This window comes from Rhizobium sp. P32RR-XVIII (assembly GCF_012641395.1).
In the GTDB taxonomy this organism is placed as follows: domain Bacteria; phylum Pseudomonadota; class Alphaproteobacteria; order Rhizobiales; family Rhizobiaceae; genus Rhizobium.
Window position 1 is genome coordinate 895,165 of record NZ_JABAIH010000001.1, and the last position, 82,965, is coordinate 978,129.

The following is an 82,965-nucleotide window of genomic DNA, read 5'->3' on the forward strand; positions in this document are numbered from 1 at the left end:
TTCTCAACCAACGGTCGGGCTGAATGTTCCGGTCCGAAAGCGTACACGCGGCACCCCCTATATCAGTGTTTTTTGGCAGTGATCGCTTGAGGCCGTCGGCACTTCATCGATTCAGGCAGCATACGACCGCTCCGCGATCCTCCCTTGCTCTCGGCCTCATTCCCTCTATTGTGCCGGCAACGAAATTAGGGAGACCACAATATGATCCTGCACTGCGTATTGCTGCGGCTCAAGGCCGCGACAACGGGCGAGGAGAAGCAGGCGCTGTTCGAATCGGTCGTCGCGTTGAAGCAGGTGATCCCAGGCATTCTCGATGTCAAACATGGACCCAACATCTCTCCGGAGGGCTTGCATGGCGGCTTCGTCGATGGTTTTGCGGTGACCTTCGAAAGTGCCGAAGCACGAGATGCCTATCTCGTGCATCCCGAGCATGTCGCCGTCGGCGAGCGAATCGTATCCTCGCTCGACGGAGGCCTTGCCGGCCTGCTCGTCTTCGATCTCAGCCTCTGAGAGGGGCCGCGGATCTCTCCGCGGCCTCTCGTCGGTCAGCTCGACCTCGCCATGGCCGCGGCGATCTGGTCGACATTATAGCGGAACATCTTTTCGTAGGTCGGCGCCGGGCCCTTCGCATCCGAAAGGGATTCGACGTAAAGTTCGCCGCCGGGTTCGGCGCCCGTCGCCTTGGCGACCTGCTTGACGAGGCGTGGATCGTTCGAGTTTTCGAAGAAATAGGTCTTCACATGCTCGGCCTTGATCTGCTCGATGAGCTTGGCGACGTCGGCAGCGGAAGCTTCCGTCTCCGTCGAGAGGCCAACGGGTGCGAGGAAGCTGACGTTGTATTCCCGGCCGAAGTAGCCGAAGGCGTCATGACTGGTCAGCACCTTTCGCCGGTCATCCGGAACCGCGTCGAACTTCGAATGCGCATAGGCGTCGAGCTTGTCGAGCGTCTTCGTGTAGCGCTCGGCATTCGCCTTGAAGGCTGCCGCATCCGCCGGATCGGCCGCTGACAGGGCTTTCTCGATATTCGCGACCCAGATCTTGACGTTGACCGGGCTGTTCCAGACGTGAGGATCGGTCACCGTCTGCCCGTCCTCTTCCATCGTGCGGGTATTGACGCTATCGGAAACGGCGACCGGCGTTCCCTTGTAGCCCGAGGCAGCGATCAGCCGGTCCATCCAGCCCTCAAGGCCCTCGCCGCTGACGAAGGTCACCTGCGCCGCCTTCAGGTGCTTGGCGTCGGTGGGAGATGGTTCGAACTCGTGTGGATCGCCATTCGGCCCGACTAGGGTCGTCACCTTCACATGGTCGCCGCCCACTTTGCTGACGACATCGGCGAGGACGGTAAACGAGGCAACGACATTCAGCGTCTCGGCAGAAGCGGGCATCGCCGAGAAGGCGAGCAGCGCGGGAAGGGCCACGGGCAGAAGCAGTCTGGGGGCAAGCATTGAAGTCTCCTTGAGGTTAGCCCTTGAGATGCGGGCGGGGAAAGATGCGCCAGGCAAGGCCTGATGGCGCGAGGAAGATGGACAGCCCGTAGATCACCGCCGCCGTCATGATGATTGTCGGACCGGAGGCGAGCTCGAGATGGTAGGAAGCAATCAGGCCGACATAGCCGGAGGCCGTGGCGCTGATCGCGGCGATTGCGATCATCGACGGCAGGCTACGTGACCAGAGCTGGGCGATTGCTGCCGGCAGCATCATCAGGCCGACTGCCATCAGCGTGCCGAGCGCCTGGAAACTGGCGACGAGGTTGAGCACGACGAGCAGCAGGAAAAGCACGTGATAGACCGGCCCCCGGCCGCCGACCGCCCGCAGGAATCCCGGGTCGAAGCATTCGGCGACCAGCGGCCGGTAGATGACGGCAAGAACGGCGAGCGTCACCGAGCTGATTGTGCCGATCTGGAAAAGCGCCGGGGCGTCGATCGCAAGGATGGTGCCGAAGAGCACGTGCAGCAGGTCGATGTTCGATCCGCGCAGCGACACGATCAGCACGCCGAGAGCAAGGGAGGTGAGATAGAAGCTTGCGAAGCTCGCATCCTCCTGCAGTACCGTCGTCCGGCTGACTAAGCCTGAAAGCAGCGCGACCGAGAGGCCGGCCACAAGGCCGCCGATGCCCATGGCGGTGAGCGACAGCGAGCCCGCAACGAGATAGCCGATCGCCGCCCCCGGCAGCACGGCGTGGCTCATCGCATCGCCCATCAGGCTCATGCGCCGCAGCATCAGTAAGACGCCGATCGGACCTGAGCCGAGGCTGAGGCAAAGGCAGGCCACCAGCGCGCGGCGCATGAAGCCGAAATCGGCGAAGGGCGCAAGGAAGATGTCGTAAACCGTCATGCCGCGGGCTCGCAGGCTTGCGCATCCTCGTCCCAACGCTCGGCCATGGCGCGCGCCTTGAGAAGATTGGCCGGCGACATCACGTCGCCGGTCGGTCCCCAACCGATCAATGTCCGGGCAATCAGCAGCGTCTCGGGGAAGTGCGCCCGCACCTGATCGAAGTCGTGAAGCACCGCAACGACGGTCCGCCCGTCGCCATGCCAGCGGGCGACGATCTCCAGTAGGTCCCTGGTCGTACGGGCGTCGATGGCGTTGAATGGCTCATCGAGCAGTATCACCTTGGCATCTTGCAGCAGCAGCCGGGCAAAAAGCACGCGTTGAAACTGCCCGGCCGACAGCGAGCCGATGTGGCGCTTTTCGAAGCCTTGGAGCCCGACGGCGGAAAGTGCCGCGCGGGCCTTGTCCGTGTCCTCGCTCGAGACACGTCCGAAAGCGCCGCTATTTGGCCATGCGCCGAACAGAACCGCGTCGAAGACGCAGATCGGAAAGCGGCGGTTGATCTCCGCAGCCTGCGGCAGGTAGCCGAAATCCGTCCGCTTGAGCTGGTGGGAAATGCGCCCTTCGGCCGGCCGCAGCTCGCCCATGATGGCTTTCAGCAGCGTCGATTTTCCGGCCCCGTTGGGCCCGGCGATCGCCGTCAGGCTGCCGGAATAAATGGTTCCGGAAACATGGTGCACTGCCGGGTGACGCTCATAGGCGACGGTGAGATTGTCGAGCCTGATCAATGGGTCGCTCATGGCAGGACGACCGCCCAATGGATCGCTGCCCAGAGGGCCGCGACGACAACGGCCACGCAAGCGACGCGGAATCCGGCGGAGTGGCGGAGCACACCCGAAGCGAAATGGAACCTGTTCATAATCGACATTGCTCTTATAAATGTAATAACATTACAAGTTATGTTATAACAATTATGGCAATTTGGCGGCGGCGTCTAGGGCTGCAGCAACAAAAAAGGGCGGCTCGACGGCCGCCCTTTGGTAATACGTTCCGGTGACTCGTCTCAGAGCTGTTCCATCATCGTGGCAGCGCCGGAGACGGTAGCCTGACCGGGGCTTTCCTCGACGTTGAGCGACTTGACCACGCCGTCCTCCACCAGCATCGAATAGCGCTTGGAGCGCACGCCGAGGCCGCCGCCGGAAAGGTCGGCCTCCAGGCCGAGCGCCTTGGTGAAGCCCGCATCCCAATCCGCAAGGAAGTGGATCTTGCCCATGCCGCCTGATTGTTGTGCCCAGGCACCCATGACGTGCCAGTCGTTGACGGCCAAGACCGCGATATCGTCGACGCCCTTGGCAAGGATGGAATCGCGATTTTCGAGGTAACCCGGCAGATGGTTCAGCGAGCAGGTGGGCGTGAACGCGCCGGGTACAGCGAAAAGCACCACGCGCTTGCCCTTGAAGAGCTGATCGGTCGTAACCTCGACCGGGCCGTCGGCTGTCTTTTCCTTGAATGTGGCGGCGGGAAGCTTGTCGCCGATCGCGATAGTCATGGGGGCTCTCCTTGGTTTTGATGCAGCGGCGGGGGCTGCCGCGAGGTCGGGACCGACTATAAAAGCCGATCAGTCAAAGGCAAGCGTCGTCTCCATGGCGCGGTCGCCGTCGATGACGAGAGCGCTCCAGCTCTTGCCGCTGATCTCATAGTTCTTCGGCAGCTTGTGGATCGCGACAGCGGTCGAGAAGGTCTTCCCGTCGCGTTTGCTCATCAGCTTCTTGGTGAACACATAGCCGGCGGGGCCGGTGAGGATCACCTCCGGCGCGGTATCGCCAGCGGCGGGTAGAGCAATCTGCAGCCAGAGCTGTTTTTTATCCTCAGAAACCTTGTAGGACGTCACCTTGAACTGTGACGAAGGTTTTTCCGGCAGCGATGCCTCGGCGCTCTTCAGGATCGCTTCCTCTTCCGGCCGTGACTGGTTGGCGCTACCAATGGCGAGCGAGAACTCGCCCTGGAAGGGGATGCAGATATCCTTGCAGATGCCGATGAAGGCGCTTGCTTTCAGGGTGAGCGGGCCGGAGGCGTCTTTTGCCGAGAATGTTAGAGGCAGCGAAACCGCGGCGTCATAGGCGATGTCGTCTATCCTGCCGTCGGAGAGATGCTTCGGCACCGGAAAGCGGATCGCCTTCAGCGTGACGCCGCTCTCCGGCGCAACCGAAATCTGCGGTGGTATGCCGCTGTTGCCGGGCTCGCGCCAATAGGTAATCCAGCGGGGTTTCGGTTCGATCTGCAGCGCTCCCCGCATCGTCCCCTCGCTGTCCGGAGGCAATGCGATCAGGCGCATCCGGCCGCCGGCATTGTCGACCCAGTCGCTCATCTCGGCATGCGCCATCCCGAAGGAGGCGGCCAGGGCGGCGCCACAGATAGCGCTCTTTAGAAGCAGGCGAAACCTGGAAGAAATAATTGCCATGGAACAAGCGTTTATCGAAAATCGCCTTTCGCGGCCAGAAGCTGCGACGACTTAATTCTTCATTTTCAGTTGATTGATATGTGACATTGCCCCATGTTTATTTTGTCGGGGCCATTGGTGCGGTCTGGCAGCAGGAGGCAACATGTCCTTTTCCACGCTGAAAAACAGACGGGAACGCGGCTTTTTTGACGGACAGTTCCTCATCGCCATGCCCGGTATGGAAGACAGCAACTTCTTCCGGACGGTCGTCTATGTCTGCGCCCATTCCGATGCCGGCGCCATGGGCTTCGTGATCAACCGGCCCCAGAGCCTCACCTTCACCGATGTGCTGCTGCATCTTGAAATGATTAAGGACCATGAGCCGATCGTCCTGCCGGATCATGCCCTGAATTTCCCGATCCAGACGGGCGGTCCGGTGGAAAGCGGCCGCGGTTTCGTGCTGCACTCGGATGATTATATCAGCGACTCCAGCATCCCGATCAGCGACGATATCTGCCTGACCGCGACGCTGGACATCATCCGCGCGATCTCCAAGGGCAGTGGGCCAAAGCGGGCGACGATGATGCTCGGCTACTCCTCCTGGGGCGCCGGCCAGCTGGAAATGGAAGTCGCCAACAACGGCTGGCTGACCTGCGCGGCCAACGAGGCGCTGATCTTCGACCGCAGCCTCGACGACAAATATGAGCGCGCGCTTGCAGGGATGGGCATTACCGCTGCCATGCTCTCCGCCGAAGCCGGCCACGCCTAGCATCCTCTGTAGAAAGGCCTAAGCCCGCTTCGTCAGTGGAAAGCGTTCCTTCAGCAGACGCAGAACCGAATCGGCGGCCATCGGCGGGCCGAAGAGATAGCTCTGCCCGTAGCGGCAGCCCATCTTGGCAAGCTCGATGGCGTCTTCGTTGGATTCGATCCCCTCGGCCACGACCTGCATCTCAAGCTCGCGCGCCATGGAAATGACCGATCGGAGGACGATGGCCTTCTTGTCGCTGTTGTCGCGAACCAGCGCCTTGTCAAGCTTGATCGTGTCGAACGGGAAGCGGGTGAGATAGGCAAGCGACGAGTAGCCTGTGCCGAAGTCGTCGAGCGCGAGGCCGAGCCCCGCTTCCTTGAGCTTCTGTAGCACGAGGCGCGCCTGCTCCGGATTTTCCATGACCATGGACTCCGTCAGTTCCAGCTTCAGGCGGGACGGGTCGCAATGTGTCTTGGAAAGAACCGAACGCACATCCTCATAGAGTTCGTTGTTGAGGAGCTGCACGCTCGACAGATTGATGGAGACGTAGATCGGCAGATCGCCGGTCTGGTGCTGCCAGGCCATGAAGTCGTTGGTTGCCTGTTCGAGCGCGAACATGCCGAGCGGGCCGATGAGGTCCGAAGCTTCGGCAATCGGAATGAATTCCGAGGGCGGGATGTTGCCGCGCTTCGGGTGTTCCCAGCGCATCAGGGCCTCGAAACCGGCAATCTCGACATCCTCAAGCCGCGCGATCGGCTGATAGACCATCGACAGCTCCTTACGCTCGATGGCGCGGCGGAGGTCCGATTCGAGCTGCAGCCGGTCGGCGCCGAAATCGCGGAAGGCAGGGCGGAAAGGCTCGACCCGGTTTCCGCCGGCGCGCTTGGCGCGATACATCGCCAGCTCCGCGTCGCTCAGCATGCCCACGGCGTTTTCCTGCTGGTCGACCCAGGAGGCAAGGCCGATCGACGCCGTCAAAATGACTTCCCGATTGGCGAAGTTGATCGGCACCATGATTGCCTTGCTGACCGCATCGGCAAAATCGGCGATCTTCGCCGGGTCGCGTTCCGAGACAAGGATGAGCCCGAACTGGTCGCCGGCAAGGCGCGCCAGCGTGTCCTGGGGCTTCAGCAAGCGGCGCAGGCGGCGGGTAACCGCAATCAGAATGTTGTCGCCGGCGGCGATTCCCAGTGAATCGTTCACCAGCTTGTACCGGTCGATATCGATCACCATCACGGTGGGCCGCAGCGTATCGCCGCCGGGCGCGAGCGTCAGCACGGACTGCAGGCGGTCGATGAAGAGCTGGCGGTTCGGCAAGCCGGTGAGATTGTCGTGCAAGGCATCATGCAGCAGTCGCTCGACGGAGTTCTTCTGCTCCGTAACATCGACGATCGTCCCGACGCACCGGATGATTTCGCCGTTCGAGCCGAGCACCGGCCGGGCGCGGATCAGAAGCCAGTGGAAATGACCGTCCTCGGCGCGGACGCGGAACTCGTGGTTCAGCCGTCCGCGGCGGTGTTCGAGAAGCACATCCAGCGTGGCGCGGAAACGATCGCGATCGTCGGGATGCAGCCAGGGCAGCCAGTTGCGGGCAGCGCCATGCATGGTGCCGGGCGAAAGACCGAGCTTGATGGAAACATCCGGAATGGTGACGACGCGGTCGCGCGCCACGTCCCAATCCCAGACCATGTCGCCCGAACCTGTAAGGGCCAGAGACTGCCGCTCGAGATCGGAAAACAGCCCCTGCTGGAAAGCACCGCCCGCAAAGGCGTGCTGCATGACGGTAAAGCCGATCAGCAGCACGATCAGCACGAGACCGCCGCCCAACGCCGGCTGGATGATGTCATTGTCGAGCCGCCCGGTGATCGTCAGCCAGGCACCGAAGATCCAGACGAGGATCAGCGCCCATGCGGGCACCAGCAGGATCGCCCGGTCGTAGCGGTTGAAGCCGAGATAGATGATCAGCACGAGACCCATCGTTGCCGTCAGCGCGAAGGAAAGCCGCGCGATACCGGCCGCAATCGATGGGTCGTAGATCGCCACGCCAAAGAGGAGCGCAAGGCCCAGCACCCAGGCAAGGGTCGCGTAGCCGAGATGCGTGTGCCAGCGGTTCAGGTTCAGGTAGGTGAACAGGAAGATCACGAAACTCGAGGCCAGCGCCACCTCCGCGCAGGCGCGCCATATTCGCTGGTCCGCCGAGGCGATGCTGACGAGTTTGCCGAGGAAGCCGAAATCGACGCAGATATAGCCGAGCACCGCCCAGGCGAGCGCGGCTGTGGCCGGCAGCATCGAGGTTCCCTTGACGACGAAAAGGATCGTCAGGAAGACGGCCAGAAGTCCGGCGATGCCGAGCACGATGCCGCGGTAGAGCGTAAACGCGTTGATCGTATCCTTGTAGGCATCAGGCTCCCACAGGTAGATCTGCGGCAGGTCGGGCGTTGCAAGTTCCGCCACGAAAGTGATGACCGCACCGGGATTCAGCGTGATCCGGAAGACGTCGGCCTCGTCGCTCGGCTGGCGGTCGAGCGCAAAACCTTCGCTCGGCGTGATCGCCATGATGCGTTGCGAGCCGAGGTCGGGCCAGAAAAGCTTGGAGTTCACCAGACGGAAATGCGGAGCGACGATGACCCGGTCAAGCTGCTCTTCCGAGACATTGGCGAGCGCAAAGACGGCCCAGTCGCCCTGATGGTTGTCGGAGGTGGCGCGCACCTCGATGCGCCGGCGGATGCCATCGGCCCCCGCTGCCGTCGAAACCTGGAAGGCCTCGCCCTGGTTGGTGTAGATTTCCGTCGTCGCGGTAAGGTCGAGCGCGGTATCGTCGCGGGAAATCTTTACCGGTTCCGCGGCCTGAGCGACGCCTGCAGCCAGCGCAAGTACCGACAGGACAAGAGCTGCGATCACCGCGATCAATCGGCCGTACGGCGATGTGGGCAGCATGCGGTTCGTGGTCATCGGCTGTCGGTTTTCCTGCCTGTATCCGCGTCGGTGGCAAGCAGTGAAAACATCACGTGGTCATGCCACTGACCGTTGATTTTCAAGTATCCGCGCAGATAGCCTTCCTGCCGAAACCCGGCTTTTTCGAGCAGGCGAATGCTCCGTGCATTTTCCGGAATACAGGCTGCTTCGATACGGTGCAACTCAAGCCCTGCGAAGATATAGGGTATAACCAACTGAAGTGCGGCGAACATATGGCCCTGACCGGCATGTTTCTCGCCCATCCAGTAGCCGATCATGCAGCTCTGCGCCGCGCCGCGGCGAATATAGCCGATCGTAATCCCGCCAAGCAGTTCCATGTCCGGCTTCGAGAACAGGAAAAGCGGCACCGCCTGGCCCGAGGCATATTCCTGCTTGCCGCGGATAACGCGAGCCCGAAAGGCGCCCTCCGTCAGTTCGTCGCGCCGCCATGTGGGCTCCCAGGGTTCAAGGAACTTGCGGCTGGCCGAGCGCAGCTTGTACCACTGGTTGAAATCCTGATAGCGCGGAAGCCTCAGGGCATAGCGGTCATTCTCAAGCTCCACAGCCTCCGGCTGCCGCGACAGGAAGCGAAAAACCGACTTTGGCATCGATCACTCCCGGCAGGATGGACGCGGCTCAGCGGCTTGCGGTCTTGGACTGCGGCAAGGGAGCCGACAGCGAAGAGACGATGTCTTCCATTGGCGCAAGATGCTCGAGCGGGCCGATCGCCGAAAGCGTCGGCACCCTGTCGAAGAACAGACGGCCGGCGAGGTCCGTAAGACGCTCGACGGTGATGCCTTCGAGCCGCTCCATCATCTCCTGATTGGAGATTGGCACGCCGTAGAGCATCATCTGGCGAGCGATCTGGCCGGCGCGGGCGGCCGGGCTTTCCTGCCCCATCATAAGCTGCGCGCGGATCTGGGCACGGGCGCGCTCGATCTCCTTCTGCTCAATCGTGCTGGCCGACTTGTGCAATTCGTTGATGATGACCGGCACCAGTTCCGGCAGGTTCTCGCCGCCGGTCGCCGCATGGATGCCGAAAATGCCGGTGTCGGAAAAGCCCCAATGGAAAGCGTAGATCGAATAGCAGAGCCCCCGGATTTCGCGCACTTCCTGGAAGAGACGCGAGGACATGCCGCCGCCGAGAATGTTGGCAAGAATCTGCGAACAGTAGAAGTCGCGGGCGTGGTAGGCCTTGCCCTCGAAGCCGAGAAGGACCTGCGCGTCCATCAAGTCGCGGGTTTCGCGCACGTTGCCGCCGATATAACGGGCGGTCTCGATGACCGGCGGAGCGCTTGGTGCGGTCGGCAGGCCGGCGAAGCGCGTTTCCACCAGCCGCACGATTTCGTCGTGGTCGATCGCGCCGGCGGCAACGACGAACATGCGATCGGTCGTGTAGTTGCGGCTGAGATAGTTGCGGATCTGCTGCGGCGAGAACGAGACGACGGTTTCATGCGTGCCGAGGATGGGACGGCCGAGCGTCTGGTTGCGGTAGGCGGCTTCGGCAAACTTATCGAAGACGACATCATCAGGCGTGTCGTTCGCGGCGTTGATCTCCTGCAGGATCACCTGCTTCTCGCGTTCGAGCTCCTCTTCGTCGAATGCCGACTCGGTCAGGATGTCGGCGAGGATATCGACGGCAAGCGGTACATGATCCTTCAGCACCCGGGCATAATAGGACGTCGTTTCGGTCGAGGTCGCAGCGTTCACTTCACCGCCGACATCCTCGATTTCCTCGGCGATGTCGCGGGCCGATCGGCGCGCGGTACCCTTGAAAGCCATGTGTTCAAGCAGGTGGGCAATGCCATGCTCGTCTGCCGTCTCGTTGCGCGAACCCGATTTGATCCAAACTCCCAGCGCGACGCTTTCAAGATGCGGCATGGCTTGGGTCACTACTGTCAGCCCGGATGGGAGCCGGGTGCACTCTACTGTCATTGGTTATCTTTCTGCGCCTGCGGCATCAGGTCCGGGTATGCTTGCCGATAAAGCCCTCAACGGCTTTCAGTTCCGGATCGATGACTTGGAAGCGCTCCTCCTTAAGCATCAGATCAGCAAGCCACGTCGGAAGCGCCGGGTCAATACCGGACGCGGATTTTACGGCTGCGGGGAATTTTGCCGGGTGGGCGGTCGCGAGCGTCACCATCGGGGCGTTCGGCTTCTCGTGCTTCGCGGCAACGAAGACGCCGATCGCCGAATGCGGATCGAGTAGATAGCCGGTCTCGGCATAGGTATTCTTGATCGTCTGCGCCACCTGCTTCTCGCTGGCGCGCCCGGCGCGGAAATCCTTCTTGATGACGGCTAGCGCCTTCGGCGCGATCTCGAAGCCGTTCGACTGCTTCAAGCTGTCCATCGCATGGCGCACCTTGGAGGCGTCGCGGTCATAGACCTCGAAAAGCAGGCGTTCGAAGTTCGAGGAAATCTGGATGTCCATGGAAGGAGAGGTGGTGGCCTTTACTTCCTTCATATCGTAGCGGCCGGTCTTCATCGTGCGGGCGAGAATGTCGTTCTCATTGGTCGCGATGACAAGCTTGCCGATCGGCAGCCCCATGCGCTTTGCGGCATAGCCTGCGAAGATGTCGCCGAAATTGCCGGTCGGAACGGTGAAGGAGATCTTGCGATCAGGCCCGCCAAGAGCGATCGACGTCGTGAAGTAATAGACGATCTGGGCCATGATGCGCGCCCAGTTGATCGAGTTGACGCCCGAGAGCCGCACCTTGTCGCGGAAGGCCGCATCGTTGAACATCGCTTTGACGAGGTTCTGGCAATCGTCGAAATTGCCCTTCACGGCCAGCGCATGGACGTTCGGTGCGGTTGAGGTCGTCATCTGCCGCTGCTGCACGGGCGAGACCTTGCCGTGCGGGAAGAGAATGAAGATGTCGGTGCGGTCGCGGCCTGCAAAGGCGTCGATCGCCGCCCCGCCCGTATCCCCGGACGTCGCGCCGACGATCGTCGCGCGCTCGCCGCGCTTCTCCAGCGCGTAGTCCATCAGCCGCGCCAGAAGCTGCATCGCCACATCCTTGAAGGCGAGCGTCGTGCCGTGGAAAAGCTCCATGACGAAGCTGTTCGGGCCGGTCTGCACCAGAGGCGCGATCGCCGGGTGGCGGAAGGTACCGTAGGCTTCGTCGATCATCTTCCGGAAGGTGTCGGCGGGGATTTCGCCATTGGTGAAGGGGGAGAGGATTGCAAACGCGATGTCCTGGTAGCTCTTGCCGCGCAGCGCCCGGATCTCCTTCTTGGAGAAATGCGGCCATTCGCGCGGAACATAGAGTCCGCCGTCGCGTGCAAGACCCGTCAGCAAAGCATCGCAAAAGCCGAGAGAAGGGGCCTCGCCGCGGGTCGAGATGTAATCCACGTTCTTCATCCTTGAGTTAATGCCGGTGGAAATCCGGATAAGTGAGGCAGTCACCGGAATCGCTGCGGATCGAAATGTGCGTCAAAACGGTGCTTACCCAATCGATTTTTGTTCGCGCCGCTGATATAGACCATCGCAAACTGTCACGAAAGGCCCTCCAAACAAGACTTCGGGCCTGCCAGAAAACTTTGTAAGAGGTGGAATAATCGTGTTCGGCAAGGTCTCGCGCTTCGTTGTTTCCGTATCGCTCGCGGCTGTTCTTGCAAGCTGCAATTCCTTAGGCGTCGGTGGCGACAGCAACAAGGCCGAAGCCCCCACGCAGCCGAACGGCAACGCGCAGATCATGCCGCTTGCCCCGCAGAACCCCTCCTCGAGCGATAAGTCGATCGGTACCGCGACAAATGCTTCCGGAAGCGTGCAGCCGGTCGTGCAGGGCTCGTGCCCGCAGATCTTCATGCGTGACCAGGACGCGATCTTCCGCACCTATGCCAAGGGCGGCAAGAAGCCGGCTGCCGGCGCCGATGGGCAGCAGCAGCCGACCGACCAGGTCGTCTATCAGGCCGCCTTCGGCGACTACACCCGCCAGTGCACGCTGAACGACCAGAACCTGACAATGACCGTCGTGGCGCAGATCCGCCTGATCGCCGGCCCGGCCGGCGGCCCCGGCCGCGTCACGTTGCCGATCCGGATTACCGCTGTCGACGGCGAGGATGTCGTCAATTCGCAGGTCGTGCCGTTCACCGCTGAAATTCCGGCGGGCCAGAACGCCGCGCAGGTGCTCTTCCGCCAGGACGGCTTCAAGCTGCCGGTCGGTTCCGGCGCGCTGGTCCGCGTCAATATCGGCTTCGATCAGGGCCCGGCCGCAAAGAACAAGAAGAGCTGAGGCGGAAAGCTCCGCCCCTTCTATTTGCTCTAGAGGACACCTGCCCATTCCGACAGGGCGGCAACGACGCCCGGAAGGTCGGTCATCCGCGAAACAACCGTCTCCGCACCGGCATCCGTCAGCAGATCGGCGTGCGAGGGATAGGTATGCGATGCGCCGGTGAAGCCGATGACGCGCATGCCGGCGGCGCGTGCCGCATGGATGCCGTGGACGGAATCTTCCACGACGACGGTTCTCGATGGCGAAACGCCCATTTTCTGCGCGCCGTGCAGGAAGATGTCCGGCTTTGGCTTGACGCGATCCGGCCCGAGATCCTTAGCTGAGAAGATGTTAGGCTCGAAAAGCTTCTTGAGCCCCACCTTGCCGAGCATCATGTCGAGCCGCTGCGTGCTTGAATTCGAGCAGACGCAACGCTTCAGGTTGAGGCGGGAAACGGCGAACTCGACGCCCGGGATGGCCTGTACGTCGCGCTCGAGGCGAAGGTCGAGCAACTTTTCAGATTTATCGAGCAGTGAAGCCGAGAGCGGGATACTCGCCTCTCGTTCCACCTGCAGCAGAATGTTCTTCCAGGTCATGCCGGCAAAGCGCTCGGCCATCTCCTCGACGCCGATCGGATAACCTGCATCCGTCAGCAGCTTGGATTCCACTTCCGCCGCGATGATTTCGGAATCGACCAGAACGCCGTCACAGTCGAAGATAATGAGGTCAAAGCCGTCCATAGTCTCAAGCCTTGTTTGGGGATGCTGCCCTTTACACGATGGGTGCCGAAAGCTCAACCGGCAGGCTGGCATGGCTGGATTGCGCCTTGCGGGCGGCTTTGTCGCTTTCCTGCCGGAATTGGTTGCGGCTGCCCTTGGCTCAAGCCTCGACAAGCCAAATCCAGCCCTCTAATGGATACATATGGCCAAGGAACCTGAAGACACAATCGCAAGCCGCATCAGCCGGGTTCTGGCCGACCGCATCGTCCGCGGCGAATTGACGCCGGGACTGCGGCTTCGTCAGGACCATATCGCCGAGGAATTCGGCACCAGCCACGTGCCCGTGCGCGAGGCCTTTCGCCGGCTGGAGGCGCAGGGCCTTGCAATCAGCGAGCCGCGGCGCGGCGTTCGCGTTGCTTCGTTCGACCTGAAGGAGGTAAGCGAGGTTGCCGAGATGCGGGCGGCCCTCGAAGTACTCGCCTTGCGGCATGCTGCCAAGCATCTGACGCCGGCGATCCTCGATGCCGCCGAAGAGGCAACGCGCGAGGGCGACGCGGCGGCCGACGTTCACGCCTGGGAGGAGGCGAACCGAAGGTTTCATCGGCTGATCCTTGCGCCCTGCAACATGAACCGCCTGCTTGCCTCGATCGATGATCTGCATGCGGCGAGCGCCCGCTTTCTCTTTTCCGCCTGGCGCTCGGGCTGGGAAAAGCGCACCGATCACGACCATCGCGCAATTCTGCTGGCGCTGCGCCAGGGCAAGACCGAAGAAGCTGCCGCCATTCTCGAAAAACACGTGCAATGGATCGGCCGCGCGCCGCAACCCATGCAGACCGGTGCGACCGCGCGCGACGCGTTTGCCATCGTCGGCTGACAACCTTTCGAAGCCGGCAGCATGCTCGGCTGGCTGGGCGAGGCGAGGATCGGCTTTCCGGTCGTCGCCAACGGTTCGAGTGGACCTGCGCGGTTTGCAGAACCGAAAATGCCTGGATGTTGGGTGTTGCCCCGTTTATTCTGGGCGACGTCTTGAAGTCGGCGCTTGCCGCCGCATCAGTCCTGAAGGGCATCCGCATCCAAACGGAGTGCTGATTGTGACAGTTCGGCTACGCGGCCACCATCTGCTCTGCATGCTGACATTCGTCGGTGAAGGCTACACCCCGGCCTTCACCGCGAACTACCGGCGGCTCGCCGAGCGTCTTTCGGCCGGCGAGGAAATCGAGATCGTCTCCGGTCCGGACGATATCTGCGCGCCGCTTCTGCCCGAAGGTTTGCCGCACTGCCTTAGCCGGAGCGCGGTCGCGCGCGACGAGACTGCCGCCGAAGAAATCGGCCGATTGCTGCGTATTCCGATAGGCGAGGGAACGAAAATTGTGCCCGACGAGAAATTGCTGCGCAGCAATTTTAAAGCTGGCACCATCCGCAGGGCCTGCGAGGAGTGCGAATGGAGCGAGCTTTGCGGCCATGTCGCCGGCAACGGCTTCAAGGACGCGCTTGTGGGTGCCCGTTAGGTTTCCACCGGGAAGAGCTGAAGGAACTGCCGCTCGCCCTCGGGCGAGAAGATCACCGAGCGGCTTTCGGCGTTCCGTCGAGCCCAGCCCTTATCGAAAAAGCTTGAAAGCAGGGCCTTGCCGAGGCTGCCGGCGAGATGTGCGCGGCGTTCGCTCCAGTCGAGACACGAGCGGCAAAGCGGGCGGCGCGACGATTTGAGATCGGAGACATCGATGCCGATGCATCTCAACTGGCTCTCGCCTTCCGAGCTGACAGACAGGCCTTCGCCGACGGCGTTGATCGCGCCCGAGGTAACGAGACTGTCGAGCATGCGCACGCCATAGTCTCCCGCCAGATGGTCGTAGCAGATGCGTGCCTTGCGCAGCGCCGGTTCCTTTGGTCCGGGGCGGTGGCGCAGGTGTCCGCGCGCGGCGGCAAAACCCATGATGCTTTCCAGCAGCTTGCCGACCCCATCGTCGGCAAGCGCGAAATAGCGATGACGGCCCTGCTTGCGCTGCGCCAACAGGCCGCCGGCCTCGAGCTTGGCAAGATGCGTGCTCGCCGTCTGCAGCGTGATGCCGCCTGCCGCCGCGAGCTCGGTCGCCGTCAGCGCCTTGCCGCCCATCAGCGCAGTCAGCATGTTGGCGCGGGCGGGATCGCCGATCAGCGCCCCGATTTGAGCGATGTCTGGTCCTTCTTTCATACTTCGATCGTAACCGAAGCATCTTCGTTCGGCAATGTGCGAAAACTGTCTCACAGAAAAAGGAGACAACGATGATTACCTGCTTCATCCGCTACGAGATCGATCCCTTCAAGAAGGACGCCTTCACCGAATATGCCCGCAACTGGGGGCAGGCCATTCCGCAAAACGGCGCCGATCTCATCGGCTATTTCGGCCCGCACGAGGGCTCCGCGACCACGGCCTACGGGGTCTACAACATCGAAAGCCTCGCCGCCTACGAGGCCTACCGCGCCCGCCTGGCGGCCGATCCGCTCGGCAGGGAAAACTACGAATTCGCCAAACGCGAGCGTTTCATCCTGAAGGAGGACCGGCTCTTCCTGAAGAACCTGTCTGCTCCTCATTCCAAACTGGTGCTGCCATGATCGCCGTCATCTTCGAAGTCGTCCCCTATATGGGCGAACGCCACAAATATCTCGATCTCGCCGGCGATCTGCGCGCCGAACTCGAGAAGATCGACGGCTTCATCTCCATCGAACGCTTCGAGAGCCTGACCTTGCGAGGCAAGCTGCTGTCGCTGTCATTCTGGCGGGACGAAGAGGCCGTCAGGGAGTGGCGGAACCTCGAAGCCCACCGCGCCGCGCAAAAGGCAGGCCGAAACGGCATCTTCGCCGACTACCGCCTGCGCATCGGCCACGTCCTCCGCGACTACGGAATGTTCGAAAGGGTGGAAGCGCCGGCGGATAGCAAAGAGGTGCATGCGGCGTAGAACACGTCATTCCTCGGCAGCTTTGGTCTGTAAAGACTGAACTGCCGCCTTCAGCGGAGGCAGGTCGTAGAGGACGACATCCCAAATCACATCATCGGCGATGTGGTGATATTCGTGGCGAAGTATGTTTCCGATCCCACGGATCGACCGCCATGGTATCTCCGGAGCGTGCTGCAACAGTTCGTCCGGGATATGCCGGCTGGCTTCCGAAATGATCTCTATTGCTCTTTGGATACCAAGTCCCAGGAGACGGTCCCTGCCGAAATCGTCGCGTGTTTTCCCTTGGACGGCATTTTCGATCAGGGCGATCGTTTCGATTATGTCGTCCAGAACTGGGTGAATATCACGCGCCATCAGAAGATACGGATTGCCGATTGCTGGATCTTATCTTTCAGCTTCGGATGCAAGCTGTCGCGTGTTGTGACATCAACCTCGGCATCAAGTTCATCCTCGAGGAAAAGCTTGATACCGACGAGATCAAAGAGGGAGAATTTCCTTTCGGGATCGTAGTCGATAAAGAGGTCGAGGTCGCTCGCCGGGCCTGCCTCGTCCCTTGCCACGGAGCCGAAAAGGTAAAGCGAAGTCGCACCGAGTGCCCGGATGGCGTCGGCCTGTCGCTTCAGTTGCTCGATGGCGTCACTTCTCTTCATGAAATCAGTTTAGCGTAGCCGAGACTTTTGTTCCACGCCCTCTATTTATTTCCCGAAATCATGCACCGCTTCAGCCTTTGGTAACCAACTTGGGTAACCATAACGGCGAGTAAAGCGTAATGTGTATGAGCGAGTATCCATATGGCGTCAGTTTTTCCGCTTGCCGATCTCAAGACCTCCGCAAAGCCGGGTTCTTGGATCGACACGATCATCAAGGGTGATTGTGTCGCTGCCCTCGAAGCTTTGCCGACCAACTCCGTCGACGTCATCTTTGCCGATCCACCCTATAATCTTCAGCTCGGCGGCACGCTTCACCGTCCGGACCAGTCGCTTGTCGACGCCGTCGATGACGAGTGGGATCAGTTCGCGTCCTTCGAAGCCTATGACGCCTTCACCCGCGCCTGGCTGCTTGCCTGCCGCCGCGTGCTGAAGCCGACCGGCACGATCTGGGTCATCGGCTCCTATCACAACATCTTCCGCGTCGGCGCTACCCTGCAGGACCTGAATTTCTGGATCCTCAACGATATCGTCTGGCGCAAGACCAACCCGATGCCGAATTTCAAGGGCCGCCGTTTCCAGAACGCCCATGAGACGATGATCTGGGCAAGCCCCGATGCCAAGGCGAAGGGCTATACCTTCAACTACGATGCCTTGAAGGCCGCCAATGACGACGTCCAGATGCGCTCCGACTGGCTCTTTCCGATCTGCAGTGGTGGCGAGCGCCTGAAGGGTGAGGACGGCAAGAAGGTCCATCCGACGCAGAAGCCGGAGGCCCTGCTTGCCCGCGTCATCATGGCATCATCGAAGCCCGGCGACGTCATCCTCGACCCGTTCTTCGGCTCCGGAACGACGGGCGCCGTCGCCAAGCGCCTCGGCCGCCACTTCGTCGGGATCGAGCGCGAGCAGGATTACATCGATGCGGCTTCGGCCCGTATCGCCGCCGTCGAGCCGCTCGGCAAGGCCGAACTCACCGTGATGACCGGCAAGAAGCAGGAAGTTCGCGTCGCCTTCAACGTCCTGGTCGAGAGCGGGCTTATCAAGCCGGGCCAGGTGCTGACGGATGCCCGCCGCCGCTACAGCGCCATCGTTCGCGCCGACGGCACGGTGGCCTCCGGTGGCGAAGCGGGTTCAATTCATCGTCTCGGCGCGAAGGTGCAGGGACTTGATGCGTGCAACGGATGGACGTTCTGGCATTTCGAAGACGGGCAATCCCTGCGCCCCATCGATGATCTGCGGGCGGTCGTTCGCAGTGATCTGGCAAAGGCGGAATGACGTAAGTCTTTACCGGTCGAGACTACCTTCTTCCGGTTTTTGTACCTCCAGTTGCGGAAGAAGGCTCATGGCGCCCGGGGATCAACCCTCCGGGCGCCTTTCGTTTGAAGGCTCTAACGCTTGAGAAGAGCCAGCTTCTCTTCGTCCTCGTCGCGCTGCCGGCCGCCGATCGCAGCAGCGATACAGGCGCAGAAAGCGCCGACGAAAAGGGATAGCGCTCCAACGAGTGCCGCAACAGACGCCGTCTTGCGGGCGGTGTCGGCTGCCTCCTTCGCGGCTGCCTTGGCATCGTCGATACGCTTCAGTGTCGCATCGACTCGGGCTTTGGCATCAGCCTCGGAGAGGCCGGTGCGGGATGCCACGACCTGATCCAGATAGGTACGGTCGTCAGGGGCGATTTCGCCGCTCGTCGCCCCGCTGACCAGGATGCGCGACACCTCGGCGCTCACTTGCTCGTTGCTCTGATTGGCCGGCGGGGTGCGTGGGTCGGCCGGGCGAAGCAGGGCGTCGGTGAAATAGGATGGCGAAAAACCGCTCGTCATCTCGTCCGCGTTGGCAGCGGCTGCCGCACCGGCTGTTCCGGCAGCGCCGACAGCCGAGGTGGTCGCCTGCGCGCCCGTGCTGATGATCGAAGAGACCGCCGAACTCAGCAGCGATGCGACGACGAGCGTCGCCAAAGCCCAGGCAAGGAAACCGTGCGCCGTATCCCGAAAAAAGATCTCGTAAGTGTGGAGGCCCGCCCATTTGGTGCGCAGCCTGCCGGTCAGGTAGCCGCCAAGAGCGGCAGAAATCCATTGCACGAGGACCAGCCAGATGGCAGCGGACGTGCCGATCGTCGTCAGCGAACTGCTGTCATTCTCCCAGGGCGAAATCATCGTCAGTCCGAGGCCGGAACCAATCAGCATGAGAACCAGGGTCATGACGGTCGCGGCAAGCGCTCCGGCGATGATTGGTCCCCAGCTGACGGCGGACGATGAGGATTCGAGCGGTATGTCGTTTGTCGTGGTCGTCTCGATTATCGTCATTGCCGCCTCTCAATGCCAGAACAGCAGGATTAGCAGAATGAGCGGGATCGGAACGCCCAGCAGCCAAAGCAAAATACCTCTACCCATCGTAACCTCCTTCCGGCACGGCCGGTCTCATTGATTTTTCAACAGCCGGTCCGAAAGCCGGCTGTATTCAAACATCAAAGAGAGGTAATTGTTCCTAAGGAGAGCCGTTCGTTCAAAAAGCCTGGTAGTCGGTCACCTCGACATGGGTGACGCGGCCCTCGTGGTCGAAGGTGATTGTTTCCTCGCCTTCGCGGATAAGCGGCTTGCCGCTTCTGCTGTGCGTCGCCCGCACCGACCAGACGGCGCGCCCGGCGTTCGGGCTCACCTTTTCGATCAGCGTATCGACTGCCGTCTGGTCCGGATAATCGTCGAAGTATTTCCGGAACGCGGCCATGATCTGATCGCGTCCGTCAAGATTTCCGACGCCGTTCGACACATAGGTCGCGTCTTGGTCGAAACAGTTCTCGATCGTTTCGAAATCGAGTGCGTTGATCGCGCCGTGAAACAGCTTGATCGCGTCGACCGGATCGAATGCCATCGTCAGACGCTTACGCCATAAGTGGCGAGATCGCTGCGCAGTTTTGCAGCGCCGGTGAAGTGGACGGCCTGCCACCCCGCCGCCTTGGCGCCTTCGACATTCGGAAGCGAGTCGTCGATGAAGATCGTCGCCGCCGGCTCTAGGCCGAAACTCTTCGCATGCGTTTCGTAGATCGCCACATCCGGCTTGATCAGCCGGACATCGCCGGAGACGGTGACACCGCGCGGCTTCGTCAGGAAGGGGAAGCGCACCTGCGCCTCGCGGAAGGTGTCGGATGCGAAGTTCGTCAGCATCGTCACATCACGGCCCTTTGCAATCAGCCCCTCCATGATCGCGACGCTGTCCTCGTAGGCATGAGGCACCATCTCGTGCCAGTACTTGCGGAATGCGCGGATGTGCTCTTCCCGCGTCGGGTGGGTTTGGATCAGCAGCGCCTCGGCATCCGCCCAGGTGCGTCCACGGTCCTGCTCGACGTTCCAGTCGTGGGTGCAGACATTATCAAAGAACCACTTGCGCTCGGTCTCGTCGGGAATGAGACGGCTGAAGGGAATGTTCGGATCGTAATGGATGAGAACTTTGCCGATATCGAAAACGATGTGATTGATTGATGCAGTCATTGTCATCTCTTCAGAGTTGTAAACGCGAGAGGAATAGCGGTTGCGATCGCTTTTTTCATGATGGTCGGCAGCGCCTGGGCTTCAAGATTTGTAACCGGCTCCCACCATCCGTCATCCATCTGAACTCGGGATGGGATCGCCGTTCGATAAATCGAGAGCCTCAGTTCGAAATGTGTAAAGACATGGCTGACGGTGCCGCATGCCTCCCATTGCGCGGGGAAGGGGGCTGCGTCCGTGGAAGTCTCGCCGTCCGCCCGCGCCGTCCATGCCGTCGTCGGCACCTCCGTCATGCCGCCGAGGAGCCCGCTTGCGACTCGCCGCCGCAGGAGGATATCGCCTTCCGCCGTGACCGCGATGAAGGCGGCGCCGCGCCGGATTGGCTTTTCCTTCTTGGCCGCCTTCACCGGAAACTGTTTGGGGTCATGCAGGCGTAGCGCCTCGCACGATCCTCTGAAGGGACAGAGCGGGCAGGCCGGCCGCTTCGGCGTGCAGATCGTCGCGCCAAGATCCATCATCGCCTGGGCGAAATCGCCCGGGCGATCGGCGGGCGTCAGCAGCGCCACCTTCTGCTTCATCAGCGGCTTGCCGGCCGGAAGCGGTGTTGCGATCGCGTAGAGCCTGGAAATCACTCGCTCGACATTGCCGTCCATGACGGCGGCGCGCCGGTTGAAAGCGATCGCCGCGACCGCCGCTGCGGTATAGTCGCCGATGCCAGGCAGCGACTTCAGGCCGTCCTCCGTATCTGGAAAGGTGCCGCCGTGATCTCTGGCGACGGCTTCCGCGCATTTCTTGAGATTGCGGGCGCGCGCGTAATAGCCGAGGCCCGCCCAGGCCGCCATGACATCCTCGCTCGGCGCCGCCGCGAGATCGAGCACAGTCGGCCAGCGCGCAAGGAAATTCGCAAAGTAGGGCTTCACGGCCTGCACGGTCGTCTGCTGCAGCATGACTTCCGACAACCAGACGCGATAGGGATCGGCCCGCACGCCGCGCGCCGCCATCGGCGGTGAAACGCGCCAGGGCAGATCACGGTGATGCCGGTCGTACCAGTCAAGCAGGGGTTGTGCGGTGGGCGCGTCGAGTGTCGTTGAGGTCATCATTTGCCGCGGGACGGGGAAGTGCCCTATACTTGGCGGACTAACCGCGGCCGATCAAGGCGGCGGCGCCGAATGGCGACGGCATCCGAAGGTTTCGATGAGTTATCCACGCAAAGGTGAACAGCAGATCTCCGAACTGACGAACGGACTAATCGATCCGGTGCTTGCGCGGCGCGCCGGAATCAATACGGCGCTGCTCGGCTCCTGGGATGAAATCGCCGGCGAGGATTTCGCCGATTGCACCCGGCCGGAAAAGATCGCATGGGCCCGCGGCGGCGAAGACGGCACCTATAAGCCCGGCGTCCTTACGATCGCCTGCGAAGGTGCCCGCGCCCTTTTCCTCACGCATGCGCAGGGCGAACTGATCCAGCGCATCAACAGCTTCTTCGGCTTCGCCGCAGTTCACCAGATCCGAATCGTGCAGAAACCCGTGTCGCCGGCGCCCAAGCGGTCCCGCACGCCGCCGCCTCTGAAGGGCGAAGCAGCCCGCAGGCTCGACGGCATGATGGAGGGCATAACGGACGACAAGCTGCGCGAGGCGGTCAAGCGGTTGGGCACTGCGGTTCTGGGCAGGAAGGGCAGGTAGCGCCTTTCCGGTATTGGCGCGGGAATCCTGTCCGCAATTTAATCTGGCTGACCCATCAAGGTCACAATTCTTTGAAGAAAGTTGGCGAAGCGTGCCTTGTTCGCGGCGGCATGCCGTTATATCGCACATTCAGCCGCTCTTTTGATTAGGGGAACCCATGCAGATCTCTGAAATGCAACTGACGAAACGCCAGCTTCTTTGCGCAATGGCCGCCGCGACTGCGACCTTGGCAGCCTCCGGAGCCGCCGATGCAGCGCCTGAGATTCCGCAGCCCGATGGCGACGTCGACATGGCGGCAGTGCTCAAGCCCGGTCCCCTGCCGGAAATGGCGCTCGGCAAGGAAGATGCTCCGGTGACCATCGTCGAATACATGTCGATGACCTGCCCGCACTGCGCGCATTTCCACAACACGACCTTTGACGAGATCAAGAAGAAATACGTCGATACCGGCAAGGCGCGCTTCATCATCCGCGAGTTTCCGTTCGATCCGGCCGCTGCCGCCGCCTTCATGCTCGCTCGCTGCAATGCCTCAAACGCGGAAGAATTGAGCACGCCGGAGCAGTATTTCCCGATGGTCGCCATGCTGTTCAAGCAGCAGGAAACGTGGGCGGCAGCCGAAGATCGCCGTGCGGCACTTCTCCAGATGTCCAAACTCGCTGGATTTACTGAGGATAGCTTTACGAAGTGCTTGACGAACCAGAAGCTTCTGGATGAAGTGAATGCCACCCGGGAAAGGGGCGCCAAGGACTTTGGCGTCAACGCCACGCCGACTTTCCTCATTAACGGGAAGCGCTATTCTGGAGACATGCCGGTTGACACCATGTCGGCCCTCATCGATAGCCTGCTCTGATCCGAACCGTTTGAAGACAACGGGCGACGGCAATAGCCGTGCGCCCGTTTTTTATTTTGCGCGTCGCGAGGGCGCGGCATGAAGTTCAACAAGCTCCGCCTTGTCGGCTTCAAGTCCTTCGTCGAGCCGGCGGAATTCATCATCGAGCGCGGCCTGACCGGTGTCGTCGGGCCGAATGGCTGCGGCAAGTCCAACCTGGTCGAGGCGCTGCGCTGGGTAATGGGCGAAAATTCGTACAAGAACATGCGCGCCTCCGGCATGGACGACGTGATCTTTTCCGGTTCGGGAAATCGTCCGGCGCGCAATACGGCCGAAGTCGCCCTCTATCTCGACAATGGCGAGCGTAGGGCTCCTGCCGCCTTCAACGACAGCGACGAAATCCAGGTTACCCGCCGCATCGAGCGCGAGCAGGGCTCGATCTATCGCATCAACGGCAAGGAAAGCCGCGCCAAGGACGTGCAGCTTCTTTTCGCCGATGCCTCGACCGGCGCACGTTCGCCCTCGATGGTCGGGCAGGGGCGCATCGGCGAGCTGATTTCGGCGAAGCCCCAGGCCCGCCGGCAGTTGCTGGAAGAGGCGGCCGGCATTTCCGGTCTGCATTCCCGCCGCCACGAGGCCGAATTGCGGCTGCGCGCCGCCGAAGGCAACCTCGAGCGGCTGGATGACGTAACCTCGCAGCTCGAAAGTCAGATCGAGAGCCTGAAGCGGCAAGCGCGCCAGGCGAGCCGTTTCAAGACGCTGTCTGCCGAAATCCGCGCCCGCGAGGCAACGCTCCTGCATATCCGCTGGGTGCAGGCGAAGGAGGCGGAGGCCGAGGCCGACAGCGCGCTTAACCAGGCAACGGTCGTCGTTGCCGAAAAGGCCCAAGTTCAGATGGAGGCCGCAAAGGCCCAGGCGGTCGCCAGCCTGAAGCTGCCGGAGCTTCGCGAGGGCGAAGCGCGCGCGGCGGCGGCCCTTCAGCGCCTGCAGATCGCCAAGACCCAGCTCGAGGACGATGCAAACCGCATTCTCCGGCGCCGCGACGAGCTCACTCGCAGGCTGACGCAGCTTGCTGAAGACATCCGCCGCGAGGAGCGGTTGGTGTCCGACAATGCCGCAATCCTTGCGCGGCTCGATGCAGAAGAGGCCGACATCGTCGAGATCTTGGCAGATTCCGGCCGCCATGCCGATGAGCTGCGAGAGGCCTTCGAAGACGCGGCCGCCAGGCTCGCCGACAGCGAGCGCGTCTTCGCGGCGCTGACGGCCGAACGCGCCGAAGCCGCCGCCGGGCGCAATCAGCTTGAGCGCGCGATCCGCGATCTGGCCGACCGCAAGATGCGCCTCGAGCGGCAGATGGACGAAGCGAATCGCGAGCTTTCCGGTGTTGCCGGGAAGATCGCCGCGCTGCCCGATCCTGACGAGAAGCGGGCGATGGTCGAGGCGGGCGAGGGGGCGGTTGCCGAGGCCGAAGCGGCGATCCAGGCGGTCGAACGGACGCTTGCCGCTGCCCGCGAAGCCGAAGCGCTTGCCCGCGCGCCGGTCGATCAGGCCCGCTCGAAGCTCAATGCGCTCGAAACGGAAGCTCGCACGATTTCGAGCATGCTTGCGGCCGGAGCTGCAGCCGGAGAATTCCGGCCGGTTGCCGATGAGCTCAACGTTGATCGCGGCTTCGAAACGGCTTTGGGTGCAGCCCTCGGCGACGATCTGGAATCGCCGCTCGATTCGAAGGCGCCAGTCCATTGGTCGCAGAACGGCGACGGTGCGTCCGACGCTGCGCTGCCGCCCGGTGCCGTGCCGCTGGCGAACCATGTCGCCGCCCCGGCGGCCCTGACGCGCAGCCTGAAGCAGATCGGCCTCGTTGCCGATGCCGACGCGGCGCGGCGGCTGATGAAGGACCTGCAGCCCGGACAGCGGCTGGTGACGAAGGAAGGCGCGGTCTATCGCTGGGATGGTCATGTGACCGGTGCCGACGCCCCAAGCGCCGCCGCTCTGCGCCTGGCCCAGAGGAATCGGCTCGGCGAGCTGGAGAACGAAGTCTCGCTTGCCCGCGATGGTCTGGCCGAGGCGGAGGAGCGGCTTCAGTCGGCGGCTGAGGCCATTCGCAGAGAGGAACACAAGCTCATCGAGGTGCGTGACATCAGCCGCCTTGCGGCCCGGCACCTCGCCGAAGCTCGTGACGCGCTGGCCGCCGCCGAACGCGCCTCCGGCGATCTCATTCGCCGTCGAGACGTGATTGCCGAGGCCGTCAGCCAGCTCCAGTCACAGCTGGAAGACCTTGCCATTCAGGAAGAGAATGCGCGCATCGAGCTTGAAGACGCGCCTGACCTGACGGCGCTCGATGAGCGGCTGCGGATCCAGCAGGCTGCAGTCGCGACCGAGCGCGGCCTTACGGCCGAAGCTCGCGCCCGCCATGACAGCCTCAGCCGCGAGAACGAGGCCCGCCAGCGCCGGATTGTGGCGATCGGCCAGGAACGCGAGACTTGGCGCCATCGCGCCGCGAGCGCCGAGGATCACATCGCGACCCTGCGCGAGCGCGAAGAAGAAGCTCGCGAAGAAGCCGCCGAACTCGAATTGGCTCCGGATGAATTCGACGACAAGCGCCGTGCGCTGCTGAGCGAGCTGCAGAAGGCCGAGGCCGCACGCCGCGAGGCCTCCGATCTCCTGGCTGCCGCCGAGCTCGTGCAGCGCGACGCGGATCACAAGGCTGCCATCGCCCTTTCCGAACTTGCCGAAAGCCGCGAGCGGCGTGGCCGGGCCGAAGAGCGCCTCGTCTCCGCCCGGGAAAAGCGGCAGGAGAGTGAGGGCCGTATTCGCGAGGCGCTGAATGTTCCGCCGCATGAGGCATTCCGCCTGACGGGCCTGCAGCCCACGCAGTCAATTCCCGATCCGCGTGAGGTCGAGCGCGAGCTGGAACGCCTGAAGATGGAGCGCGAGCGCCTGGGCGCAGTCAACCTGCGTGCGGAGGAAGAACAGAAGGAGCTCACCGAAAAGCTTCAGGCCTTGATCAAGGAGCGCGACGACGTCATCGATGCCATCCGCAAGCTCCGCGGCGCGATCCAGAGCCTCAATCGCGAGGGCCGCGAGCGTCTGATCGCTGCCTTCGACGTTGTCAACGCCCAGTTCCAGCGCCTCTTTACTCACCTTTTCGGTGGCGGGACGGCAGAGCTGCAGCTGATCGAATCGGATGATCCTCTGGAAGCTGGGCTCGAAATCCTCGCACGCCCGCCGGGCAAGAAGCCGCAGACCATGACGCTTCTCTCTGGGGGCGAGCAGGCACTGACGGCCATGGCCCTGATCTTCGCGGTCTTCCTTACCAATCCGGCGCCGATCTGCGTACTCGACGAGGTCGACGCTCCCCTCGACGACCACAATGTCGAGCGCTACTGCAATCTGATGGATGAGATGGCCGCGTCGACGGAGACTCGATTCGTGATCATTACTCATAATCCGATCACCATGGCTCGCATGGATCGACTTTTTGGTGTAACAATGGCTGAGCAAGGCGTATCGCAGCTTGTTTCTGTGGATTTGCAGACCGCCGAACGCCTTCGGGAAACCGGCTGAAAAATAAGGTTTTTTAGAAAACCCCAAAAAAGGTCGCTGCTGCCACCGCGTACTAACCCACTTGGGTGATGCGCTTTTTATGAAATTGAATTAGAAGTTGTTTTACAAAGGCGGACCTGAACAGTCCATCGCATGTTGGATCTACCGGGTAGCATACCGGATTAGGGTGATCTGGATTTTGCCTGGTTTTCGAGACCCCCCGTCCGGGTTCCTGGCTGGACGGAAAAAAGGCTTTGCGGGACCGTTGTTGCCGGTCCCGCAAAGCCCTTTTCTTTTTCTCCACCACTTTCCTCGAAAATGGCCGCATTTTTGTGCGATGCAACATTTCGCCGTATTTGTCGATTTTCATTTCAGGACCAAGGGAATAAGCTAGGCCTGATTTTACGATCGGGGGAAAGATGACCAAGCTCGTCTATACGTTCGGCGAAGGGCAGGCGGAAGGCCGCGCCCGAAACCATGACGTCTTGGGCGGCAAGGGCGCCAACCTCGCCGAGATGTGCAGCCTTGGCCTGCCGGTGCCGCCGGGCTTCACCATCATCGCGGACGCCTGTAGTGATTACTATGCGGCCGGCAAACGCATCGATACCGTCCTGAAAGAGGAAATTCGACGCGGATTGGAAACGATCGAGGCGTCGACCGGCCGGCGCTTCGGCGCAAAGGACCGGCCGTTGCTTCTGTCCGTCCGCTCGGGTGCCCGCACGTCCATGCCGGGCATGATGGACACGGTTCTCAATCTCGGTCTCAACGACGAAACCGTGCAGGCGCTCGGACATGATGCGGGGGACGCCCGGTTCGCCTGGGACAGTTATCGCCGCTTCATCCAGATGTATGCGGATGTGGTCATGGGTCTCGACCACGAAATCTTCGAGGAAATCCTCGAGGACCAGAAGGCGCGCCTCGGCCATGAGTTTGATACCGAACTCACCGCCACCGACTGGCAGCATGTGGTTTTGCTCTATAAGGAGCTGATCGAAGAGGAACTCGGCGAGGAGTTCCCGCAAGACCCGGAAGAGCAGCTTTGGGGGGCCGTCGGCGCAGTCTTTTCGAGCTGGATGAGCCCGCGCGCAGTCACCTATCGCCAGTTACACAACATCCCAGGCACCTGGGGCACGGCCGTCAACATCCAGGCCATGGTGTTCGGCAATCTCGGCAATTCGTCGGCAACGGGGGTTGCCTTCACACGCAATCCCTCGACGGGCGAGAAGTCGCTCTACGGCGAATTTCTGGTCAACGCGCAAGGCGAAGACGTGGTCGCTGGCATCCGCACGCCGCAGAGCATCACGGAGGAAGGCCGCATCAATTCCGGCTCCGACCGCCCATCGCTGGAAAAGCTGATGCCGGAAGCGTTTGCCGAGCTCACCCGCATCTGCGCCGAGCTCGAGGCGCATTTCCGCGATATGCAGGACATCGAGTTCACGATCGAGCGCGGCAAGCTCTGGATGCTGCAGACTCGTTCCGGCAAGCGTTCGACGAAGGCAGCGATGAAGATCGCCGTCGACATGGTGGACGAGAAGCTGATCACCGAAGAGCAGGCGGTGCTGCGCATCGAGCCGTCGACGCTCGACCAGCTTCTGCATCCGACGATCGATCCCCGCGTCCAGGGCCAGGTGATCGGATCCGGATTGCCGGCCTCGCCGGGCGCTGCCACGGGCGAAATCGTCTTCACCGCCGAGGAGGCCGTGGAGGCGCAGGAGGAAGGCCGCAAGGTCATTCTGCTGCGCGTCGAAACGAGCCCGGAAGATATCCACGGCATGCATGCTGCCGAAGGCATCCTGACCACGCGCGGCGGCATGACGAGCCATGCGGCTGTCGTTGCTCGCGGCATGGGCATCCCCTGCGTGGTCGGCGCGGGAACCATGCGGATCGATCTCCGCAACGAACGCCTCATCGGCATGGGCGTGACCCTGAAAAAAGGCGACGTCATAACCATCGACGGTTCCTCCGGGCACGTGCTGAAGGGCGAGGTACCGATGATCCAGCCAGAGCTTTCCGGCGATTTCGGCCGCATCATGGGCTGGGCCGACAGGGTTCGTCGCATGAGGGTGCGCACCAATGCCGACACGCCCGCCGATGCGCGCGCCGCGCGCGCCTTCGGGGCCGAAGGGATCGGTCTTTGCCGCACCGAGCATATGTTTTTCGAAGGCGAGCGCATCCACGCGATGCGAGAGATGATCCTTGCCGAAGACGAGACGGGCAGACGGGCGGCGCTCGACAAGCTGTTGCCGATGCAGCGGCTGGATTTCACCGGCCTCTTCACCGTCATGCACGGCCTGCCGGTGACCATCCGCCTGCTCGACCCGCCGCTCCACGAGTTCCTGCCGAAGACGGACGAGGAGATTGCCGATGTAGCGGCCGCCATGGCCATGGAGGCCACCGCGCTTCGCCAACGCGTCGATGCGCTGCACGAGTTCAATCCGATGCTCGGCCACCGCGGCTGCCGCCTTGCCATCTCCTATCCTGAAATCGTCGAGATGCAGGCGCGCGCCATCTTCGAGGCCGCCGTCGCCGCTGCGCAGGAAACCGGTGCAGCCGTGGTGCCGGAAATCATGGTGCCGCTCGTCGGTCTGCGTTCCGAACTGGATTACGTCAAGGAACGGATCGATACGACTGCCAAGGCCGTCATGGCCGAAGGCGGCCTGAAGATCGACTATCTCGTCGGCACAATGATCGAGCTTCCGCGCGCCGCTCTCCGCGCCCACAAGATCGCCGAGGCTGCCGAATTCTTCTCCTTTGGCACCAACGACCTGACGCAGACGACCTTCGGCATTTCCCGCGACGACGCTTCCGCCTTCATTCCGACGTACCAGCGCAAGGGAATCATCGAGCACGATCCCTTCATCTCACTGGACTTCGAGGGAGTCGGCGAGCTGATCAGCCTCGCCGCCGAACGCGGCAGGCGCACGCGCAACGACATGAAACTCGGTATTTGCGGCGAGCATGGCGGTGACCCGGTCTCGATCCATTTTTGCGAAGAGATCGGCCTCGACTACGTCTCCTGTTCGCCATTCCGCGTGCCGATTGCCCGGCTGGCGGCAGCGCAGGCAGCCATCAACGGTAATCAGCGGTCGTAACGCGAACCGGAGATGAACCGGTCGAAGTTGTCGTCCGCCTGCAAGCGAAAGGCCCGTGCGTCGGCGCGCCGGTCAAGCTCGATGCGCTGCAGGCAGGTGGCAAAGGCATCGGTGCCGCGCCGGAAGCCATAGCTGAGGCATGTCCGGTCATCGATGGCTCGCTGCTCTGCCGGCGTCACACTCTGGCAAGCCGAAAGGCCGATTGCGACCGCAGCGAGAGCGAAGGAAAGGGCGGAAAGACGCATGGTGCACATTCTCCGATGCATGAACCGGTCGCCCGACAAAAGGCGATTTGCCGGCTCGCGTCAACAAGCACCGGAAAAAACGATGAACTCGTCAGATGCGCTCCAGAACCTCGATGAAGGCATCCGCAAAGCGCACGAGATGGGCCGTCTCCTGATCCGGCGCCTGGATCCGGATTTCCGAGCTGTTGCCATCGAGAACGGCAAGCAGGACCCGCATTCCGCCATTGACCGACGGCACACGCAAAACGCCGATGCGCTTGCAATCCTCGATCAGGCCGGCGGCCGGAAGATCGAAGAGGAATTCGCCCCTGGCATTACCCGCCGCGGTGCGCACGGCGTCGCAGAAACCTGCGTCGCCGCCGTCATAACCTTCCAGCGAAAGCTCGAGCTGGAGAAGCTCCATCGGCAGGAAGGATGCGGATTGATCGCTTGTGCCTCGCCGGGAAGTCTGCGGCTTTGTGGTCGTTTCCGATGAAAGCATTGCCCTCTATGCTCCTTCCAGTTGTGCCAAAACCCAGATCACCCTTTCGACATATCAGATCTTGCTTATGAAAGCCATCTCACCCTTTTGGGTGGATTGCGGGCTCCGTGTGGCGAGACAACAGTTTCAATTTGGACGAATCTTGCCATAAACAAAAGTGCGCTCCTCTCGGGGCTCCCCAGGCGAATGCGCGCTGCGCGTAACCGGTAAATTTGATGGCCATCCGTTTTGACCGCCCCGTTTCCAATTCGGCCCGCTTTTCGCGGCGCATCGGGGCGTTTGCACTGGTGCTCTGGGTCGCGGTGCTCATCGCCCATCGCTTCGGCGGGCTGGCGACGCCCTATTTCGTGCTGCTTGTTCTTTTTTCCTTCGGTTGTGCACTGTTTGCCGCCTTGCTGGCGGCCGAGGGTCTCAGAAGCCTCTGGATGACCGGAGCCGAAGGCGGGCTGGATGCGCTGAAAGCGCTGATCTTTGCCATTTTTCCGCTGGCATTCGGCGGATTTGCCGCCGAGCGTTACTTGACGCTGCCGGCCATCTACGACGTATCGACCGATGTCTCTTCGGCACCCGATTGGCTCTCGCCGCCGCACGCCGATCAGATCTGGATGAAGCGCAACCCGGATGTGTCGCCGCAGGAACGCGAAGAACAGCTTCTTGCCTATCCCGAACTCACCGGCAGGCGTTACGAAGGCGCGATCGACCGCGTTCTGGAAGCCGTGAAGAAGGTGGCAAAGCAAAACCGCATTACCATTACCAAGACTGAAGGCGAAGGCGAGCCGGTCCGTGACCTAGAGGATGTGCCGGCGAAGCCCGCGCCGGGCAGCGATGCCGTCGCCGAAGCGCCTGATCAGGTTCCCGTTCCCATGCCCCGGCCTTTCGAGGATGACGTCGCAAAGCTGATCCGCGGTGCAAACGGCGTGACGCTGCAGGGCGAGACACGCACGCTCATCCTCGGCCTGCGCTTCGATGTCTTGATCCGCCTGCGCGAAGAAGCCGAAACCACCTTCGTCGACATCCGCGTTGCCTCCCGCTACGGTCAGAGCGATCTCGGCCTCAGCGCCGAAATCGCCGGCGAATATCTCGCAGCCCTCGATATGGAGCTGCTGGGGATCGCAGGGTAGGGCGGGCGCGAAGCGCCGCCTTTGCTTTAGCTTGGCCGATATGCGCCGAGAAGCCGGGGCGGCCCGTCGGTCGTGATCTCGCCGCGCTCCACCAGATCCTCGATATGCGCGAAGACCGAAAGCGCCGCCGCGCCATGGAGTCTGGGGTCGGTATCGCGGTAGATCACCTTCACCATGTCGGGGATCAGCCGGTCGCCCGCCTTTATCCGTTGAAGCACGGTACGTTCGCGCATGCGGCGATGGGTTTTCAGAGCGCGCATGAAGGTAACGGGACGCCGCACCGGCCCGCCATGGCCCGGCAGAAGCAGGTGGTCGCGGCGCTCGATCAGCTTGTCGAGCGAGGCCATGTAATCGGCCATCGAGCCGTCCGGCGGGGCAACGACGGAGGTCGCCCAGGCCATGACATGGTCGCCGGAAAAGAGGATGCCGGTTCCTTCGAGCGCGAAGGCGGCGTGGTTTGCGGCGTGGCCCGGCGTTAGGACGGCGGTCAGCGCCCACCCGTCACCCTCAATGGTCTCGCCGTCGCTGACCGCGATATCCGGCACAAAGCCGGTGTCCGAGCTTTCGGCAAACGGGTTGACCTCGCCGTCATGGAGCGGCCGCGCCGCCCGGTGCGGCCCTTCGCCGACGGTGAGCGCGCCGGTCTCGCGTCGCAGCCGCGCGGCAAGCGGCGAGTGGTCGCGATGCGTATGGGTGATGAAGATATGCGTGACCCTGCGGCCCGCCAGTGCCTCCGTCAGCGCCTGGAAATGCGCCTCGTTCTCCGGTCCCGGATCGATGACCGCGACGGACGACGTGCCGACGATGTAGGTATTCGTTCCGTGAAAGGTGAAGGGGCTTGGATTGTTGGCGGTGATGCGCTGCACCCCCGGCTCAACCTCCACCGCGCGGCCATAGTGAGGCTCGAAGGCCAGATCGAATTTCGGGCTCGCCATGGCTTACTTGTATTCTATCTCGATGAACGACATCGGCTCGCTTCCGGCATTGACGACATTGTGCTCCGTGCCCGCCTCGCGCCGGTAGGCCGCTCCCTTGGCGACGTCGACGCGGCGGCTGCCGTCCGCATCCTCGATCAGGAATTTGCAATCGGTCATCGGCACCACGACATAGCCCAGCCCGTGCGTATGCACGCCGGTATCCGCACCCGGCTCGAAATCCCAGCGCGTGATGCGCACCACGGCATCGTCGAGAAGAAGCGTGGCAAGGGCAGGCGGGCGGGCGCGGTACTGGCTCATCATCTCTCCGTCGGCTTGGATAGCGCAGGCCCAGACCTAGCACGGCCGATAGCGCACAGAAATATGGCTTGAGGCGCAAGTTAGTGATTGTGAGGCAGCCGGACCTTTGCTAATCAGGCCTCGCTTCGGCAAGCGGGATTCCGCTCTCATGCTCTGGTGGGGCGTCGCCAAGCGGTAAGGCACCGGTTTTTGGTACCGGCATTCCCAGGTTCGAATCCTGGCGCCCCAGCCAAGTTTCCCTTTTCAAGCCAGAATCGCAGTTTTCCCCGCATTTAATGAATAGCTGGAATCAAATTCGCAGACTGTTGTACGCGTTGCTTTACGAGAAGGTGACCGCCACTCCGTCGGTCGCCGGTATCACACTTTCACTGGAGAAGCCGGATAGCGCCGGGATTGTTGATCTGGTTGTTCGCCAGTTCCGACTTGCAATCCAGCTTGAACGTGCTGTTGCCGGTCATGGTGATCTGCTGGGCGATGATGCGGACGCATTCGCCAGTCGTCGCACCATTGCCAGCGTACTGGACTTCCTCGGCTGCCGGCATGTAGATGATGCCGTTGAGGTGCGAGTTGCTGTTCCCGTTGATGACCGCAGGGGCGGTGTTGCTGCGGTCGGCGACGATCGAGAATCCAGCCCATGCACCCGATGTAGGGGCGGTGATGTTGAAGGTCGAGCCGCCATGGATGTCAATCTCGGCACCGTTCAGCAGGAAGAAGGTGACCTGATCGCCGGTGATGACCGACTGGCTGGCGAATTTCAGCGTGCCGCCGTCGATCAGGTAATTGCCGGGCTGCAGCGTCACATTGCCCTTGATTTCGAGGCCGTCATACGTCCCCGGCTTCAGCGTCACGGAATATCCTGCGGGAGGCTTGCTTGGCGTCTTGCCCGTTCCATTGCAGGTGCCGCCACCACCGCCGCCGACAAAGACCTGTCCGCATCCGGACAGGTCCACCCATTGTCCGGCTGCCGGCATGGTTTTGCGCTTGAACGGGTCGATGGCCGCGGGGGTTCTTTCGCGCGCTTGGCCGCATGCGAGGTCGATGCTGCTCGGCGACGCCGACACCTTGCCGGGCGTGTAAAGACATTCCGTCTTCAGGGTCCCCGAGCCGCCGACATAGATGGCTTCGTTGCTGTTTGAGTTTGCGGTGATCGAGCATCCCGAGGTGTCGACCTTGGAACTGCCGCTGACGTCGAACGCGCGGTCGGCCGTCGGGTGAAGCGCCAGGATGCAGGCTTCCGTGCCGGTTTGGTAAGAGGCGCTGCTGCGGCGGGAGATAGGGAACGACAGGCGCGTCAGGAACACAGGCTTGTAGTTGAACGCATAGTCAGCCGCCGCCATGATCTGCTGTCCCACCTGGGAATAGACGATGTGCAGAGATGGAGGTTGCGCCGCCGGCGTGGCTTCCTCGTTGCCGTTGGAAACGTCCCAATTTCCTGCGAACATTTCGTTCGCCAGCTGGGTGGCTTCCGCCTCGGTGTGGCCCTCACCGAAAAACCGCACCGCCGCAAGCGCGGCGCTGTCCAGCGACTCCTGCAACTTGTCAGCCTCGAAACTGGCATTTGTGAAGTCGACAGCGACGGAGGCCGCCCCGAGCAGCGGAACCATTGCCAGCGCCGTCAGGATTGCGAAGTTGCCGCCTTCGTCGCGAACAAATCGATGGGCATGCCGGCTGAAAAATTCACGCATTTTTGCGCCCCAGATTCAATCGAGTCGCGGGACACATTAGTTGCTAATAATATAAGGATAGGTTGCTTCATCTATTCGAATTGTACATATCCCAAAGATCTCCACCGTCATGCGGTAGCGCCCGCTTTGGCGCATTCGAGAACGGGCGATTGGAGATTTCGACAAGGGTATGTCGATGGCGATAACGTCGATCGGGAAGGCCGCCAACGAAGCCTTCTTGCCCGCCGATCTTCACCGGCGGGCAATCGGTTAATCACTGCCCCGGCTGCGCCGGCGCCAAAAACTCGCCGCAATAGGATTTGCTGTTTTCGCCCGGGATGTCGCCCATGGTGCGGATGCTGCGGATCGTATAGCTGGAATCGGTGGTGACCTGGGCCTGGCAGCGCAGGTAGAGCGTGCGGGCGGCACTGACCTGCCTGCCGCGCTTGCCGTTTTCGCCATCCTCATATTTGGCTGGGACACGGACGGTCTTGTAGCCGCCCTTCCACGTGTAAACGGTGGCCGAGCCGTCTTCGGTGTCGGCGATCGGCGGGCCGTAGGCGGCGAAGAACTTGCCGGCCGACTGGCCGACCCAGCGTGCTGAAATAGGATCGCTTGCAGAAGGTATGGTCGTGCAGCCGGCAAGCGCAATGGCAAGCCCGGCCGCGGCAATGGTGCGGAGTGTCATTTAATCGTCCCTGAATTTATTGCGCATTGAGGGCGCAAACCATTGCTGGCCAACGGTTTCCGCGTGTCCCGCGAGCCCTTTAGCGCGGAACCCGGAAAAAGAAAATTGCCTCTGCTTCGCAATTGCGAAATTTGCTGCGGGTGTGGCTTTTTGTTGCAGTGTTCACGCGCTCGAGTGCTGTCACGCCACTGTAAAAAAATGCCGCCGGTTTTTGAAATTTGGTGCTTGCGCAACGGGATGGGCCGGTCTATAGAGGCGCCGCTGGTCACGGAGTGTAGCGCAGTCTGGTAGCGCACCACGTTCGGGACGTGGGGGTCGAGTGTTCGAATCACTCCACTCCGACCAGCCGAAAAGTTCGGTTTTACGGGCTTTTATCCCGAAAGAGCATTTCTCCGAAAATACCATTTCTTGACAACGGACCGATCGCGGACCGTTTGAGCAGTTATAACGCGTTCGCTGCCTGTTGTTGGAAGCCCGGACTAGCATGTGCGTATGGGCGGGTTTTCAGACTTGAGACCCTTGTGAACCTTCTCCCGCGCTGCCGACGCCGAACAAGAAGACTCCGCCCTGATCACAAGGGCGAGTATTCGCTCGATCCACATGGATATCCACTTATAGTAGCTCTATATTCGACTGCTCGTGACCCGAGTAAAAATCACTGTGTTGTCGATGCGGCCATGCTGCAAGACGGTCTGCACCATGGCGAGCAACGCGGGGCGATGATATAGGCAGTTCATAAGCAAGAAGGACAGAAGCTTATCGCCGCTGCCAGGGAATGTGAGCTACGGCCGCATTCAACTGAACTGAGGAGGATGAAATGCTGCGCACGATCCTGCTTGTTGTCCTGATAGTCATCATGTTTGGCGCCCTACCATATTGGCCCTATATGGCGACGCGCGGGTTCGGCTATGGCCCATCGAGCGTCGCATTGCTCCTGCTGGCCATTGTCCTCGTGCTGATCAGTTTGAGGCGGATATAAGTGAAGGCGTTGCTAACTGCGGCGCGCCTCATCGAGCGCGCTTCGACGTGATAGGAAAAAGGGGCCTTGCGGCCCCTTGATCACGTTCAGATATCGCTTGCGGCGTTCTTCCAGAGTTCCGCCGCCTCCGCGGCCGTCATCCGGTGCACATGGGCTTCGTCGCGTCGGTTGGCGAAGAGTTCGCTGGCCATGATCTGGTCGGCGAGGTCGGCGGGCAACGAGAGGATAACGCGCGCGTCGCCGGCATGAAGACCGCCGAGTTCCGAGCGCTTGCTCGTCACCATGCCACCGGCGACCGTGTTGTTGGTATCCGGATCGATGAGGATGAAGGAGCCGGTGGAACGGTTCTGATCGTAGGGATCGAAGATCGCGGCTTCGTCAAAGGCAAGGCGCACCTTGCCGATCGCGTTCATGTAAAGCCTCTCGGCCGGGTTCCAGGCACCGGTCTTCAGCTCAAGCTGGCTGAGCGGCTGCACCTGCACGCGCTGGCGGCGGCTGCCGCTCTTCAGCCAGTAGCGCTTTCCCGCCTCGATGCCTTCCGGCTGCAGCGCGACGATGTGCGCGTCGAAGGAGAGACCGGTCTGCGGCTGCGCGTCGATCGAGACGATCATGTCGCCGCGCGCGACGTCGACCTGGCGATCGAGCACCAGGGTGATCGCATCGCCTGCGACCGCCGCGTTGCGCACCAGATCGAAGGTGACGATCTTGGAAACGTTGGCGACCATGCCCGACGGCAGGATCATGACGCTGTCGCCCGGCTTCACCGAGCCGCCGGCAACGGTGCCCTGATAGCCGCGGAAGCTTTCACCGGGGCGCGAAACGCGCTGCACTGAGAGGCGGAAGCCGACCGTCTGCGAGGAGCGGACGGTTGCAAGCTCCAGCGTCTCGACCAGCGTCGGACCCGTGTACCAGGGCATGGCGGCCTGCCCGGAATAGACGACGTTTTCGCCCTTCAGCGCCGACATCGGGATCGCGGTGATCTGCTTGACGCCGAGCGAGAGGGCGAATTCCTTGAACTCATGAGTGATCTTCTCGAACCCCGCACGGTCGTAGCCGGTCAGGTCGATCTTGTTGACCGCCAGCACGAACTGCTTGATGCCGAGGAGCGAGGCGATCGTCGCGTGGCGGCGCGTCTGCTCCAGAATGCCGGCGCGGGCATCGACCAGGAGCACGGCGAGATCGGCCGTCGAAGCGCCGGTTGCCATGTTGCGGGTGTATTGTTCGTGGCCGGGCGTGTCGGCGACGATGAAGGAGCGCTTGTCGGTCGCGAAGTAGCGGTAGGCGACGTCGATCGTGATCCCCTGTTCGCGCTCGGCCTGCAGGCCGTCGAGGAGAAGCGCGAAGTCCGGCAGGCCGAGATCGTTCTGCTTGCCGGTGGAATCGCGCTGAAGCGTTGCGGCCTGGTCTTCCTTGACGGCTTTCGTGTCCCAGAGCAGGCGGCCGATCAGCGTGGATTTGCCGTCGTCGACGCTGCCGCAGGTGAGGAGGCGCAACGGTCGCGAGTCGCGCGCAGCCTTCAGCGGCTCGGCGGCGGGCAGGGCGACGGCGGTTGCAGGTACTGCTGCGGTCATCTCAGAAATATCCTTCACGCTTCTTCTTTTCCATGGAGCCGGACTGGTCGCGGTCGATGGCGCGGCCCTGGCGTTCGGAAACTGTGGCGATTTCCAGCTCCGCGATGATGTCTTCAAGAGTGGTGGCCTGCGAGGGGATCGCCCCCGTCAGCGGGAAGTCGCCGAGCGTGCGGAAGCGGATCATGCCTTCCTGGCGGACTTCGCCGGGCAACAATTCAAGGCGCGGATCCTCCGCAAGGATCATCATGCCGTCACGCTCCACGAAGGGGCGCTTCTTTGCGTAGTAGAGCGGCACCAGCGGGATGTCTTCCGCCTGGATGTAGCGCCAGATATCGACCTCGGTCCAGTTGGAGAGCGGGAAGGCGCGCACGCTCTCGCCCTTGCGGATCTGGCCGTTATAGACGTTCCAGAGTTCCGGGCGCTGATTGCGCGGATCCCAGCGATGGTCCGGCGTGCGGAAGGAATAGATCCGCTCCTTGGCGCGGCTTGCCTCCTCGTCGCGGCGCGCCCCGCCGAAGGCGGCGTCGAACTGTCCCGCGTCGAGCGCCTTGCGCAGGCTCTCGGTCTTCATGATGTCGGTAAAGGCCGCGGAGCCGTGGGTGAAGGGGGTGATCCCTTCGGCGGCGCCGCGCGGGTTGATGTGCTCGATCAGGTCCAGATCGTACTTCTTCGCGGTCTCGTCGCGAAATGCGATCATCTCCCGGAATTTCCAGCCGGTGTTCACATGCAGCAGCGGGAAGGGCACGCGGCCCGGATAGAAAGCCTTGCGCGCGAGATGCAGCAGCACGGACGAATCCTTGCCGATCGAATAGAGCATCACCGGACGTTCGAATTCGGCCGCTACCTCGCGGAAGATATGGATCGACTCGTTTTCAAGAGCCTTCAGGTGCGGATCGAGCGGCGGTTTGGCGCTCTGTGGATTGTTGAGTTCCGTATCCGGACGGGTGTCGGGCATTTCCTACTCCAATGTCGTCATTCGCGGCGGCAGGCATCCGGAATGAATTTGTCTCGCCTCGGTTCCCGAAGCTGGCCGCAAGATCGCGCTTTTTGCTGATCCGGAAACCGGCGGGTTACTGTTGAGCGGGCTGCACGGCCTCTTCGGCAACGTGCAGGCCACATTCACGCTTTTCATCCTGTTCCCACCACCAACGGCCGGCACGTTCCGGCTCGCCGGGCTTGATGGCGCGGGTGCAGGGCTCGCAGCCGATCGAAGGATAGCCGCGGGCATGCAATGGGTTCACCGGCACGCTGTTGTCGGCGGCGTAGGACTTGATATTGGCGATGTCCCAGTCGGCAAGCGGGTTGATCTTCAGGAGATGGCGCTCGGCGTCGTATTCGGCAAACGGCGTTTCGGCGCGGTTGGCCGACTGGCCGCGGCGAAGGCCGGTGATCCAGATCGTTGCGCCTGCCAGCGCCTGCGCAAGCGGCTTCAGCTTACGCACGGCACAACAGGCATGCCTGGCTTCGACACTTTCGTAAAAGCCGTTCAGCCCGTATTGCGCAGCGTAGGCGTCGATATCGGCCTGTTCCGGCTCGTAGCGGCGGATGCGAATGTCGTACTGGGTTTCGGTCTCGTCGATCAGCGCCAGCGTCTCCGGGAAGAGGCGGCCGGTCTGCAAGGTCACGACTTCGATCGGCAGGCGATGATTGCCGATTTCAGCCGAGATCACCTGGTCCTCGATGCCGAGCGAAGTCGTGAAAACGGCGCGGCCACCAAGACCCGCGACGAGCGACAGCCGTCCGGCAAGGTCGAGGGCGGCGAGCTTAGCATTCAGCGCTTCAGCTTCTTCGATGATATTCACAACAGTCATGGGGGATCCTGTCTCGATGTTGGCCGGAGTATCGCAGCTTGAGGAGGGATCGGACAGAAAAACGGATTTCGAAAGCGGCGCATGCGGGAGCAAATATCTCTCCGAAGCCGCTGCAATGCAGAAAAGCAGCCGCGCCGCACCGACCATCCGTTGGCGCAGGCTTAATCTCTATAAATTTAGTAGGGTTACACACGCGGCCTGTCAATTCGAAATCTGAAGTGATGGCGAAAAAGATGCGGATGGCGCAATTTTGACGTAGAATTCCATCTGTTGGCCTCGAGGGGAAAACAAGGCCAAAAACGCTTGTGTCTCAAAGACTTTCGCCGGCGCGTTCAAATTCCGTTCATGCTGGTTGTGCAATAGAGTGCAGGCAAGCTCGAGAAGCGGTGCGGCGAGTCGCATCGCTCGTGTGTGTAACGAGTCCAAAATGATTACGCAGAAGGCAAAATACGCGCTCCGGGCGCTCACGGCACTGGCCGAAGCCGATGCCGGCGAACCCGTCATGATTTCGGACATCGCAGCGCAGCAAAAGATTCCGAAGAAGTTTCTCGAGCAGATCCTGCTCGATCTCAAGCATCAGGGCATCGTGGCGAGCCGCCGCGGCAAGGCGGGAGGCTACCTGCTGCTGAAACCGGCCGACATGATCACCTTCGGCGAAGTCCTTCGCATCATCGACGGCCCGATCGCGCCGCTGCCGTGCCTGTCGATCACCGCTTACCGCAAATGCGACGATTGCGACGGCGAGCAGAATTGCGAAATCCGCCACGTCTTCTCCAAGGTCGCTGATGCGACGCGCAAGGTATTGTTCTCGACGACAATCGCCGATGCGGTTGCCGCGCCCACCAAGGTCGTGGAAGTCGCTCGGCTTCTGGCTTAACCTGCCGCCTCTTCCTTCTCCACGGCTCGCCGGGCCCTGATGGCCGCGGCGATGAAGACCCGCGAAAGCCCGTGGTACAGGGGTTCTCTGGACAGGACGCGCGACGTCACGTAGCCGATCATCGAGACGGCCATGATTGGGATGACGGCCTGGTGGTCACCTGTCATTTCTAGGATGATGACGAAAGCCGTCATCGGCGCCTGTACGACGCCCGAGAAATAGCCGGCCATCCCGAGGATTGCCGCAAGCGCGATGCTTGTTCCGAGCAGCGAGCCGACCGTGCTGCCGAAACCTGCGCCGACCGCCAGCGACGGTGCGAAGATGCCGCCCGGAATGCCGGACATCATGGACAGGAAACTGGCGGCGAGCTTTTCGACGAAGAAGAGCAAGGGAAGCGCTTGCCCTTCGACGGCGCCCTTAGCCTGCACGTAGCCGGTGCCGAAGGTTGCGCCGCCGGATGCAATGCCGATGACTGCAACCGCAAGCCCGCAGATGCCCGCAAGCGCCAGCATGCGCTTAAGAGGCTGGGGGTGCGCCCAGCGGCGGATGCGCTGGCCGAAATGCAGCGCAAAGCCGCTGAAGCCCGCACCGAGCGCACCCCCACCGATGCCGCAAACGAGAACGAGGCCCCAGTCGCGCAGGTCCGCGGGGGCCGCAGATGCTTCGCCGAAATAATTGTAGCTGCCTGCAAGCCCGAGCGCGGCAAGCCCGGAGAGGATGACGGCGGTCAGCACGAGGCCGTTCGCTCGCGACTCGTAGGTGCGGCCCATCTCTTCGATGGCGAAGACGATACCGGCAAGCGGTGTGTTAAAGGCGGCGGCGATGCCCGCTGCCGATCCGGCGAGGATGAGGCCCCGCGCCTGCGCCATGCCGCCGAAGCGGGCAACCGCCAGCATGATTGACGCCCCGACCTGCACCGTCGGCCCTTCACGTCCGATCGAAGCGCCGCAGAACAACCCGAGCACCGTGAGCAGGATCTTGCCGAAGGCGATGCGCAGGGAAAGCAGCCGGGTGCGATCTTCCTCGTCCCTCAAGTGCCGGGCGGCGATTGCCTGCGGAATGCCGCTGCCCTGCGAATTGGGAAAGAGCGTTGCCGCAAGATAGGCGGACAGCATGAAGCCGAACGGCGAGAGAACGAGCGGTAAAAGATAAGTCCATTTGCCTGCAGATATGATCCCGGTGAACGCATTCTGTGCCAAGTCTGCGAGCTCGGCAAAGCCAACGCTGATCACGCCGATCGCCAGCGCGCCGCACCAGAAGACCAGCCGCGGGCGCCAGCGCGAAAACGAGCCCCAGAAAACGCGGGAGCGGCGGAAAAGCTTGGACTTTCGATAGGAGGCAGGCATTTCAACACTTCAATCAGCAAGACTACGCATCAGTTCTAACGCCATTGCGCACATGAAATCACCCCTCGCTTCAAGATTTGGTGAAATACCCTTGAAAGCAGTTGCCGCGCGCCAATTCGGACCTGTTCACCAGGGTAGGGAGAATGGAAATGCGTGTCGTATCCACGAGGCAGATCATATCCGCAAAGCAGATAGTGTTCGGCGCAATCCTGGCGGCGGCCTTTGCAACCGGTGCTGCAGCTCATCACGGCTGGTCATGGGCGGAGGCCGAGCAGATTGAGTTGAGAGGGACGGTTGAGACGGTCTCCATGGGCGGTCCGCATCCGTCGCTCGACGTCGCGACCGCCAACGATGGCCTCTGGCGCGTCGAACTCGCCAATCCGCGGCAGACAGAGCGCTCCGGCTTCGTCGAGGGCTCCGCGAAAAAGGGCGATCCGATCATCGCCATCGGAAACCGCTCGCTGGATGCCAATGAAAAGCGCATGAAAGCGGTGCGGATCACGGTTGCCGGGAAGCGCTACGATATCTATCCCGAGCGAATCCAGACGAATTGACCGCATGGCGATCGACCTTCTGGAATGGTTGACGGCTACGCCGCTCGCGGTCGCATTGCGGCGTTCGGCGATCCTCTACATGTTCGCCAACGCCGCCCATATTCTGTCGATCGGCTTGCTGATCGGCACGATCCTGCCGCTCGATCTGAGGCTGATGGGCTTCTTTCCGTCGGTGCCGCTTTCGGTGATCGGTCCCTTTCTATCGCGGGTGGCGGCAATCGGCCTCGCCGCCGCGATGGTCACAGGCTTCTGCCTCTTCAGCGTCCGGCCGCTGGAATATGCTCAAAACCCGGCGTTTCTTGCAAAGCTCGGGTTGCTCGCCCTGGGTGTTTTGAATGCCGGCATCGTGCACGCCGGACATGCATGGCGAAAGGCGGTTGCCGGAGCCGCCACGGCGGCGCGCTTGCGTCTCGGCGCCCTGATATCGGCCGCGACGTGGCTCGCAGCCATCGTCGCCGGGCGCTGGATCGGCTTCATCTAGACCGTGCCATTGCTCGTCCCTGTCTGCGTTACTACCGGTCGCTCACCGCGGATTGGTCCTAACTTCCGAATTTCTTCCGCTTGAAAAAAATGGCCAAGCCGGGTAATATGCATCGCAATTGCAATGCGCACGAGGTCTGTCATGAAAACCGCAACACTACCGTCGCTTCGTGTCGATCCCGAACTGCGGGCTGCCGCGGAAAGCGTCCTGAAAGAGGGCGAGACCTTGTCGTCGATGATGGAAGACTCTCTTCGGCGGCAGATCGAATACCGCAAAACGCAGGCGGAATTTATCGCGCGAGGGCTCCAGGCGCGGGAGGAGTCTAAGCGGACAGGTGTCTACTATAGTGCAGAAGACGTCCTGAACATGATGCGTGAAAAGCTTGAGAAGGCGAAGGCGAGCCGAAATCAATGAGCCGTCGCATCCGCTTTACCGCCGGCTTCTATGAGGATTTTGAGAGATACTATGGATATCTTGCCGAAATCGATATTCGACTTGCCGAACGGGCTTACGACGCGATGCAAAAGGCAACAAAGTTGCTGGAGGATTTTCCCTTTATGGGCCGCAAGGCACTAGAGGATAACATCTTCGCACGGGAGATGATTATCCCTTTTGGTTCGAATGGATACGTTCTGCTCTATGAGGTGGAAGACGATGAGACGGTTACCGTTCTCGCTGTCCGCCACCAGCGCGAAGACGACTACCATTAGCTTCACCGGTCGCTCACCGCCCAGCGCGGGTTGATCCATGGCTCCTGGTTGGAGCGCGGCAATGGCTGCTTGCCGAGGATATGGTCGGCCGCCTTCTCGCCGGTCATGATCGAGGGACCATTGAGATTACCGTAGGTCACGTGCGGGAAGATCGAGCTGTCGGCGACGCGCAGGGCGTCGACGCCGATGACACGCGTCTCGGGATCGACAACCGCCATCGGATCGTCCTTGGCACCCATCTTGCAGGTGCCGCAGGGGTGGTAGGCGCTTTCCAGGTGTTCGCGCAGGAAGGCGTCGATCTGCTCGTCGGTCCGCACGTTCTCGCCCGGCTGGATCTCCGGTCCGCGATACTGGTCGAAGGCCTTTTGGCCGAAGATTTCGCGGGTGAGGCGCACACAGTGACGGAACTTCTCCCAGTCTTCCGGATGGCTCATATAGTTGAAACGAATGACCGGGTCGGCCTTCGGGTCCGAGGAGCGCAGTGTGACGTTGCCGCGCGACTTCGACAGATTGTAGCCGACATGCACCTGGAAGCCGTGGCTCTTGGCCGCCGCCTTGCCGTCATAGCTGATCGCCACCGGCAGGAAGTGATACTGGATGTCAGGCTGCTTGACGCCGGCCGCTGAGCGCAGGAAGGCGCAGGCCTCGAACTGGTTCGAGGTGCCGAGCCCGGACTTTGTGAACATCCATTGCGCGCCCGCAACACCCTGCCAGAACCAGGGAAGCCAGGAATAGAGCGAGACCGGTTTGGTGCTGACCTGCTGGAAGTAGAATTCCATGTGGTCCTGCAGATTGGCGCCGACCCCCGGCCGGTCAGCCTTCACCTCGATGCCGTGCTCCTGAAGATGCGCGCCCCGGCCGATGCCGGAAAGCATGAGAAGCTTTGGTGAATTGAAGGAGGAGGCGGAGACGATCACCTCGCAGTTCGCCTTGATCACCTCGACCTTGCCGCCGCGCTCGATCTCGACGCCAACAGCCCGCCTGTTCTCGATCACCACCTTGTGGGCGTGACCATAGACGACCGCCACGTTCGGACGCTTCAGCGCCGGCTTCAGGTAGGCGCTGGCGGCAGACCATCGCCGCCCGCTGAAGATCGTCTGCTCCATCAACCCGAAGCCTTCCTGCTTCGAGCCGTTATAATCCTCCGTCGCCTCGAAGCCCGCCTGCTTGCCGGCCTCGATGAAGGCGCGAAACAGCGGGTTGCGGAAGCCGCCGCGCTGCACATGCAGCGGGCCGTCGGTGCCGCGCCAGCCTTCCTCGCCGCCCTGAGAATGCTCCATGCGCTTGAAATAGGGCAGCACGTCGGCGTAGGCCCAGCCCTGTGCGCCGAGCTCTTCCCAGCGATTGTAGTCCTCGGCATGGCCGCGCACATAGACCATGCCGTTGATCGATGAGGAGCCGCCGATCACCTTGCCGCGCGGCGCGGTGATGCGCCGGTTGTTCAGGTTCGGCTCGGGCTCGGAGAGATAGCCCCAGTTGTAGCGCTTCATGCTCATCGGCCAGGCAAGGGCCGCCGGCATCTGGATGAACGGCCCGAAATCGGAGCCGCCGGCCTCGATGACGATCACGGTATTCTTGCCGTCTTCCGAGAGACGGTAGGCGAGGGCGGAACCTGCCGATCCGGAGCCGATGATGACGAAATCTGCTTGCATAGCTCTCTCTTTTAAGTTCGTCCGGGCGGCCCCCCTCATCCGGCTGCCGCCACCTTCTCCCCGAGGGGCGAAGGGATTTGCCGCGCCCGCCTCATGTCCCCTTCTCCCCTCGGGGAGAAGCTGCCCAAAGGGCGGATGAGGGGGCAACACGGCAAAGCGGAGGAGGGGGTCTTCATCTCAAAGCTTCAATACGGCGCCACCACCGGCCCCATACCGACATAGACCGTCTTCAGCTCCGAATAGTGCTCCAGCGCGGCTGCCGAATTCTCGCGTCCGAAGCCCGATTGCTTGGAGCCGCCGAAGGGGATTTCCACCGGGCAGAGATTGTAGGTGTTGATCCACAGCGTGCCGGCCTCCAGTTGATCGACAACGCGATGGGCGCGGCTGAGGGCAGCGGTAAAGACGCCGCCCGAAAGGCCGAATTCGGTGCCATTGGCGCGGTCGATCACCTCCGCCTCGTCCTCGAAATCGAGCACGCACATGACCGGCCCGAAAATCTCCTCGCGAGCGATGGTCATATTGTCGGTGACATCCGCGAAAACGGTGGGCTGCACATAGTAGCCCTCGCCGGAAACATTGTTCGGAAGGCCGCCGCCGGTAATCAACCGCGCGCCCTCCGCCTTGCCCTTCTCGATGTAGGACAGCACCTTCTGGCGCTGCGCCCAGGAAACCATCGGCCCGAGCTGTGTGGCCTCGTCCATCGGATCGCCGATGACGATCGCCTCGGTGCGGCTCTTCAGCCGTTTCAGGAATGCGTCCTTGATCTTCTTCTGCACGAAGACGCGCGTGCCGTTCGAGCAGACCTGGCCGGTCGAATAGAAGTTGCCGAGCATCGCCCCGCCAATGGCGCTGTCGATATCGGCGTCGTCGAAGACGATCAGCGGTGACTTGCCGCCGAGCTCCATCGTCACATGCTTGAGGTTGGCGGCGGCGGCGGCAGCGACCTTGCGGCCTGTCGGCACAGAGCCGGTGAGTGATATCTTCGCCACGTCCGGATGGTTGACGAGCAACGGTCCGGTATCGCGGTCGCCCTGGATGACGTTGTAGAGCCCCTTCGGCAGGCCCGCCTCATGCAGGATTTCGGCGATGGCAAGCGCGCCGAGCGGCGTGTTTTCCGAAGGCTTGAAGACCATGGCGTTGCCGGCGGCGAGCGCCGGCCCGCCCTTCCAGCAGGCGATCTGCTGCGGATAGTTCCAGGCGCCGATGCCGACGCAGACGCCGAGCGGCACGCGCTTCGTATAGGCGAAATCGCCGCCGAGCGGGATATAGGAGCCGTTCAGCGCCGTCGCCGCAATGCCGCCAAAGAACTCGAAACTGTCGGCGCCCGATGTCGGGTCGGCGACGATGGTTTCCTGGATCGGCTTGCCGGTGTCGAGCGTCTCAAGCTCCGAAAGCTCGCGGTTCTTCTCGCGCATGATGTCGGCGGCACGCTTCAGGATGCGGCCGCGCGCCGTCGGGCTCATGGCCGCCCATTCCGGCTGCGCCCGCTTGGCCGCGGCGATCGCCTTTTCGACGATCGCGGGCGTTGCGGCATGCAGCCTGGCGATTACCTCGCCGGTCGCCGGATAGATGCTCTCGATGACGCTGCCGGCTTCATCCTCGACATATTCGCCGTCGATGAAGTGGGAGGCTTTCGGCTGGGCTTTCATGTCAATTGTCCTTGGATGGCTTGAGGTGGTCGTCCCTTCTCCCCTCGGGGAGAAGGTGGCCCGCAGGGCTCAGGTGCAAAAGTTGCACCGGGGATGAGGGGGCTGCAGTCTCGGCCTTGCGGTCGTTCGCTCCTGCGTCGCTCACCCCCTCATCTGTCCTTCGGACATCTTCTCCCCGCTGGGGAGAAGGGGGAGCGGCCGCCAATAGCGCATTCACATAATCCTCAGTCAGCCCGATCGATGCCTCGATGCTGACGGGCGCAGACCTCAGACTTTGGCGGATATAGAGCCCATCGATCATCGCAGCCGCGCCTTCGGCAATGCGCTCTGCGGCATCGGCCGGGCAGAGCGCCTTCAGATTGGCAAGCAGGTTCGACCGCAGGCGGCGGGCATAGATGACGAGGAAGCGCCGCGTCTCTTCGGAACGCTGCGCCTCGGCATAAAAGGCAAGCCAGGCGGCGATCGTCGCCGGCGCAAACTGGTCGGCCTGGAAGCTGACGCGGATAACAGCGGACAGCTTCTCGCGCGGCGCACCCGCCGCCTTCAGCGCCGTCACCGCGTCGTCGCGCAGTTGCTTTAAAAGAGAGCGGATGGTCTCGATCAGCAGCTGTTCCTTGCTGCCGAAATAATGATGCGCAAGCGCCGGCGAGACGCCGGCATGACGGGCGATTTCAGACATCGTGACGCTCAGCGAGCCGTGATCGCCAATCACCCGCAGCGCAGCATCGACAAGCGCCTTGCGGCGCAGAGGTTCCATTCCGACTTTCGGCATAGTGCGGCCTACTCCAGCAATTCAGACATCTTATTTTTGATTGACTGATCAATCAATAAAAATCTTCTGACGAGTGTTAGCCCGTGCGGGTCCTTTTCGCTGCGGGAATCTGCAGCATATCTACGGCCATCAGGAGGTGCGCCCATGGCTGAGGTATTCAATGGCGAGCCGTCGCCGTCGCTGCAGTCGAAATGGATATGGTTCGTGGGGCTCGGGGTGCTGCTCTTGATCTGCGGGATGATCGCGCTCGGCAACCTGCTTCTCGCCACGGTGGCATCAGTCTACTATGTCGGGATGCTGATGCTTTTCGGCGGGATCCTCTATCTCATCCACGCCTTTCAGGTGCGCGGCTGGGAACACATCCTTTTCTGGGCGTTGAGCGGCGTTCTTTATGTGCTCGCAGGCATATTCGCCTTCATCAATCCGATCCTTGCCTCCGCCGCACTGACGCTCTTTCTTGCGGTCGCTCTGCTGATCGCCGGCGTATTTCGCGTCTTTATCGGCCGGCGCATGAAGCCCCTCAAGGGCTGGGGCTGGATCGTGGCAAGCGGCGTGATTACGGCGCTTGCAGGCGTCGTCATCGCGCTCGGCTGGCCGGTAAACAGTCTGTGGGTTCTCGGCCTTTTCCTGGCGGTCGATCTCATTCTCCAGGGCTGGACAATGCTGGCCTTCGGTGTCGGCGTCAGAAGCGTGCAATGACGCGCTCACGCAATGTTTCTTTTTTGACAAGTATGTGATGCCGGACTAAAACTGAAGTACTAAGACACCGGCAGACGACATGCCGGAAAAGATGTCATGACTGGTCATGCATCCCGCGTAGGGCAGGTTCTGCCCAAAAACGAAGGGAGAAATTTCATGCCAATGGTCACAGTTTCCATCTCACCGGTTCAGGCAGCAGGCATCCGCGATGCCGTCGAGAGCGGCGGCTATGCGTCAAGCAGCGAGGTGGTCCGTGAAGCGCTGCGCCTGTGGGATGCCGCCCGCAAGCTGGCAGAATGCCGCGATGATGAATTGACGGAAGAAAACCGGACCAGCGAAAGCCGCTGCGTCGCAGATATGTTTGCCGATCACGAGGCTGAACGTCGGCGCTCGGCTTGAATAGGCCGTTGATCGCGCGGGCGGCGGCACCGCTCGCTCGTTCCGATCAACTATCTTCACAGAAGTTTCACATTCGCGAAAGGGTTCATTGACCCTTCTTGGTCATCTTCACTGAAAACAACAGCTTACAGTGGAGAAAGAGGGCATGTCTGTGGTTGCCGCCGTGGAGCCGGGTGTGTTGCGCCGCTACGCCAGCGATCAGCTCGTTACCCTTGCAAAACTCGTCATCGAAAATGCCTTCCAGCCCATTGTCGAAGCCGGTACGGGCACCGTCTTCGGTTATGAGTCCCTCATGCGCGGGCAGGAGCGCATCGGTTTCGAGTCTCCCGTTGAGCTGCTCGATGAGGCGCACCGCGCCAACCAGCTTCTCAATCTGGAGCAGATGGTGGCCAGCCGCGCGCTCGCGAAGTTCGTGACCTTGGGCAACTACGCCAGCTCGACCCTGTTCCTGAACCTCGACGTTCGGCTGATCGCGCGTGGCGATTGCCTGATTGAAAGCCTTCTGCAGCATCTGAAAGCCGCCAATATCCCGCCGTCTTCGGTCTGCTTCGAATTCTCGGAGCGCTTCGACAATACCCGCGTGCCGGAATTCGAGGCGCTCGTCTGCAAGCTCCGCAAGACCGGCTTCAAGCTGGCGATCGACGATTTCGGCGTCGGCCACGGCGAAATGAAGCTGCTGTGCGACTATGCCGTCGACTATCTCAAGATCGATCGCCATTTCGTCGCCGATATCGACCGCAAGCCGCGCAAGCGTCATCTGCTGAAGAACATCGTCAACATCGCCCATGTGCTCGGCACCCGGGTGATCGCCGAAGGCATCGAAACCGAAGCGGAGTTTCTTGCTTGCCGCGAATACGGCGTCGATCTCGTCCAGGGCTGGTTCATTGCACGGCCGACGACGCATACGTCCGAACTCGTATGGTCGTTTCCGCATCTGCAGGAGCTCGGCAACAGCAAGCGCAACACGCAATCGCTCGACGAAATCCTCATCCGCAAGCAGATCGAGATGCTGCCGACGGTTTACGAGAACGACAGCATCGATACGGTCTTCGAGCTCTTCCGCCGCAACCCGCGCCAGGCCTTCTTTCCGGTGCTCAATGCCAATGGTGAGCCGCGCGGTATCATCCATGAGCATCACCTGAAGGAATATATCTACCAGCCCTTCGGCCGCGATCTCCTGAAGAACAAGGTCTATGAGCGCACGGTTTCGCACTTCGTCGAGATAGCGCCTATTGTCGGTCTGGATTCGGACGCAGAGCGGCTGATGGCGATCTTCGCCAATATGGAGGGTGGTAACTGTCTGATCCTGACGGACAACATGCGCTATGCCGGCGTCGTCTCCGCCGCCTCGCTCATCAAGATCATGAACGAGAAGCAGTTGAAGACCGCGCAGGATCAGAACCCGCTGACCGGCCTGCCGGGCAACCGCGCGATCCTCGATTTTATGCGCCAATCCGGTCTCGATGGCGATGACGTACGGCATTTTTGCTATTGCGACTTCGATAATTTCAAGCCCTTCAACGATGCTTACGGTTTCCATCTCGGCGATCATGCGATCTCGCTCTTTGCCGCGCTGATGCGCCGTTACTTCTTCGCCGAGCGGCATTTCCTCGGCCATGTCGGCGGCGATGATTTCTTCATCGGCGTCGTCGGCTGGACGAAGGAGGAACTGACGGAGATCCTCGATCGCCTCATCAGCGATTTCCACGAAGACGTGCTCGACCTGTATTCCGACGACGACCGCGCAGCCGGCCGCATCCGGGGTCATGACCGTTCCGGCACCGAGGCGCTTTTCCCGCTGATGCGCTGCTCGATCGGCGTGCTTGAGCTGCCAAAGGGTCTGGTGATCGACGACATCAACCGGGTCAGCGCCGAAATTGCGCACATCAAGGCCGAAGCGAAGGAGAGCGCCGACGGGCTGCTCCTCCATCGGCTAGGCGAGGCGAATTGACGCCTCTGCGACTTCCCTTCTTTCCAAGCACCGACCGCTGAATTATCTCCTGCGCTATCGCACAAGAGGAGACCGGTCATGCCACTGCCAACCAACATGCGTTTCGTCGATCTCCCGAGCTTTGGCGCGCCTGAGGTCATGAAAATATCGGCCGGACCCATTCCGGTGCCGAGCGAAGGCCAGATCCTCGTCCGCGCGCAGGCAATCGGCGTCAACCGCCCGGATGTCGCGCAGCGCCAGGGGACTTACCCGCCGCCAAAGGATGCAAGCCCCATTCTGGGTCTCGAGCTGGCCGGTGAAGTGGCCGCCGTCGGCCCGGGCGTCGCGGGATACTCGATCGGCGACCTAGTCTGCGGCCTCGCCAATGGCGGCGCCTATGCAGAATATTGCCTGCTGCCGGTCGGCCAGGTCTTGCCGTTTCCGAAAGGCTACGATGCGGTGAAGGCCGCAGCCCTTCCCGAAACCTTCTTCACCGTCTGGGCAAACCTCTTCCAGATGGCGGGGCTGACGGAAGGCGAAAGCGTCCTCATCCACGGCGGCTCCAGCGGCATTGGCACCACCGCGATCCAGCTCGCCCGCGCCTTTGGCGCCGAGGTCTATGCGACCGCAGGCTCGCAGGAAAAATGCGACGCCTGCGTCAAGCTTGGCGCCAAGCGGGCGATTAACTACAAGACCGAAGACTTCGCTGAGGTGATCAAGGCCGAAACCGGCGGTCAGGGCGTCGACATCGTGCTCGACATGATCGGCGCTGCCTATTTCGACAAGAACATCGCCTCGCTTGCCAAGGATGGCTGCCTGTCGATCATCGCCTTCCTGGGGGGAGCGCTGGCCGAGAAGGTCAACCTGACGCCGATCATGGTCAAGCGCCTCACGGTTACCGGTTCGACGATGCGCCCACGCACGGCCGAGGAAAAACGCGCCATCCGCGACGATCTTCTTTCCCAGGTCTGGCCGCTTCTCGAAGCCGGAAAGCTCGCCCCCGTCATCCACAAGACCTTCGCTTTCGAGGATGTCGTCGAGGCTCACAGGCTGATGGAAACGAGCGGTCACATCGGCAAGATCATGCTGCGTCTGTGACCGCTCGCACGTCGCTCACCGGGCCTGCCGTTCGGTGGACGACGAGAGGGTCAAGGACGCTGTGATGGCGATCAGGCCGGGAAGGGCCATCAAGGCATAGAGCCAGTGCGCTGCCGAGATGCTGCCGGCAATGCCGCCGGGCGCGACGAGCCCGGTACCGTTGGCGATGACGCCTGCGATCGCCGCGCCGAAGGCGCTGCCGAGGGATTGCACGGTCGAGATCGCCGCCGATGCCTTGTCCTGCTCGGCGCTGCTGACAAGGCGCAGCACCTTCGTGACCAGATGCGCCCATCCGAGGCCGACGCCGAAGCCCATCAACAGCATCGCGACGGCTGCCGGTCCGAGAATGGCGAGGCTCGCAATCTGATTGTCCCGTGCAAGGAAGATCGCAAGGCCCACCGTGGCCAGCGCTTCGACGATGCATCCGGCAATAATCGCATTGCTGGCGCGCCTGCCCGTGAAGGAGGCGCTGAGGAAGGCAGCAAGCGTCCAGCCGAGGGCGACAAGCGCGGTGAGATAGCCGGAGATCAGCGGCGTCACGCCATGCAGAACCTGCAGGAAGTAGGGAATATAGATATCGCTGGTGAGCACCAGCAGCAGCGCGAACATGGTGAGATAGACGCGCGCGACCGGCTTTGCGAGCGTGACCGCGCCGGTCGGCAGAAGCCGGTTGGTGCCGCGCCGTTCGGTCACCAGCATCAGCGAAATGGCGATGACGGAGAGGGCGATCAGCGCGGCCTTCGTCCCGGTATTCTCGACCGTACCCGCGATGCTGACGAGAAGCACAGCGGCAAGAAGCAGGCAGATCTGCAGGATCGGTGTCTTGCCATGTGCACGGTCATCCGTCGCCTTCGGCAGCAGCCACGGTGCAAGAACCGCCATCAGGAGACCGAGCGGCACGAGGATGATGAAGGCGTATCTCCAGGCACTCCCTTCCGAAAACAGGCCACCCGCACTCGGGCCTAGCAGGGTCGCAGCACCCCAGATCGCGGCATAGAGCGTGGATGCTTTCGGCCAGAGCGACTCGGGATAGGCGAAGCGGACGAAGGCATAGGCAAGTGCGGCGAGAATCCCGGCGCCGAAGCCCTGCACGGTGCGCCCGGCGAGGACCACTTCCATGACCGGTGCGGCGGCGCAGACGAGACTACCCATCCCGAAAATCAGGGCACCGCAGACATAGGCGCTGCGCAAACCCATGCCGCGCGGCCGCATGGCGACGAAGATCGAGCCGAGCACGGCAGAGGCAACATAAAGCGTCGTCACCCAGGCAAGCAGCGGCAGGCCGCCGATATCGCGAACGATCGAAGGCGCAACGGTGGCAGTGATGTAGCTCTCGACCGCATAGAGCGTCACGCCGCCGCCGAGCATCAGTGTCGCCGGCAGCAAGGACGGCGTGAAAAGCTGAAAGACGGATGTCTGCGATGCGGCAGTCTGATCGACACTGCTCATAAGATTGCCTCGAAATGTTTTCTCTAGCGGGCCGTTATTTTCCAAGTTATAAATTGGAAATTACACGCTTGGCTCTTTAAAGCAAGCGATGACTTGGAAAAATAGATGCGTCAATCGCCCGCCAACCGTATCCTGCTTCTGCTGAAGACCGAAGGCCCGCAATTGGGTGCCGCTGTCGGCGAGCATCTCGGCATTTCCTCCGAAGCTGCCCGACAGCAGTTGACGAAGCTTGCAGAGGAGGGGCTCGCCGAGCCGGTGGCGGAGCAGGGCTCCGGCCGCGGCAGGCCGAAGCAGCTCTGGCAGCTGACCTTGGCAGGACACCAGACCTTTCCGGACCGCCATGCCGAGTTGACCGCAACACTTCTCACCACGCTCGTCGGGACGCTCGGCGAGGATGCGCTGGACGCGGTCATCTCCGCGCGCGAAACCGAAACGGTGAAGCGCTACCGCGAAGAGATCTCCGCATCCGATCTTGCCGCGCGTGTCCGCCAATTGGCGGCGATCCGGACACGTGAGGGCTACATGGCCGACAGTTGGATGGAAGAGGACGGCTCCTTCATGCTTGTCGAAAACCACTGCCCGATCTGCGCTGCCGCCACCGCCTGCGCAGGCTTCTGCCGCTCGGAGCTCGAGACATTCCGCAGCATTCTCAATGCAAAGGTCGAACGCGCCGAGCACATCCTCGTCGGCGCCCGCCGCTGCGCTTACCGGATCAGCGCCCACTAGGCTCGCGGACACGAGCAGGTATGAAATTGCGCCGCGCTTGCCGCCGAAAGGCGTTGCTTTATCGGCGCAAGGCGCTATGCCTTGCGCATCCCCAAATCGATCCGGATTTCTGTCCCATGTCCAATCCCGTCACTGTCGAAGTCACCCGCGGCTCGCTCGTCGAAAGCCGCCATCGCGGCACGGTGGTCGCAGTCGACGGCGATGGAAGGGTTGTCTTTGCGCTCGGCGATATCGAAGCCGGTGTTTTCCCGCGTTCGGCCTGCAAGGCCATGCAGGCGCTGCCGCTGGTCGAAAGCGGTGCGGCGGATGCCTACGGCTTCGGCAACAAGGAGCTCGCGCTCGCCTGTGCGTCGCATAGCGGCGAAGACGAGCATGTGGCGCTTGCCGCCTCCATGCTGGCGCGCGCCGGCCGCGGCGTCGAAGCGCTGGAATGCGGAGCCCACTGGTCGTCGGACCAGAAGACGCTCATCCATCAGGCACGCACAATAAAGGCACCGACGGCACTGCACAACAATTGCTCCGGCAAGCATGCAGGCTTCGTCTGCGCCTGCTGCCATCAGGATATCGATCCGAAGGGTTACATCGGCTACGACCATCCGCTGCAGCGGGAAATCCGGGCGACGATGGAAAGCCTCACCGGCGCCGTGCTCGGCCGCGACAATTGCGGCACCGACGGTTGCTCGATCCCGACCTATGCCGTGCCGCTGCGCGGCCTTGCGCATGGTTTTGCCAAGATGGCAACCGGCCATGGCCTCGAGCCGCTGCGCGCCAAGGCCTCGCGCCGTCTTTTCGATGCCTGTATGGCGGAGCCCTTCTATGTCGCCGGTAGCGGCCGCGCCTGCACGGAACTGATGCAGATCGCGCCGGGCAAGATTTTCTGCAAGACGGGCGCCGAGGGCGTGTTCTGCGCGGCGATCCCCGATCAGGGCATCTCGATCGCCGTGAAGTGCGAGGACGGAACGACCCGCGCCGCCGAGGCGATGGTGGCCGCAGCCCTTGCCCGGTTCTTCGAGAAAGGCAGCGACGTCCACGCCAAGCTGATGGCGATGGCCGTCAGGCCGATGCACAATTGGAACGGCATCCATGTCGGCGATATTCGCGTCACGGCTGCGCTCTCCGCATAGTCCGTGCCGTTGCGGCACAGGCGATTGTGGATAATCAGTAACTACTAATATGCATTAAACCAAATTCAGCGAGAGTGGATGCGCAATGGCGCATTTATCCTACCATGGCGCGACGTTCGACCCGTGCCATGAGGGCAGGATATGTTTGCAGGCCGCTATCTCTGGTGGATGCTGATCGCCGTCGCGGTCTTCCTGTTCTTTTCGATGTGCTTCGACTACGTCACCTGGGCTGTCGTTGCGATATCTGGCTGCGCCGAGATCGCCGGCTCCTGCGGGCCGATCGTTCTCACGATGGCGGGTGCGATAAAACCTGCCGGCATCGGGCTTGCGGGCGTAATCATGGTGTTTTGCACCTTCGCCCGCTTGCGCTATCTCTCGGCGAGCTGGCTCTGGGCGCTCGTTGCGCTCATCTGGTTTTCAGCAGCGGCGGCCTTCCCGGGCATTCTCGCCGCCGGTTGGACGGGTCAGTTGCGGCCGGAAATGGTCGTGGAAAGTCTCCCCGTGGCCTTCCTCTTCGTCACGGTGTTCTGCGGCTATCTCGTCATCCCCTTCGAAGAGGGGAATACCGTTCCATTCGGCCAATGGGCCTGGCTGCGGGCCGTCACCTGGCTTGCCGCCGCCTACGGCGTGCTCACGGCGATCGCGGAGACGGAAGGCTTCGGCGCCATCCCCGCGCGCATGCTCGGGATGCCCTGGATCGCGTCCGCGATCGCCGCGGTGCAGCCGCGCCTGGCCTCAATCCTCGATCTCGGCGCCGGCAGCACGACGCCAGCCTATGTCGTGCTCGCGATCTTCGTGGCGGCCGTTGCCGCAAGTCTGCTGCCGCAGGACGTCGCCCTGCTGCGTGCCCGGTTGAGCGCACCCTTCATGCTTCGAGGATCGCGGCGTTGAGCGCCCGGTAAGGGGCAAGCCGCTCCTCCGGTATTCCCGCCGAAACGATCAGTCCAGTGACTTCGGAAATTCCCAGCACAGGGCAGGGCGAGACGAGATCGAATTTCTCTTCAGTCAGCAGCACATGCGTTTCGGCCGAGCAATGGGCGATATGGCGCTTGATGGCCGCCTCCTCGAAATCGCCCGTCGACAGCCCGTGCGCGGGGTGGGCTGCGGTCACGCCAAGGAAGAAGATATCGGGCCGGAGCTGCGAGATCGCCGCCATGGCCGCCGCGCCGGTCGCCACCATCGAATGCTTGTAAAGCCGCCCGCCTGTCAGAATGACCTCGGCAGACGGGTGATGCTCCAGTTCCGCCGCGATCGTCGGGCTATGCGTGGCAACGGTAATGGCGATGTCTCGCGGCAGATGCCGGGCGACCTCCGCGGTGGTCGTGCCGCCGTCGAGGAAGATCATCTGTCCCGCCTCCACCATCTCCGCCGCCCTGGCGCCGAGCCGTTGCTTGGCCTCCGACGCAACGCTGCGCCGCGCCGAGAAGTCCGGCAGGCTGGGCGTAATCGGCATCGCGCCGCCGTGTACCCGCTGCAACAGTCCTTCCGCGGCCATCTCGCGCAGGTCGCGGCGGATCGTGTCTTCGGACAGCGCGAAATCCTCGGCGACGCGCTTGGCAATGACCTGGCCGTCGCGGCGCAGGATGTCGAGGATCAGGGATTTGCGTTGGGTGGTCAGCATCGCTCTGCACGAGATTACATGAAACGGTATGATAATGCCCGAAATGACTCGACATTCAAGAAAATTCGCGCATGATTGTGAAATTCCGTGCATGAGGCCTGGGAGTGAGGGAGTCTGACAATGTTGATTTTGATTGCGGGGCCATACAGGTCCGGAACCGGCGACGATCCGGCAAAAATGGCGGCTAACCTGAAGCGGCTGGAAGAACCATCCTACGCGCTCTTCAGGGCGGGCCATATGCCGATGATCGGCGAATGGGTGGCGCTACCGGTCTGGAATGCCGCCGGCGGCAAGTCGATCGGTGACGATCTCTACGAGGAAATCTTCCATCCCGTCGCCCACCGGCTCTTGCAGCTTTGCGAAGGGGTGTTGCGCCTGCCTGGCGATTCCAAGGGCGCGGATAATGATGTCCGCATCGCCCGGGAGCGTGGCATTCCCGTCTGGTACAGGCTGGAAGACGTGCCGGGATGCGCCAAGGTGGCCTGACCTGCGGGACCGGAAGCCGGCCCCATTTCGTCATAGGCGGCAAGTCGCGGCTGCGCTATACATCTCCCAAAAAGGGAGTCGATCATGCTGACGTTCTATTTCGCCCAGGGCACCTGTGCGCTTGCAAGCCTTATCGCTCTGGAGGAAGCGGGCCTTGCCTATGAAGCAAGGAAGATCAGCTTCAAGGATAATGAGCAGCGCTCGCCGGAGTACCTGCAGATCAATCCGAAGGGCCGGGTTCCGGCGCTGGCCACGGATCAAGGCGTTCTGACCGAGAGCCCGGCGATCCTCGCCTATATCGCGCAGATCGCACCCGCTGCAGGGCTCGCGCCGGGCGACCCGTTCGAATTCGCCCGGCTGCAGGCGTTCAACAACTATATCTGTTCCACGGTTCATGTGAACCACGCGCATGGCCGCCGTGGCAGCCGCTGGGCGGACGATCCGGCCGCCCACGAAGCCATGAAGACCAAGGTGCCGCAGACGATGACGGAATGCTTCGAACTGATCGAGGCGAAGTTGTTCGAAGGTCCATGGGTCATGGGCGAGCAGTATTCCGTCGCCGACCCCTATCTCTTTACGATGACTGGCTGGCTGCGCGGCGACGGCGTCGACCCGATGCGCTTCCCTAAAGCCACGGCCCATTACGCCAGCATGATGGAACGCCCTGCGGTGCAGCGGGCGCTGACGATCGAAAAGGCCTGACGGCGGAACGCCGGGGCTCGTCAGGGCCCCTCATCCCTGTGCTTGTCACAGGGATCCAGCAGCGCCGTGTCCATGGCGCGGAAGACTCATTTCATAGAAGAGTCATTCACGGCGCCGACACGCCGTGAATGGATTCCTGTGACGAGCACAGGAATGAGCCCGCCACGCAATTCATTTCCATTTTTCACAGAAGAACCTTGCCAAAATCACGCGCATCTCGGCAGCGGCTGGCTCTCATACCGCGTCGGCTTCGGCGCGGGATAAATCGAGGGCAGGTCGGCCAGCTGCCTCAGCGACATCGCGGCGATGTCCGGATGCGACAGCGGATCTTGGTTCTCCAAGGGCCTTGGGCCGGGCGGTTCACTCAAGAAAAACTTTAGCAATGACATGGCAATGCCTCGCTCGATTTCCGGTCGGGAATCCGAATTGCACCAACGCCTCTGTCTCGCCGGTGCCGGAACTTCGATCATCGTTCATGGCGTCAATATCGGACCGGGCCACCAGGTTTTCAATTGAGATTACCGGTGATCCGCTATAGGAAAGCTATATGCGAAATCTGAACTCCGTGCATCTGAACGGGCTGCGAGCGCTGGAGGCGGTCGGGCGTCTCGGCTCGTTGCAGCTTGCCGCCGAGGAACTCGGCGTCTCGATCGGCGCCGTCAGCCAGCAGGTCATCAAGGCGGAAGGGCAGCTTGACCGGGTGATCTTCGAGCGAACGCCGAAAGGCATGGTGGTGACGGAAGCCGGTGCGCCGGTGCTGGCCGCATTGACCGACGGCCTGACCCGCATGTCGGAGGCCGTGTCGATCGCCCAGCGCAGGGACGACACGACCCTGACGATCTCCGTCGCCCCAGTCTTTGCCGCCCGATGGCTCGTCTGGCGGCTCGATCGCTTCGCCGCGCATTTTCCGGACATTCAGCTGCGCCTCGAGGCAACGACGAACCTCGTCAATCCCTCGACCTCCGATGTCGATATCGGCATTCGCGTCGGGGCGGGGCAGTGGCCGGGCGTCAGGGCCGAGCTGCTCCTTGCGCAGGAAGTGTTCCCGGTCTGCGCGCCGCAGATGGCGCAGGACCTGAAGAGGCCTGCGGACCTCCTGAAGCTGCCGGCCGTCATCGATGGCCGCGCCATGTTCAGCTGGGACGTCTGGATGCGCGAGGCGGGCCTTCCAGGTTCTGCACCCGCAACGCGCCACGTCTTCAACGACGCCTCGCTCTGTCTCGACGCAGCGATCGCCGGGCAGGGCGTCATGCTCGCCTGGCAGACGCTCGCAGATTATTCGCTGCAGGCCGGCCAGCTCGCCGCTCCCTTCGGCATCCGCGCCAAGACGGGCTTCGGCCACTATTTCATCACCGCCGAGGGCGCGCGCGAACCGAAGAAGGTGAGAGACTTCAAGGCTTGGATTCGCGAGGAGATGGCCGGGACGCTGAAGCTCTTTTCTTGAGGAGGACAAGGGTTGGTGCATTCCGCTCCTCCATTGGCTTTGCATAGCTCCTATGGCAAAGCTGTCGAGCAACCACACACGCAGAGGATGAGATTCCACAGTGCCTATCGGCGTTGCCCACGCAGAACTGATCGCGGTCCTTGCCGCTGTCACCAATGATGATCCACGCGTCATGACGGTCGGCACCGGCGAAGCCCTGCCTTCCGGTTCCTTCGAGATGGGCCACCGCACGCTGCAGAGCGGCCTTCGCGAATGGATCCAGGAGCAGACGGCCCATCCCGTCGGCTATCTCGAGCAGCTTTACACCTTTGCCGACCGCGACCGGCAGAACGAGATTCTCGGCGGGCGAACGATCTCGATCAGCTATCTGGGGCTGGTGCGGGAGCATCCGGCGCCGGGCTGGCATAGCTGGTACGAATATTTTCCATGGGAAGACCATCGCAAAGGCAAGCCGCCGGTTTTCGATGCGCTCGTCGAGCGGCTGCGGTGCTGGGAAACGATGGATGCCGCCCGGCAGGAGCGCCGCAGGCGCCGGATCGCCTTCACTTTCGGGCTGGAGGGCGCGGTGTGGAACGAGGATCTCGCGCTGCAGCGCTACGAACTTTTGTATGAGGCCGGTCTGGTGGCGGAGGCGGGCGCGACGGCTGCGGAAAACCCGGGGCGCCGGATGTTTGCCGATCATAGGCGGATTCTTGCGACCGGCATCGCCCGGCTTCGGGCGAAGATCAAGTATCGCCCGGTTGTCTTCGAACTGATGCCGGAGAGCTTCACCCTGCTGCAGCTTCAGCGCAGCGTCGAGGCGCTGGCGGGGCTTACCCTTCACAAGCCGAATTTCCGCCGGTTGATCGATCAGCAGCAATTGATCGAGGAAACCGGCGAAATGACCAGCGAAACCGGCGGCCGCCCTGCAAAGCTGTTCCGTTACCGGCATGCCGTTCTCGAAGAACGCGCGCTCTCAGGCTCGAAACTTCCACTCTCCCGCGGTTGACATAATCTCGAATTGAGAATAATTAGCTTCGTCCTAGATATACTCATTTAGAGTATAAAGGAGATCGCCATGAATTCTGCCGTGTCCGCGTCCGCTCTCTACGACCGCGTCAGCCGCGTCATCCCCAAGGCCGAATGGCTGAGCTTCGAGGACGATGTCGAAGCGATCCTCGATCTCAAGCGCCGCCGCAACGCCGTCATTCTCGCCCACAACTACCAGACGCCGGAGATTTTCCATGGCGTGGCCGATATCGTCGGCGACAGCTTGGCGCTGGCGCGCAAGGCAATCGAGGTGGATGCGGAGGTCATCGTCCTTGCCGGCGTGCATTTCATGGCCGAGACGGCAAAGCTGCTTAATCCTCAAAAGACGGTGCTCATCCCCGATATGGGCGCAGGCTGCTCGCTGGCCGATTCGATCACGCCGGAAGACGTCGCGCTGCTGCGGCAGGCGCATCCCGGCGTGCCTGTTATCACCTATGTGAACACCTCGGCGGCGGTGAAGGCGGCCTCCGATATCTGCTGCACGTCAGGCAACGCCAAGCAGGTGGTCGAATCGCTTGGCGTGCCGCGCGTGCTGATGATCCCGGACGAATATCTCGCCCGCAACGTTGCGAAAGAGACCGATGTCGAGATCATCGCCTGGCACGGCCACTGCGAAGTACACGAACTCTTCAACGCCGACGACGTTCGCCAGCTGCGCGAAAACTATCCCGGCGTCACCGTGCTCGCGCATCCGGAATGTCCTCCGGATGTCGTAGCCGAAGCGGACTTCGCCGGTTCCACCGCCGTCATGTCCGACTACGTCGGGCAGAAGCGTCCGGCGCGAGTCGTGCTGCTCACCGAATGTTCGATGAGCGACAACGTCGCCGTGCATCATCCGGACGTCGAGTTCATCCGGCCCTGCAATCTTTGCCCGCACATGAAGCGGATCACGCTTTCGAACATCCGTTCCGCCCTGGAAGAAAACCGCCACGAAGTCACCGTTGACCCCGCCGTTGCCGTGGCCGCACGCCGGGCGGTGGAAAGGATGCTGGCGATATGACCGAAATCCTGACCCATCTTGCCGGCCGCCCGGTCATCGTCGGCAGCGGCCTTGCCGGGCTGATGGCGGCGCTGACCCTCGCGCCGCAACCGGTCGTCCTCATCACGAAAGCGGAACTCGGCGCTGAGACCTCAAGTGCCTGGGCGCAGGGCGGCATCGCCGCAAGCGTCGGCGCGGATGACAGCGCGGAGCTGCACCTTGCCGATACGCTTGCCGCTGGCGACGGCCTCTGCGATCCGGAAGTCGCCGCCGGTATCGTCAGCGAAGCGCCGGCGGTGATCGCCGCGCTGGAGAAAGCCGGCGTCCGCTTCGACAGGAATGCCGCAGGAGAGCTCTCGCTGGGCCTCGAGGCCGCGCATTGCCGCCCGCGCATCGTTCATGCCGAAGGCGACGGTTCGGGCGCCGCGATTGTTCGTGCACTGGTGCAGGCTGTCTCCTCCACTCCGTCGGTCACCGTGCTGGCCGATTTCGAAGTCCGGCGCCTGCTTCTCGCCGACGGTGCGATCGGCGGCGTCCTCTGCGCATCGAAGGGAAGGGCTTTCATCTTGCCGACGCCGCATGTCCTGCTGGCCACCGGCGGCGTGGGCGGCCTCTATGAGGCGACGACCAATCCGGTCGGTAACTTCGGGCAGGGCATTGCGCTTGCGGCAAGGGCAGGGGCCGAGCTGGCCGATATGGAATTCGTGCAGTTCCATCCGACGGCGCTCCGCTCGAAGCGCAGGCCGCTGGCGCTTGTCAGCGAGGCGGTGCGCGGCGAGGGCGCGGTCCTCATTAACGAACGGGGTGAGCGCTTCATGGCGGATCAGCCCGCCGCGGAACTTGCCCCGCGCGATGTCGTGGCGCGGGCGATCAGCGCCGAAATCGCCCGCGGCGGCCGGGTCTTCCTCGATGCCCGCGTGGCGTTGGGCGATCGCTTCCCGATGCGCTTTCCGGTGATTGACAAACTATGCCGCGAAGCTGGGGTCGATCCCGCGCGGCAGCTGATCCCGGTCGCACCGGCCGTGCATTATCACATGGGCGGTGTCGCCACGGACGAGAGTGGCCGCAGTTCTGTCCCCGGCCTCTGGGTTGCGGGCGAAGCGGCATCGACCGGCCTGCACGGCGCCAACCGGCTGGCCAGCAATTCGCTGCTCGAAGCCGCGGTCATGGGCATGCGCGCCGCCAGGGATATTGCAGGCACGGCCGCATGCCTGCGCCCGACGGCAATCGAGCCGCTGCCGCCGCAGCCCGACGCATCGCCTGTTCGCGGTATTGTTTCCGGACATCTCGGTGTCCTGCGGAACGGCGGCACGATTCACGGTGCGATCGGTGCGCTCCTGCCGCTTGTCGAGCAGGAGGGACCCGCAACCGACCCCGCCATCGTCGCCTTGCTGATTGCCGTCTTTGCGGCCCTGCGGACGGAATCGCGCGGCGCCCATGCCCGAACCGACTTCCCGCTCAAGCTTGCGAACGCCAGACGCCGTCGGATGAGCCTGCCTCAGGTGCTGAATTTTGCGCAGGCCGTCCTATCCAATCCCCTTGCCAGGAGTGCCTAACATGACGCTTGTTCCCTTGCCGCGGCTGATGGTCGAGCCGCTCGTCCGCAACGCCCTGCTCGAAGATCTCGGCCTTGCCGGCGACATCACCTCGGCCGCCGTCATCCCCGAAGACCATCGCTCGACCGTCGTCATGGCCGCCCGCCAGCCGGGCGTGATCGCCGGTCTCGACGCTGCCGAGCTTGCGTTCCAGCTCGTCGATCCTGCGATCGTTCTGACGCGTCACCTCAACGACGGCGCGGCTGCGAAACCCGGCGAGGTCATCGCCACGATCGAAGGCTCCTCGCGCGGCATTCTGACCGGCGAGCGGACGGCCTTGAATTTCCTCGGCCACCTGTCCGGCATTGCGACGGTCACGGCGGGGATCGTCGCCGCCATCGCCGGCACGAAAGCTTCGGTCGCCTGCACGCGCAAGACGACGCCGGGATTGCGCATCCTCGAGAAATACGCCGTGCGCGCCGGCGGTGGCGTGAACCACCGGTTTGCGCTTTCCGATGCCGTGCTGATCAAGGACAATCACGTTGCCATTGCCGGCGGCGTTGCTGAGGCGATCCGCCGGGCCAAGGCAGGTGCCGGCCATATGGTGAAGATCGAGGTCGAGGTCGACACGCTAAAGCAGCTGCGCGAGGTGATGGAAGTCGGTGTCGATGCAGTACTGCTCGACAACATGACCCCCGATGAGCTTCGCGAAGCGGTGGGGCTCGTCGCGGGCCGGGCGATCACCGAAGCTTCCGGGCGAGTAACGCCGCAGACGGCAGGCGCAATTGCCGCCTCCGGCGTCGACCTCATCTCGGTCGGCTGGCTGACGCACAGCGCGCCGACGCTCGACATCGGGCTCGATTGGAAATCCAACCACGGTGATTAGAGCAATCGAGAAGGCGGTTCAGACCGGCTCTCAGGTTGTCGACAAAGGTCGTTGTTGGATGCCGACGCATTCTTTTGCGTCATGCCGGACCTGATCCGGCATCCAGCAGGCGATGTCCATCGCGCGAAAGAGTCTATTGCGATCAATGACTTGATCGCGCTGGATCCCGGCTCAAGGCCGGGATGACGACGGTGAGTACAGCACCGTCGATCGCAAAAATCCGGTCAGCAAAGAGTTTGTCAGCAGTCTGCGAGCCAGTTAGACCGGCTCTTTCGAGCGCGTTGCCTGCATGGCGAGATAGGCCGGGCGGGACTGGCAGCGCTTCAGCCAGGCATCTACCTTCGGATGCGCGTTGAAGAGCGCCTGTTCCGTCTGGCTGTAGCGCAGCACTTCCGCCACGTTGAGATCGGCGACGGTGAAGCGACCGCCGACGATCCAGTCCCTTTCGGTGAGATGCTTTTCCAGAACGGCGAGCGGCCGCTTCATGGAGCGGCAGGCGACGTCGATCGTCCCCTTGCCGGCCGCGGTGTTTTCGTGCTCGTTGTCATAGGTGACGACGATCTTCACCGTATGCGGCTCGACCTCTGCCAGCGCCCAGATGGTCCACATCGTCAGCAAACCGTCTTCCTCGACGGTTTGGCCGGAAAGTGGGCCGCCGCGCTTGCGGGCGAGGTAGAGATTGATCGCCAGCGACTCATGCATCACAAGCTCGCCGTCCTTGATCGAGGGGATCAGCCCCATCGGATTGACGGCGAGGAATTCCGGCGAGAGCGTGTTGATCGGCGCATCGGGAGCGAGCGGATTGGCAAGCCGCTTCGCCTGGATCACCGGCACGGACTCGAACTCGATGCCCAGCTCCTCCGCCATCCAGTAGACGCGCGCGGCACGAGAACGGTAAACCCCATAGATTGTCAGCATGTCTGATCCCCTTGTATCTGCTGCAAATTAAAGCGTTGGCGAGCGAGGCGGAAGCGGCTCAACCTTATGTGTCAATGAAAGCTTTTGATGTGTCTCAGCCGGTCCTGTTCTGCTCGATCGTCAGCTGCGGATAGCTTTCGCTGCCCGCCTTTGTCAGATCCCCGGACACCCTCTTGTCCCATTCGAAGCCGAAGATCGCGCCGTCGCTCATCTCCTGAAAGACGTTTCCGGTGATCACCGCCGTGCCCGCGCCGTCTGCCACAGACACCGCGCAGCCGATAGCGGACTTCCGCACGACGTTTCCGGTAACGGCGAGATTGCGCAGATACGGTCCCCAGCCGAGTTGCATCGCCCAGAGCGGCGCGCCTTCGATGATATTGCCGGAGATGACCGTATCGGCCTCCGCGGCGATGCCGGTGCCGAAGCCGACTTCGTGCTTGTAAGGGCCGTCCAGCGTCAGGTTCCGGACGATGTTGCCGCTGACGGCCGCAAGCCTTCCGCCTTCGTTGAAGTTGGCGATTGAAATGCCGTTCGCCGCACCGTCGACGAGGTTGCTGGAAACGACGGCGCCCTGAAAATCGAACTCCACATAGATCGCCGTCTCGCCGGAGCGCAGGCATTGATTGCCGTTGATCTGCACGTTGTCGCCGGAATTGGCGCGGACGGCGGTGAAGGCGCAGTCGGAAATATGGTTGTTGGCGATGATCACCCCGCCCGCGCGGAAAATATTGATGCCGTTGCCGTTCTGCCCCGTGCCGCCGTCATCCGCCCGGATGCGTGTAACACGGTTGCCCGAGATCACGGTGCCGTCTTCGCCCTTCTCCCAGCGATGCACGAGAATGCCGCCATTGCCGCATTCGGTCACGGTATTTCCGGTGATCGACAATCCGGTGGAATTGACCGCAAAGATGCCGGCCTGCGCCGCCCCTGAAAGGCGGCTGCGCTCGATCCGGCCGCCGCAACGTTCCAGGCGCAGGCCGTGTTTGCTGCTTCCACGAATTTCACAATTGTCGATCTGCAGGTCGTCAATGCCGGTCAACTGGACAAGCCCGCCGTTTTCCTCGTCGGCCATGCCGCCGTTGCTCTCGATGACGATGCCGGAAAGCTCGATCCGCCGCGCGTCGTCTGCCGAATTGAGGCTGCCGCGATGCAGAATCCGCGAGGCGCCGGGAACGCCGCTGATGCGGCAATTATCCGGCAGCACAAGGTTCGCGGCCTGATATATCCCGGCAGGAAGATAGAGCGGCGTGTTGCTGCGGACGGACTCGTCAATCATCGCCTGCAGTCCGTTCTTTGCGACCCCCGAAGCATCCAGCGCGCCGCGCAGCGCCGGCGACTTCGATGCCGCAAAGGCACGATCGGCCATCGGCATGGCAAGCGCCGTGCCGAGAAAGCCGAGTATGTTGCGCCGCAGATGCATTCGAGGACCGTCCGAAAGCAGGGATTGTTCAGTTCGGATCTCTGTTTTTGCACAAAATCCTTGCCGCGAAGTAAGCTGCCTTTTCAGCATTGAACAAAACCGTGACTTCCCCTGGGGACGGCCATCAGACGCAAACGGCAAACGGCCACTGGCGGTCCGCCCGTTTCTCGCTATCTTTCGCTCATGATGAGACCCGATGCTCTGCTTTACCCGGCCCCCGAGGGGCTTTATTGCCCGGAGGGCGGATTTTATGTCGATCCGGTGCGGCCGGTGGATCGGGCTCTGGTCACCCACGGCCATTCCGACCATGCCCGCTCCGGCCACCGGCATGTTCTCGCCACGCGCCAGACGCTTGACATCATGCGCCTGCGCTATGGCGACGATTTCGCAGGCAGCGAACAGGCCGCGAGCTTCGGCGAAGAGCTGGATTTGAACGGCGTCAAGGTGAGCTTCCATCCGGCGGGCCATGTTCTCGGCTCCGCGCAGATCGCCATCGAGAAGAACGGCACCCGCATCGTCGTCTCCGGGGATTACAAGCGCCGCCCGGACCCGACCTGCGCCCCCTATGTGCCGGTCCCCTGCGACGTCTTCATCACCGAAGCGACTTTCGGGCTTCCGGTTTTCCATCATCCCGACCCGATGGACGAGATCGGCAAGGTGCTGGCCTCGCTCCGGCAGTTTCCGGAGCGCACGCACCTGATCGGCGCCTATGCGCTCGGCAAGGCGCAGCGCGTCATCCGTCTGCTGCGCGATGCCGGTTACAGCGAGCCGATCTATATCCATGGCGCGATGGAACGCCTCTGCGACTATTATCAGGGGCAGGGCATCGATCTTGGCGATCTGCAGCCGGCAACGATCGAGAGCCGCGACAAAGCCGCCTTCCGGGGTGCGGTCGTCGTCGGGCCGTCCTCCGCCTTTGCCGATCGCTGGGCGCGCCGTTTCAACGATCCGCTTCCCGCCTTCGCTTCCGGTTGGATGATGGTGCGCCAGCGCGCCAAGCAGCAGGGCGTCGAACTGCCCTTGGTGATCTCCGACCATTGCGACTGGCCGGAACTCACCGAGACGATCACGGAACTCAACCCCGCCGAAGTCTGGGTCACACATGGCCGCGAGGAGGCGCTCGTGCGCTGGTGCGAATTGCAAGGCATCAAGGCCAAGCCGCTTCATCTGGTGGGCTACGAAGATGAGGGGGATTGAAGCGTGATTGCTGCGGTGGGTTTCCTCTTCTCCCCAGCGGGGAGAAGATGTCCGTTAGGACAGATGAGGGGGGTGAGCGACGGAAGGAGCGAACAACCGCCTTATTCGCAAAGCCTTTGTATGACGCGCCGACCCCCTCATCCGACCCTTCGGGCCACCTTCTCCCCGCTGGGGAGAAGAAAAGACGGAGCGCTCCCATGAAAGCCTTCGCCGACCTCCTTGACCGTCTCGTTCTCACCCCCAGCCGTAACGGCAAGCTGAAGCTCTTGGCGGACTATTTTCGCGATACGCCGGACCCGGACCGGGGCTACGGCCTTGCCGCCATCGCCGGCACGCTGGTGGTGCGCGACGTCAAACCTGCCATGCTCCGTGATCTGACGCTCGAGCGTCTGGACGAGGTGCTGTTCCGCTACTCCTACGATTATGTCGGTGATCTCGCCGAAACGATCTCGCTCGTCTGGGACAACGAGAAGGACATCGACCGTTCCGCGCTCGCCCAGCCGCGCCTCGGCGAAGTCGTCACCCGGATGAATTCGCTCGGCCGCACCGAAGTCAGAGGCTTCGTCCGCGAGACGATGGACCGGCTGGACCCGTCGGGACGCTTCGCCTTCATCAAGCTCGCAACCGGCGCCATGCGCATCGGCGTCTCGGCACGGCTTGCCAAGCAGGCGCTGGCCGATCTCGGCGGCAAGGACGTGACCGAGATCGAAACGCTCTGGCACGGCCTCGAGCCGCCTTACGAGTCGCTGTTTGAATGGTTGGAGGGCAGGGGTGGCAAGCCGATCCTGGCGACGCCCGCGATCTTCCACTCCGTCATGCTCGCCCATCCGGTGGAGGAGAACGATCTGGCCAATCTCGACCCGGCGGACTATGCCGCGGAGTGGAAATGGGACGGCATCCGCGTGCAGCTTTCGCGCTCGGGCGAAACGCGCAAGATCTACTCCCGCTCCGGCGATGATATCTCCGGCGCCTTCCCGGATATCCTGGAATCGATCAGCTTCAACGGTGTGCTCGACGGCGAATTGCTGGTCGGCGGCACGTCGCGCTCGAACAGCCCGACGCGAACCTTCTCCGACCTTCAGCAGCGATTGAACCGCAAGACGGTGACCGCCAAAATGCTCGAGGAGTATCCCGCCTTCATCCGGGCGTACGACCTGCTTTTCGACGGCGAGGAGGACGTGCGCAGCAACACCTATCTCGATCGCCGCGGCCGTCTTTCGGAGATCATCGAACAGGCCCCGCACGATCGCTTCGATCTCTCTTCCCTCGTTGCCTTTTCGACATGGGAAGAGCTGGACGATCTGCGCGAATCGCCGCCCAATCCGGTGATCGAGGGCGTGATGATCAAGCGAAAGGACAGCATCTATCAGGCCGGCCGCGTGAAGGGCCCATGGTTCAAGTGGAAGCGCAATCCCTACAACGTCGACGCTGTTTTGATGTATGCCCAGCGCGGCCACGGCAAGCGCTCAAGCTACTATTCCGATTTCACTTTCGGTGTCTGGGCCGAGATGCCGGATGGCGAGCAGCTGGTGCCTGTTGGCAAGGCCTATTTCGGCTTTACCGACCAGGAGCTGGAAGTGCTCGACAAGTTCGTGCGCAACAATACGACGGAGCGCTTCGGTCCGGTTCGCGCCCTGCGGGCCGACAGGGAGTTCGGTTTCGTCGTCGAAGTCGCCTTCGAGGGAATCAATCGCTCCACCCGGCACAAATCCGGCGTGGCGATGCGCTTTCCGCGCATCTCCCGGCTGCGTCCCGACAAGCCGTCCTACGAGGCCGACCGTCTTGAGACACTGGTCGCGATGATCGACAACGGCCGCGGCAGAGCCCCTCCTGCGCAACAGTGACGCAGAATCCCGCTTTCAACGCAATGTGTATTGGCCGTCATCGAGTTCCGGTGCAGACATTCGAAGCCGGGTCTATTCGTGGTGAGCCATGTTCTTTGATGATCGAAATGACTTTTTCCGCCAACGCCGCGCCGTACTCGCCGGAATCGCGGGCACCCTCCTACTGCCCGGCATCGCCTCCGCCTTCGAGGTTCCGGATCAGCCACGCCTGATCAAGCATGACTATGCCAAAGTCCGCCACCGCTTCCGCACGAAGCTGCTTCGGAAGGGGCCAGCGCCGGACAAATACGAGCCATTGGTCGCACCGCCGGGTGGCGAGCAGATATTTTACCGCTCAGGCGCCGGCGGCGAACTAGAGCTTGCCGCCTGGGTCAGCAAATACAAACGCAAGCGCCATGCAATGCCGGGTGTGCTTTTCCTCCACGGCGGCAATGCCATGGGGATAGGCCACTGGCAGCTCATTAAGCCATACATGGATGCGGGTTTCGTCGTGCTCATGCCTTCTGTCCGCGGTGAAAATGGCCAGATGGGCAATTTTTCCGGTTTTTATGATGAGGTTGACGACGTGCTGGCAGCCGCCGACCGGCTTGCGCATCTTCCCGGTGTCGATCCGAACCGGCTTTTCGTCGCGGGCCATAGCGTTGGAGGCACGCTCACCATGCTGGCCGCCATGAGCACCCACCGATTCCGTGCCGCTGCCCCGATGTCCGGCAATCCTGACGCGTTCCGTTTCTTCAATCGGTACCCGCAGGACATCCGTTTCGACGATACCAACAAGCACGAGTTCGAGGTTCGCTCGGCGCTCTGCTACGCGCAGAGTTTCAAATGCCCGGTCCGCGTCACGCACGCGACTGAGGAGGACCATTTCATCGACCGTACCAGCCTGCTCGTCAGCCGCGCCGGTGGTGCCGGCATTCACATCGACGCCGCTACGGCCGCCGGCAACCATAATTCGGCTCTGCCCGAGCAGATCGCACAGAGCATTCCCTTTTTCCATGGCGTGGCCTCATAGGCGCGCCTTCAATTTTTGGGCCGATGCACTATACTAGGGTGCATCATGGCGCGAGTGCCAGACGAGATCATCCCGAACGACTACCCCCAGCTGAAATCGCTTCTGCTGGATCGCGAGCCGACGTGCCCCCTTCCGGCAAAGGAAGCCTTTGCGCTCTACGAGCGCAACTGGCGCTTTGTCGACGTGAGAAAGCTGACCGAAGATGAGACGGAACTCGTTCGGGAGTTGACGGCGGTGTACGGCCATGGCGTCGTACTAGTTTAGTGATTTCGCCCCGTTGATCCCTTGAAGCGACCCGGTGAAGCTTCGGCGGGCCGACACCAGCTTCACGCCAGCCGCAAGTGCCATATCTGCCCGCGGATATCGCTCAGCTGAGCCTGGATAAAAGGGTGGATTTATGGATTTCTCGCGCCGGGTGCTCCCCTTTGCCGGCCTTGCCCTGGCGGCCGCGTGCCTCACCGGCTGCAATATTCTCATTCCGGATACCGGCGCAACTGATCCTGACCGTTTCGTGCAGGAGACGTCTCCGGTCTTCTATCAGCCGCCGGGCGTCGACCCCAGGCGCGTCAGGGCGCTGGATGCGCCAGTACCGCAGAGGCGCGAGGTCCCGCCGCCGACGCTGTATAATCAGACCTACGGCCTTCCGGCCACCAACTACAGTCGAACCTACGGTCTGCCGGTCACCGATCCGCTGAGTGCGTCGTCCGAGTATGGCGAACTTCAGGATGGCGATTTCGTTCTGCCGGCCATCCCGGTCAGCCGGATCAATCCTGAATATCTCCGCCAGGAGGTCGATTACCCGACGCAGGAAAAGCCGGGTACGATCATCGTCGATACGAAGAGCAAGCATCTCTATTTCATCGAGCCGGGCGGCAAGGCGATGCGCTATGGCGTCGGGCTTGGCCGCGAAGGCTACGCCTGGTCCGGCCGTGGTGTCATTCAATGGAAGCAGAAGTGGCCGCGCTGGACGCCGCCTGCCGAAATGGTGTCGCGCCAACCCGATATCCGTCCCTTCTCGGCCGAGAACGGCGGCATGAATCCGGGCCTTGGAAATCCGCTTGGTGCCCGCGCCATGTACATCTTCAAGGATGGCCAGGATACGCTCTATCGCGTTCACGGCACCCCGGATTGGCAGTCGATCGGCAAGGCCGTTTCATCCGGCTGCGTGCGCATGCTAAACCAGGATGTCGTCGACCTTTACAATCGCGTTCCGGCCAAGGCCGAGATCGTAGTGATGTAGCTGCGCCACAGGGCGGCGGATATCGTCTGTCCGCGCGGGGACACGACTTCGTGAGGGTATGGCTTATTTACCGTCGGTGAATAGATTTTATGAGATGTCACCGGCGTTGAATGAACCAACCGGGGTGTGTTTGTCGTATGACGTGCCCCCCGCGACAGGAAGGAAATCCGTCCCGCGCATGAGTCACGAAAAACCTCTCTCCCGCCGCAGCTTTCTCTCCCTTTCGGCTTTGACTGCGGCTTCCGCGCTTGCCGGCTGCGCTTCCACTTCGGCCCCGACCGCTCAGCCCGTCGTTTTCCGTGTTCCACGCTTGTTCGAGACAACGCCTAGGCCGTCAGATGCCGAGCTTGAGGTGATGTACGGCCCGATCGAAGACGGCGGCTTCCTGATCCCTGCTGTTCCCTACCACGAGATCGATCCGCGCTTCTATCGCCAGCAGGTCATCGACCCGACGGGCCAGCCGCCCGGCACGATCGTCGTCGATACGCCCTCGCGTTTCCTCTATCTCGTCCAGCCGGGTGGAACGGCGATGCGCTACGGCGTCGGGATCGGCCGCGAAGGCTTTGCCTGGGCCGGCAGCGGCGTCATCCAGTGGAAGCAGAAATGGCCGCGCTGGAAGCCACCGAATGAGATGGTCGCCCGCCAGCCGGAGCTTGCGAAATATTCGATCGAGCGCGGTGGCATGGAACCGGGCCTCGTCAATCCGCTGGGCGCCCGTGCGCTCTATATCTTCTCGAGCGGCCAGGACACGCTCTACCGCCTGCACGGCAGTCCGGAATGGCGCTCGATCGGCAAGGCCGTTTCCTCCGGCTGCGTCCGCCTGATGAACCAGGATATCATCGACCTCTATGACCGCGTGCCGGTCAAGACGCCGATCGTCGTGTGGCAGTGAGCGATCGCGCAAAAGCGTGATGCAAAGGCTTAAGCAAAGAAAAACTCCTCCGGCGCCGGCCGGAGGAATTCAGGCCGCTGACCAAGATAGCATCAGCCGCAGTTTCAAAGAGGACGCCCGATCACCCCGTCATTCCGGCCTTGAGTCGGAATCCAGCCGGCAAACGTCTGTGAGCCTAAAAGACTCGCATGACTGACAGTCTTACGCGCCGCAGACGCGGCGCTGCTGGACCCCGGATCCAGTCCGGGGTGACGGCGTGCAGAGCCGTCCCCTGACATTGGCCTTTGTTCGAAGGCGAGATCGTCGCCTTCGAAAGCCACCGCTTCCTCAGCTGCCAAGCGGGAGGTTGCGCAGGTCGAGCGCTGCGCTGTTGTAAGCCGGACGTGGCGTCGGCAGCGCGATCGGTGCTCCTGCAGGTGGCATGATCGTCCCTGCAGGCGCCGGAGCGGCAGCCGGAATCGAGGATGTCGTGGTGAAGTCCGGCGCCCATGTGGTGACCGGCAAGGTCTGCGCAACCGGCATCGCCGATGGGATCGGGCCGGTCTGCGGCAGCTGTACATCGACCTGTGTGGAGCCTGCCGACGCGTCATAGGCCGCGAATTGAACCGGGCTCGCAGGGGGTTGGTCGGAAAGGTAGTTCATCCGGCCAGGAAGATAGTTCATAGCGACTTCATAGCCGGGAAGCGGGGAAGGCGTCTGGAGCGTTCCGTCGCGCGAGCGCTTTTCATAAAAGACATTGCCGCCTGCCGCAGCGACATAGTGCATGTTGCGATAGGGGAATCTCAGGCCCGCGGTATGGAAGAACATGGCGTCCTTGACCCCGGGGTGCCGTTCCCCGCGCAGAATTCCGTTCGCTGCGGAATCGAGTTCCGGTCCGACTCTCGCGTCGATGGCCCTGCTCATGACGCCGGGCGCGAACTGTCTTTCCTGCGCGACCACGCCGCAGATCGAATTAGGATAGGCGCCGGAGGTGAGCCGGTTCATCACGACGGTTCCGACTGCCATGTAGCCAGCGCGATCCGAATGTTCGGATTCGAAGTACATGGCTCGTTTCAGGCAGTCGCGATCTCGCGCGGTATAGTTGTAAGTTACCTTGGTGGAGTGAGCTTTTACCTGCCGCGCAGATGCGGAAGGACTTGCTGTGGCTGTCGTGTTGGCTGCGGTGGTGCACCCTGTTGCAGCCAGTCCGGCGAATAGAATTCCGGTTATGGATTTACCCAATGCATGTCGCGCCCTCAACGGTATGTGCCTCCTATTGTGATAGTCCAGCCCAATCACGTCGCGCATGTTTTTTAGCTCACGTTGGTTAATATTCCAAACACATTTCGTGAGACGAAAAAAACATATTGTATTTCAATGAGATGGATACGAGGCGGAGACACTGCCGTCAGGCGGCTGCCTTGGAAATGCCCATTTTGCAGCCCGATGCTTCGAGCGCCGCACCGGCAACTTCAACGAACAGCCGGCGGAACCAGATGGACCTTTCATCCGCTCGATCGACGCGCCGGTAGAGTATCGTCACCGGCTCGGTCGGTAGCGGAACCGGCGGCACCGAAACAACTAACCCGTGCAATTTGGCCATGCAACGCCCGATTGATTCCGGAATCGTCGCAATCGCCGGCATCGCTTGCAGCGCCATCGGCAAGGCGGAGAAACGCGGCACCGTTGCCACCACCTGGCGGCTGTGTCCCAAACGGGCAAGCGCAATGTCGACGTTGGTCGAGCTGTTGTTGCCCTCGAACGAGACGGCGACATGGTCGGCGCGGGTGAAGTCCTCGAGGCTCAGCGGCGCCTTCAGCCTGAGCTGATTCGGATGGTAGATCGAGATGGAGGACTGGTCGAAGAGCGGCTCGCGGATGTGCCAGGAGGCGGGCTCGTCATGGATCGAGACGCTGAAATCATAGGCCCCTTCGTCAAGCATCCGTCCGGCTTCGCGTTTGTCCAAGGCGGCGACACCCACCAGCCGAGCCCCCGGCGCCAGCTCGCGCAGTCGTGCGGCGAGCGGGCCGAAGAAGGCCGATTCGAGATTGTCGCACAGGCCGATGCGGAATTCGCCCTGCCAGCTGGCGGGGTCGAAGGCGGCGGGCGGCCGGATGGCGCGTTCGATACCGGAAAGCGCGTCCTCGATCGCTGGCGCGATGGCAAGCGCCCTCGGCGTCGGCTGCAGGCCACGCCCGACACGGACGAACAATTCGTCGTCGAGTGCTTCGCGCAGCCGTCGCAGCGCCGCCGAAAGTCCCGGCTGACCGAGCAGCAGCCGCTCGGCCGCGCGGCTGACATTGCGCTCCTGCATCAGCACCGAGAAGGCCAGCAGAAGGTTCAAATCGATTTTTCGAAGGATCGCGTCATTCATCATTATCAGTAATACCTGGCATGGTTACTATCAATTTGCAATGGGATTCGGAGATGTACATTTTCTCGTTTCTCTGCCGCTTCCTCCCAACTCACGCGGCAGGAAAAGGAACGATCTCGATGACACTCACACAATCTCGAAGTGGGGCGGGGCTGGCATTGCTGTTGCTCTGTGCCGCCAATTTCCTTGACGCCATGGACGTTTCGACCATCGGCGTCGCGCTTCCCGCCATTCAGGCGGAACTCGGCATGCCTGCAACCTCGCTGCAATGGGCCGTCAGCGCCTATGTCCTCGGCTATGGCGGCTTCCTGTTGCTCGGCGGCCGCGTTGCCGACGTTTTCGGCCATCGCCGCGTCTTTCTCTGGTCGCTCGGCCTATTCGCGGCCGCAAGCATAGCGGGCGCCTTTGTCGACAGCGGACCGACGCTGATTGCCGCCCGGCTTATCAAGGGCATCGCCGCCGCCTTCACCGCGCCGGCGGCGCTCGCGCTTCTGCTCTCCGTCTTCAGGGAGGGGAGCGCCCGGGCCAAGGCGCTCGGTGTCTTCTCCTCGACAGGCGCCACCGGCTTCGTGCTCGGCATGGTGCTCGGGGGTGCCGCCACCGTCTTCAGCTGGCGGGCGACGCTGGTCATGGGCGCTCCGGTAGCGATCATCACGCTGGCGATCGCGCCCTTCGTCCTGCCCGCCGATGAGCGCCGCGGCGAAACCCGCCCGCGCTTCGACTGGGCAGGTGCCTTGACGATTACTCCCGGCCTGTTGCTCTTCGTGTTCGGCATCACCAATGCCGCGGCCGTCGGCTGGAGTGCCTTTCCCACCTGGGGCGCGCTGGCTGCGGCGGTCGTGTTGATCCTGCTCTTCCTTGCCGTCGAAGCCCGGCATGCCGATCCGATGGTGCCGCTTGCGATGTTCCGCCGGGCAAAGCTCAGCCATGCCAACGCCGTTGCCGCGCTCTTTCAGGGCGTCTATGTCGGCTTCCAGTTCATCGCGACGCTCTATTATCAGAACGAGCTTGGCTGGTCGGCCTTCGTCACCGGCTTCTGCTTTGCCTTCGGCGGCGTCTGCGTCATGTTCCTGGCACCGCGCTTTGCCTCGATCGCCCAGAACCGCGGCACCACGGGCCTGATTGCGCTCGGCGTGGCGCTGCAGGCGGTAAGCTACATCTTCTGGGTAGCCGCCGTCGGCCGCGTCGATCCGATCCTGCTCGTCGTGCTGTCGCAGCTCGCGCTCGGCGTCGGCTACGCGATGACCTATCCCTCCGTGCAGGTCGCAGCACTTGCTGATGTCGAGGAAGACAAATCGGGCCTGGCCTCCGGCATGCTGTTTGCGGCCTTCCAGATCGGCGGCGGCATCGTGCTCGCAGCCGCCTCGGCGGTCTTCGGCGCGGCTCCGTCCTTCGGTTGGGATCCCTATCTGGCCGGCATTGCCTTCACGGCGCTGCTTGCGGTCGCGGTCGTGCTTCTCGCGGCACTGGGTCCGCGGACGTCGCGGCTGAGCGCCGGTGCCTATCAGGCTGCCGAATAGGCTTTCTACCGGCGCGCCCGCGCTGAGAGGCGCGGGCGATCTTACACCGACGCGTTCAGGTTTCCGCGCAGCCTCTGCAGGGCTCCGCGGATTTCCACCAACTCTTCAAGCGTGCAGCCGGCGGCCCGGCCGATTGCCATCATGATCGAGTTCGCTTCGCTCTGCATCGATCGGCCCCTCGGAGTCAGCGAAACGATCACCTGCCGCTCATCGCGCGAGTCGCGCGTGCGTTTGATCAGGCCGCTCTGTTCAAGCCGCTTGAGCAACGGCGAGAGCGTCCCGGAATCGAGATCCAACTGCTCGCCGATCGTCTTGACCGGCAGCTCGGCCTGCTCCCAGAGCACCAGCATCACCAGATATTGCGGGTAGGTGAGGCCGACCTTGTCGAGGATCGGCTTGTAGGCGCGCGTGAAGGCATGCGCCGTTGAATAGACCGCGAAACAGAGCTGTTTCTCAAGCCGCTTCTCCTCCTCGGGAATTTCCATCATCTTCGCCGTCTGCGCTTTCATCATCCTGTTCCTTTGAGGTGCAATTCTCCTCTTTTCAGATTCCGAATGCAATTTGCAAAATTCACTTGCGTACAATTTAATTGCGCAATATAGAAAGTCCAGCCCCAACGCAAACACAGGAGACTGACATGCCGATCCTCTATACGACCAAAGCTTCCGCCACCGGTGGCCGCGCAGGCCGCGCCGTTTCCGAGAACGGCGTTCTCGATGTGACGTTGACTGTTCCGAAGGAACTCGGCGGCGACGGCGCGACCGGCACCAATCCCGAACAGCTCTTTGCAGCTGGCTATTCCGCCTGCTTCCTCGGTGCCTTGAAATTTGTCGCGGGCCAGCAGAAGGTCAAGATTCCTGAAGATGCGACGGTTTCCGCCAAGGTCGGCATCGGCCCGCGCGAAGACGGCGGCGGTTTCGGCATCGAAGTGGCGCTGACGGTCAACATTCCGGGCATGGACAAGGCCGAAGCCGAAAAGCTCGCTGCCGCAGCCCATATCGTCTGCCCCTACAGCCACGCCATGCGCACCTCGACCGAAGTTCCGGTTACTGTTGCTTGATTGAGATTTTCCCTTCTCCCCTCGGGGAGAAGGTGGCCCGAAGGGTCGGATGAGGGGGCCTCGCGTGACGACTGATAGAAGTTGGCCGTTCGCCTGCGGCCCCCTCATCCGCCTGCCGGCACCTTCTCCACGAGGGGGAGAAGGGACGCTAGCCGCGCCCGCCGACATTCCCCTCTCGCCGCGTGTATGGGTAAGGGTGAGGGAGCTCCAAGCCGCATCGCAACCGCATCTTTTCTTCTGAAATAAATTCGCTATATTCTTTCCAAGGAAAGGATAGGTGCGATGGCCGCAATTTCTCCCGATCAAACCAGCTCTGCCGCGGAAGCCGCCGTCATTACCAAGGCGGCGATCAATGCCGCCGACCGGCTAGGGATCAGCGCCCGCGCGCTCGCTGCCGTTCTCGGCGTCTCCGAAGCGACCGTCTCGCGGATGAAGCGGCAGGACCATCTGCTGGAGCGCGGCAGCAAATCCTTCGAGCTGGCGGTCTTGCTCGTCCGCCTCTTCCGCTCGCTGGACGCGATCGTCGGCGGTGATGAGGCCGTTGCCCGGCAATGGCTGCGCAATGCCAATACCGCACTTGGCGCCGCACCGCTCGAAAAGATCGTCAGCATTTCCGGATTGACCGATGTCCTTGCCTATCTGGACGCCCGCCGCGCTCTCGTCTGAAACGCGGCCGATCTCCGGCCGTTTCTGGCGGCTGGTGGAAGCGCAGCATCAGATCTCGACGCTCAAACTCGTCGATACGCTGGAAGAGCAGGCACTGCTCGAAACCCTGCTCGAGGAGAGCAAGCCGGCCCTGCCGCCGGAATGTGCCGGTCTCGATTATCTCCTCGCCACGCCGTTCCGCTACGGTGCGGTCTACCCGCACGGCTCGCGCTTTCGCAGGGCAGGACGAACGCTCGGTGTTTTCTACGCTTCCGAAAAGGTCGAAACGGCGTTGGCCGAAATGGCCTTCTACCGGCTGCTCTTCTTTGCCGATTCGCCTGCCACGCCGCTGCCTTCGAACGCGGCGGAATACACGGCTTTTGCCGCTCCAGTCGCAACAAAGATGGCAATAGATCTGACCGCCCCGCCGCTCGATAGCGGCCGCGCCCAATGGACGGATCCCGTCAACTACGAGCCCTGTCAGGCGCTCGCCGACACCGCCCGCGCGATCGGCACAGAGGCAATCCTCTACGAATCCGTCCGCGACCCGAATCGAGGCCGAAACCTAGCGCTTTTGACGGCCAGGGCCTTTAGCGCCCGCGAACCATCCGAGCGCCAGACATGGCGCATCCGCCTGGCTGCGGCAGGCGTTCAGGCGCTGTGCGAATTTCCGGCAACAAGGATCGGTTTTGCGAGGAGCGATTTCGGCAACGATCCGCGGATTGCCCGCTAACTATGCAAGCGCCTGCAGGTCGCTCCGCAGCTTGCTCGCATCGCCGTTCGGCAGCTTCTCTTCCAGTGCGGCATGCGTGCTTTCCCAGATCGGCAGTGCTGCAGCGAGCACCGCCTTGCCCTCCGCCGTGAGACTCAGCAGCCGCCCCCGCTTGTCTTTTGGATTCTGCACGACATTTACCCATCCTCGGCGCTGCAGCGGCTTCAATGCCGCCGTCAGCGTCGTCTGGTCCATGGCGAGAAGATGGGCGACCGGCCCCATCGGCGGCGGCTCCGGGCGGTTCAGCGACATCATCAACGAGAACTGGCCGTTGGTGAGCCCGAGCGGGCGAAGAGCGTCGTCGAAAAGCCGTGCGAGTGCGCGGGCGGCGCGCTGAACGTGCAGGCACAGGCAGGTGTCGCGCACCAGCAGCGTCGTTGAAAAGGGAATCTCTACCGCGTTTGACATGCCTAATTTCTATTGATATCAATGTATTTAGTCAAGGAAAACGAGAATACGCCGGTAATCGGTTGCGTAGGAGGAGGGCGCACACGATGGAGAATCAAGTCGTTTCCCGTGAAGAATGGCTCGAAGCCCGCCAGGCGCTGCTTTTGAAGGAGAAGGAAGCAACGCATCTCAGAGACAGGGTCAATGCCGAGCGCCTCGCTTTGCCTTGGGTCAAGGTCGACAAGGACTATGTTTTCGACACGCCCGAGGGAAGGAAGAGCCTTTCCGATCTCTTCGGCGGCCGCAGCCAGCTGATCATCTACCACTTCATGCTCGGGCCGGATTGGGATGCCGGTTGTCCGGGCTGCTCTTTCGTGTCCGATCACGTCGATGGCGCGCTGCCGCATCTCAACAATCACGACGTCACATGGGTCGCCGTCTCTCTCGCGCCGCTTCCCAAGATAGAAGCCTACAAGAAGCGAATGGGCTGGAAATTTCCCTGGGTTTCATCCTCCGGCAGCGACTTCAATTTCGACTACCACGTTTCCTTCAGTCCCGAGGACCTCGCCAAGGAGACGGTGTTCTATAACTTCACCGCGATCGAATCCGCCGACGCCAACGACGAACTCCCGGGCCTCAGCGCTTTCTACAAGAACGAGAAGGGTGAAATCTTCCACACCTACTCTAGCTATGCCCGAGGTCTGGAGGAAACGATCGGCACGTTGATGATCCTCGATCGGGCGCCGAAGGGCCGCAACGAGAACGGCACAATGGATTTCGTCAAGCGCCATGACGAATATGAGGGCGCTCCGAAGACGCAGTCCTGTCATTGAAACTTGCTAGCATCACCTAAGGGAGAAGGATGATGGAAAGTGCAAAGGTGCTGGAGGAGCACCGTTTTCTCGAGAAGCTGGTTGGCGTCTGGGATGTCACGGCCCCTGAAATGACCGGCGGGCAGCAATGGACGGAGATCGTGCGCTCGCTGCACGGCATCTGGTTCGTTGCCGAAGGCAATGGCGAAATGCCGGGCGGCGGCGCAGCCACCACCGTGCTCACCCTCGGCTACAACGCCACGAAAGGCAAATATGTCGGCAGCTGGATCGGCTCGATGATGGACCACATGTGGGTCTATGAGGGCGACGTCTCTGCGGACGGCAAGGTGCTCAACCTTTACACGAGAGGCCCGGATTTCCAGTCCGACGGCGCCGAACAGGATTACCGCGAGCAGATCACCTTCATCGATGACGATCACCGTACCTTCACCTCGGCGGCCAAGCAGCCGGACGGCAGCTGGAAGCAATTCATGGAGGCACGCTACGCACGCGCGCGGTGATCAGCAATGACGTCTCACGCAATCGCTCAGGAATGACAGCTCACTCAATCACAAAGCGTGAAAGGAAAGATCATGGCTTCCGATACGCATGGAAAGTTCATCTGGTACGAACTGATGACGCCAGATACCCAGGCCGCCGCCCGGTTCTATGGTTCCGTCGTCGGGTGGACGACCAAGGACATGAAGATCGCCAACCTGCCTGCCTACACCATCTTCGAAGCGAACGGAGCGGGCGCTGCAGGCATGATGGATTTCCCGGCCGAGCTCGAAGGGCAGGGCATCCCGCCGAACTGGACCGGCTACGTCGCCGTCGATGACGTCGATCAGACCGCCAAGGACTTCGAGGCGAACGGCGGAAAGGTGCGCCGCCCGCCGGAGGACATCCCGACGATCGGCCGCTTCGCGGTCGTTGCCGACCCGCACGGCGCCGTCATCTGCATCATGACGCCGATCCCGCCGGAAAACCCGCCGCCGGATGTCGGCATGAACACACCCGGCCATGTGGGCTGGCATGAACTCATGTCCGGCAACATGGAGGAAGCGTTCCCCTTCTACTCGAAAATCTTCGGCTGGACGAAGGATCACGACTTCGACATGGGCGAGATGGGCGCTTACCGCATCTTCGCCGAGCACGGCAAGCAGATCGGCGGCATGATGACCAAGCCCGCCAACGTGCCGGTGTGCTATTGGGGCTATTACTTCAACGTTCCGGCCATCGACAGCGCCGTCGAGCGCGTCAATGCGGGCGGCGGCAAAGTCCTCTTCGGGCCGATGGAGGTGCCTGGCGGCAGCTGGGTCATCAATGCCACGGACCCGCAGGGTGCTTTCTTCTGCCTCGTGGCGCCTGGCCGCTGACCCTCTCCAAAGAGCGATCGGCAGCGCCTCGCAAAACGGCGAATCGAGATGTTGGAAATGCCGGCGGCGGCTCTCGAAAGGAGCCGCCGCCCTCTTTTTGGTGGTTAAGATCACCCGTTCTAATCTATTAATTTTATTCAAATTTTAGCGTTCCCGCCCTCAAAACCCATGGCCAGGGTTAATCGTTCCTGAACATTTTTGGGGGGATGCATAACCGGCTATGCCTGCCCGGTTAAGGAAGTATTGCAATTAGGCCCGCCGCGTAATTGATAGGCCCCAGTTGTACATTTGGGGTAGAGTCATGTCTAACGAAGATCTGCGCATTTCGAACGTCGATGGCGAAACCGCGCCGCACGAGTTTCTTTCGGACATTCGCGAAGATGCAAAGCCGGTAGAGGTCGAGCGTGTCGAGCTCGCTCAGGCCGCGAGCAGCGAGCAGACCCCAAAGACCGGCCGCGTGGAGGCTACCCCGCCGGCACCCGCGAATGCCAACCCGAACGAGGTTGTTGCCGACCAGAACAACGTTGCTCATCTTCCGGCCAATGTCTCGCTGGACGATATTCACATCGAGGGCAGCAATCTGGTGCTCGTCCAGGCGGACGGAACGGAAATCGTTATCGTCAACGGCGCCCTGCATGTCCCCAGTTTCATGCTCGGTGACGTCGAGCTGCCGCGTGACACCGTCATTGCAGCGCTGAACGACAGCAAGATCAACGTCGCCGCCGGTCCGGACGGCACCGATACCGCAACCGCGGCAGCGCCGAGCTCCGGCGCCGAGTTCCAGGATACGCTCCAGCCGGGTGACGACGCCCCGACCCAGCTGGCGCAGCTTCTGGCCGACACGCAGCAGCCGGATCCGACGCTCGGCGGCACGCAGGAATTCACCAACGATGTCCCGACGATCACGACCACGCAGCTCCTCACGCTGACGGAAGCGGCGAACGCCGAGGGCGGCTTTGCCCAGCAGACGGTCAACGGCCAGTTCGGCTTTAACGGCGGTGCGGACGTAGGCGTCATCACCGCTGTAAACTACACCGGCAGCACCGATGTCGACGAGGAAGGCGGCACCGCAGGCAAGCCGGTCAGCGGCCTGACCTCCGGCGGCCATGACGTCACCGTCACCGTCAACGGCCTGACGATCACCGGCACGATCACCATCGGTGAAGGCGCCGAAGCCAAGACGATCACCGTTTTCGAACTCAAGGTCACCGACACTTCGACGGGCGCCTTCACCTTCACGCAATACGGCCCGCTCGACCATCCCGACCAGGGCCAGTCCGGCGCCAGCGACGCCCTCGGCCTCAACTTCAGCTATACGGTGACCGACAAGGACGGCGATGCGGTTACCGGCAATGCCTCGATCGACATCCGTGATGACGGCCCCTCGATCAACCTGGGCGAAGCCAACGACAACAGCGCCGTCAGCGAGCACGATCTGCTCTCCGGCAACGTAGTCACCGGCAACATCTCGCTTGGTGTTCAGTGGGGTGCCGATAGCGGCGCGAATCGCGACCTTACCTTTGACAAGCAGAACGCTCCTGAGGGCTTGACCTCGCATGGCCTCGCCATCCAGTATGAGGTCTCGGCAGACGGCCACACGCTGACCGGTTACACCGTATCGGGCGAAGGCCAGGGCGCTGTTCGCACGGACGTCTTCGTCGTCACGCTTCATCCGTCCTCCGCTCATGGCGACTATACCTTCCAGTTGCTGACCAGCATCGACCATCCGCAGGGTGGAACGCCGTCGCAGGACGCCCAGGTCGACCTGGCGTTCAATGTCACCGCCAGCGATGCCGACGGCGATACCGTGGGCAGCGCCTTCACGGTCAGCATCAACGACGATGTGCCGACGGCAAGCTTCTCCGGCACGAGCACGATCACCGAGGATGGTGTCAACGGCGTGTTCACGCCGCAGACTGCGACCGGCACGCTGGTGTTCAATGGCGGCGCCGACGGCGCGACGGTCACCGACCTGTCGTTCCGCACGTCGATCGACATGGATCATTCGAACAGCTATC

84 protein-coding genes, 2 tRNA genes and 1 pseudogene are annotated in these 82,965 nt (G+C 62.1%); 49 read left to right on the forward strand and 38 right to left on the reverse strand.

The features are described from left to right. The first annotated feature begins 201 nt into the window (after positions 1-201). Complete coding sequence (locus tag HGP14_RS04535) at positions 202-510, forward strand: Dabb family protein (protein WP_168828643.1); 309 nt, start codon at positions 202-204, stop codon at positions 508-510. A 35-nt stretch (positions 511-545) separates the two neighbouring features. Here the strand turns inward: HGP14_RS04535 and HGP14_RS04540 are convergent, their stop codons facing one another. The 5 genes from HGP14_RS04540 to HGP14_RS04560 form a co-directional block, all read right to left on the reverse strand. Continuing rightward, positions 546-1,445: a metal ABC transporter solute-binding protein, Zn/Mn family gene (locus tag HGP14_RS04540; RefSeq protein WP_168828644.1), complete on the reverse strand. Its 900-nt coding sequence runs from the start codon at positions 1,443-1,445 to the stop codon at positions 546-548. A gap of 16 nt (positions 1,446-1,461) precedes the next feature. Further along, the gene (locus HGP14_RS04545; protein ID WP_168828645.1) at positions 1,462-2,334 is read right to left on the reverse strand and encodes a metal ABC transporter permease; all 873 of its coding nucleotides are present in this window, start codon (positions 2,332-2,334) and stop codon (positions 1,462-1,464) included. Then, the gene (locus tag HGP14_RS04550; RefSeq protein WP_168828646.1) at positions 2,331-3,071 is read right to left on the reverse strand and encodes a metal ABC transporter ATP-binding protein; all 741 of its coding nucleotides are present in this window, start codon (positions 3,069-3,071) and stop codon (positions 2,331-2,333) included. The genes HGP14_RS04545 and HGP14_RS04550 overlap by 4 nt, the downstream gene beginning before the upstream one ends. A 263-nt stretch (positions 3,072-3,334) precedes the next feature. Then, the gene (locus HGP14_RS04555) at positions 3,335-3,820 is read right to left on the reverse strand and encodes a peroxiredoxin (RefSeq protein WP_168828647.1); all 486 of its coding nucleotides are present in this window, start codon (positions 3,818-3,820) and stop codon (positions 3,335-3,337) included. 69 nt (positions 3,821-3,889) lie between these two features. Then, positions 3,890-4,732, reverse strand: a complete 843-nt coding sequence (locus HGP14_RS04560) for a protein-disulfide reductase DsbD domain-containing protein (protein ID WP_168828648.1) — start codon at positions 4,730-4,732, stop codon at positions 3,890-3,892. Positions 4,733-4,874: 142 nt separating this feature from the next. Here HGP14_RS04560 and HGP14_RS04565 point away from each other — a divergent pair, with 142 nt between their 5' ends. Further along, positions 4,875-5,480 (forward strand): YqgE/AlgH family protein, encoded by a 606-nt coding sequence (locus HGP14_RS04565; protein WP_168828649.1) that lies wholly within the window; start codon positions 4,875-4,877, stop codon positions 5,478-5,480. Between the two features lie 18 nt (positions 5,481-5,498). Here the strand turns inward: HGP14_RS04565 and HGP14_RS04570 are convergent, their stop codons facing one another. Genes HGP14_RS04570 through thrC form a run of 4 tightly spaced genes read right to left on the reverse strand, consistent with a single transcriptional unit; the run spans position 5,499 to position 11,766 of the window. Next, the gene (locus HGP14_RS04570; RefSeq protein WP_168828650.1) at positions 5,499-8,411 is read right to left on the reverse strand and encodes a sensor domain-containing phosphodiesterase; all 2,913 of its coding nucleotides are present in this window, start codon (positions 8,409-8,411) and stop codon (positions 5,499-5,501) included. Beyond that, positions 8,408-9,022, reverse strand: coding sequence for a GNAT family N-acetyltransferase (locus HGP14_RS04575; RefSeq protein ID WP_168828651.1), 615 nt, complete (start codon positions 9,020-9,022; stop codon positions 8,408-8,410). Before HGP14_RS04575 ends, HGP14_RS04570 begins: the two co-directional genes overlap by 4 nt. 28 nt (positions 9,023-9,050) lie before the next feature. Further along, positions 9,051-10,349, reverse strand: coding sequence for a pitrilysin family protein (locus tag HGP14_RS04580; protein WP_168828652.1), 1,299 nt, complete (start codon positions 10,347-10,349; stop codon positions 9,051-9,053). 25 nt (positions 10,350-10,374) lie between these two features. Next, a complete protein-coding gene (thrC, locus tag HGP14_RS04585; protein WP_168828653.1) occupies positions 10,375-11,766 on the reverse strand; it encodes a threonine synthase in 1,392 nt (463 codons plus the stop codon). Positions 11,767-11,971: 205 nt separating this feature from the next. Between thrC and HGP14_RS04590 the strand changes: the two genes are divergently transcribed. Continuing rightward, complete coding sequence (locus HGP14_RS04590) at positions 11,972-12,649, forward strand: hypothetical protein (RefSeq protein ID WP_312862092.1); 678 nt, start codon at positions 11,972-11,974, stop codon at positions 12,647-12,649. Between the two features lie 29 nt (positions 12,650-12,678). On the opposite strand, the gene HGP14_RS04595 is transcribed toward HGP14_RS04590, so the two are convergent. Continuing rightward, positions 12,679-13,368 (reverse strand): HAD family hydrolase, encoded by a 690-nt coding sequence (locus HGP14_RS04595; protein ID WP_168828655.1) that lies wholly within the window; start codon positions 13,366-13,368, stop codon positions 12,679-12,681. Positions 13,369-13,549: 181 nt separating this feature from the next. Between HGP14_RS04595 and HGP14_RS04600 the strand changes: the two genes are divergently transcribed. Beyond that, positions 13,550-14,221 (forward strand): GntR family transcriptional regulator, encoded by a 672-nt coding sequence (locus tag HGP14_RS04600; RefSeq protein WP_168828656.1) that lies wholly within the window; start codon positions 13,550-13,552, stop codon positions 14,219-14,221. Between the two features lie 217 nt (positions 14,222-14,438). After that, positions 14,439-14,855, forward strand: a complete 417-nt coding sequence (locus HGP14_RS04610; RefSeq protein ID WP_168828657.1) for a DUF1284 domain-containing protein — start codon at positions 14,439-14,441, stop codon at positions 14,853-14,855. Here the strand turns inward: HGP14_RS04610 and HGP14_RS04615 are convergent. Further along, a complete protein-coding gene (locus tag HGP14_RS04615) occupies positions 14,852-15,538 on the reverse strand; it encodes a helix-turn-helix transcriptional regulator (protein ID WP_168828658.1) in 687 nt (228 codons plus the stop codon). The genes HGP14_RS04610 and HGP14_RS04615 overlap by 4 nt on opposite strands. Before the next feature lie 71 nt (positions 15,539-15,609). Here HGP14_RS04615 and HGP14_RS04620 point away from each other — a divergent pair, with 71 nt between their 5' ends. Together HGP14_RS04620 and HGP14_RS04625 are read left to right on the forward strand one after the other, a co-directional pair. Then, positions 15,610-15,939, forward strand: coding sequence for an NIPSNAP family protein (locus HGP14_RS04620; RefSeq protein WP_168828659.1), 330 nt, complete (start codon positions 15,610-15,612; stop codon positions 15,937-15,939). Then, positions 15,936-16,283 (forward strand): antibiotic biosynthesis monooxygenase family protein, encoded by a 348-nt coding sequence (locus HGP14_RS04625; protein WP_168828660.1) that lies wholly within the window; start codon positions 15,936-15,938, stop codon positions 16,281-16,283. The genes HGP14_RS04620 and HGP14_RS04625 overlap by 4 nt, the downstream gene beginning before the upstream one ends. A gap of 6 nt (positions 16,284-16,289) precedes the next feature. On the opposite strand, the gene HGP14_RS04630 is transcribed toward HGP14_RS04625, so the two are convergent. Together HGP14_RS04630 and HGP14_RS04635 are read right to left on the reverse strand one after the other, a co-directional pair. Then, on the reverse strand, positions 16,290-16,637 hold the full coding sequence (locus tag HGP14_RS04630; RefSeq protein ID WP_312862091.1) for a HepT-like ribonuclease domain-containing protein: 348 nt from the start codon (positions 16,635-16,637) through the stop codon (positions 16,290-16,292). Further along, positions 16,637-16,933, reverse strand: coding sequence for a nucleotidyltransferase family protein (locus tag HGP14_RS04635; RefSeq protein WP_168828661.1), 297 nt, complete (start codon positions 16,931-16,933; stop codon positions 16,637-16,639). Before HGP14_RS04635 ends, HGP14_RS04630 begins: the two co-directional genes overlap by 1 nt. A 141-nt stretch (positions 16,934-17,074) precedes the next feature. Here HGP14_RS04635 and HGP14_RS04640 point away from each other — a divergent pair, with 141 nt between their 5' ends. Next, the gene (locus HGP14_RS04640) at positions 17,075-18,205 is read left to right on the forward strand and encodes a site-specific DNA-methyltransferase (RefSeq protein WP_168828662.1); all 1,131 of its coding nucleotides are present in this window, start codon (positions 17,075-17,077) and stop codon (positions 18,203-18,205) included. 113 nt (positions 18,206-18,318) lie between these two features. Here HGP14_RS04640 and HGP14_RS04645 read toward each other — a convergent pair whose 3' ends face one another. The 4 genes from HGP14_RS04645 to mutY form a co-directional block, all read right to left on the reverse strand. Beyond that, positions 18,319-19,230, reverse strand: coding sequence for a hypothetical protein (locus HGP14_RS04645; RefSeq protein WP_168828663.1), 912 nt, complete (start codon positions 19,228-19,230; stop codon positions 18,319-18,321). A 199-nt stretch (positions 19,231-19,429) separates the two neighbouring features. Beyond that, entirely contained in the window at positions 19,430-19,795 is a 366-nt protein-coding gene (locus HGP14_RS04650; RefSeq protein WP_168828664.1) for a nuclear transport factor 2 family protein, read from the reverse strand. Positions 19,796-19,797: 2 nt separating this feature from the next. Next, the gene (locus HGP14_RS04655) at positions 19,798-20,412 is read right to left on the reverse strand and encodes an HAD family phosphatase (RefSeq protein WP_168828665.1); all 615 of its coding nucleotides are present in this window, start codon (positions 20,410-20,412) and stop codon (positions 19,798-19,800) included. 2 nt (positions 20,413-20,414) lie between these two features. Next, entirely contained in the window at positions 20,415-21,506 is a 1,092-nt protein-coding gene (mutY, locus tag HGP14_RS04660; RefSeq protein ID WP_168828666.1) for an A/G-specific adenine glycosylase, read from the reverse strand. 97 nt (positions 21,507-21,603) lie between these two features. Here mutY and HGP14_RS04665 point away from each other — a divergent pair, with 97 nt between their 5' ends. From HGP14_RS04665 to ppdK, 4 genes are all read left to right on the forward strand, one after another. After that, on the forward strand, positions 21,604-22,092 hold the full coding sequence (locus HGP14_RS04665; RefSeq protein WP_168828667.1) for a DUF721 domain-containing protein: 489 nt from the start codon (positions 21,604-21,606) through the stop codon (positions 22,090-22,092). A 157-nt stretch (positions 22,093-22,249) separates the two neighbouring features. Next, entirely contained in the window at positions 22,250-22,942 is a 693-nt protein-coding gene (locus HGP14_RS04670) for a DsbA family protein (protein ID WP_168828668.1), read from the forward strand. Positions 22,943-23,020: 78 nt separating this feature from the next. Continuing rightward, positions 23,021-26,485, forward strand: coding sequence for a chromosome segregation protein SMC (gene smc / locus HGP14_RS04675; RefSeq protein ID WP_168828669.1), 3,465 nt, complete (start codon positions 23,021-23,023; stop codon positions 26,483-26,485). A 398-nt stretch (positions 26,486-26,883) separates the two neighbouring features. Next, entirely contained in the window at positions 26,884-29,556 is a 2,673-nt protein-coding gene (ppdK, locus tag HGP14_RS04680) for a pyruvate, phosphate dikinase (protein WP_168828670.1), read from the forward strand. On the opposite strand, the gene HGP14_RS04685 is transcribed toward ppdK, so the two are convergent. Both HGP14_RS04685 and HGP14_RS04690 read right to left on the reverse strand, forming a co-directional pair. Then, a complete protein-coding gene (locus HGP14_RS04685; protein WP_168828671.1) occupies positions 29,544-29,801 on the reverse strand; it encodes a hypothetical protein in 258 nt (85 codons plus the stop codon). The two genes, ppdK and HGP14_RS04685, sit on opposite strands and share 13 nt — an antisense overlap. Positions 29,802-29,892: 91 nt before the next feature. Then, a complete protein-coding gene (locus tag HGP14_RS04690; protein WP_168828672.1) occupies positions 29,893-30,282 on the reverse strand; it encodes a hypothetical protein in 390 nt (129 codons plus the stop codon). Positions 30,283-30,497: 215 nt separating this feature from the next. Here HGP14_RS04690 and HGP14_RS04695 point away from each other — a divergent pair, with 215 nt between their 5' ends. After that, positions 30,498-31,403, forward strand: coding sequence for a DUF1499 domain-containing protein (locus HGP14_RS04695; protein WP_168828673.1), 906 nt, complete (start codon positions 30,498-30,500; stop codon positions 31,401-31,403). Between the two features lie 26 nt (positions 31,404-31,429). Here the strand turns inward: HGP14_RS04695 and HGP14_RS04700 are convergent, their stop codons facing one another. Both HGP14_RS04700 and HGP14_RS04705 read right to left on the reverse strand, forming a co-directional pair. Continuing rightward, positions 31,430-32,338, reverse strand: coding sequence for an MBL fold metallo-hydrolase (locus tag HGP14_RS04700; protein WP_168828674.1), 909 nt, complete (start codon positions 32,336-32,338; stop codon positions 31,430-31,432). A 3-nt stretch (positions 32,339-32,341) separates the two neighbouring features. Further along, a complete protein-coding gene (locus HGP14_RS04705) occupies positions 32,342-32,638 on the reverse strand; it encodes a cupin domain-containing protein (RefSeq protein WP_168828675.1) in 297 nt (98 codons plus the stop codon). A 157-nt stretch (positions 32,639-32,795) separates the two neighbouring features. On the opposite strand from HGP14_RS04705, the gene HGP14_RS04710 reads away from it, so the two are divergent. After that, a tRNA-Gln gene (locus tag HGP14_RS04710) sits at positions 32,796-32,870 on the forward strand. 133 nt (positions 32,871-33,003) lie between these two features. Here HGP14_RS04710 and HGP14_RS04715 read toward each other — a convergent pair. Together HGP14_RS04715 and HGP14_RS04720 are read right to left on the reverse strand one after the other, a co-directional pair. Next, complete coding sequence (locus tag HGP14_RS04715; protein ID WP_168828676.1) at positions 33,004-34,323, reverse strand: TadE/TadG family type IV pilus assembly protein; 1,320 nt, start codon at positions 34,321-34,323, stop codon at positions 33,004-33,006. A 253-nt stretch (positions 34,324-34,576) separates the two neighbouring features. Continuing rightward, on the reverse strand, positions 34,577-34,990 hold the full coding sequence (locus tag HGP14_RS04720) for a hypothetical protein (RefSeq protein ID WP_168828677.1): 414 nt from the start codon (positions 34,988-34,990) through the stop codon (positions 34,577-34,579). 268 nt (positions 34,991-35,258) lie between these two features. Here HGP14_RS04720 and HGP14_RS04725 point away from each other — a divergent pair. Together HGP14_RS04725 and HGP14_RS04730 are read left to right on the forward strand one after the other, a co-directional pair. Then, a tRNA-Pro gene (locus HGP14_RS04725) sits at positions 35,259-35,335 on the forward strand. 472 nt (positions 35,336-35,807) lie between these two features. Next, the gene (locus tag HGP14_RS04730; protein ID WP_168828678.1) at positions 35,808-35,969 is read left to right on the forward strand and encodes a DUF3309 family protein; all 162 of its coding nucleotides are present in this window, start codon (positions 35,808-35,810) and stop codon (positions 35,967-35,969) included. An 86-nt stretch (positions 35,970-36,055) separates the two neighbouring features. Here the strand turns inward: HGP14_RS04730 and cysN are convergent, their stop codons facing one another. From cysN to HGP14_RS04745, 3 genes are all read right to left on the reverse strand, one after another. Next, on the reverse strand, positions 36,056-37,540 hold the full coding sequence (cysN, locus tag HGP14_RS04735; RefSeq protein ID WP_168828679.1) for a sulfate adenylyltransferase subunit CysN: 1,485 nt from the start codon (positions 37,538-37,540) through the stop codon (positions 36,056-36,058). A gap of 1 nt (position 37,541) precedes the next feature. Then, positions 37,542-38,495, reverse strand: a complete 954-nt coding sequence (gene cysD / locus HGP14_RS04740; RefSeq protein WP_168828680.1) for a sulfate adenylyltransferase subunit CysD — start codon at positions 38,493-38,495, stop codon at positions 37,542-37,544. Positions 38,496-38,610: 115 nt separating this feature from the next. Continuing rightward, a complete protein-coding gene (locus HGP14_RS04745; RefSeq protein ID WP_168828681.1) occupies positions 38,611-39,351 on the reverse strand; it encodes a phosphoadenylyl-sulfate reductase in 741 nt (246 codons plus the stop codon). A 427-nt stretch (positions 39,352-39,778) separates the two neighbouring features. On the opposite strand from HGP14_RS04745, the gene HGP14_RS04750 reads away from it, so the two are divergent. Further along, a complete protein-coding gene (locus HGP14_RS04750; protein WP_168828682.1) occupies positions 39,779-40,228 on the forward strand; it encodes an Rrf2 family transcriptional regulator in 450 nt (149 codons plus the stop codon). On the opposite strand, the gene HGP14_RS04755 is transcribed toward HGP14_RS04750, so the two are convergent. Continuing rightward, on the reverse strand, positions 40,225-41,574 hold the full coding sequence (locus HGP14_RS04755) for a chloride channel protein (RefSeq protein ID WP_168828683.1): 1,350 nt from the start codon (positions 41,572-41,574) through the stop codon (positions 40,225-40,227). The two genes, HGP14_RS04750 and HGP14_RS04755, sit on opposite strands and share 4 nt — an antisense overlap. Positions 41,575-41,723: 149 nt before the next feature. On the opposite strand from HGP14_RS04755, the gene HGP14_RS04760 reads away from it, so the two are divergent. The 4 genes from HGP14_RS04760 to HGP14_RS04775 all read left to right on the forward strand — a co-directional run bounded on the left by HGP14_RS04760 (position 41,724) and on the right by HGP14_RS04775 (position 43,319). Beyond that, positions 41,724-42,128, forward strand: a complete 405-nt coding sequence (locus HGP14_RS04760) for a DUF6152 family protein (protein WP_168828684.1) — start codon at positions 41,724-41,726, stop codon at positions 42,126-42,128. A gap of 4 nt (positions 42,129-42,132) precedes the next feature. Then, entirely contained in the window at positions 42,133-42,609 is a 477-nt protein-coding gene (locus HGP14_RS04765) for a DUF6644 family protein (RefSeq protein WP_168828685.1), read from the forward strand. A gap of 141 nt (positions 42,610-42,750) precedes the next feature. Then, complete coding sequence (locus tag HGP14_RS04770) at positions 42,751-43,023, forward strand: YlcI/YnfO family protein (RefSeq protein WP_168828686.1); 273 nt, start codon at positions 42,751-42,753, stop codon at positions 43,021-43,023. After that, positions 43,020-43,319, forward strand: a complete 300-nt coding sequence (locus tag HGP14_RS04775) for a type II toxin-antitoxin system RelE/ParE family toxin (RefSeq protein WP_168828687.1) — start codon at positions 43,020-43,022, stop codon at positions 43,317-43,319. Before HGP14_RS04770 ends, HGP14_RS04775 begins: the two co-directional genes overlap by 4 nt. A 2-nt stretch (positions 43,320-43,321) precedes the next feature. Here HGP14_RS04775 and betA read toward each other — a convergent pair whose 3' ends face one another. The 3 genes and pseudogenes from betA to betI all read right to left on the reverse strand — a co-directional run. Further along, entirely contained in the window at positions 43,322-44,971 is a 1,650-nt protein-coding gene (betA, locus tag HGP14_RS04780; protein WP_168828688.1) for a choline dehydrogenase, read from the reverse strand. Positions 44,972-45,156: 185 nt separating this feature from the next. After that, positions 45,157-46,620 carry a betaine-aldehyde dehydrogenase gene (gene betB / locus HGP14_RS04785; protein WP_168828689.1) on the reverse strand — a complete coding sequence of 488 codons (1,464 nt, stop codon included), beginning with the start codon at positions 46,618-46,620 and terminating at the stop codon, positions 45,157-45,159. Positions 46,621-46,816: 196 nt separating this feature from the next. Next, positions 46,817-47,392 (reverse strand): annotated as a pseudogene (gene betI / locus HGP14_RS04790) (transcriptional regulator BetI); the annotation flags it as partial. A 144-nt stretch (positions 47,393-47,536) separates the two neighbouring features. On the opposite strand from betI, the gene HGP14_RS04795 reads away from it, so the two are divergent. From HGP14_RS04795 to HGP14_RS04810, 4 genes are all read left to right on the forward strand, one after another. Next, entirely contained in the window at positions 47,537-48,091 is a 555-nt protein-coding gene (locus tag HGP14_RS04795) for an HdeD family acid-resistance protein (protein ID WP_168828691.1), read from the forward strand. Positions 48,092-48,247: 156 nt separating this feature from the next. Beyond that, a complete protein-coding gene (locus HGP14_RS04800) occupies positions 48,248-48,490 on the forward strand; it encodes a type II toxin-antitoxin system ParD family antitoxin (protein WP_168828692.1) in 243 nt (80 codons plus the stop codon). A gap of 145 nt (positions 48,491-48,635) precedes the next feature. After that, positions 48,636-50,441 carry a GGDEF domain-containing protein gene (locus HGP14_RS04805; RefSeq protein WP_168828693.1) on the forward strand — a complete coding sequence of 602 codons (1,806 nt, stop codon included), beginning with the start codon at positions 48,636-48,638 and terminating at the stop codon, positions 50,439-50,441. A gap of 78 nt (positions 50,442-50,519) precedes the next feature. Next, positions 50,520-51,518, forward strand: a complete 999-nt coding sequence (locus HGP14_RS04810) for an NAD(P)H-quinone oxidoreductase (RefSeq protein ID WP_168828694.1) — start codon at positions 50,520-50,522, stop codon at positions 51,516-51,518. A gap of 15 nt (positions 51,519-51,533) precedes the next feature. Here HGP14_RS04810 and HGP14_RS04815 read toward each other — a convergent pair whose 3' ends face one another. Next, positions 51,534-52,967 (reverse strand): MFS transporter, encoded by a 1,434-nt coding sequence (locus tag HGP14_RS04815; protein WP_168828695.1) that lies wholly within the window; start codon positions 52,965-52,967, stop codon positions 51,534-51,536. Between the two features lie 105 nt (positions 52,968-53,072). On the opposite strand from HGP14_RS04815, the gene HGP14_RS04820 reads away from it, so the two are divergent. From HGP14_RS04820 to HGP14_RS04830, 3 genes are all read left to right on the forward strand, one after another. Next, positions 53,073-53,693 carry a metalloregulator ArsR/SmtB family transcription factor gene (locus HGP14_RS04820; RefSeq protein WP_168828696.1) on the forward strand — a complete coding sequence of 207 codons (621 nt, stop codon included), beginning with the start codon at positions 53,073-53,075 and terminating at the stop codon, positions 53,691-53,693. 116 nt (positions 53,694-53,809) lie between these two features. Then, positions 53,810-54,817 (forward strand): asparaginase, encoded by a 1,008-nt coding sequence (locus HGP14_RS04825; protein ID WP_168828697.1) that lies wholly within the window; start codon positions 53,810-53,812, stop codon positions 54,815-54,817. 141 nt (positions 54,818-54,958) lie between these two features. Beyond that, the gene (locus tag HGP14_RS04830; protein ID WP_168828698.1) at positions 54,959-55,708 is read left to right on the forward strand and encodes a hypothetical protein; all 750 of its coding nucleotides are present in this window, start codon (positions 54,959-54,961) and stop codon (positions 55,706-55,708) included. On the opposite strand, the gene HGP14_RS04835 is transcribed toward HGP14_RS04830, so the two are convergent. Then, positions 55,683-56,438: a DeoR/GlpR family DNA-binding transcription regulator gene (locus tag HGP14_RS04835; protein ID WP_168828699.1), complete on the reverse strand. Its 756-nt coding sequence runs from the start codon at positions 56,436-56,438 to the stop codon at positions 55,683-55,685. The genes HGP14_RS04830 and HGP14_RS04835 overlap by 26 nt on opposite strands. Before the next feature lie 120 nt (positions 56,439-56,558). Here HGP14_RS04835 and HGP14_RS04840 point away from each other — a divergent pair, with 120 nt between their 5' ends. From HGP14_RS04840 to nadC, 7 genes are all read left to right on the forward strand, one after another. Then, positions 56,559-56,924 (forward strand): DUF4406 domain-containing protein, encoded by a 366-nt coding sequence (locus HGP14_RS04840; protein ID WP_168828700.1) that lies wholly within the window; start codon positions 56,559-56,561, stop codon positions 56,922-56,924. 84 nt (positions 56,925-57,008) lie between these two features. After that, positions 57,009-57,626 (forward strand): glutathione S-transferase family protein, encoded by a 618-nt coding sequence (locus HGP14_RS04845; protein ID WP_168828701.1) that lies wholly within the window; start codon positions 57,009-57,011, stop codon positions 57,624-57,626. 547 nt (positions 57,627-58,173) lie between these two features. Further along, positions 58,174-59,070 carry a LysR substrate-binding domain-containing protein gene (locus HGP14_RS04850; RefSeq protein ID WP_168828702.1) on the forward strand — a complete coding sequence of 299 codons (897 nt, stop codon included), beginning with the start codon at positions 58,174-58,176 and terminating at the stop codon, positions 59,068-59,070. Positions 59,071-59,170: 100 nt separating this feature from the next. Continuing rightward, positions 59,171-60,058, forward strand: a complete 888-nt coding sequence (locus HGP14_RS04855; protein WP_168828703.1) for an NUDIX hydrolase — start codon at positions 59,171-59,173, stop codon at positions 60,056-60,058. A gap of 69 nt (positions 60,059-60,127) precedes the next feature. Next, positions 60,128-61,099 carry a quinolinate synthase NadA gene (gene nadA, locus HGP14_RS04860; protein ID WP_168828704.1) on the forward strand — a complete coding sequence of 324 codons (972 nt, stop codon included), beginning with the start codon at positions 60,128-60,130 and terminating at the stop codon, positions 61,097-61,099. Then, positions 61,096-62,634 carry an L-aspartate oxidase gene (locus tag HGP14_RS04865; RefSeq protein WP_168828705.1) on the forward strand — a complete coding sequence of 513 codons (1,539 nt, stop codon included), beginning with the start codon at positions 61,096-61,098 and terminating at the stop codon, positions 62,632-62,634. Before nadA ends, HGP14_RS04865 begins: the two co-directional genes overlap by 4 nt. Before the next feature lies 1 nt (position 62,635). Next, positions 62,636-63,499, forward strand: a complete 864-nt coding sequence (gene nadC / locus HGP14_RS04870) for a carboxylating nicotinate-nucleotide diphosphorylase (RefSeq protein WP_205927008.1) — start codon at positions 62,636-62,638, stop codon at positions 63,497-63,499. Between the two features lie 258 nt (positions 63,500-63,757). Here nadC and HGP14_RS04875 read toward each other — a convergent pair whose 3' ends face one another. Both HGP14_RS04875 and HGP14_RS04880 read right to left on the reverse strand, forming a co-directional pair. Next, positions 63,758-64,417: a glutathione S-transferase family protein gene (locus tag HGP14_RS04875; RefSeq protein WP_168828706.1), complete on the reverse strand. Its 660-nt coding sequence runs from the start codon at positions 64,415-64,417 to the stop codon at positions 63,758-63,760. 94 nt (positions 64,418-64,511) lie between these two features. Next, entirely contained in the window at positions 64,512-65,837 is a 1,326-nt protein-coding gene (locus HGP14_RS04880) for a TIGR03808 family TAT-translocated repetitive protein (protein WP_168828707.1), read from the reverse strand. 186 nt (positions 65,838-66,023) lie between these two features. Between HGP14_RS04880 and HGP14_RS04885 the strand changes: the two genes are divergently transcribed. The 6 genes from HGP14_RS04885 to HGP14_RS04910 all read left to right on the forward strand — a co-directional run bounded on the left by HGP14_RS04885 (position 66,024) and on the right by HGP14_RS04910 (position 72,022). Then, on the forward strand, positions 66,024-67,034 hold the full coding sequence (locus tag HGP14_RS04885; protein WP_168828762.1) for a ligase-associated DNA damage response exonuclease: 1,011 nt from the start codon (positions 66,024-66,026) through the stop codon (positions 67,032-67,034). 197 nt (positions 67,035-67,231) lie between these two features. Further along, a complete protein-coding gene (locus HGP14_RS04890) occupies positions 67,232-68,878 on the forward strand; it encodes a cisplatin damage response ATP-dependent DNA ligase (RefSeq protein WP_168828708.1) in 1,647 nt (548 codons plus the stop codon). A gap of 88 nt (positions 68,879-68,966) precedes the next feature. Next, positions 68,967-69,890, forward strand: a complete 924-nt coding sequence (locus HGP14_RS04895; RefSeq protein WP_168828709.1) for a S9 family peptidase — start codon at positions 68,967-68,969, stop codon at positions 69,888-69,890. A 45-nt stretch (positions 69,891-69,935) separates the two neighbouring features. Continuing rightward, complete coding sequence (locus HGP14_RS04900; RefSeq protein WP_168828710.1) at positions 69,936-70,154, forward strand: hypothetical protein; 219 nt, start codon at positions 69,936-69,938, stop codon at positions 70,152-70,154. Between the two features lie 133 nt (positions 70,155-70,287). Continuing rightward, positions 70,288-71,130, forward strand: coding sequence for a L,D-transpeptidase (locus HGP14_RS04905; protein WP_168828711.1), 843 nt, complete (start codon positions 70,288-70,290; stop codon positions 71,128-71,130). A 178-nt stretch (positions 71,131-71,308) separates the two neighbouring features. Further along, the gene (locus tag HGP14_RS04910) at positions 71,309-72,022 is read left to right on the forward strand and encodes a L,D-transpeptidase (protein WP_168828712.1); all 714 of its coding nucleotides are present in this window, start codon (positions 71,309-71,311) and stop codon (positions 72,020-72,022) included. Positions 72,023-72,349: 327 nt separating this feature from the next. On the opposite strand, the gene HGP14_RS04915 is transcribed toward HGP14_RS04910, so the two are convergent. After that, positions 72,350-73,261 (reverse strand): cell wall hydrolase, encoded by a 912-nt coding sequence (locus HGP14_RS04915; protein WP_168828713.1) that lies wholly within the window; start codon positions 73,259-73,261, stop codon positions 72,350-72,352. Positions 73,262-73,409: 148 nt separating this feature from the next. Continuing rightward, positions 73,410-74,378, reverse strand: coding sequence for a LysR family transcriptional regulator (locus HGP14_RS04920; RefSeq protein ID WP_168828714.1), 969 nt, complete (start codon positions 74,376-74,378; stop codon positions 73,410-73,412). A gap of 116 nt (positions 74,379-74,494) precedes the next feature. Here HGP14_RS04920 and HGP14_RS04925 point away from each other — a divergent pair, with 116 nt between their 5' ends. Next, on the forward strand, positions 74,495-75,895 hold the full coding sequence (locus tag HGP14_RS04925) for an MFS transporter (RefSeq protein ID WP_168828715.1): 1,401 nt from the start codon (positions 74,495-74,497) through the stop codon (positions 75,893-75,895). A gap of 41 nt (positions 75,896-75,936) precedes the next feature. Here the strand turns inward: HGP14_RS04925 and HGP14_RS04930 are convergent, their stop codons facing one another. Continuing rightward, positions 75,937-76,404 (reverse strand): MarR family winged helix-turn-helix transcriptional regulator, encoded by a 468-nt coding sequence (locus HGP14_RS04930; protein ID WP_168828716.1) that lies wholly within the window; start codon positions 76,402-76,404, stop codon positions 75,937-75,939. 128 nt (positions 76,405-76,532) lie between these two features. Here HGP14_RS04930 and HGP14_RS04935 point away from each other — a divergent pair, with 128 nt between their 5' ends. From HGP14_RS04935 to HGP14_RS04945, 3 genes are all read left to right on the forward strand, one after another. After that, the gene (locus HGP14_RS04935; protein ID WP_168828717.1) at positions 76,533-76,955 is read left to right on the forward strand and encodes an organic hydroperoxide resistance protein; all 423 of its coding nucleotides are present in this window, start codon (positions 76,533-76,535) and stop codon (positions 76,953-76,955) included. A gap of 282 nt (positions 76,956-77,237) precedes the next feature. Continuing rightward, the gene (locus HGP14_RS04940; protein ID WP_168828718.1) at positions 77,238-77,621 is read left to right on the forward strand and encodes an antitoxin Xre/MbcA/ParS toxin-binding domain-containing protein; all 384 of its coding nucleotides are present in this window, start codon (positions 77,238-77,240) and stop codon (positions 77,619-77,621) included. Then, the gene (locus HGP14_RS04945) at positions 77,581-78,333 is read left to right on the forward strand and encodes an RES family NAD+ phosphorylase (RefSeq protein WP_168828719.1); all 753 of its coding nucleotides are present in this window, start codon (positions 77,581-77,583) and stop codon (positions 78,331-78,333) included. The genes HGP14_RS04940 and HGP14_RS04945 overlap by 41 nt, the downstream gene beginning before the upstream one ends. Here the strand turns inward: HGP14_RS04945 and HGP14_RS04950 are convergent, their stop codons facing one another. Beyond that, a complete protein-coding gene (locus tag HGP14_RS04950) occupies positions 78,334-78,780 on the reverse strand; it encodes a MarR family winged helix-turn-helix transcriptional regulator (RefSeq protein ID WP_168828720.1) in 447 nt (148 codons plus the stop codon). 86 nt (positions 78,781-78,866) lie between these two features. Here HGP14_RS04950 and HGP14_RS04955 point away from each other — a divergent pair, with 86 nt between their 5' ends. The 4 genes from HGP14_RS04955 to HGP14_RS04970 all read left to right on the forward strand — a co-directional run. Continuing rightward, positions 78,867-79,592, forward strand: a complete 726-nt coding sequence (locus HGP14_RS04955; protein WP_168828721.1) for a thioredoxin family protein — start codon at positions 78,867-78,869, stop codon at positions 79,590-79,592. Between the two features lie 29 nt (positions 79,593-79,621). Next, complete coding sequence (locus HGP14_RS04960) at positions 79,622-80,092, forward strand: DUF1579 domain-containing protein (RefSeq protein WP_168828722.1); 471 nt, start codon at positions 79,622-79,624, stop codon at positions 80,090-80,092. 72 nt (positions 80,093-80,164) lie between these two features. After that, positions 80,165-80,947, forward strand: coding sequence for a VOC family protein (locus HGP14_RS04965; protein ID WP_168828723.1), 783 nt, complete (start codon positions 80,165-80,167; stop codon positions 80,945-80,947). Between the two features lie 301 nt (positions 80,948-81,248). Beyond that, a partial coding sequence (locus tag HGP14_RS04970) for a DUF5801 repeats-in-toxin domain-containing protein (protein ID WP_409527058.1) occupies positions 81,249-82,965 on the forward strand: 1,717 nt, incomplete at its 3' end.

Coding starts and splice junctions, on each gene's coding strand:
- HGP14_RS04535 (WP_168828643.1), top strand. CDS start 202: ATGATCCTGCACTGCGTATTGCTGCGGCTCAAGGCCGCGACAACGGGC.
- HGP14_RS04540 (WP_168828644.1), bottom strand. CDS start 1,445: ATGCTTGCCCCCAGACTGCTTCTGCCCGTGGCCCTTCCCGCGCTGCTC.
- HGP14_RS04545 (WP_168828645.1), bottom strand. CDS start 2,334: ATGACGGTTTACGACATCTTCCTTGCGCCCTTCGCCGATTTCGGCTTC.
- HGP14_RS04550 (WP_168828646.1), bottom strand. CDS start 3,071: ATGAGCGACCCATTGATCAGGCTCGACAATCTCACCGTCGCCTATGAG.
- HGP14_RS04555 (WP_168828647.1), bottom strand. CDS start 3,820: ATGACTATCGCGATCGGCGACAAGCTTCCCGCCGCCACATTCAAGGAA.
- HGP14_RS04560 (WP_168828648.1), bottom strand. CDS start 4,732: ATGGCAATTATTTCTTCCAGGTTTCGCCTGCTTCTAAAGAGCGCTATC.
- HGP14_RS04565 (WP_168828649.1), top strand. CDS start 4,875: ATGTCCTTTTCCACGCTGAAAAACAGACGGGAACGCGGCTTTTTTGAC.
- HGP14_RS04570 (WP_168828650.1), bottom strand. CDS start 8,411: ATGACCACGAACCGCATGCTGCCCACATCGCCGTACGGCCGATTGATC.
- HGP14_RS04575 (WP_168828651.1), bottom strand. CDS start 9,022: ATGCCAAAGTCGGTTTTTCGCTTCCTGTCGCGGCAGCCGGAGGCTGTG.
- HGP14_RS04580 (WP_168828652.1), bottom strand. CDS start 10,349: ATGACAGTAGAGTGCACCCGGCTCCCATCCGGGCTGACAGTAGTGACC.
- HGP14_RS04595 (WP_168828655.1), bottom strand. CDS start 13,368: ATGGACGGCTTTGACCTCATTATCTTCGACTGTGACGGCGTTCTGGTC.
- HGP14_RS04600 (WP_168828656.1), top strand. CDS start 13,550: ATGGCCAAGGAACCTGAAGACACAATCGCAAGCCGCATCAGCCGGGTT.
- HGP14_RS04615 (WP_168828658.1), bottom strand. CDS start 15,538: ATGAAAGAAGGACCAGACATCGCTCAAATCGGGGCGCTGATCGGCGAT.
- HGP14_RS04620 (WP_168828659.1), top strand. CDS start 15,610: ATGATTACCTGCTTCATCCGCTACGAGATCGATCCCTTCAAGAAGGAC.
- HGP14_RS04625 (WP_168828660.1), top strand. CDS start 15,936: ATGATCGCCGTCATCTTCGAAGTCGTCCCCTATATGGGCGAACGCCAC.
- HGP14_RS04630 (WP_312862091.1), bottom strand. CDS start 16,637: ATGGCGCGTGATATTCACCCAGTTCTGGACGACATAATCGAAACGATC.
- HGP14_RS04635 (WP_168828661.1), bottom strand. CDS start 16,933: ATGAAGAGAAGTGACGCCATCGAGCAACTGAAGCGACAGGCCGACGCC.
- HGP14_RS04640 (WP_168828662.1), top strand. CDS start 17,075: ATGGCGTCAGTTTTTCCGCTTGCCGATCTCAAGACCTCCGCAAAGCCG.
- HGP14_RS04645 (WP_168828663.1), bottom strand. CDS start 19,230: ATGACGATAATCGAGACGACCACGACAAACGACATACCGCTCGAATCC.
- HGP14_RS04650 (WP_168828664.1), bottom strand. CDS start 19,795: ATGGCATTCGATCCGGTCGACGCGATCAAGCTGTTTCACGGCGCGATC.
- HGP14_RS04655 (WP_168828665.1), bottom strand. CDS start 20,412: ATGACTGCATCAATCAATCACATCGTTTTCGATATCGGCAAAGTTCTC.
- mutY (WP_168828666.1), bottom strand. CDS start 21,506: ATGACCTCAACGACACTCGACGCGCCCACCGCACAACCCCTGCTTGAC.
- HGP14_RS04665 (WP_168828667.1), top strand. CDS start 21,604: ATGAGTTATCCACGCAAAGGTGAACAGCAGATCTCCGAACTGACGAAC.
- HGP14_RS04670 (WP_168828668.1), top strand. CDS start 22,250: ATGCAGATCTCTGAAATGCAACTGACGAAACGCCAGCTTCTTTGCGCA.
- smc (WP_168828669.1), top strand. CDS start 23,021: ATGAAGTTCAACAAGCTCCGCCTTGTCGGCTTCAAGTCCTTCGTCGAG.
- ppdK (WP_168828670.1), top strand. CDS start 26,884: ATGACCAAGCTCGTCTATACGTTCGGCGAAGGGCAGGCGGAAGGCCGC.
- HGP14_RS04685 (WP_168828671.1), bottom strand. CDS start 29,801: ATGCGTCTTTCCGCCCTTTCCTTCGCTCTCGCTGCGGTCGCAATCGGC.
- HGP14_RS04690 (WP_168828672.1), bottom strand. CDS start 30,282: ATGCTTTCATCGGAAACGACCACAAAGCCGCAGACTTCCCGGCGAGGC.
- HGP14_RS04695 (WP_168828673.1), top strand. CDS start 30,498: ATGGCCATCCGTTTTGACCGCCCCGTTTCCAATTCGGCCCGCTTTTCG.
- HGP14_RS04700 (WP_168828674.1), bottom strand. CDS start 32,338: ATGGCGAGCCCGAAATTCGATCTGGCCTTCGAGCCTCACTATGGCCGC.
- HGP14_RS04705 (WP_168828675.1), bottom strand. CDS start 32,638: ATGAGCCAGTACCGCGCCCGCCCGCCTGCCCTTGCCACGCTTCTTCTC.
- HGP14_RS04715 (WP_168828676.1), bottom strand. CDS start 34,323: ATGCGTGAATTTTTCAGCCGGCATGCCCATCGATTTGTTCGCGACGAA.
- HGP14_RS04720 (WP_168828677.1), bottom strand. CDS start 34,990: ATGACACTCCGCACCATTGCCGCGGCCGGGCTTGCCATTGCGCTTGCC.
- HGP14_RS04730 (WP_168828678.1), top strand. CDS start 35,808: ATGCTGCGCACGATCCTGCTTGTTGTCCTGATAGTCATCATGTTTGGC.
- cysN (WP_168828679.1), bottom strand. CDS start 37,540: ATGACCGCAGCAGTACCTGCAACCGCCGTCGCCCTGCCCGCCGCCGAG.
- cysD (WP_168828680.1), bottom strand. CDS start 38,495: ATGCCCGACACCCGTCCGGATACGGAACTCAACAATCCACAGAGCGCC.
- HGP14_RS04745 (WP_168828681.1), bottom strand. CDS start 39,351: ATGACTGTTGTGAATATCATCGAAGAAGCTGAAGCGCTGAATGCTAAG.
- HGP14_RS04750 (WP_168828682.1), top strand. CDS start 39,779: ATGATTACGCAGAAGGCAAAATACGCGCTCCGGGCGCTCACGGCACTG.
- HGP14_RS04755 (WP_168828683.1), bottom strand. CDS start 41,574: ATGCCTGCCTCCTATCGAAAGTCCAAGCTTTTCCGCCGCTCCCGCGTT.
- HGP14_RS04760 (WP_168828684.1), top strand. CDS start 41,724: ATGCGTGTCGTATCCACGAGGCAGATCATATCCGCAAAGCAGATAGTG.
- HGP14_RS04765 (WP_168828685.1), top strand. CDS start 42,133: ATGGCGATCGACCTTCTGGAATGGTTGACGGCTACGCCGCTCGCGGTC.
- HGP14_RS04770 (WP_168828686.1), top strand. CDS start 42,751: ATGAAAACCGCAACACTACCGTCGCTTCGTGTCGATCCCGAACTGCGG.
- HGP14_RS04775 (WP_168828687.1), top strand. CDS start 43,020: ATGAGCCGTCGCATCCGCTTTACCGCCGGCTTCTATGAGGATTTTGAG.
- betA (WP_168828688.1), bottom strand. CDS start 44,971: ATGCAAGCAGATTTCGTCATCATCGGCTCCGGATCGGCAGGTTCCGCC.
- betB (WP_168828689.1), bottom strand. CDS start 46,620: ATGAAAGCCCAGCCGAAAGCCTCCCACTTCATCGACGGCGAATATGTC.
- HGP14_RS04795 (WP_168828691.1), top strand. CDS start 47,537: ATGGCTGAGGTATTCAATGGCGAGCCGTCGCCGTCGCTGCAGTCGAAA.
- HGP14_RS04800 (WP_168828692.1), top strand. CDS start 48,248: ATGCCAATGGTCACAGTTTCCATCTCACCGGTTCAGGCAGCAGGCATC.
- HGP14_RS04805 (WP_168828693.1), top strand. CDS start 48,636: ATGTCTGTGGTTGCCGCCGTGGAGCCGGGTGTGTTGCGCCGCTACGCC.
- HGP14_RS04810 (WP_168828694.1), top strand. CDS start 50,520: ATGCCACTGCCAACCAACATGCGTTTCGTCGATCTCCCGAGCTTTGGC.
- HGP14_RS04815 (WP_168828695.1), bottom strand. CDS start 52,967: ATGAGCAGTGTCGATCAGACTGCCGCATCGCAGACATCCGTCTTTCAG.
- HGP14_RS04820 (WP_168828696.1), top strand. CDS start 53,073: ATGCGTCAATCGCCCGCCAACCGTATCCTGCTTCTGCTGAAGACCGAA.
- HGP14_RS04825 (WP_168828697.1), top strand. CDS start 53,810: ATGTCCAATCCCGTCACTGTCGAAGTCACCCGCGGCTCGCTCGTCGAA.
- HGP14_RS04830 (WP_168828698.1), top strand. CDS start 54,959: ATGTTTGCAGGCCGCTATCTCTGGTGGATGCTGATCGCCGTCGCGGTC.
- HGP14_RS04835 (WP_168828699.1), bottom strand. CDS start 56,438: ATGCTGACCACCCAACGCAAATCCCTGATCCTCGACATCCTGCGCCGC.
- HGP14_RS04840 (WP_168828700.1), top strand. CDS start 56,559: ATGTTGATTTTGATTGCGGGGCCATACAGGTCCGGAACCGGCGACGAT.
- HGP14_RS04845 (WP_168828701.1), top strand. CDS start 57,009: ATGCTGACGTTCTATTTCGCCCAGGGCACCTGTGCGCTTGCAAGCCTT.
- HGP14_RS04850 (WP_168828702.1), top strand. CDS start 58,174: ATGCGAAATCTGAACTCCGTGCATCTGAACGGGCTGCGAGCGCTGGAG.
- nadA (WP_168828704.1), top strand. CDS start 60,128: ATGAATTCTGCCGTGTCCGCGTCCGCTCTCTACGACCGCGTCAGCCGC.
- HGP14_RS04865 (WP_168828705.1), top strand. CDS start 61,096: ATGACCGAAATCCTGACCCATCTTGCCGGCCGCCCGGTCATCGTCGGC.
- nadC (WP_205927008.1), top strand. CDS start 62,636: ATGACGCTTGTTCCCTTGCCGCGGCTGATGGTCGAGCCGCTCGTCCGC.
- HGP14_RS04875 (WP_168828706.1), bottom strand. CDS start 64,417: ATGCTGACAATCTATGGGGTTTACCGTTCTCGTGCCGCGCGCGTCTAC.
- HGP14_RS04880 (WP_168828707.1), bottom strand. CDS start 65,837: ATGCATCTGCGGCGCAACATACTCGGCTTTCTCGGCACGGCGCTTGCC.
- HGP14_RS04885 (WP_168828762.1), top strand. CDS start 66,024: ATGAGACCCGATGCTCTGCTTTACCCGGCCCCCGAGGGGCTTTATTGC.
- HGP14_RS04890 (WP_168828708.1), top strand. CDS start 67,232: ATGAAAGCCTTCGCCGACCTCCTTGACCGTCTCGTTCTCACCCCCAGC.
- HGP14_RS04895 (WP_168828709.1), top strand. CDS start 68,967: ATGTTCTTTGATGATCGAAATGACTTTTTCCGCCAACGCCGCGCCGTA.
- HGP14_RS04900 (WP_168828710.1), top strand. CDS start 69,936: ATGGCGCGAGTGCCAGACGAGATCATCCCGAACGACTACCCCCAGCTG.
- HGP14_RS04905 (WP_168828711.1), top strand. CDS start 70,288: ATGGATTTCTCGCGCCGGGTGCTCCCCTTTGCCGGCCTTGCCCTGGCG.
- HGP14_RS04910 (WP_168828712.1), top strand. CDS start 71,309: ATGAGTCACGAAAAACCTCTCTCCCGCCGCAGCTTTCTCTCCCTTTCG.
- HGP14_RS04920 (WP_168828714.1), bottom strand. CDS start 74,378: ATGATGAATGACGCGATCCTTCGAAAAATCGATTTGAACCTTCTGCTG.
- HGP14_RS04925 (WP_168828715.1), top strand. CDS start 74,495: ATGACACTCACACAATCTCGAAGTGGGGCGGGGCTGGCATTGCTGTTG.
- HGP14_RS04930 (WP_168828716.1), bottom strand. CDS start 76,404: ATGAAAGCGCAGACGGCGAAGATGATGGAAATTCCCGAGGAGGAGAAG.
- HGP14_RS04935 (WP_168828717.1), top strand. CDS start 76,533: ATGCCGATCCTCTATACGACCAAAGCTTCCGCCACCGGTGGCCGCGCA.
- HGP14_RS04940 (WP_168828718.1), top strand. CDS start 77,238: ATGGCCGCAATTTCTCCCGATCAAACCAGCTCTGCCGCGGAAGCCGCC.
- HGP14_RS04945 (WP_168828719.1), top strand. CDS start 77,581: ATGTCCTTGCCTATCTGGACGCCCGCCGCGCTCTCGTCTGAAACGCGG.
- HGP14_RS04950 (WP_168828720.1), bottom strand. CDS start 78,780: ATGTCAAACGCGGTAGAGATTCCCTTTTCAACGACGCTGCTGGTGCGC.
- HGP14_RS04955 (WP_168828721.1), top strand. CDS start 78,867: ATGGAGAATCAAGTCGTTTCCCGTGAAGAATGGCTCGAAGCCCGCCAG.
- HGP14_RS04960 (WP_168828722.1), top strand. CDS start 79,622: ATGATGGAAAGTGCAAAGGTGCTGGAGGAGCACCGTTTTCTCGAGAAG.
- HGP14_RS04965 (WP_168828723.1), top strand. CDS start 80,165: ATGGCTTCCGATACGCATGGAAAGTTCATCTGGTACGAACTGATGACG.